This window comes from Coprococcus sp. BIOML-A2, assembly GCF_009875795.1.
Lineage (GTDB): Bacteria > Bacillota > Clostridia > Lachnospirales > Lachnospiraceae > Coprococcus > Coprococcus aceti.
This window is the reverse complement of sequence record NZ_WWSI01000002.1, coordinates 173,015-283,974: the sequence shown is the minus strand read 5'-3', so window position 1 is coordinate 283,974 and position 110,960 is coordinate 173,015. Positions and strand designations below refer to the sequence as shown.

General features: G+C 45.0%; 148 protein-coding genes (2 of these 148 running past the window's edge). 6 read left to right on the top strand and 142 right to left on the bottom strand.

Annotation, left to right across the window (positions count from 1 at the left end):
* The 70 genes from GT575_RS05595 to argC all read right to left on the bottom strand — a co-directional run.
* Positions 1-923 carry the 5' portion of a recombinase family protein gene (locus GT575_RS05595; RefSeq protein ID WP_155177371.1) on the bottom strand. The gene continues 586 nt to the left of window position 1, outside the view, so the window shows 923 of its 1,509 coding nt (coding positions 1-923); the start codon lies at positions 921-923; its stop codon lies beyond the left edge, outside the window.
* Between the two features lie 151 nt (positions 924-1,074).
* Complete coding sequence (locus tag GT575_RS15090; RefSeq protein WP_155177368.1) at positions 1,075-2,025, bottom strand: GH25 family lysozyme; 951 nt, start codon at positions 2,023-2,025, stop codon at positions 1,075-1,077.
* A 41-nt stretch (positions 2,026-2,066) separates the two neighbouring features.
* Positions 2,067-2,492 carry a phage holin family protein gene (locus GT575_RS05585; RefSeq protein WP_055272635.1) on the bottom strand — a complete coding sequence of 142 codons (426 nt, stop codon included), beginning with the start codon at positions 2,490-2,492 and terminating at the stop codon, positions 2,067-2,069.
* 78 nt (positions 2,493-2,570) lie between these two features.
* Complete coding sequence (locus GT575_RS05580; RefSeq protein WP_155177365.1) at positions 2,571-3,965, bottom strand: hypothetical protein; 1,395 nt, start codon at positions 3,963-3,965, stop codon at positions 2,571-2,573.
* Positions 3,931-5,049 carry a hypothetical protein gene (locus GT575_RS05575; RefSeq protein ID WP_155177363.1) on the bottom strand — a complete coding sequence of 373 codons (1,119 nt, stop codon included), beginning with the start codon at positions 5,047-5,049 and terminating at the stop codon, positions 3,931-3,933. Before GT575_RS05575 ends, GT575_RS05580 begins: the two co-directional genes overlap by 35 nt.
* The gene (locus GT575_RS05570; protein WP_155177361.1) at positions 5,046-7,229 is read right to left on the bottom strand and encodes a hypothetical protein; all 2,184 of its coding nucleotides are present in this window, start codon (positions 7,227-7,229) and stop codon (positions 5,046-5,048) included. The genes GT575_RS05575 and GT575_RS05570 overlap by 4 nt, the downstream gene beginning before the upstream one ends.
* 12 nt (positions 7,230-7,241) lie before the next feature.
* Positions 7,242-7,604 (bottom strand): hypothetical protein, encoded by a 363-nt coding sequence (locus tag GT575_RS05565; RefSeq protein WP_055272629.1) that lies wholly within the window; start codon positions 7,602-7,604, stop codon positions 7,242-7,244.
* Positions 7,605-7,606: 2 nt separating this feature from the next.
* On the bottom strand, positions 7,607-10,534 hold the full coding sequence (locus GT575_RS05560) for a phage tail tape measure protein (protein ID WP_055272626.1): 2,928 nt from the start codon (positions 10,532-10,534) through the stop codon (positions 7,607-7,609).
* Between the two features lie 160 nt (positions 10,535-10,694).
* Positions 10,695-11,147 carry a VOC family protein gene (locus GT575_RS05555; protein WP_055272624.1) on the bottom strand — a complete coding sequence of 151 codons (453 nt, stop codon included), beginning with the start codon at positions 11,145-11,147 and terminating at the stop codon, positions 10,695-10,697.
* Positions 11,148-11,409: 262 nt separating this feature from the next.
* A complete protein-coding gene (locus tag GT575_RS05550; RefSeq protein ID WP_055272622.1) occupies positions 11,410-11,787 on the bottom strand; it encodes a hypothetical protein in 378 nt (125 codons plus the stop codon).
* A 13-nt stretch (positions 11,788-11,800) separates the two neighbouring features.
* Positions 11,801-12,412 (bottom strand): major tail protein, encoded by a 612-nt coding sequence (locus GT575_RS05545; protein WP_008117781.1) that lies wholly within the window; start codon positions 12,410-12,412, stop codon positions 11,801-11,803.
* A gap of 3 nt (positions 12,413-12,415) precedes the next feature.
* Positions 12,416-12,733 carry a hypothetical protein gene (locus GT575_RS05540; protein WP_055272620.1) on the bottom strand — a complete coding sequence of 106 codons (318 nt, stop codon included), beginning with the start codon at positions 12,731-12,733 and terminating at the stop codon, positions 12,416-12,418.
* Positions 12,730-13,113 (bottom strand): HK97 gp10 family phage protein, encoded by a 384-nt coding sequence (locus tag GT575_RS05535; protein ID WP_055272618.1) that lies wholly within the window; start codon positions 13,111-13,113, stop codon positions 12,730-12,732. The genes GT575_RS05540 and GT575_RS05535 overlap by 4 nt, the downstream gene beginning before the upstream one ends.
* Before the next feature lie 4 nt (positions 13,114-13,117).
* On the bottom strand, positions 13,118-13,447 hold the full coding sequence (locus tag GT575_RS05530; RefSeq protein WP_155176135.1) for a phage head closure protein: 330 nt from the start codon (positions 13,445-13,447) through the stop codon (positions 13,118-13,120).
* Positions 13,447-13,722: a head-tail connector protein gene (locus tag GT575_RS05525; protein WP_055272613.1), complete on the bottom strand. Its 276-nt coding sequence runs from the start codon at positions 13,720-13,722 to the stop codon at positions 13,447-13,449. The genes GT575_RS05530 and GT575_RS05525 overlap by 1 nt, the downstream gene beginning before the upstream one ends.
* Positions 13,723-13,732: 10 nt before the next feature.
* Positions 13,733-14,941, bottom strand: a complete 1,209-nt coding sequence (locus tag GT575_RS05520; RefSeq protein WP_008117772.1) for a phage major capsid protein — start codon at positions 14,939-14,941, stop codon at positions 13,733-13,735.
* Positions 14,942-14,954: 13 nt separating this feature from the next.
* On the bottom strand, positions 14,955-15,764 hold the full coding sequence (locus tag GT575_RS05515; RefSeq protein WP_155176137.1) for a head maturation protease, ClpP-related: 810 nt from the start codon (positions 15,762-15,764) through the stop codon (positions 14,955-14,957).
* Positions 15,761-17,059: a phage portal protein gene (locus GT575_RS05510; protein WP_155176139.1), complete on the bottom strand. Its 1,299-nt coding sequence runs from the start codon at positions 17,057-17,059 to the stop codon at positions 15,761-15,763. Before GT575_RS05510 ends, GT575_RS05515 begins: the two co-directional genes overlap by 4 nt.
* A 59-nt stretch (positions 17,060-17,118) precedes the next feature.
* Positions 17,119-17,397, bottom strand: coding sequence for a hypothetical protein (locus GT575_RS05505; protein WP_008117767.1), 279 nt, complete (start codon positions 17,395-17,397; stop codon positions 17,119-17,121).
* Between the two features lie 86 nt (positions 17,398-17,483).
* A complete protein-coding gene (locus tag GT575_RS05500; protein ID WP_155176141.1) occupies positions 17,484-19,031 on the bottom strand; it encodes a terminase large subunit in 1,548 nt (515 codons plus the stop codon).
* Positions 19,031-19,510, bottom strand: coding sequence for a phage terminase small subunit P27 family (locus GT575_RS05495; RefSeq protein WP_117717907.1), 480 nt, complete (start codon positions 19,508-19,510; stop codon positions 19,031-19,033). Before GT575_RS05495 ends, GT575_RS05500 begins: the two co-directional genes overlap by 1 nt.
* A gap of 71 nt (positions 19,511-19,581) precedes the next feature.
* A complete protein-coding gene (locus GT575_RS05490) occupies positions 19,582-19,938 on the bottom strand; it encodes a DUF7698 family protein (protein ID WP_118733212.1) in 357 nt (118 codons plus the stop codon).
* A gap of 165 nt (positions 19,939-20,103) precedes the next feature.
* The gene (locus GT575_RS05485) at positions 20,104-20,370 is read right to left on the bottom strand and encodes a hypothetical protein (RefSeq protein WP_161171686.1); all 267 of its coding nucleotides are present in this window, start codon (positions 20,368-20,370) and stop codon (positions 20,104-20,106) included.
* A gap of 124 nt (positions 20,371-20,494) precedes the next feature.
* Entirely contained in the window at positions 20,495-20,692 is a 198-nt protein-coding gene (locus tag GT575_RS05480; protein WP_155176143.1) for a hypothetical protein, read from the bottom strand.
* Complete coding sequence (locus GT575_RS05475) at positions 20,682-21,152, bottom strand: gamma-glutamylcyclotransferase family protein (protein ID WP_155176144.1); 471 nt, start codon at positions 21,150-21,152, stop codon at positions 20,682-20,684. Before GT575_RS05475 ends, GT575_RS05480 begins: the two co-directional genes overlap by 11 nt.
* 93 nt (positions 21,153-21,245) lie before the next feature.
* The gene (locus tag GT575_RS05470; protein ID WP_155176146.1) at positions 21,246-22,193 is read right to left on the bottom strand and encodes an amidoligase family protein; all 948 of its coding nucleotides are present in this window, start codon (positions 22,191-22,193) and stop codon (positions 21,246-21,248) included.
* Between the two features lie 128 nt (positions 22,194-22,321).
* On the bottom strand, positions 22,322-22,543 hold the full coding sequence (locus GT575_RS05465) for a DUF4314 domain-containing protein (RefSeq protein WP_155176255.1): 222 nt from the start codon (positions 22,541-22,543) through the stop codon (positions 22,322-22,324).
* The gene (locus tag GT575_RS05460) at positions 22,531-23,313 is read right to left on the bottom strand and encodes a hypothetical protein (protein ID WP_243142442.1); all 783 of its coding nucleotides are present in this window, start codon (positions 23,311-23,313) and stop codon (positions 22,531-22,533) included. The genes GT575_RS05465 and GT575_RS05460 overlap by 13 nt, the downstream gene beginning before the upstream one ends.
* Positions 23,314-23,409: 96 nt before the next feature.
* The gene (locus GT575_RS05455) at positions 23,410-24,678 is read right to left on the bottom strand and encodes a DNA cytosine methyltransferase (RefSeq protein WP_155176150.1); all 1,269 of its coding nucleotides are present in this window, start codon (positions 24,676-24,678) and stop codon (positions 23,410-23,412) included.
* Positions 24,656-25,912 carry a site-specific DNA-methyltransferase gene (locus GT575_RS05450; protein WP_155176152.1) on the bottom strand — a complete coding sequence of 419 codons (1,257 nt, stop codon included), beginning with the start codon at positions 25,910-25,912 and terminating at the stop codon, positions 24,656-24,658. The genes GT575_RS05455 and GT575_RS05450 overlap by 23 nt, the downstream gene beginning before the upstream one ends.
* Positions 25,893-26,348 (bottom strand): hypothetical protein, encoded by a 456-nt coding sequence (locus GT575_RS05445; RefSeq protein ID WP_004843272.1) that lies wholly within the window; start codon positions 26,346-26,348, stop codon positions 25,893-25,895. Before GT575_RS05445 ends, GT575_RS05450 begins: the two co-directional genes overlap by 20 nt.
* Positions 26,349-26,611: 263 nt before the next feature.
* Positions 26,612-26,965: an HNH endonuclease gene (locus GT575_RS05440; protein ID WP_004843274.1), complete on the bottom strand. Its 354-nt coding sequence runs from the start codon at positions 26,963-26,965 to the stop codon at positions 26,612-26,614.
* 185 nt (positions 26,966-27,150) lie between these two features.
* On the bottom strand, positions 27,151-27,621 hold the full coding sequence (locus tag GT575_RS05435; protein ID WP_155176153.1) for a hypothetical protein: 471 nt from the start codon (positions 27,619-27,621) through the stop codon (positions 27,151-27,153).
* Between the two features lie 21 nt (positions 27,622-27,642).
* Entirely contained in the window at positions 27,643-27,957 is a 315-nt protein-coding gene (locus tag GT575_RS05430; RefSeq protein ID WP_155176155.1) for a hypothetical protein, read from the bottom strand.
* A gap of 78 nt (positions 27,958-28,035) precedes the next feature.
* On the bottom strand, positions 28,036-28,392 hold the full coding sequence (locus GT575_RS05425; RefSeq protein ID WP_155176157.1) for a type II toxin-antitoxin system PemK/MazF family toxin: 357 nt from the start codon (positions 28,390-28,392) through the stop codon (positions 28,036-28,038).
* A gap of 9 nt (positions 28,393-28,401) precedes the next feature.
* Positions 28,402-28,872 carry a hypothetical protein gene (locus GT575_RS05420; RefSeq protein WP_155176257.1) on the bottom strand — a complete coding sequence of 157 codons (471 nt, stop codon included), beginning with the start codon at positions 28,870-28,872 and terminating at the stop codon, positions 28,402-28,404.
* Positions 28,856-30,229 carry an SNF2-related protein gene (locus GT575_RS05415; protein WP_155176160.1) on the bottom strand — a complete coding sequence of 458 codons (1,374 nt, stop codon included), beginning with the start codon at positions 30,227-30,229 and terminating at the stop codon, positions 28,856-28,858. Before GT575_RS05415 ends, GT575_RS05420 begins: the two co-directional genes overlap by 17 nt.
* Positions 30,210-30,491 carry a VRR-NUC domain-containing protein gene (locus GT575_RS05410; protein WP_155176162.1) on the bottom strand — a complete coding sequence of 94 codons (282 nt, stop codon included), beginning with the start codon at positions 30,489-30,491 and terminating at the stop codon, positions 30,210-30,212. Before GT575_RS05410 ends, GT575_RS05415 begins: the two co-directional genes overlap by 20 nt.
* 217 nt (positions 30,492-30,708) lie before the next feature.
* On the bottom strand, positions 30,709-33,066 hold the full coding sequence (locus GT575_RS05405; protein ID WP_155176164.1) for a VapE domain-containing protein: 2,358 nt from the start codon (positions 33,064-33,066) through the stop codon (positions 30,709-30,711).
* Complete coding sequence (locus GT575_RS05400) at positions 33,050-33,196, bottom strand: hypothetical protein (RefSeq protein ID WP_155176165.1); 147 nt, start codon at positions 33,194-33,196, stop codon at positions 33,050-33,052. Before GT575_RS05400 ends, GT575_RS05405 begins: the two co-directional genes overlap by 17 nt.
* Positions 33,197-33,205: 9 nt before the next feature.
* On the bottom strand, positions 33,206-35,140 hold the full coding sequence (locus tag GT575_RS05395; protein WP_155176167.1) for a DNA polymerase: 1,935 nt from the start codon (positions 35,138-35,140) through the stop codon (positions 33,206-33,208).
* Positions 35,121-35,291, bottom strand: coding sequence for a hypothetical protein (locus tag GT575_RS14900; RefSeq protein WP_173021894.1), 171 nt, complete (start codon positions 35,289-35,291; stop codon positions 35,121-35,123). Before GT575_RS14900 ends, GT575_RS05395 begins: the two co-directional genes overlap by 20 nt.
* Positions 35,292-35,356: 65 nt before the next feature.
* Positions 35,357-35,899 (bottom strand): DUF2815 family protein, encoded by a 543-nt coding sequence (locus GT575_RS05390; RefSeq protein WP_155176169.1) that lies wholly within the window; start codon positions 35,897-35,899, stop codon positions 35,357-35,359.
* Positions 35,900-35,902: 3 nt separating this feature from the next.
* Complete coding sequence (locus GT575_RS05385) at positions 35,903-37,030, bottom strand: DUF2800 domain-containing protein (protein WP_155176171.1); 1,128 nt, start codon at positions 37,028-37,030, stop codon at positions 35,903-35,905.
* A complete protein-coding gene (locus tag GT575_RS05380; protein WP_243142444.1) occupies positions 37,030-37,371 on the bottom strand; it encodes a hypothetical protein in 342 nt (113 codons plus the stop codon). Before GT575_RS05380 ends, GT575_RS05385 begins: the two co-directional genes overlap by 1 nt.
* Positions 37,372-37,385: 14 nt before the next feature.
* A complete protein-coding gene (locus GT575_RS05375; RefSeq protein WP_155176175.1) occupies positions 37,386-37,580 on the bottom strand; it encodes a hypothetical protein in 195 nt (64 codons plus the stop codon).
* Positions 37,581-37,590: 10 nt separating this feature from the next.
* Positions 37,591-37,989 carry a DUF7768 domain-containing protein gene (locus GT575_RS05370; protein WP_004845631.1) on the bottom strand — a complete coding sequence of 133 codons (399 nt, stop codon included), beginning with the start codon at positions 37,987-37,989 and terminating at the stop codon, positions 37,591-37,593.
* A gap of 87 nt (positions 37,990-38,076) precedes the next feature.
* Positions 38,077-38,412 carry an HTH domain-containing protein gene (locus GT575_RS05365; RefSeq protein ID WP_161171685.1) on the bottom strand — a complete coding sequence of 112 codons (336 nt, stop codon included), beginning with the start codon at positions 38,410-38,412 and terminating at the stop codon, positions 38,077-38,079.
* Positions 38,413-38,979: 567 nt separating this feature from the next.
* Positions 38,980-39,156, bottom strand: a complete 177-nt coding sequence (locus tag GT575_RS05360) for a hypothetical protein (protein WP_155176180.1) — start codon at positions 39,154-39,156, stop codon at positions 38,980-38,982.
* 273 nt (positions 39,157-39,429) lie between these two features.
* Positions 39,430-40,125 (bottom strand): ImmA/IrrE family metallo-endopeptidase, encoded by a 696-nt coding sequence (locus GT575_RS05355; protein WP_243147846.1) that lies wholly within the window; start codon positions 40,123-40,125, stop codon positions 39,430-39,432.
* Positions 40,126-40,231: 106 nt separating this feature from the next.
* Complete coding sequence (locus GT575_RS05350) at positions 40,232-40,699, bottom strand: helix-turn-helix domain-containing protein (RefSeq protein ID WP_243142445.1); 468 nt, start codon at positions 40,697-40,699, stop codon at positions 40,232-40,234.
* A 105-nt stretch (positions 40,700-40,804) separates the two neighbouring features.
* Entirely contained in the window at positions 40,805-41,038 is a 234-nt protein-coding gene (locus GT575_RS05345; RefSeq protein WP_155176184.1) for a hypothetical protein, read from the bottom strand.
* A 134-nt stretch (positions 41,039-41,172) separates the two neighbouring features.
* Positions 41,173-41,682 (bottom strand): hypothetical protein, encoded by a 510-nt coding sequence (locus GT575_RS05340; protein WP_155176186.1) that lies wholly within the window; start codon positions 41,680-41,682, stop codon positions 41,173-41,175.
* A gap of 32 nt (positions 41,683-41,714) precedes the next feature.
* The gene (locus GT575_RS05335; RefSeq protein ID WP_155176188.1) at positions 41,715-42,299 is read right to left on the bottom strand and encodes a hypothetical protein; all 585 of its coding nucleotides are present in this window, start codon (positions 42,297-42,299) and stop codon (positions 41,715-41,717) included.
* Between the two features lie 28 nt (positions 42,300-42,327).
* Positions 42,328-43,215 carry a GIY-YIG nuclease family protein gene (locus tag GT575_RS05330; protein ID WP_155176190.1) on the bottom strand — a complete coding sequence of 296 codons (888 nt, stop codon included), beginning with the start codon at positions 43,213-43,215 and terminating at the stop codon, positions 42,328-42,330.
* 21 nt (positions 43,216-43,236) lie between these two features.
* Positions 43,237-46,362 (bottom strand): type I restriction endonuclease subunit R, encoded by a 3,126-nt coding sequence (locus GT575_RS05325; protein WP_161171684.1) that lies wholly within the window; start codon positions 46,360-46,362, stop codon positions 43,237-43,239.
* Between the two features lie 12 nt (positions 46,363-46,374).
* Entirely contained in the window at positions 46,375-46,971 is a 597-nt protein-coding gene (locus GT575_RS05320; protein WP_161171683.1) for a restriction endonuclease subunit S, read from the bottom strand.
* A 47-nt stretch (positions 46,972-47,018) separates the two neighbouring features.
* Complete coding sequence (locus tag GT575_RS05315) at positions 47,019-48,257, bottom strand: restriction endonuclease subunit S (protein ID WP_161171682.1); 1,239 nt, start codon at positions 48,255-48,257, stop codon at positions 47,019-47,021.
* Complete coding sequence (locus GT575_RS05310; protein ID WP_243142447.1) at positions 48,250-48,465, bottom strand: hypothetical protein; 216 nt, start codon at positions 48,463-48,465, stop codon at positions 48,250-48,252. The genes GT575_RS05315 and GT575_RS05310 overlap by 8 nt, the downstream gene beginning before the upstream one ends.
* Before the next feature lie 2 nt (positions 48,466-48,467).
* The gene (locus GT575_RS05305; protein WP_155176196.1) at positions 48,468-50,036 is read right to left on the bottom strand and encodes a type I restriction-modification system subunit M; all 1,569 of its coding nucleotides are present in this window, start codon (positions 50,034-50,036) and stop codon (positions 48,468-48,470) included.
* 33 nt (positions 50,037-50,069) lie between these two features.
* Complete coding sequence (locus GT575_RS05300) at positions 50,070-50,249, bottom strand: DNA-binding protein (RefSeq protein WP_155176197.1); 180 nt, start codon at positions 50,247-50,249, stop codon at positions 50,070-50,072.
* A gap of 75 nt (positions 50,250-50,324) precedes the next feature.
* Positions 50,325-50,513, bottom strand: a complete 189-nt coding sequence (locus GT575_RS05295) for a SymE family type I addiction module toxin (protein ID WP_155176200.1) — start codon at positions 50,511-50,513, stop codon at positions 50,325-50,327.
* 60 nt (positions 50,514-50,573) lie between these two features.
* Positions 50,574-51,509 (bottom strand): ComEC/Rec2 family competence protein, encoded by a 936-nt coding sequence (locus GT575_RS15405; protein ID WP_161171681.1) that lies wholly within the window; start codon positions 51,507-51,509, stop codon positions 50,574-50,576.
* A 108-nt stretch (positions 51,510-51,617) separates the two neighbouring features.
* The gene (locus GT575_RS05285) at positions 51,618-52,553 is read right to left on the bottom strand and encodes a GerMN domain-containing protein (RefSeq protein WP_243147845.1); all 936 of its coding nucleotides are present in this window, start codon (positions 52,551-52,553) and stop codon (positions 51,618-51,620) included.
* Between the two features lie 9 nt (positions 52,554-52,562).
* Positions 52,563-54,038, bottom strand: a complete 1,476-nt coding sequence (locus GT575_RS05280) for a sensor histidine kinase (protein WP_022217180.1) — start codon at positions 54,036-54,038, stop codon at positions 52,563-52,565.
* A gap of 1 nt (position 54,039) precedes the next feature.
* Positions 54,040-54,726 (bottom strand): response regulator transcription factor, encoded by a 687-nt coding sequence (locus GT575_RS05275; RefSeq protein ID WP_015533197.1) that lies wholly within the window; start codon positions 54,724-54,726, stop codon positions 54,040-54,042.
* Positions 54,727-54,755: 29 nt separating this feature from the next.
* The gene (locus GT575_RS05270; protein ID WP_015533198.1) at positions 54,756-55,373 is read right to left on the bottom strand and encodes a ComEA family DNA-binding protein; all 618 of its coding nucleotides are present in this window, start codon (positions 55,371-55,373) and stop codon (positions 54,756-54,758) included.
* A gap of 328 nt (positions 55,374-55,701) precedes the next feature.
* The gene (gene argB, locus GT575_RS05265) at positions 55,702-56,592 is read right to left on the bottom strand and encodes an acetylglutamate kinase (RefSeq protein ID WP_015533199.1); all 891 of its coding nucleotides are present in this window, start codon (positions 56,590-56,592) and stop codon (positions 55,702-55,704) included.
* Between the two features lie 228 nt (positions 56,593-56,820).
* A complete protein-coding gene (gene argJ / locus GT575_RS05260) occupies positions 56,821-58,047 on the bottom strand; it encodes a bifunctional ornithine acetyltransferase/N-acetylglutamate synthase (protein WP_055279843.1) in 1,227 nt (408 codons plus the stop codon).
* Positions 58,048-58,068: 21 nt separating this feature from the next.
* The gene (gene argC / locus GT575_RS05255) at positions 58,069-59,109 is read right to left on the bottom strand and encodes an N-acetyl-gamma-glutamyl-phosphate reductase (RefSeq protein ID WP_161171680.1); all 1,041 of its coding nucleotides are present in this window, start codon (positions 59,107-59,109) and stop codon (positions 58,069-58,071) included.
* A 441-nt stretch (positions 59,110-59,550) separates the two neighbouring features.
* Here argC and GT575_RS05250 point away from each other — a divergent pair, with 441 nt between their 5' ends.
* Positions 59,551-60,789 carry an argininosuccinate synthase gene (locus GT575_RS05250; protein ID WP_004848633.1) on the top strand — a complete coding sequence of 413 codons (1,239 nt, stop codon included), beginning with the start codon at positions 59,551-59,553 and terminating at the stop codon, positions 60,787-60,789.
* A gap of 132 nt (positions 60,790-60,921) precedes the next feature.
* On the opposite strand, the gene GT575_RS05245 is transcribed toward GT575_RS05250, so the two are convergent.
* The 6 genes from GT575_RS05245 to GT575_RS05220 all read right to left on the bottom strand — a co-directional run bounded on the left by GT575_RS05245 (position 60,922) and on the right by GT575_RS05220 (position 67,955).
* Entirely contained in the window at positions 60,922-61,455 is a 534-nt protein-coding gene (locus tag GT575_RS05245) for a hypothetical protein (RefSeq protein WP_004848629.1), read from the bottom strand.
* A gap of 344 nt (positions 61,456-61,799) precedes the next feature.
* Positions 61,800-62,702: an NAD-dependent epimerase/dehydratase family protein gene (locus tag GT575_RS05240; protein WP_022217175.1), complete on the bottom strand. Its 903-nt coding sequence runs from the start codon at positions 62,700-62,702 to the stop codon at positions 61,800-61,802.
* A 31-nt stretch (positions 62,703-62,733) separates the two neighbouring features.
* Positions 62,734-64,539, bottom strand: a complete 1,806-nt coding sequence (locus tag GT575_RS05235; protein ID WP_161171679.1) for an alpha-amylase family glycosyl hydrolase — start codon at positions 64,537-64,539, stop codon at positions 62,734-62,736.
* 72 nt (positions 64,540-64,611) lie between these two features.
* Positions 64,612-65,772, bottom strand: a complete 1,161-nt coding sequence (locus GT575_RS05230; protein ID WP_161171678.1) for an ABC transporter permease — start codon at positions 65,770-65,772, stop codon at positions 64,612-64,614.
* The gene (locus tag GT575_RS05225; protein ID WP_161171677.1) at positions 65,759-66,922 is read right to left on the bottom strand and encodes an ABC transporter permease; all 1,164 of its coding nucleotides are present in this window, start codon (positions 66,920-66,922) and stop codon (positions 65,759-65,761) included. The genes GT575_RS05230 and GT575_RS05225 overlap by 14 nt, the downstream gene beginning before the upstream one ends.
* A gap of 85 nt (positions 66,923-67,007) precedes the next feature.
* Complete coding sequence (locus GT575_RS05220) at positions 67,008-67,955, bottom strand: ABC transporter ATP-binding protein (protein ID WP_015533202.1); 948 nt, start codon at positions 67,953-67,955, stop codon at positions 67,008-67,010.
* A 302-nt stretch (positions 67,956-68,257) separates the two neighbouring features.
* Here GT575_RS05220 and GT575_RS05215 point away from each other — a divergent pair, with 302 nt between their 5' ends.
* Together GT575_RS05215 and GT575_RS05210 are read left to right on the top strand one after the other, a co-directional pair.
* The gene (locus tag GT575_RS05215; RefSeq protein ID WP_161171676.1) at positions 68,258-69,415 is read left to right on the top strand and encodes a sensor histidine kinase; all 1,158 of its coding nucleotides are present in this window, start codon (positions 68,258-68,260) and stop codon (positions 69,413-69,415) included.
* Positions 69,416-69,468: 53 nt separating this feature from the next.
* Entirely contained in the window at positions 69,469-70,122 is a 654-nt protein-coding gene (locus GT575_RS05210) for a response regulator transcription factor (protein WP_161171675.1), read from the top strand.
* 115 nt (positions 70,123-70,237) lie between these two features.
* Here GT575_RS05210 and GT575_RS05205 read toward each other — a convergent pair whose 3' ends face one another.
* Positions 70,238-70,852 (bottom strand): SH3 domain-containing protein, encoded by a 615-nt coding sequence (locus GT575_RS05205; protein WP_015533206.1) that lies wholly within the window; start codon positions 70,850-70,852, stop codon positions 70,238-70,240.
* Positions 70,853-71,132: 280 nt separating this feature from the next.
* Here GT575_RS05205 and GT575_RS05200 point away from each other — a divergent pair, with 280 nt between their 5' ends.
* A complete protein-coding gene (locus GT575_RS05200; RefSeq protein WP_161171674.1) occupies positions 71,133-71,858 on the top strand; it encodes a pseudouridine synthase in 726 nt (241 codons plus the stop codon).
* 51 nt (positions 71,859-71,909) lie between these two features.
* Here GT575_RS05200 and GT575_RS05195 read toward each other — a convergent pair whose 3' ends face one another.
* On the bottom strand, positions 71,910-73,022 hold the full coding sequence (locus GT575_RS05195) for an N-acetylmuramoyl-L-alanine amidase family protein (protein ID WP_015533208.1): 1,113 nt from the start codon (positions 73,020-73,022) through the stop codon (positions 71,910-71,912).
* 106 nt (positions 73,023-73,128) lie between these two features.
* Entirely contained in the window at positions 73,129-74,400 is a 1,272-nt protein-coding gene (locus GT575_RS05190; protein ID WP_161171673.1) for a M18 family aminopeptidase, read from the bottom strand.
* 274 nt (positions 74,401-74,674) lie between these two features.
* On the opposite strand from GT575_RS05190, the gene GT575_RS05185 reads away from it, so the two are divergent.
* Positions 74,675-75,769, top strand: coding sequence for a prephenate dehydrogenase (locus GT575_RS05185; protein WP_243147844.1), 1,095 nt, complete (start codon positions 74,675-74,677; stop codon positions 75,767-75,769).
* A 41-nt stretch (positions 75,770-75,810) separates the two neighbouring features.
* On the top strand, positions 75,811-77,088 hold the full coding sequence (aroA, locus tag GT575_RS05180) for a 3-phosphoshikimate 1-carboxyvinyltransferase (RefSeq protein WP_055143935.1): 1,278 nt from the start codon (positions 75,811-75,813) through the stop codon (positions 77,086-77,088).
* Between the two features lie 140 nt (positions 77,089-77,228).
* Here aroA and GT575_RS05175 read toward each other — a convergent pair whose 3' ends face one another.
* From GT575_RS05175 to GT575_RS04870, 63 genes are all read right to left on the bottom strand, one after another.
* The gene (locus GT575_RS05175) at positions 77,229-77,459 is read right to left on the bottom strand and encodes a hypothetical protein (RefSeq protein WP_243147843.1); all 231 of its coding nucleotides are present in this window, start codon (positions 77,457-77,459) and stop codon (positions 77,229-77,231) included.
* Positions 77,460-77,562: 103 nt separating this feature from the next.
* On the bottom strand, positions 77,563-78,459 hold the full coding sequence (locus GT575_RS05170; protein WP_055143931.1) for a hypothetical protein: 897 nt from the start codon (positions 78,457-78,459) through the stop codon (positions 77,563-77,565).
* A 66-nt stretch (positions 78,460-78,525) separates the two neighbouring features.
* On the bottom strand, positions 78,526-79,002 hold the full coding sequence (locus GT575_RS05165; protein WP_161171670.1) for an LURP-one-related/scramblase family protein: 477 nt from the start codon (positions 79,000-79,002) through the stop codon (positions 78,526-78,528).
* Positions 79,003-79,077: 75 nt separating this feature from the next.
* A complete protein-coding gene (locus GT575_RS05160; RefSeq protein WP_161171669.1) occupies positions 79,078-79,542 on the bottom strand; it encodes a DUF2752 domain-containing protein in 465 nt (154 codons plus the stop codon).
* On the bottom strand, positions 79,482-80,027 hold the full coding sequence (locus GT575_RS05155; protein WP_161171668.1) for an alpha/beta hydrolase: 546 nt from the start codon (positions 80,025-80,027) through the stop codon (positions 79,482-79,484). The genes GT575_RS05160 and GT575_RS05155 overlap by 61 nt, the downstream gene beginning before the upstream one ends.
* 208 nt (positions 80,028-80,235) lie before the next feature.
* On the bottom strand, positions 80,236-80,493 hold the full coding sequence (locus tag GT575_RS05150) for a hypothetical protein (protein ID WP_161171667.1): 258 nt from the start codon (positions 80,491-80,493) through the stop codon (positions 80,236-80,238).
* Positions 80,480-80,929, bottom strand: coding sequence for a YopX family protein (locus GT575_RS05145; RefSeq protein ID WP_161171666.1), 450 nt, complete (start codon positions 80,927-80,929; stop codon positions 80,480-80,482). Before GT575_RS05145 ends, GT575_RS05150 begins: the two co-directional genes overlap by 14 nt.
* Positions 80,926-81,144, bottom strand: a complete 219-nt coding sequence (locus GT575_RS05140) for a hypothetical protein (RefSeq protein ID WP_161171665.1) — start codon at positions 81,142-81,144, stop codon at positions 80,926-80,928. Before GT575_RS05140 ends, GT575_RS05145 begins: the two co-directional genes overlap by 4 nt.
* Positions 81,144-81,596, bottom strand: coding sequence for a hypothetical protein (locus GT575_RS05135; RefSeq protein WP_161171664.1), 453 nt, complete (start codon positions 81,594-81,596; stop codon positions 81,144-81,146). The genes GT575_RS05140 and GT575_RS05135 overlap by 1 nt, the downstream gene beginning before the upstream one ends.
* 11 nt (positions 81,597-81,607) lie before the next feature.
* Entirely contained in the window at positions 81,608-82,042 is a 435-nt protein-coding gene (locus tag GT575_RS05130; protein WP_161171663.1) for a hypothetical protein, read from the bottom strand.
* Between the two features lie 113 nt (positions 82,043-82,155).
* Positions 82,156-82,593, bottom strand: coding sequence for a single-stranded DNA-binding protein (locus tag GT575_RS05125; RefSeq protein ID WP_161171662.1), 438 nt, complete (start codon positions 82,591-82,593; stop codon positions 82,156-82,158).
* A gap of 17 nt (positions 82,594-82,610) precedes the next feature.
* The gene (locus GT575_RS05120) at positions 82,611-82,787 is read right to left on the bottom strand and encodes a hypothetical protein (protein ID WP_161171661.1); all 177 of its coding nucleotides are present in this window, start codon (positions 82,785-82,787) and stop codon (positions 82,611-82,613) included.
* A gap of 42 nt (positions 82,788-82,829) precedes the next feature.
* Entirely contained in the window at positions 82,830-83,903 is a 1,074-nt protein-coding gene (locus GT575_RS05115) for an SUMF1/EgtB/PvdO family nonheme iron enzyme (protein WP_161171660.1), read from the bottom strand.
* A gap of 11 nt (positions 83,904-83,914) precedes the next feature.
* On the bottom strand, positions 83,915-84,607 hold the full coding sequence (locus tag GT575_RS05110; protein WP_161171659.1) for a hypothetical protein: 693 nt from the start codon (positions 84,605-84,607) through the stop codon (positions 83,915-83,917).
* An 11-nt stretch (positions 84,608-84,618) separates the two neighbouring features.
* Positions 84,619-85,053 (bottom strand): hypothetical protein, encoded by a 435-nt coding sequence (locus tag GT575_RS05105; protein ID WP_161171658.1) that lies wholly within the window; start codon positions 85,051-85,053, stop codon positions 84,619-84,621.
* Complete coding sequence (locus GT575_RS05100; RefSeq protein ID WP_161171657.1) at positions 85,050-85,676, bottom strand: hypothetical protein; 627 nt, start codon at positions 85,674-85,676, stop codon at positions 85,050-85,052. The genes GT575_RS05105 and GT575_RS05100 overlap by 4 nt, the downstream gene beginning before the upstream one ends.
* 12 nt (positions 85,677-85,688) lie before the next feature.
* On the bottom strand, positions 85,689-85,958 hold the full coding sequence (locus GT575_RS05095; RefSeq protein ID WP_161171656.1) for a hypothetical protein: 270 nt from the start codon (positions 85,956-85,958) through the stop codon (positions 85,689-85,691).
* Position 85,959: 1 nt separating this feature from the next.
* Positions 85,960-86,394 carry a hypothetical protein gene (locus tag GT575_RS05090; RefSeq protein WP_161171655.1) on the bottom strand — a complete coding sequence of 145 codons (435 nt, stop codon included), beginning with the start codon at positions 86,392-86,394 and terminating at the stop codon, positions 85,960-85,962.
* A 127-nt stretch (positions 86,395-86,521) separates the two neighbouring features.
* Positions 86,522-86,902, bottom strand: a complete 381-nt coding sequence (locus tag GT575_RS05085; RefSeq protein WP_161171654.1) for a helix-turn-helix domain-containing protein — start codon at positions 86,900-86,902, stop codon at positions 86,522-86,524.
* 14 nt (positions 86,903-86,916) lie between these two features.
* A complete protein-coding gene (locus GT575_RS05080) occupies positions 86,917-87,363 on the bottom strand; it encodes a hypothetical protein (RefSeq protein WP_161171653.1) in 447 nt (148 codons plus the stop codon).
* The gene (locus GT575_RS05075) at positions 87,344-87,535 is read right to left on the bottom strand and encodes a hypothetical protein (RefSeq protein WP_161171652.1); all 192 of its coding nucleotides are present in this window, start codon (positions 87,533-87,535) and stop codon (positions 87,344-87,346) included. The genes GT575_RS05080 and GT575_RS05075 overlap by 20 nt, the downstream gene beginning before the upstream one ends.
* Position 87,536: 1 nt before the next feature.
* The gene (locus GT575_RS05070) at positions 87,537-87,716 is read right to left on the bottom strand and encodes a hypothetical protein (RefSeq protein WP_161171651.1); all 180 of its coding nucleotides are present in this window, start codon (positions 87,714-87,716) and stop codon (positions 87,537-87,539) included.
* A 9-nt stretch (positions 87,717-87,725) separates the two neighbouring features.
* Positions 87,726-87,968, bottom strand: coding sequence for a hypothetical protein (locus tag GT575_RS05065; protein ID WP_161171650.1), 243 nt, complete (start codon positions 87,966-87,968; stop codon positions 87,726-87,728).
* Between the two features lie 12 nt (positions 87,969-87,980).
* The gene (locus GT575_RS05060) at positions 87,981-88,268 is read right to left on the bottom strand and encodes a ClpX C4-type zinc finger protein (protein WP_161171649.1); all 288 of its coding nucleotides are present in this window, start codon (positions 88,266-88,268) and stop codon (positions 87,981-87,983) included.
* A complete protein-coding gene (locus GT575_RS05055) occupies positions 88,265-88,525 on the bottom strand; it encodes a hypothetical protein (RefSeq protein ID WP_161171648.1) in 261 nt (86 codons plus the stop codon). Before GT575_RS05055 ends, GT575_RS05060 begins: the two co-directional genes overlap by 4 nt.
* A gap of 96 nt (positions 88,526-88,621) precedes the next feature.
* Positions 88,622-89,032 carry a hypothetical protein gene (locus tag GT575_RS05050; protein ID WP_161171647.1) on the bottom strand — a complete coding sequence of 137 codons (411 nt, stop codon included), beginning with the start codon at positions 89,030-89,032 and terminating at the stop codon, positions 88,622-88,624.
* The gene (locus GT575_RS05045) at positions 89,032-89,403 is read right to left on the bottom strand and encodes a hypothetical protein (protein ID WP_161171646.1); all 372 of its coding nucleotides are present in this window, start codon (positions 89,401-89,403) and stop codon (positions 89,032-89,034) included. Before GT575_RS05045 ends, GT575_RS05050 begins: the two co-directional genes overlap by 1 nt.
* A complete protein-coding gene (locus GT575_RS05040; RefSeq protein WP_161171645.1) occupies positions 89,375-89,548 on the bottom strand; it encodes a hypothetical protein in 174 nt (57 codons plus the stop codon). The genes GT575_RS05045 and GT575_RS05040 overlap by 29 nt, the downstream gene beginning before the upstream one ends.
* 73 nt (positions 89,549-89,621) lie before the next feature.
* Positions 89,622-89,783 (bottom strand): hypothetical protein, encoded by a 162-nt coding sequence (locus GT575_RS05035; protein ID WP_161171644.1) that lies wholly within the window; start codon positions 89,781-89,783, stop codon positions 89,622-89,624.
* Positions 89,784-89,891: 108 nt separating this feature from the next.
* A complete protein-coding gene (locus GT575_RS05030; RefSeq protein WP_161171643.1) occupies positions 89,892-90,458 on the bottom strand; it encodes a hypothetical protein in 567 nt (188 codons plus the stop codon).
* On the bottom strand, positions 90,448-90,705 hold the full coding sequence (locus GT575_RS05025) for a hypothetical protein (RefSeq protein ID WP_161171642.1): 258 nt from the start codon (positions 90,703-90,705) through the stop codon (positions 90,448-90,450). Before GT575_RS05025 ends, GT575_RS05030 begins: the two co-directional genes overlap by 11 nt.
* Positions 90,706-90,717: 12 nt before the next feature.
* Positions 90,718-90,948 (bottom strand): hypothetical protein, encoded by a 231-nt coding sequence (locus GT575_RS05020; RefSeq protein WP_161171641.1) that lies wholly within the window; start codon positions 90,946-90,948, stop codon positions 90,718-90,720.
* Positions 90,949-90,960: 12 nt separating this feature from the next.
* Positions 90,961-91,368 carry a hypothetical protein gene (locus tag GT575_RS05015; protein WP_161171640.1) on the bottom strand — a complete coding sequence of 136 codons (408 nt, stop codon included), beginning with the start codon at positions 91,366-91,368 and terminating at the stop codon, positions 90,961-90,963.
* Between the two features lies 1 nt (position 91,369).
* A complete protein-coding gene (locus GT575_RS05010) occupies positions 91,370-92,077 on the bottom strand; it encodes a DUF2786 domain-containing protein (RefSeq protein ID WP_161171639.1) in 708 nt (235 codons plus the stop codon).
* 14 nt (positions 92,078-92,091) lie between these two features.
* Positions 92,092-92,307: a hypothetical protein gene (locus GT575_RS05005; RefSeq protein WP_161171638.1), complete on the bottom strand. Its 216-nt coding sequence runs from the start codon at positions 92,305-92,307 to the stop codon at positions 92,092-92,094.
* A 48-nt stretch (positions 92,308-92,355) separates the two neighbouring features.
* The gene (locus GT575_RS05000) at positions 92,356-92,526 is read right to left on the bottom strand and encodes a hypothetical protein (protein ID WP_161171637.1); all 171 of its coding nucleotides are present in this window, start codon (positions 92,524-92,526) and stop codon (positions 92,356-92,358) included.
* Complete coding sequence (locus tag GT575_RS15295) at positions 92,516-92,644, bottom strand: hypothetical protein (protein WP_264294165.1); 129 nt, start codon at positions 92,642-92,644, stop codon at positions 92,516-92,518. Before GT575_RS15295 ends, GT575_RS05000 begins: the two co-directional genes overlap by 11 nt.
* A gap of 4 nt (positions 92,645-92,648) precedes the next feature.
* A complete protein-coding gene (locus tag GT575_RS04995; protein WP_161171636.1) occupies positions 92,649-92,795 on the bottom strand; it encodes a hypothetical protein in 147 nt (48 codons plus the stop codon).
* Positions 92,788-92,997, bottom strand: coding sequence for a hypothetical protein (locus GT575_RS04990; protein WP_161171635.1), 210 nt, complete (start codon positions 92,995-92,997; stop codon positions 92,788-92,790). The genes GT575_RS04995 and GT575_RS04990 overlap by 8 nt, the downstream gene beginning before the upstream one ends.
* Complete coding sequence (locus tag GT575_RS04985) at positions 92,997-93,206, bottom strand: hypothetical protein (protein ID WP_161171634.1); 210 nt, start codon at positions 93,204-93,206, stop codon at positions 92,997-92,999. Before GT575_RS04985 ends, GT575_RS04990 begins: the two co-directional genes overlap by 1 nt.
* Before the next feature lie 113 nt (positions 93,207-93,319).
* Positions 93,320-93,961, bottom strand: a complete 642-nt coding sequence (locus tag GT575_RS04980; protein WP_161171633.1) for a hypothetical protein — start codon at positions 93,959-93,961, stop codon at positions 93,320-93,322.
* 443 nt (positions 93,962-94,404) lie between these two features.
* The gene (locus tag GT575_RS04975) at positions 94,405-94,578 is read right to left on the bottom strand and encodes a hypothetical protein (protein ID WP_161171632.1); all 174 of its coding nucleotides are present in this window, start codon (positions 94,576-94,578) and stop codon (positions 94,405-94,407) included.
* A gap of 12 nt (positions 94,579-94,590) precedes the next feature.
* On the bottom strand, positions 94,591-95,655 hold the full coding sequence (locus GT575_RS04970; protein WP_161171631.1) for a GH25 family lysozyme: 1,065 nt from the start codon (positions 95,653-95,655) through the stop codon (positions 94,591-94,593).
* 71 nt (positions 95,656-95,726) lie between these two features.
* Entirely contained in the window at positions 95,727-96,431 is a 705-nt protein-coding gene (locus GT575_RS04965; RefSeq protein ID WP_161171630.1) for a hypothetical protein, read from the bottom strand.
* A gap of 67 nt (positions 96,432-96,498) precedes the next feature.
* Entirely contained in the window at positions 96,499-96,720 is a 222-nt protein-coding gene (locus GT575_RS04960; RefSeq protein WP_161171629.1) for a hypothetical protein, read from the bottom strand.
* A 15-nt stretch (positions 96,721-96,735) separates the two neighbouring features.
* Complete coding sequence (locus GT575_RS04955) at positions 96,736-97,200, bottom strand: hypothetical protein (RefSeq protein WP_161171628.1); 465 nt, start codon at positions 97,198-97,200, stop codon at positions 96,736-96,738.
* A 30-nt stretch (positions 97,201-97,230) separates the two neighbouring features.
* Positions 97,231-97,362, bottom strand: coding sequence for a hypothetical protein (locus tag GT575_RS15290; RefSeq protein WP_274601504.1), 132 nt, complete (start codon positions 97,360-97,362; stop codon positions 97,231-97,233).
* Between the two features lie 16 nt (positions 97,363-97,378).
* Entirely contained in the window at positions 97,379-98,497 is a 1,119-nt protein-coding gene (locus GT575_RS04950; RefSeq protein ID WP_161171627.1) for an RNA-directed DNA polymerase, read from the bottom strand.
* A 385-nt stretch (positions 98,498-98,882) separates the two neighbouring features.
* Positions 98,883-99,281 (bottom strand): four helix bundle protein, encoded by a 399-nt coding sequence (locus GT575_RS04945; RefSeq protein ID WP_161171626.1) that lies wholly within the window; start codon positions 99,279-99,281, stop codon positions 98,883-98,885.
* A 136-nt stretch (positions 99,282-99,417) separates the two neighbouring features.
* Entirely contained in the window at positions 99,418-100,467 is a 1,050-nt protein-coding gene (locus GT575_RS04940; RefSeq protein WP_161171625.1) for an SUMF1/EgtB/PvdO family nonheme iron enzyme, read from the bottom strand.
* 14 nt (positions 100,468-100,481) lie between these two features.
* Complete coding sequence (locus GT575_RS04935; RefSeq protein ID WP_161171624.1) at positions 100,482-100,829, bottom strand: hypothetical protein; 348 nt, start codon at positions 100,827-100,829, stop codon at positions 100,482-100,484.
* A gap of 13 nt (positions 100,830-100,842) precedes the next feature.
* Entirely contained in the window at positions 100,843-101,004 is a 162-nt protein-coding gene (locus tag GT575_RS04930; RefSeq protein WP_161171623.1) for a hypothetical protein, read from the bottom strand.
* Entirely contained in the window at positions 101,001-101,471 is a 471-nt protein-coding gene (locus GT575_RS04925; protein WP_161171622.1) for a hypothetical protein, read from the bottom strand. The genes GT575_RS04930 and GT575_RS04925 overlap by 4 nt, the downstream gene beginning before the upstream one ends.
* Entirely contained in the window at positions 101,471-101,788 is a 318-nt protein-coding gene (locus GT575_RS04920; RefSeq protein ID WP_161171621.1) for a hypothetical protein, read from the bottom strand. Before GT575_RS04920 ends, GT575_RS04925 begins: the two co-directional genes overlap by 1 nt.
* 20 nt (positions 101,789-101,808) lie before the next feature.
* On the bottom strand, positions 101,809-102,963 hold the full coding sequence (locus tag GT575_RS04915) for a DUF2612 domain-containing protein (RefSeq protein WP_161171620.1): 1,155 nt from the start codon (positions 102,961-102,963) through the stop codon (positions 101,809-101,811).
* Positions 102,950-104,401, bottom strand: a complete 1,452-nt coding sequence (locus tag GT575_RS04910; RefSeq protein WP_161171619.1) for a hypothetical protein — start codon at positions 104,399-104,401, stop codon at positions 102,950-102,952. The genes GT575_RS04915 and GT575_RS04910 overlap by 14 nt, the downstream gene beginning before the upstream one ends.
* On the bottom strand, positions 104,379-104,744 hold the full coding sequence (locus GT575_RS04905) for a hypothetical protein (RefSeq protein ID WP_161171618.1): 366 nt from the start codon (positions 104,742-104,744) through the stop codon (positions 104,379-104,381). Before GT575_RS04905 ends, GT575_RS04910 begins: the two co-directional genes overlap by 23 nt.
* Positions 104,745-104,870: 126 nt before the next feature.
* Positions 104,871-105,485: a Gp138 family membrane-puncturing spike protein gene (locus GT575_RS04900; protein ID WP_161171617.1), complete on the bottom strand. Its 615-nt coding sequence runs from the start codon at positions 105,483-105,485 to the stop codon at positions 104,871-104,873.
* Between the two features lie 8 nt (positions 105,486-105,493).
* The gene (locus GT575_RS15085; RefSeq protein WP_243147842.1) at positions 105,494-106,630 is read right to left on the bottom strand and encodes a phage protein; all 1,137 of its coding nucleotides are present in this window, start codon (positions 106,628-106,630) and stop codon (positions 105,494-105,496) included.
* Between the two features lies 1 nt (position 106,631).
* On the bottom strand, positions 106,632-106,952 hold the full coding sequence (locus GT575_RS04885; RefSeq protein WP_161171616.1) for a phage baseplate plug family protein: 321 nt from the start codon (positions 106,950-106,952) through the stop codon (positions 106,632-106,634).
* Between the two features lie 12 nt (positions 106,953-106,964).
* Positions 106,965-107,594, bottom strand: coding sequence for a phage baseplate protein (locus GT575_RS04880; RefSeq protein ID WP_161171615.1), 630 nt, complete (start codon positions 107,592-107,594; stop codon positions 106,965-106,967).
* A gap of 5 nt (positions 107,595-107,599) precedes the next feature.
* The gene (locus GT575_RS04875; RefSeq protein ID WP_161171614.1) at positions 107,600-110,290 is read right to left on the bottom strand and encodes a phage tail protein; all 2,691 of its coding nucleotides are present in this window, start codon (positions 110,288-110,290) and stop codon (positions 107,600-107,602) included.
* Between the two features lie 200 nt (positions 110,291-110,490).
* On the bottom strand, positions 110,491-110,960 hold the 3' portion of the coding sequence (locus GT575_RS04870; protein ID WP_161171613.1) for a phage tail assembly chaperone. It continues 16 nt past the right edge of the window; the window shows 470 of its 486 coding nt (coding positions 17-486); its start codon lies off the right edge, out of view — the gene reads right to left on this strand; the stop codon is at positions 110,491-110,493.

The window sequence follows — 110,960 nt, the reverse complement described above, 5'->3', positions numbered from 1 at the left end:
TCCGTGAATTCTTCGATCACTGAGCCTTCCGCAAGATAATCCCGCTTTGCTTCCAGTGCGTCCTGTGCTCTCTGCCAGAGTTTTGGGGAAACAATGGCTTCATGGTCATCCTCGATGTACCAGGCATCTACTTCTCCCCTGTTTCTGACCAGTTTTCTTTCTTCATTTACAAAATACTTATGCATGATATAATCGCCTTTATAGATTTCATTTTCCAAAATACGAAGCACCGTGCTATCAAGCCATTTTGCACCACCCACCGTTTTTACATTATTTTCGTTCAGGTAGCGCTTAATAGCTGCAAGAGTATATCCCTGTGCTGCCATATCATAGATTTTTCTTACCCATACCGCTTCCTCTTCATCTGCAATATAGACTCCCCGCTCATCCTTCTTAAATCCGAAAGACCGCTCAAGGTACTGCACGGGAATCCCTGCCTCGTACTTTCTCTGGTACACCATCTTTGCACCAACGCTTCCGCTCTCGCTTTCTGCCTGTGCAAATGCAGCAAGGATCGTAAGCATAAGCTCGCCTTCCCCTGACAGGGTATTGATATTCTGGAGTTCAAAAAAAACACCAACATTCAGTTCTTTCAGCTTTCGTGTAGCTTCCAGAACGATTGAGGTGTTTCTTGCGAACCGTGATACGGATTTTGTTAATATAAGGTCTATTTTTCCCTTACGGGCATCTGCTAACATCTTCTGCAGACCGGGACGTTTTTCCTTGAATCCTGATATGGCAAAGTCACTGTAAACTCCGGCATACTCGTAATCAGGATTACTGGTAATGACTTCTTTATAATGCCTGATCTGGTTTTCCAATGAATTTTCCTGTTCATCCGCATCCGTTGAGACACGGCAGTAGGCGCATACCTTAAGTTTTTGCTTCTGTCTGCTGTTTCCTTCCCTTATCTGAATCTCCAAATTCTGCCACTCCTTTCTCTTTGGGTAGTCTATATATCACTCTGAAAGCCAATAATAGCAAGTACAATCTGCGATACCTTTCACCTTTCTTTCCTTGGCATAAATGGAAAAAAATACGGCTGACAGCCATTACTGACCATCAGCCATATCCTTATTTCAGGAGTTCATTAACCCTTTTCTGTACTGCGGAATAATCATATCCGGCAGAAGTGATCCTTTTCTTTCTGTCAGAACCATTTCCCCAGTCACCATGAATAACTTCCCTTGCGATCTCATCCACGGATTTCCTGGATGGGGAAAGTTTCTTATTCACGATACTCTGGACTGCAGAATAGTCATACCCCGCCTGTGAGAGCAGTTTCTGTCTTTCCGCACCATTCCCCCACTTTCCGGCAATCACCTCGGATGCGATCTCCTCATTGGACTTCTTCACCGGAGCGGGTGTACTGCTTCCCTTGGCATAACCGTTCAGCCCGGCTGCCTTGATCTTTGCAGGGAAATCCACATAGCAGTAATCCTGATCACAGGACTGCCCATTGATCTTGTTGCTCCGGATAAGGTTTGTCTCCCCTCCGAACTGCCAGATCTGTGTCTCTGCACCGCTTGCCGGGGCCGGCTTGCTCTTACCCCATCTTGCAACCCAGTGGCTGTAGCGGATAAGCTCCCCGTCATTCATCTCGCTGTTGAAGAATGACTCGGACGAATAGATGCCGACCCAGTATCCGGCAGCTTCTACTGCAGAACAGAATGCCTTTACGATCTGTGTCAGTGTATTTCTGTCATTCTTGGTGATCATGCTGCCTTCCACATCATAAAAGACAGGATACTCATATCTCTTTCCCTTAAGCAGTGAAAGGAAGTATTCTGCCTCCTTCTTGGCATCTGCCACGCTTCTGGCATTTCCATAGAAATATGCGCCCTTTGGAAGTCCGCATTCCTCACATTTCTTATAGTTTGATTCAAACTGGCTATCCTTATAAAGTCCGGCATCAGCACCTCCGGCTTTGATGACTGCGAACTCCACGCCTTCCTTGCTCTTAGCCCTTGCAAAGTCAAAACTGCCCTGCCAGTGGCTTACATCGATTCCAAATTTCTGACTCATAATATGATCCTCCAATTCTCTGTAATAAAAGAGGGAAGGAGCTACCCTTCCCCGTTGTCTTTGTCTTCTTCTGACCTGTCATGAAGCTGTTCCAGCACGGCTTTGATCTTTGCCGGAACCGGAAGTCCCAGATGGGATGCATTCTCCAAAAGGGAGATTCCTTCATTTGAGATGTAGAAGAAAATGGCTGCCGTCCTTAAAACGCTCCCCGTTCCGATGACATATACATCAAGAATGTTTGCAATGCCGACCATAAGGAAAATCAGCACCTTACGGCAGATTCCCTTAAAACCAACTGCGCTGGACAGCTTCTGGTCACTGATTGCACACATAACTCCCGTGATGTAGTCGATGACCACAAATGCGAGCAGTGCAAAGAGCAGGCCGTCACATCCTCCCAGAAAGTATCCAAGCCATCCTCCGACTGCCGTGAATACAAACTGTACTGCGTTCCAGAATTCCTTCATTGTCTTGTCCTCCTTTGATTTTTTGTATGAAAAAAGCAGCTACCCGCAATGGATAACTGCCTGATTCCAAAAAGTATTTTATTGTTCCTGTAAAATATAAGTGATCTTCATTGTCTTATCTGCCGTCTTTGTAATTGGGGCATCAAGGTTATTGATGGTTGCCAGATAATTACACATCATGTACCACCCGGACGTTGACCATGTGCCATAATCACAAAAATAGATGAGTGGTTCATTTCTTACAGGAGTCACGCTCATCGTATAACTGGAATTAAACAATGTCTGTGTCTCCGGTGGCATGATCTCATCCGTTGCCAGATTCGCAATCAGAAGCTGTTCATAACTGTATTCGTAATAAACCCGTCCGTTAATCACGAACTTCGGCACGCCATTGATGTTGGTCACATTGGTCCGCTTCAGCTTTACAACATTTGCCGGATTCGTGATCTGGATTTTATACACATCATACGGGGCATCATATCCCCTCAGCAGAAGATAGCCTTCGGTAACGAACATTCCCCAGTTCCCTTCCGTCCTGAGATATTTATCCGTGGTGTTTGCTATTTCATACTGCTTGATTTTCCAAGTGTCCACTTTTATTTCCGTTATAAGAAACTTGCCCTCTGGGGCAGTCCTGCTGTTGCTGCTCGTGCAGATATACAGACAATCATTTGACGGATCATAATTATATGACCAGTAGCCAATCTGCAGTTCCGAAGACAGTTCTGCCAGTTCGATTTCTTCGATAAGCGGTTTCGTGGTGTAAATATTATCAAGAATAGATACCGTCTTTAAAAATGCACGTCTTTTTGTGATGTGGATATGGTTCTTATCTGCCACCTTGAAATAATACACACAGTCCTTTGCCCTATCGATTAGGAATATCAGCTCTGTTTTTCCAATCGTCATACCGGAATATCTGCTGCTCGTGCTTGCCCCTGTCCTGTCAGGGTACACATACTGAAGATTGTCTTCTGCAATGGACTGCATCAGTAAATTATCCCTGATTGGACTGGTATTTTTACTGCCGTATGATGTAAGTCCACCATTTTTATGTGTAAGACAGATGCTGGCAATCGTGCCGTTCGCCTGACTGGTTGCAAAATCATATACATATTTCACATACCTGTCTTTCAGATTTACTTCCGATTCTGTCTGGTTGAATCCGCCACGGAAGGTATTCTTTGTGTTGTTCTGCATTCCATGTGAAGCACAGCCGACAAGGTTTGCATCTGCCGGGGGATAATATTCATCCGCATTCTCCGGTATCTCCCTGTCGAAGCACAGGATGCCTCCGAGCAGTTTTTCATAATACGGCACGAATTCATTCAAAAACCTGTTCGGTCTCTTGGAAAGTCCAAGCGGTTTCAGGATGTCCCTTAGTGCATTGGTGACCATATTGCTGTTCTGGTAGGTTTCCACCTCACCTGTGTTTACATCAGTAAGTTCTATTCTTGTTGTTCCCTTGAGCATCGTCATCATCTCCATTTCTATAATTCATGATAAAGGATGTAAGCGTTGCATCGCCCGCAAGCCAGAAACGGAAGGTTATCGTCTTTGCTTCCAGCAGTCCGGCATACAATTCATCCAGCTCCATTGTGAGAAAATCCGCCATCGGGGTTTCACCCGTAAAGGTCTCCCCGTCATAACTGTACTGTACCGTGATCTCTCCCTCATATTCTGCATTCAGTGCCTTGATTCCAAGAACCGTGCCGTCCGAAAGATCCGCCGTGCATTCAATATACTGTTTTGGCGGTGTTCCCGTAATCACGGCATTCAGCGGAAATGCCCTGCTGTCACTCCAGCTTAATACGGAAGGAAGCGTCAGCCCTTTTATCAGATCCCACTCCGGCATCTTTGCAAATCCATGTTTCTTAAACAAAAGTGCATTGACCTCTGTTTCTTCCAGTCCGACAAGTACATCTGCTGTTTCTGACAGCTCCTCATTTATGATCTGGTTCTCCACCGTATACAGTTTTCCGTCCCCGTCTTTTATCAGGAGTTTAAACGGGACCAACAGGTCAATCGGTGTGTATTTCACTTCAAAGGTCTTACTGTCCGCATAATACTGGAAAGTAATATCCGGGGAAGCTGTATCGGGCTTTGTGAAAGTATAGTTCTTGTCTGCACTAAAACCGAAACCTCCATCATAACACTGGACAGGAACAGAAATCATATGAAGGGAAATATCTCCCGTGTCCCAGAACAGAAGGTCATACTTTAACTGGTAGTCCGCCCCGGATGCATTGTAATGCGACCATCCTTCCCACCGTATTTTCAGAAAACGGTAATAACTGTATAAAGTCCCTTCTTCCCTGTAAAGCGATCTCATTCTGGTATCACGGTTATCCACTTTAAGGTGCGTAGCATCACTGCCGATTCCCCAGTAAGAATCACCGTGTGCATAAATGTACGGCACGGCTTTTCCGAGGAACGTGAAAAAATCCGCACCACTCACGGCAAGCGTACCGCCATCATAGCTGTTGCTGTCCTGTAACAGACAGGTCATATTGGTGACACCGGCCGAAAAAATATCATTTATATTGTCATAATTCATAGTGTAAATTCCACTCCTTTCACTCCGTCAAAGCCGGATATATCAACCGTTGTCCTTTCCAAGAAACCTTCATCCACTTCATCCGTCACGGCTTCCTGTGTCTGTTCAGTTACTGCTTTCAGTTCAAAGAACCCGTTTTCAACGGTAATGGTATCCGGGAACTTAACGGAAGTCTCTGCCGCGGTAATCACATACTGCGGACGGACTGCTGCGGTATAACCATTGACTTCCACCCCGTCCACCTTTGTGAAGTATGAAATATCGATCACGAGGTCTTCTGCATATCCGTGGTCGAGGGATTTCGGCCCTGACTTCTGTACATACCGTTTCCGCAGCATGAACCGTTCTTCCGTATTGACCGTGACATATCCGTTATAATTTGGATTTCCCCGCACGCTTGTAAGTACAAAGGTTCGGAGGATCTCCGTGATCCATGCACGGTCCGTAAATGCATCTGCTTCATAGTTCTGGTCTGTGATTGGAATATTCCCGATTGTCTGTGTCAGTCCCTGTGTCTTTTTGGAAGGGAATGTTACGGATGCCGTATCCTTAAACACATCAGCCACAAACGGTACATCCGTAATGCTGATATTTCCAATATTCTCATTGATATTGATGCGTCCGTTCCAGTCTCCCAGTCCTGCTGCGAGTCCCTGACCGCTGATGGTTGCCCTAATCTGCGCCTCACCAATCTTAGCACTCCCGGATGATATCTTCAGATACATGGAAAATGTATTGGAGCTGTTCTCTATGACTTTCGATATCGGAAAAAACAATGTCACGACATGCTTCCCATACAGACAGGTCTTGACCGGCATGAATGTATCTATGGTTTCATTATTTATCTTATAAACAATGGACAGCTCCGGCAGTTCCATTTCTGCTGCCACGCCTTCTTCCGGCTCTCCCCCGGTATCCGGCTTTACCACCTCCAGAAGCATTTCACACTGGAATGCTGCCGTGGTTTCTTCCGTTGCAGTAAAGTCAATATCCATCACATTCATAAGGGACTGCCCAATTTCAAACGGGGCAACATTGACAAAACTGTAAATTATGGTCTTTCCGCTTTCCACGGAATTGATAAGACCTGTAATATTCTTATCATTCTTGCTCTTGGCAGATGCAAGCCTCGGATTCTTCCCGACACATTTCAGTGTCATTTTCCCGTTGATCTTACATTCGATGCTCGTAATGCAGCTTATCTTTGTTTCATCTGCATGTCCGCCTGAAAACTTCAGGATGTCCCCGACTTCCAGTGCCGGATTCCCGATGGTGGAACTGTCAAACGGTACATAATTTATCTTCTGCAGTGCTGTGAGTATCTCACGCAGTATCTTCTCCCTTACGGATTTCAGTCCGAACTGCAGTAACGGATTGATGCCGAGGTTCATGGTAAGGGCATCGTCTTTTTCCATTGCAATGTATTCTGCCGTCTGGCTGATCTGGTTTGTGGATGATACTGCCGTGTATCTTGTAACAAAGTCAGAGTAACTGCTGTCAAACCTCTCCTTCTGCTCCACGTTCCATACGGATTCATTCCCGTACCGCTTAAGGACAAGTTTTCCGTATCGGTCTATCTGGCAGAAACAGCCAAGCACCTGTGCCACATAAAAGACCATGTCACGGAAGGTCTCTATATCATTATCCGAATATATACCGAGCGTGGTCTTACCGTTCGGAAAGGCACTGATCTCCGCAACCGTCTGTGCCATTTCCACCTTGCATGCATCACACGCGGCTTTTAAGAACTGGTATGGCGTTCCGCTTGAGGATTCCAGTTTCAGGGACTTCTCAAAACGGAGCATATGGTCATAGCCTTTCAGTTCCAGTGTCCGCACCTTCCTGTTGGCTTCGGAAACTTCATAGATTCCCATCGGTATGGACTCCGTTGTCCCGTCCAGAAGTGTCAGACGGTAATAAAGCCGTACCTCGGCATCTTCCAGAGTGTAACGGTCGATCTCCGAAAACAGGCTGATTCCCATTTCTGCTGCATACACTGTTCCGAGTTCTATCTCCGTGTTACTGCAGCACTGCCATTTTATGTAGCCGGAACCCTTCACGATATCCTTTGCCGTGAATTCATGTACCTTTCCGGCTTTTGTCGTGATCGAACCGTACCACTCATATTTTCTTGTATTCTGCCTTACGGCATTTTTGAATTTCTCTGATACTTCGATCACAGCATCTGCCTCCTACATTTCTTTCAGGGTAAAGGATACCGTCCACAGTCCCTTATAGGATGTGTCCTTTTTAAGTGCTGCCTTAAATCCCGTGATATACATTTCTGCATCTTTCAGTTCCAGTGTTTCCGTGTCAAAATATTTCACTGCGATCTTCGGCATCTTGGAATATGCCGTCAGCAGTTTAAGCCACTTCGGAGACACGGAAAAAGAGACGGAAATACCAGCCACTCCCGTCCTTACTATATCCCTCTGTGTGGTTCCCGCCTCTGTTTCACCACCGGAGTCCGCCTCGACATCTGACAGTCCGATATCGTAGGAATCCGGCAGAGGCAGAGGCTTCTCATTAAAAACAAGATATTGTATATATGCCATTTTTATCTGCCCCCGCTTCTTAAGTTCGCCCTCTGCTGTGCCGAAACAATAACCTCATCAAGTATCGTACCACCAAGGTACACAGGAATGACAATGTCACCGCTGTCCGGTTTGATATTCTCGATTGCAGAAGTAATTGCAGAAAGCATCCCGGAAATGCCTTCCGGCTGTGCTGCCGTTCCTGTTCCCGTCATGCTTTCCATGCTGCTGACCTTCGGACTGACTACCATATCGGAAGATACACCGCTTACCGCCTTTTGGATCATGCCCCGGCTCTTTTCGATACCCTTGGCAAGACCTCCCATAAAGTCAGGCATCCATGATTCATAATCCGTCAGCGGGCCTTCATCCGGCACGGAGAAGTGAAGGAATGACTTGATCTTGTCTGCCACACCCTTAACGGCATCCCCGACTGCACCGATACAGCTCTTGATTCCGTTTACGATTCCCATGACCAGATCCTTGCCCCAGGTAAATGCCTGTGAAGCAAGCCCCGTGATATGGTTTTTCACATTAGAAAAACCTGTCTTTACTGCATTCAGGACATTTCCCATCGCACCTTTCACCGCATTTACGATTCCATTGAATACGGATGTGACCGCACCCTTGATTGCACCAAGCACCGTTGAAACGGTCGACCTGATGGTATTCCATATGGTGGTGATCGTACTCTTAATCGTATTCATGATGGTGGTAATGGAGTTCTTGACCGCAGTAAAATCCCCTGTAATCAGTCCCTTGATCCCGCTTACCACGGCACTGATGATGGTCTTGATGGCATTCCATACCGTGGAAAAAATCGTCTTTATTGCATTCAGTACAGTAATAATGACTGTTTTTATCGTATTCCATACCGTTGTAATGACAGTCTGGATAATCGTCAGGACTGTCTGAATAATCGTTTTGTAGATATTGAAATACGTTGTCACCAGTGTTTTTATCACATTAAAAACTGTAGTAAATACACCCTTGATGGCTTCCCAGATGGTCGTGATGACCGTCTTTATCACATTGAAAACCGTCTGGATGATGGTCTTATACAGATTGAAATAAGTCGTTACCAGGGTCTTGATCACTTCAAACACGGTCGAGAAGATAGTCTTGATGGCTTCCCACACCTGTGAGAAGAATTCCTTGATTGCATTCCATACCGTAATTGCAACCTGTTTTACGTTCTCCCAGAGGTCGATCCAGAACTGGCGAAACCCGTCACAGTTATTCCAGAGATAAATAAAAGCAGCCACAAGAGCTGCAATGGCTGCGATAATAAGTACGATTGGATTTGCGAGCATCGTTGTATTCAGTGCTGCAAAAGCCCCCTTCACCGTATTGATGACTCCGGCAATCTTCGGTACAACCGTCATGATCGTACCGACTGCGGATATGACCTTTCCAATCACGATAAGCACGGGACCAAGTGCTGCCGCCAGAAGAGCTATCGTAACGACCGTCTTCTTCGTACCCTCACTCAGTCCATTCAACCAGTCCACAAATTTCTGCACCCATCCCACGATCTGTTTGATGGCCGGCATCAGAAGTTCCCCAAAAGATATCGCCAGACCTTCCAATGCGGATTTTAAGATAGTGATCTGTCCCTGTAAGTTATCAAGCTGTGTATCTGCCATCTGCTGTGCAGCACCACCGCTTTCCGTGATGGATTTCTGTAAGCTGTCCCATGTGCTTCCTGTATTGGCAAGCAGTGCATTTACAGAAGACAGATCCGTCTTGTTAAAAATCGTGCCGATGATGTTGGACTTCTCCGCTGATGTCATTCCGTCCATGCTCTTATTCAGATCACCAAGGATATCATTCATTGACCGCATGTTTCCTTCGGAATCATATACGGAAATGCCCAGTGCTTCCATCTGGGCGGCTGCTTTATCCGTAGGATTCTGCAGTGACAGGATAATGTTACGAAGATGCGTACCGCCTTCTGCCCCCTTGATACCATTATTGGCAAGAATACCAAGTGCGGTATTGAGTTCTGCCGTACCGCCCTTGATGGATTTAGCTGTCGCACCAATGGTAAGGATTCCCTCGCCCAGCTGTGCAACCGATGTATTCGTGGTAGATGCGGTCTTTGCCATCTGGTCTACCATCGTTTCTGCCTCGTCCACGCCCATGCCAAGTGCAGACATTGCATCCGTTACCATATCAGAAGCATCCGCAAGGGCAATATCCCCGGCAGCTGCCAGGTTAAGTACGGTCGGCAGTGTATTACACATCTGCTCCGTGTCATATCCGGCAAGAGCCAGGTAATTTAATGCCTCGGCACACTCGGATGCAGAGAAGGCTGTTTCTGCCCCCATCTTCTTTGCCAGCTTGGAAAGGGTATCCATTGTATTTACGGACTGTCCGTTTACCTTAGACATGGAATCTTTTGTGATTCCCATAGTAGCCTGTACCTGTGACATAGAAGATTCAAAGTTTGCTGCCGTTGTTACGGATGCCGTACCAAGTGCAGTCACCCCGGCTGTTACTGGGAGGAGTTTCTGTCCGGCAGATGAAATGTTGTCACCGACCGTCTTAAATTTTTCGCCTGTTGCTGCAATCTTCTGTACTGCCGTAGCGGACTGGTTCGCCTGTGTTTCCAGATTCTTTAAGTCCTGCTCAGTTTCCACGATTTCCCTCTGAAGGGCATCGTACTGCTCCTTTGAGATCTCGCCATTGGCAAGTGCCGTATTTGCCTGTTCTGCTGCGGTCTTTAAGGTGGCCAGCTTCTCTTTTGTCTCACTGACCGCTTCCGCAAGCAGTTTATGCTTCTGTGCCAGAAGCTCCGTATTACCCGGATCAAGTTTCAGCAGCTTGTTCACATCCTTAAGCTGTGACTGGGTGGACTTGATCTGTCCGTTCACACCCTTCAGGGCGTTCTGCAGTTTGGTTGTATCACCACCGATTTCAACGGTAATACCCTGAATACGGCTTGCCATGCCTTTCACCTCCTCCTAAATGGGTACAAAAAAAGGAGCATCTCTGCTCCGTAACAAAAGAAAAACACCTGCCATTTCTGACAGATGTCCTATGTAATATTATGAATTTATTTAAGCCGCAAACTGGAAGTTGTCACTTTCCTGTACTTATAATTTTTCATCAAAGTGGTTGCATCATCTCAAGAATGATTCCATCCGGATCTCTGAAGTAAAAAGCTCTGCTTTCCCCAAATCCATCTGCCCTAAAGTCGAAATACTGCGGTTCAGACAAGCACTCCACATGATTTTCGGTAAGGGTTTTGTAAACAGAATCAATGTCATCCGTGTAAAAGCATACTTCTGAGATAGATGTCGTAAACAAGTCTGATTGTTCTTTATGGATTTTGCTGTCTACAAACTGAATCAATTCAATCGGTGGTGCTTCAAGAGCCTTCGAACCATTCAAATATGCAACCCTTGCTTTACATTTTTCCTTGCGGAACATTTTATCTGTCTCTTCGCCTTCCATAAAGATTTCACCCTGAAATTTAAGCCCAAGAATATCTCTGTAGAAAACAATCGAGCGATCCAAATCAGAAACGGTTAATCCAACGTGATAAATTCTTCCAACCATATATATTCCTCCTACAATTTCTTTATTTCATCAATTTGTAACTGAGAATGTCCCAGTCGTTTTCTGCTGATAAGTATAACAGAAAACGACTGTGTTCTCAATCAGAAACGGTCGAAGTCCTCTTGTGTTGCAAGCTCGGCATACTTATAGTCATCGTTCCGGCTCTCACTGTACATATCGTTGATGAGTCCTATTGACAGCATTTCAAGGTCTGCCATCGACAGTCCTAACTGTACGCATCGCAGCAGAAACAGGGGGGTTGTCATTTCACGCTCTGTTGGACGAAGTTTTTTTTAGCTTCTACATCCGTTTTTATATTCAGCCCCCAAAGCTCGATAAGCTGTGGCAGAACCTGATAAATTGAAAATGTATTGAAATTATCAAGCCACTCCTCTGGTGTATCCGGGATGGACGGGTCTGCATGCTTTGCCATAATAAAAGCAATATTCTCAAACATCTCAAGGGAAAACATATCAAGATTCGATGATTCTTCTTTTCCGTCACCGATGCTCTTTTCAAGTAATGCCAGGTCTTTATAAATATCCCTCTGGAATTTTAATCTGTAGATTCTTGGAATGGCTGCACTCGCCTTGAATGCAACCATCTGTCCGTCAATTTCTATATCTTTTCTGATACCCATGTCTTAGTCCTCCTTATGATACACTCTTGGTTGATTTTGCTGACTGCTGCTCTGCAGTGGAAGCTGCCGGAAGATACACGCTCTTATACCAGTTATTGTAAACAGTCTCAGTTGTGGAATCTCCCGTTTTTGCCTTGACATATCCGTCTGCCATAGGTCTTGCCTTGATGGTCAGTGTTTCCGTCTGCACTTCCTTATCTTCCTCATTCGTCTTGGACTCAATGGTCGGACGTGATGCGGAACAGTTATAAAGCACATGGCGGATCTTACGGATATCACCATCAAACTCAAACAAGAGTGCAAAACTGCCTGTCTCGGAATTTGCATTCTCCACAAGCACCTTATTGGCATCCTGCTCCTCTTTTAAGATATCTGTGCGGAATGATTCAGGGATCATTGCAAGTTCAAGGTCACCATCGTATCCCTGGTTGTTATTGATCACGTAATATTCAATGCCGTCCGCATAAAATGACTCCGGCTCTCCGGTCGGATCCATGCTGATGGATACCGCACCGGGCATCGGCACGGGTGTCCCAAAGCTGACCGTACCTTCCTCTGCAACCGTAATCGGTGCGTAATGCACATTGCAGATATTAAATTTGACTTTATTCTTTTTGTTTGCCATCTTCTATACCTCCATCTGATAAAGCACCTCATACAGATTTTCAGATTCGATCCATACTTCGCTTTTTTCATAAAAAATATCATGCCCGTCAAGCACGGCTTCTGTCTGCTGTTCCAGTTCTATATTTTTTATATCCGTGTAGATTTCTATGTTCAGACGGTCTGTCTTAAAATAGACTTTCCCGTCTGCAGAGAAATTATTGCTTCCCGGATACAGGAATACTGCAAAGGGCGGATCAGGGGATTCCCCTTCCGCAAAGTGATGATAGGCATATGGAAGTCCGATTTCTTCCATCACTGCCATGACTTCTTCATGCGTCACGAACGCAACCCCCTCTCTATCTTCTGCACCAGCTCCCTGTTTCCCTTTTCTTCAGCCGGGGCAATATGCTCCCTTCCGGCTACCCTGCCCCCGCCGCGTTTTGCATGGCCGTGTTCCAGGAGATGGGCTATCTGGTATCTGTCCTTAGAATGGACCGTCATGGTAAGGGAGTTGCTGCTCTCCGCTGTCTTTTTGATAGCCCAGCTCTTCTTATACCTTCCAGTCCGCTTCGGGGCATTTGCCTGTATATCCTTCTTCACGGTCTTGGATACATCCTTTACCGCATCCTTGACGGTATCCGTGGCAAGGTCTGCATATTCCTTCAGGCCATCCATGATCGCATCTGCCAGACCGTCAACGGTCGTTCTTCTCTCTGCCATCTCCTCACCTCTTTGCCAGGGCAGCCCTGATCTTCAATGTCTTATTCTTATACTGCACGTTGTCAACAAATGTAATATTATAAATATTCCCACGGAACAGGATGCGGAAATGCTCCGTGTCAATAGCGGACACCTCACTGCAGTAACGGATGACAAAATCAAGTTCCGTTTCCGCATTGACCTGTTTTGCTTCCCAGTACTCCTTCCCGGAAAGATTATTCACGTAGGAATAACATTTATAGTAGTCGCTCCATACAAGGGTATGGTTTCCTGCCCCATCCTTCTTCGTGCTGCTTTTCTGTATCATGATCCGTTCACGCATAAGTTCTATCATCAGAATATCTCCCTCCTGATTCCAAAAAACAGATACTTCAGTGTTTCCGTCATTGTCTTATGATCTGCTTCTTCCCGATGCTCATACAGGTAAGCAATAACATACAGTTCTGCAGTACGGACAACAGATTCATACTCTTTGAGTTCTTCCGGATGTTGTCTTGTCACATCTAAGATCAGGCGGTCGGATGTTTCCATCAGACGGAGGATGAGTTCATCCTCGTCTGACGAATCGACCCTGAGATACCCTTTGGCTTCCTCAAGCGTTACGAACATCCTGCCACCCCTACTTTCCGGCAGCCTTGATATCAAGTGTCTTGACTGCCTCGGAAAGGATCAGCTTGCCGTCCACGCGCTCTGAAGCAAGGAATCCGACCTGTCCGGTTGTGGCATAAAGCTCATTCAGTCTCTTGAAACTTCTGCCCTGGCGGTCTGCGATCCAGTAATAACTGTAATCACCGAATGCCATGACACGGTTTCCGGCTGCAAGTTCCGGCACATAGATGGATGTGCGGTAAGGACGGTTTAAGATCTTATCCGGCTCTCCTTCCCTTACGGACGGCTGCCAGATATAATTTCCGTTTCCGTCCTTCAGCTTTCTGATTGCCTTTACAGTCGAATCATTCAAAAGCCATACCGCCTTGTTACGGTAAGGGGCACGGAGGGAATAGTAAAGATCCATGACATCATCAAACGTAATGGATGTTCCGGTGGATGTCACGCCCGTCTCAGCACCGCCTGTTGCATTGAAGATTCCGGTAGGCTTTCCCTTGCCGTCACCGATAAAGAATGCCTCCTCTTCCTTTGTACCGATCCTTCTTCCGAACTCCCTTGAGATGTACTGCTCAATATTGAACACACTGTCATTTAAGAGTTCATCGGACACCTTGATCATGGTTGCCAGCTTAAAGGCACTGATGGTTGTCTGTCCGAAGCTGTCATCAGATTCCGGAAACTGACCTCCCTCATCGATCCATGCCGCCTCACCCTTGGATGTAACGATTGGGATCTTACGGTCACCGCTCGATGTCTTGATGACGGTTGCAAGGTTACGGAAGAATACCTCCTCTTCCAGTGCTTCCACCAGTTTCTTCTCGTACTCATCCGGTACAAGATAACCGCCCTCGGAATCCGTGCCGATGGTAAGGGCATTCTGTACTTCATAGGACAGCACCTTGTTTCTCATGCCGTTCCAGAACGCTTTTCTGTACTCATCAGTTGCCCTTCCGGTCTTTGTGTCACCGCCCGTCTTTGCATCCGGCTTGTTGGTGATCGGTGTGCTTGTTGCCTTGGAAAGTTCTGCATCGATGGCAGCCTGTCTTTCCAGTCTCTCGATCTCCTTTCCAAGATTCACGACATCGTTTTCCATCTTGTCATAGGTAGCTGCATCCTCAGCGGACACAAAGCCTTCCTGTGTTCTCTTTGCATCGAGGAATGCCTTTGCTGCTTCCCATGCCTTTGCTCTTTTTTCTCTTAATTCTAAAATCTTGCTCATCTTGAAATCCTCCTTAATGTGTTAAAAGACTCAGTCTTTTTTCTAACTGGCTGACTGGTATCATGGCATCCACACGGGATACCCTGGAAAGGAACGATTCATTCATCGCCTTGGTGGAATACATCATGGAATCCTGCTGGAACGGGAACTTCTTTTTCTTGTCCTTATCCTCGTCTTCCTTTTCTTTTCCTTCCTCTCCATCACTGCCTTCCTCCGGTTCTTTTTCCGGCTTTTCAGGCTTTTTCTTCTCTTCATCCGTCTCACCGGAAGAAAAGAGTATCTTATCCGCAAATCCAAGCTCCACTGCCTTCTTCGCATTGAACCAGGTCTCATCGTCCATCATGTGGGAGAGCCTTGCACGGGTAAGCCCCGTCTTGAATTCATAGGCATTTAAGATTGATTCCTTGACCTCATTCAACATGGCGATTGCTTTCTGCATATCCCTTGTCTCGCCCATTGCCATGGTCGCAGGATTGTGGATCATCATCATTGCAACAGGGGATACACAGACCGTGTCTCCTGCCATTGCGATCACGGATGCTGCCGAAGCTGCAATACCGTCTATCTTGACTGTCACGCTTCCCTTATAGTCACGGAGCATGTTGTAGATCTGTGCTGCCGCGAACACATCACCGCCCGGAGAATTGATCCACACCGTGATATTTCCGTTTCCGGCATTCAGTTCATCCTTGAAAAGCTGCGGTGTCACTTCATCCCCGTACCATGTTTCATCCGAGATCATGCCATTTAAAAAGAGCGTCCTTTCCATGTCAGGCACGCTCTCATCTTCATTCCTTATCCAGTTCCAAAACTTCCGCTTCATCGTTTACCTCTCTTTCCGCTGTTTTCCTGTGCCGGAGTGTTCTGCTGCCCCGTATCCGTCTTGGCAAAAGCTCCCGCATCTGCAAGTTTGGTCATTGCACCGTTTATCAGATACAGGTTTCCCCCTTCCTCATCCGGGATCGGGTTCATGTTTTCCATCTCACGGATATCATTGGCAGAAAACCATCCGTTCTGCCTTCCGACTGCATAGCCGTTCATCCTCGACTGGTAATCCCCACGGAGCAGACCATCCACATTCAGCTTGATAAAATACTTTCCTTTCTCTCCCGGCAGAAGGAGCGATCTCTGTAAGGACTGCTCCCATCTGATCACCCACGGATCAAGTGTGTATTTTACGAACTCCAAGGACTGCTGCTCGATATTGGAAAAGCTCGACTTATCAAGGTCACCGACCATATGTGGCGGTATCCTGTACAGTCTTGCAATCTCATTGATCTGGAATTTCCTTGTTTCAAGGAACTGTGCTTCTTCCGGCGGGATGCCTATCTGCTGGTACTTCATGCCTTCCTCAAGCACTGCGATCTTGTGTGCGTTACTCACGCCCCTGTACACAGAGTTCCAGGACTCCCTCACCTTTGACGGGTCTTTCAGGACCCCCGGATGCTCCAGGACACCGCCCGGATTTGCCCCGTTTGCAAAGAAACTCGCCCCGTATTCCTCACAGGCAAGCGTCATGCCGACAGCGTTCTTTGCCATCGCAATCGGGGAATATCCGATCAGTCCGTCAAACCCAAGTCCGGGGATATGAAGCACATCCTCGGCTTTCAGTTTGATATTTCCATATTCCTTGAACGTAGGGTTCTCATCACTGTTTCTGGAATACACATAATAGATGTTTCCTTTGTCATCCCTCTGCACCTCCATCTTGTCCGGAAGGAGCGGATACAGTCCAAGCACCCTTCCAGCCCCGTCCCTTATGATCTGGGCATAAGCATTTCCCCATATTAAAAGATGGCTCATCAGTGTTTCCCTGAACACAAATGAAGTCATCTCTGGGTTCGGCTCATCATGGAGCAGATAATATAGCGGATGGTCATGCACCAGCTTCTTGCCTCCGTCATCCTGGTACTCATATACATGAAGAGGTAAGGATGCGACTGCCTCCGCAAGGATTCTGACACAGGCATATACTGCTGTGGTCTGCATTGCCGTTCTTTCATTGACAGGCTTTCCGCTCGTTGTCCTTCCAAACAGAAACGAATATCCTGCATCTGCTGCCTTATCCACAGGCTTATCCCTTGCCTGTCCGAATCCGAATAAACTCTTAATTCCCATGTGACACCTCCTAAAAAATGGGTACAAAAAAAGCACCTCCGAAGAAGTGCCGTTCCTGATCATCTCTGATAATTGTTCAGTCGTGGGAACTCTTTCCCATTCCTGTAGTAATAATATTTTCTCAGTGCATTCTGCATTGGATTTTTCTTTGGGTTCTCAAGCGGTTTCAGTTTCATCAGCGAATCATACATAAGGTCATCATCCGCTACCACTGTTTCCAGATCAAGTCCGAGGATCTCCTCTGCTTTCAGTGCAAGGGACTTCCTTGTCTGCGCCCCGTGCTCACCGCTAAGTTTGGGGTCTTTTTCCATACTGTTCATAAAAAATTCTTCCTGCATACAAAATGCCTCCCTGTGCTTTTCCTATATCTTAGCACAGAAACATGCAGCCGGATTATGATTTTACAGAATCATACACGGCTGCATCAGAATACAAGAATGCCCCTGTCATCATACACGCTTCCGTCACTGCCTTCATTCCTGATTGCACGGTCAAGTGCCATAACGGTTGCAACAGCCCCGTCAATCTTTTCCGTGGATTTTTCCTTATCCATTTTGATGTTTCCCGCCGGATCCTGACGGACAAACACATTATCCATCATCCAACGCAGCACCTTATGTCCGCCATGTGCGATTCGCTCCTCCAATGTCAGTTTCATCAATTCTTTTGTCGGTGGACTCATATCCTTATATCCCTGTCCGAACGGGACAACGGTAAATCCCATGCCTTCAAGGTTCTGCACCATCTGGACTGCTCCCCATCGGTCAAATGCGATCTCCTTGATATGGAACTTCGTGCCAAGTTCATCTATAAACTGCTCGATAAATCCATAATGAATGACATTTCCTTCCGTGGTCTTTAAGCACCCTTCGGCAGCCCAGACATCATAGGGGACATGATCCCTTCGGACACGCAGTCTCATGTTATCCTCCGGTATCCAGAAATACGGAAGGATCACATATTTCTCCGTATCATTCCTTGGCGGGAACACAAGCACGAATGCCGTGATATCCGTGGAACTGGAAAGGTCGAGTCCGCCATAGCATTCCCTTCCGAGAAGCTCCTCCTCTTTCACGGCAAAGGAACAGGCATCCCACTTATCCATCTGCATCCACCTGGTGCTCTGTTTCACCCACTGGTTCAGACGGAGCTGCCGGAATACGTTCTCCTCTGCTGCATTCTCTTTTGCACTGATATATGCATTCTGCACTTTTTCAATGTCAATCGTGTATCCGAGTGACGGATTTGCCTTATACCACACATCCTCACTCGACCAGTCATCCTCATCGGATGCCCCGTAGATCACAGGATAAAATGTCGGGTCTATCTTTCTTCCCTCTATGATGTCCAGAGCCTTCTGGTGCTGTTCAAAACACACGGAATTCCGGTCTGTCCCGGCTGTCGTGATCAGGAAGAACAACGGCTGTGTCCTGGCATCACCGGAACCCTTGGTCATGACATCGAACAGTTCCCTGTTCGGCTGTGCGTGCAGCTCATCAAAGATGACCGCATGGACGTTCAGTCCATGCTTTGTGTATGCCTCTGCCGACAGCACCTGGTAGAAGCTGTTGGTTGGTTTATATACGAGCCTTTTTACGGACATGACGGGCTTGATCCTTTTCTTCAGTGCCGGACACTGGTCCACCATATCCACCGCAACATCAAATACGATGGAAGCCTGCTGCCTGTCGGAAGCACAGCCGTAAACCTCTGCTCCCCATTCACCGTCACCGCATGTCATATACAGTGCAATGGCAGCCGCCAGCTCCGATTTTCCGTTTTTCTTTGGTATCTCACAGTAACAGGTATTGTACTGCCTGTATCCGTTTTCCTTTACCGTCCCATAAAGGGTACGGATGATCTCGTCCTGCCACGGGAGAAGTTCAAACGGAACTCCCCGCCACCTTCCTTTGGTGTGTTTCAGGCAGTTTATGAAATTGACCGCATGGTCTGCTTTTGCCTTGTCAAACATTATTTTGCACCACCTTTCACAAGCAGAAGCTCCATTTCATCGTTCTGCTTATCCTCACCGCTGTCAGTGGAGATACGGCTTCTTGCGGACGGGGTCAGTCCGAACTGCTCACAGAACTTATTCATGATCTTCAGATAGGTCTGTGCAATTGACACCTGCGGTACCTGCTGCCAGTATCCGCTCGGGGTCTTTACGATGGTCCCGTGCTGTGTAATGAACTCCTCTGCCTCTTTCCATCTCGCATATGCCTGACAGTATCCTGCGAATGCTGCCATATCGATCTCGGTAAGGATCCCCAGATGCTCCAGCTGTTTTGCCATCCGCTTCCATTCCTTCTTTGCCTCATCCTCAAGCCATGCCGGACAGCGCGGGGCCTTTTTCTCAGGCTTTGGTTCGCCCGTATTAAGGCTTCTCTTGCCCGGATTGCCCTCAAGCACCTTTACTGCCGTAGGCTTTGGTTTTCTTCCTCTCTGTGCCACTGTCCTCACCTCCCCGTAAATGGCATAATAAAAAGACCTCCGAAGAGGCCTTCCGATTTGTGTGTTTATTCTTAAAGTGTCATTCTGATTGCCGGAATTCTTGCTTTCTTTCCTGTTTTCCAATCCGAGTATGTTGCATTTACCTCGGTAAGCCCTGCCATCCTGATGCCTTCCTTTTCAAATGCTGCGAGGGTTTCGATCAGGCTTGAAAATGTACTGCTTATCGTAAATTCGCTGATGCCGTTTTCCTTTAAAGCCTTTACAATTTCCGGAATGTCGTAATCCCAGATGACTCCGTTGAAATCAATGTTATCGTTTCCTGTTTCCTGGCAGTCTCTGTATGCTGCAAACAATGTGCTGTTGATTCCGTAATCCTTAAGGCTTCCTCCCTCGTTCATGGCTTTTTCAAAAATCTCAATTTTCTTCATGGTCTTGTACCTCCGCTTTTTTCTTTGTTTTCCCTTTCGGTAGGTACATATTCGCTCTAAACGCTGATTATATCCAGTCAATTCAACACCATAATGTACACAAAGATAACTGCATTACACTGTGTAAATGTACACAGGCAGGGAACGTTTTCCCTGCCCTTTCTGCTATTTTACATTTGTGAGTGCCCACGCCATTGCATGTCCGGCATCCTCAAACCCTTCTTTTCTTCCGATCCTTGAAATCCTGCATTCGCATCTTCCAAGACCTGTCTCTTCCGGTGTTTCAACCAGTTCATAAACTTCTGCAATGCTGCCCTTAAAGCAGTGTTCCCAGACTGCAACCGTGTAGTCACCGTAGTCAAGGACTGCTGAATTCATGCATCCGTAAAGCTCCATTCCTAATTTTTCTGCTGTTGTGATCTTTGTTTCCATCGTATTTTCCTCCGTTTTCTCTGTTTTCCCTTTCGGTAGGTACATATTCGCTCTGAACCGTACATATATCCAGTCATTTAAGCATCATAATGTACACAAAAATCTGCGGAAGAAATTGTGGATTTTACCGCTGCGATCTGTGGATGGCTTCAAGGATCTGTTCCTGTTCCTCTGCCCCGACACCAATGCTCTCAAGCGCCTCACGTGTCCCACAGTCCGGGCAGATAAGCGTTCTGCCGTCTGCCCTTGAAAGAGATGGTGTCCTTCCGTAGGAAGCCCCGCAGCGGGGGCATATCCGTATGTGCAGTGTTTCATTCTTCATGTCCTGCCACCTCCACTGCTTTTATCTGTGCCTCGGAAAGATAATGTTCGTCAAACCCAAAGCTGATGTACCCCTGAAGGCATGTGCTGACATACGAAAGGGAAGGTACTCCGATCTTCCGTTCTTCATGCATGATGTACACAAAGCACTTCCTTCTGCGTATCTTCCCCGTGCGGATGCCCCTGATATCGAGTTCCATTTCTTTTTTGTAATAAAACACCGGATATCCTTCGTAGCGGTCAAGTGCCGCCTCATCCGACTCCGTGACTTCCCATACCGCCACGGGAACCTCGCTGCCTACCTTCGGCTCAATGGTAAGATAGGCTCCCGTACGGCTTCCTTTAAAGAGAAGCTCATAATCGTTTATGACTGCAGTTCCGATCACCCTTGCGTGAGGGCATCGTATCCGCATCTGTCTGATGTTCAGGTTGCTTCCATAAGCAATGTAATATCTTTTCATAATGTTTCCATCCTTTCTGAAGGGAACACCCTTCTACCACCTTAAGACCGCTCATAGCGGTCAGTGCTCCAAGGTGGCAGGAGGCTGTTCTCTTCAAGCAGCCCTTCCGCTTCTGAAAGCAGTATCTCCTGCAAGTCTCTTTGTAAGGATGTCCCTTGCGGTCTTGAATTCATCCCCAATGAATCCGAGCCTCAAAAGCCATGTCCTCATTGCGTATTTCGGATTTTCCGTCTGCTGCGGTTTCGGGCTTGCCGTCCTTACTTCCTTTGCCATCTGGCTTAGGGCAAGGCAGAGCTGGATGTAGCTCTTCAGCTGTCCCGCATGCAGTCCGTTCAGCTTTCCGTCAGCCGGGGCATCAAATTGGAAAAGCCTGAACTCGACCGTCCCTTTTGTAAAAGTAGCATGGTAGTTTAACATATGGTATCGGCTTTCATTATAATGGTTGTTTCTTCCGTATCCCGCTCCGTTTGCCGTGTACCAGATGTCTGCCAGGGCTGCCATCGTTTTCGGTTTCTTTTTGTTGAGTTCCTTGAGGAATCTTGGGTCTACCGTTTTGCAGTAGCGGCTCATCCGCCAGCTGTCGAGGTTTAAGGCATCCGCTAAAAGCTTCTCGTGTCCCGCCATGATATTTGCAAGGTTTCTTAAAGTCTGTGGCGTGTGTCCCTTTGCTCCGATGTGGATGTGGACTCCGCATCCCCTTGTTGCATCACTCTTGGCTCCCGCATGTCTGAGCTTTCTTATAAGTTCCTGAAGAAGTTCGATGTCTTCGTAGTGAAGGATCGGAGTGACCAGCTCGCATTTTTTATCATCCGGTCCCGCAATGCTGACGTCTTTCTGGAATTTCCATTCCCTTCCGCTTGCATCCCATGCGGACCATGTATAATATCCGTTTCTGGAAGCCGTGTTTTCAAATCTTCCTGTTCCGAAGAATGCTGCTGCAAGTTCTGCTGCCTTATCCCTTCGGATGTTGTTCATCTCAACCTCGACCCCGATGGTCTGTTTCTTCATTTCCTCGATCTGCTTTGTAATCCTTTCGTTCATGGCTTGTACCTCCGTTTGTTTTCTTCCCTTTCGGTAGGTACATATTCGCTCTAAAACACACATATATCCAGTTATATATGCGCCATAAACTGCACAAACATCAGCCGGAAAAACTGTGTATATTATGACTATATCTTACGCCATTCATCCACTCCGTAGATCATCGCAAGTGACCCGTGTCCGTCCCATACTGTGTGGAGCTGTCCTGCGTCATCCACATATTCTACGGTTCCCGTTGTTCCTGACGGAATCTTTCGGTAGGGGTCATCAAGGCGGATAAGCTCCACCCTGGTCCCCGCAGGATATTCTTTCCTCAGTCTCTCAAGTGTCTGTCTGCTTACTCCGAACATACCGTTGACCCCCTTTCCGCCCTGCGGTTGGCTTTCCACTTTTCCGCATCTTCCGGGGTTCGGAATGCCGTATGGCCTTTCAGCCCCTTAAGGAAGAAGGTCCTTGTTTCCTTTCCTTCGCTCCCGCCAAATCCGATGGATACCAGCCATGCCCTCATGTAATATTTTTCATTCTCTTCAATGGTCTGCTTCGGATTCACACGTTTCTGTTCCGATGCTTTCTTTACCATTGCCGATGCAAGTCTGCAGTATTCCATCATGTCATCGGTATGCGGAAATCCCGTGAACTCAATATTCCCGTCTGCAAAGGTAACACCGCTGCATCCGCCCTGTTCCGTAATGAACCCGGCTGCCGTCTCCGTATCTTCGAAGGTTCTTTCGGTCAGGGCATTTATAAGGCTGTCTGCTATGGAAATGCACTCCCTGCCGACTGCCCTGTTGATAAGGTACTGTTTGGAATGCATCATATTTATCAGGTTGATGATGCCCTGCGGTGTCATGCTGCCGATCGGTATTTTGATCTCCGCTTCCGGTTCTTCCGTCTGTGTTTCCTGTGTCTCTTCTGCCACGTCATTCTGGAAAAGCACCCTTCTCACCTCGTCTTCCATGCTGTCATCTTCAAGTATGACCTTTGCGTCCCTGTCCACCGTGATGCTTCCGATGCGGTATGCAAAGGATGGCGGTCCAAGGTATTCTGACCTCTGTCCGAAATGTCCGGATAAGGCTTTTACTAATTCTTTCCTGTTCTCAGCGTTTGTAATAATTTCCATTCTGCTGGTCTCCTTTCCTTTTGGTAGTACCATATATCACTCTGAATGCCCGTATAGTCAAGCAGATAATGGTACTTTCCAAAAGAAAATGTAATGTCAGCTCCTGGATTCCGGAAGCGACATCGCAACCGCATAAGCGACCGTTGCGGTGACTGCATTTCCGGCCTGTTTATAAAGCTGTGCATCGGAGTTGACGGCAGAAGCACGGTCAAAAAGCTCATCAGAAAATCCCTGTAAGCGGAAGCACTCCCTCGGAGTCAGCCGTCTGATGCGACCGCCCCTCATGAGCGTTCCCATCTGCCCGGAACAGTCCAGTGTCTGGGAGCATCCTTTTCCGACCCTTCCCCTTCTTGTCTCACTGTCCGGGTAGGCAAGGTTGATACCGTCCCCTTCCCGTGCCACTTCATATCCTGCCTTTGTAGCATTTTTCACTTTGACGGAATCCACCTTTTCACAGACATACACACCGTGCCTGTCCTGGGAGGTCAGGGTGAACATCGGCTCTCCGTCCTCTTTCATCCTTCTTCCGTTCTGCCGTTTCTCCATCCGTTCCGGTGTAAGTACCGGGTGGACTTCCAGCACGGCTGAGTTCATGGCTGTATGGTTGGTCATCCCGGCTGTGTACCTCGCTGTCAGGCATCTTGCCGTATCCGTAATTTTCGGATCATGGTTGCTCTGGTCGATGAAGTAAAGCCCCGTCTTGGCCCCGACACCGCCCGCATTTCCCACAAGGGTTGCGGAAATACCGTCCGTCCCATAAACACGGTAGCCTTGCATACCGCCTATAAGCTGGTTAAGAGCTGCTGCGTTTTCTCCTGTGAGAGGTAATATTTCTCGTCTACCTCTGCTTCTAAGATTTGCGATAATGAACACACGCTCACGGTTCTGTGGGACTCCGAAGTTTTTGGAGTTAAGCACCTGCCACCGACAGTCATACCCTGCTTCGTCCATTTCAGACAGAACTGAGGCAAAGTCGAATCCTGCATTAATCGATAACAGGTTCTTAACGTTCTCAACAAGTAGGTATGCGGGTTTAGCACTTTCCTCTTTGCCTTTGAGGAGGTCAATAATGTTGTAATATATTCCACTTCTTTTTCCGACCAGTCCCCGCTGTTTTCCGGCAACGGAGATGTCCTGACATGGGAATCCAAAGCACCAGATGTCTGCATAGGGGACATCTTCGGGTTTGAGTTTTGTGACATCATGAGCTTTCCACTCTCCTTCCGTATCATACATTGCCTCATATGAGGCTCTTGCAAATTTATCATATTCACAGTACCCGATGCATTTATGGCCGGCAGTTTCAAGACCGAGCCTGAAGCCGCCGATGCCGGAACATAAATCAAGGAAGGTCATCTGTTTCATTATACTGCCCTCCCTTGCATAATTGCTGATATGAAATTTTCATATCGTCACGGATGACAAATACATCCGCATCCGAACCGCACTGTTCAATATAGCGGTTTACAATCACATCCACGAATTTCTCATCCAGTTCGATTCCATAGCAGATACGGTGTGTCTGCTCACAGGCAATCAGCGTAGAGCCGGAACCAAGGAACGGATCAAGCACGATGCAGTTGCTCATGCAGGAGTTCTGGATCGGGTATGCCATAAGTGCCACAGGCTTCATGGTCGGATGGTCCTTGCTCGCCTTTGGTCGGTCATATTCCCAGATGGTGGTCTGCTTCCTGTCGGAATACCACTGGTGCTTCCCGCCCTTCTTCCATCCGAACAGACACGGTTCATGCTGCCACTGATACGGACTTCTTCCAAGAACCAGTGCGTTCTTCTTCCAGATGCAGCACCCGGAAAGGTAAAATCCGGCATCCTTGAATGCCTTTCTGAAATTCAACCCCTCCGTATCCGCATGGAATACATAAATGGAAGCATCCTGTTCCATTGACTGCTCCATATTTACAAATGCAGCAAACAGGAATTTATAGAAATCCTCATCCGGCATGTTGTCATTTTTGATCTTGCCGGCCGTCTCCTCTACATTTACATTGTATGGAGGATCAGTCAGGACAAGATTTGCTTTCCGTCCATCCATCAGCTTTTCGTAGGTTTCCGGCAGAATGGAATCACCGCAGATGACACGGTGCTTTCCAAGCAGCCATACATCTCCTGTCTTTGCCACGGTCGGCTTTGCAAGCTCCGCTTCCACATCGAAGTCATCTTCCGTGATCTTCTTATCATGCACGGAATTGAAAAGCTGTTCGATCTCCGGCGGTTCAAAGCCCGTGATGCCGACATCAAAATCCGAATCCTCAAGGTCTTTGATGAGGTCGGCCAGAAGTTCCTTGTTCCATTCGCCCGTAATTTTATTAAGGGCAACATTGAGTGCCTTTTCCTTGGTCTTGTCAATATCGACCACGATACACTCCACTTCCGTGTACCCGAGGTCTGCAAGGACCGTGGCTCTCTGGTGTCCTCCGATAATGGTCATGTCTGAGTTGATAATGATCGGCTCGACATAACCAAACTCTTTAATGGAGTTCTTGATTTTTTCATATTCCTTATCACCCGGTTTTAACTTCTTCCTCGGATTATAGGAAGCCGGGATAAGGTCTGCTATTTTATAACTCTGAAACTGCATCTTCCATATCCTCCTCTGCTAAAAACCTGTGCCGGAAATAACATTCACGGCCGCAGTATTTTCTGTTCTTGTTTCCATAGGAAATGAAAGGCTTCCCGCACTGCTCACATACAAGCGTGTAGGAAGCCTTCTCGCTTTTCTTTACTGCTTCCGGGTGTGCCTTCCACCATTCCCTTCTGCATTTTTCACAACAGAACCTTCTCGGTCTGCCAGTCTTCGGCTGCGTGATCGGATTACCGCAGAAGTGGCACACCTCTTTACCGTCCACCATGAGTTTCATATTTTTTGAAACCACCGTGGCGTATCCGGCAAGGTTATGTCTCTTGCAGTAATTCCTTACGATGTCACGGGACAGTCCGATTGCCATTCCGATGGCTTTATAGCCCATCCCCTTCATCCGCATCTCGTTGATCTGCTTTGCCTGTGCGTCCGTCATCCTTTCCACTCTCCTTCCGGCACACAAAAAAAGACCGGAAAAACAATGTTTTTACACTGTTTTCCAGCCTTAAATAATGCTTTTTTCCTGATTTTCCGGCAAAAGGAAATACCCCTTTTTGCCGTGTTTTAAGTACATTCTGCGAAAATTACCATACCCTTTTTATATCCCCCCTGTTTAATTCTGCGAAAATTCACGCAAAGGGGGCCATCGGTCTTCAGCGGTTCAGACTGTAGAGATTCAGATACCCCCACGGTCTGCCGTCAGAACCGATACTCAGGATTGTTATCTTCGTTCCATGTCTTTTTATCATGACAGGGCTTGCACAGGCTCTGCCAGTTCTTCTCGTCCCAGAACAGGACGGGATCACCACGGTGCGGTCTGATATGATCGACCACGGTTGCTGTCACTGCATGACCTTCCTTTAAGCACTGAACGCACAAAGGATGTGCCTTCAGGTATCTTGCCCTTGCCTTCTGCCACTGCCTGTTGTAACCACGCTTGCTGCTGCTCGCCCTGTCACCACGGTGCAGTGCTTCATGCTCCTCGCAGTACAGTCCGTCTGTCAGCTTCGGACATCCGGGGTGTCTGCACGGCTTCTTTGGTTTCATCGGCATCTGCCATTCCTCCCTTCTATGTACACGGGCGGTGTGAAAGGATTGGAAAGACACCGCCTTATGGCAACATAAAAAGGAGCGTTTCCGCTCCCTTTCTTTTTTGCCATCTTAATCATAGCAGATGTAAATTAAAAAGTCAGTACACCCTTAGTACACCTTTAGTGCACCCTTAGTACACCACCTTTTTATTTCTTTAACCGCAGCAGACTCTTACCAACAGAACTGATAGCTTTCCCGCCCATCTGCCTTACCTGTTTATTAGAAATTAGTCCTGCCGAAACTGCAAGCAGCAGCATACCGCCTGTAATATTTCTGTCAGTCTTTTCACGTTCTTCTTTCAGAAACTCATTATGCCCGTCTACTTCTTTTTCCTTAATACGGTCGAGTTCCTGGATACGGTCTTTCGCCCACTGAATTTTTCCTTCATCTTCTGAAGTTTTTATAATATCATAAAGTTCCTTACGTTCAGCTTCCTGACCTTTATCCACAGTTTCCTTAAAACTGACAGCCGAATCCGTAGTCTGTTTATGTACTGCTTTCAATGAATCATATCCATGATTCACGTTGTCCCGTAAAACATTCAGTTTATCCATGAATTTTTTATGGGCTTTATCGGATCTTGTCATATTTGTGCTGGCTGCTCTCTTCTCTGCCATTTATGTTCTCCTTCCCTATACCTACAGCCCCATATCGGAAAAAATACCATACCAGTATACCTGATTACGGGTAGCCGCTGTTGCTTCTCCGGATATATGTTCTCCCTTTTTCCTTCTCAGGTACAGTTCATATAGCTCTCCGCATTCTTCCTTCTTTAAAGGTCTGGGCATTTTTATGGAGCATTTGGGTTCATGCTCTTTCGATACAGTCACAAAAACAGTTCCATTCTCTGCAAAAGCATAAAACCATTTTCCTTTTCTGTTATTCATAGGTACAGTAACAATATCCCTCGGATTGCTGCTCAGGCTGTTAACAAGGTCATCATAATTTACCATTTTACCGCCTCCGTCTCTGTTTGGTTCATAACAGTATTTTACCATAACGCAAACAAAAAAGACAGCCGTCTGACTGCCTTAATTGTACTCCGCATATGCACCTATCTGTATCTGGAGTGCTACGGTGATCTGCTCCATAACCATTTCATCCAGCACTTCCCCGATTCTTTCTCCGAGTCTTGTTTTATCAAGGGTCTCCACCTGTTCCGCCAAAGCCATGCTCGGCTTGTTCAGACCGCTGCCTTTGGGTATCTGCACATGGGTCGGAAGATACTTCTTTTTCCATATCCTGGCTGACAGCGGAACGACCGTGACCACCGGGGAATGCTTATTTGCCTTATTATTGCTTACCACCAGTGCCGGACGGACACCGCCCTGCTTGCTTCCATCTTTTTCTCCAAAATCCACATAATAAATATCTCCACGCTTACACATAAAAACCTCCTATCCGAGGACAAATGCTTCCACCTGTCTGTCCCTCAGTTCATACTGTTTATCAAGTTCCTTCAATGCTGCTTTTCTGTATTTTGCTATCATCGTATGGCTCACATGGTATCTTTCCATCATGATGTCCCATGTCATGTCCTCATCCAGAAGATCCGCGATAATGCTTCTATGTCTTTCATCCAGTCCGTTCACTGCATGCTCGAAAAAATCCAGTTCTTCCTTCAGGAACATATATCTGTGGAAAAGGAAACCATACCACTCGTCATTCTCCCTTTCCATTGCAGCCTTATATTTGACTGCTATGTTTGCCGTTTTATCGGAAAGAGTGCTCGTCTGCACCCTTTCCCCTTCCTGATGGGAGTAAAGCATGGAATCGATCATGTCCTGTTCGCTCACTCCCTGAAACTGACGGAGCTGGAACTCAGTCACGGTCAGTTCCTTTTTCATATTCTTATATTCCTTCATCATTACTTCTGCCGTCATCCGTCATACCTCCAATCCTTGCCTTTACTGCTTCTATCATTGCATTCTGTGTAATGTCCTTTTTTTCGATTGCCCGGAGGATATCTTCATCGACCGTGCCTTCTGTCACCAGATGCTCTATGATGACCGTGTGTTTCTGCCCCTGTCTGTAAAGTCTGGCATTTAACTGCTGATACAGTTCAAGGGACCATGTAAGTGAAAACCATACGATGGTCGAACCGCCTTCCTGAAGATTCAGTCCGTGTCCTGCCGATGCCGGATGGATCAGCGCCACCGGGATCTTTCCTTCATTCCAGTCCTCGATATCCTTCTTTGTATTGATATCCCTTGCCTTAAACCGTTTTAATATCCGCTCCCTGTCATGCTTGAACCAGTATGCAACCAGAAGCGGTTTCCCATTTGCCGATTCGATCAGGTCTTCCAGTGCATCCAGTTTTCTGTCATGGATATTTCGGACATTGCCGGATTCATCATAGACCGCACCGTTTGCCATCTGCTGGAGCTTGTTGCTTAAGGCTGCTGCATTTACCGCATCGATGTCCTGTCCTTCCCCGTATTCAAGGATCATTTCATCTGCCATCCTGTCATAAAGTGCCTGTTCGGATTCCGACATGGATACGGTCACACGGTTGCTTACACATTCCGGCATATCAAGATAATCCACGGCTTTCATGGAAATGCTGATATCGGAGATCAGTTCATATATTTTTTCTTCTGCTCCTTCCCTCGGCTTATAGGAAAAGATGAGCTCACGATTCCGCTTATCCGGAAGGAAGAACCTGTCACGGTATCCTCCGATGTATCTTCCAAGCCTCTGCCCCATATCAAGGATCCCTATCTCTGCCCATAAGTCCATGAGGTTTCCCGGTGTTCCCGTAAGCCCGACCACACGTTTTGCCATCGGCCTTACTTTTTTCAGGTCTTTGAATCTCTGTGCCTTCGGGGACTTGAAGCTCGACAGCTCATCGATCACGACCATGTCAAAATCAAAAAATATGTTTTTTGTCATCCAGGAAACATTGTCCCTTCCGATGATCGTCACATCGGCTCCTGACTGAAGTGCTTCCTTTCTCTGCCCTGCAGTTCCCATTGCCACGGCAAATGTCATGCCATAAAGATGCTCCCACTTTTTTATCTCTGCCGGCCATGTGGTCTCTGCCACACGTTTCGGTGCGATCACCAGGATCCGTCTTACTTCAAAATAGTCAAACAGCAGAAGCCACAGTGCCGTAAGCGTAATGACCGTTTTGCCAAGTCCCATGTCAAGGATCAGGCAGCTCACGGGATGCCCGATTATAAAATCTGTTGCATACTGCTGATAATCATGTTCTTTGTATTTCATCAAGAATACCTCCGATCTGTTCGATATTATCAACTACATAAACGGGAAAGCCTAACCTCTCAAGCATCCTCTTTCTCTTCAGCTGAAGCGGTCTCGGCTTCTTCCCCGGTGCTTTCAGTTCCACAAATGCCATTTTCCCGTCCGGCATCAGGACGATGCGGTCAGGCACTCCATTCATACCGGGCGATACGAACTTTAACGCCATGCCTTTCCGCTTTTTAGCTTCTTCCCTCAAATGTCTCTCTACTGTACTTTCTAGCAAAACCAGATACCTCCTTTGCCGATTGCGGTTGCCATATGCCTTTAACTCCTATACGCGCATATATACATGAATTGCTCTTTTTATCTTTATTTTTAATTCTCAACTGGATTTAATGGGAAACTGGGAAACTAAGAACCGCAACCCCTTATTTCCCAAGGTGTCAGCACGGTTTCCGACTACCGTTGCCCATCTGCATCTGGGAAACCTCGGAAACCGCCTAACGGGTTTCCTCTGGTTTCTCATCCATCCGCACAAAAGTCTTCTGCACTCCGTAAAGGGGGACTTTGGTCTTGCCCGTGGTATTGGAATCATATTTCTTCCATCCCCCGATCTTGTTTAAGATGCCTTCGATTTCATAGGAATCTGCCTTCTTTAAGTTCTGGCGCTCCTTGCCGAAGCACTCCACCCAGATCTCCATGATGCACACACGCTCACGCATGACCGTTCCTTTGACACCTACCGTCTCGAACTCTCCTCCGCCAAGGAATGCCCTTCTCTGGTAAATATCCATTGATGCCCAGTTGTCCGGCAGCAGTCTGTCAAGATAGTCCTGCACGATGCCCTCACGGTCATCCGACTCCATTGCCTCCTGCTGCATCTTATATGCTTCCTCTGCCTCCTCACCTTTTAAGAACAGCTCCTCGCCTTCGTTATACAGATGGATTGCTTCTGCCCAGATCTGGTCGACACAGTCAAGCTCCCACGGATGATGTTTTCCTGTCCCCGGCACATGCACGGGCCAGAATCTTCTGTTACCCGTAACGTCACGTAAGAATCCGCCCTCGGAGTTAGTGCTTCCCACAATGATGCACTTTCTTGGATGGGACTCTACATTGACCCCGTATGCCTGACGGAACTTATCATCCTGACGGGTGACGAAAGACTTTACTACCTCGACTTCCGTCTTGCGGATACCGTTCATCTCACTGATCTCAAGTATCCAGTTTCCGAGCAGCTTCTCGGCAGCAGTCTTATCCCTCATGTCCGAAATGGATAAGGAATCCGAGAACCACTGCTTTCCAAGGATGGCAAAAAAGGTGGATTTTCCCATTCCCTGAGGACCGTTCAATACGAGGATGGAGTCGAACTTTACTCCCGGCTTATAGATACGTGCTACCGCAGCCACCAGTGTCTTGCGGATGACCGCCCTCGTATAAGTTGTATCTTCTGCACCAAAGTAGTCGATGAGCAGTGTGTCGATACGCTCCTGTCCGTCCCAGTGAAGCGTTGCAAAATAATCCTTGATCGGATGGTAGAGCCTGTCGGAAGACACTACTGCAAGCAGTGCATCCTTGAACTTTGTCGGTGACCAGATCCCGTACACCCTCTCGAAATACACCTTTGCATTGGCAAGGTCTGAGTCATTCCATCCTGGCTTTACCTGTTTCCACGGAAGCGGACCGATGACATCAATGGTATCCTTGAACTCGTTGTACACGATATGCTTGAAATTCTCATCGTTGCGGATGATCAGTGCGATGTTCTGCAGTGTATCCTTGATGTTTCCCCTGCGGTCAAGTGCCAGCTTGTTCTGCCAGTCCTCATCCGGCTCTGTGGAAAATTCCTGTACCGCCAGCTCCTGTCTTTCCCTGGCAAGCGTGTTCTTCACTTCTTCATCTGCAGAAGCAAAATCCTGCATGGCCTTGAAAGATGGGAGCTTTCCCGGCTCTGTCCCTTCGGCGGCTCTTGCATCCTTGTCACCAAATTTATGAAGTCTTACCACATCAAACGCATTCATCAGCTTTCCGCAGCATGGGTCTGTTGCATGGTGGCTGTATACGAACAGGTCATCGTAAACCACGACTCCGGCAGCCGAGTCCGCCGGAATATAATCGTATCTACCGGGGATTGCCCTTGAATGCCTGTACACATCCGGGATGAATTTGTCGATTGCCTGTGTCACCGTGTATGTGCGGTTGAAGGCCCCGATCAACCCGTCCTTTGAAAGTGGGTCAGCCTGTTTTTTGATATCCCTCTGTACAACGGATGCCTGACGGTTGCTGACCGGCCACGCTGATACATCATGCCAGTCCTTATAACGGGACAGTACTTCATCGGGATCAACTTCGTTCCCTTCGATTTCCTGAAACACATACTCACCGTCACTGGAAGTGCTCGGCCAATACATGAGTCTTGATGGTTCATAGGTGGAATCATCGAAAAGCTCGATGCCGATATCCGATGCAAGCATACGGCTGACTGCCCCGTACTCATCAGGTGTCACATCCCTTGTCAGGAATATGATGATACGCAGCCTTGGTTTCTCCGGTGTGTGCTTATGCGTGGAATACACCACCATCTTCATGTCAAAGAACATTTCCAGTTCATCAATAATGCCCTGTGTTCCGTAATCCATATCAAGCGTGATGGCGGATCTGGAAATCACGCAGTCCTTCTTCCTGCGTCCGCCCTTCAGTTTTCCAAGCACGAAACCTCCGACATCCTTGATATTGTCCTGCTGCCCTTTCGGCATCTTCCTGTACTGCTCCATTGTTTCCGCAGTATATTTTGTCTTGGAAAGACGGCTGACAAAATCTTCATATGTCATATCCATGCAGTTAAACTTTTTGTCCATTCTTGAGTTTCCGATCGATACGAACATTCTTCTTTACCTCCTTCTTTTTACGCTTTTCCTGTTTCATGACCCGTCCGATTGCAATACCTGCGGTCGGATCAGGATACCCTTCCCTGTTGCATCCTCCCATAAGCTCCTCCTAATCTTTCTTGTAAAACGGACTTTCAAATCCCGCAGCCTTAAGCGGAAGCCCCTCACACCAGTCAGGGCATACCGCCATGATCCCATTGACTTCTTCCACCGAGGATGTCCCCTCCGGCACTTCAAGCACCACTTCATCATGGATGTGGCACACGATATCAAATCCCTTCTTTTCCAGACGGAGCATTGCCTCTGCCAGTACATCCCTTGCGGTTGCCTGGACGATGTTCTCGCAGAATTTTGCGCCATAAGATTCGATCTTCGTCCACTTGCGGTTCGTGCCGATTCCTTCATAGCTGACACTTTCCGAGCCAAAGCGGTTCACGGTCATCCTTGGTCTTACATAGGACAGCACCCTTCCGGACGGCAGTGCGATCTTTAACATCCCGGACTGGTAATATACCGTCACCATTCCGACCTTTGTCATCTTCCTCTCTTTCACGGCAGCCTTTACTGCGCTGTCAATTTCATACCAGTAATTCACGATGTGTGGATTTGCTGTCCTCCATGACTGCACCAACCCTTTCAGTTCCTCTTCTTCCACAAAATTTAATGCTCCCATGCTGATGAGCGCACCTTCCGCACCTCCATACTGACAGGCAAGTGATGCCACCTTTCCCCTTGCACGGTACGGACTTCCCTTTGTGATCTCTTCGATTGGGATATGGAACATCTTGGATGCCGTCTGCTCATAGATCTTTCCGGCACCACGGAATTCCTCCATGACCCATCCCTCTCCGGCAAGGTAGCCCATGACCCTCGCCTCGATTGCGGAAAAATCGCTGACGATGAATCTGCATCCGGGTCTTGCCACGAATGCGGTACGGATCAGCTCCGAAAGCACATCCGGTGTGGAATCATACAAAAGCTCCACCAGGTCATATCTGCCTTCCTTTACAAGGGAGCGTGCCAGTTCCAGGTCTTCCATATGGTTCTGCGGAAGGTTATGGATCTGCACGAGTCTGCCGGCCCATCTGCCCGTGCGGTTAGCCCCGTAAAACTGCAATAATCCGTGCACCCTGCCGTCAGGACATACCGAACGCTCCATTGCTTCGTACTTCTTTACGGATGTCTTTGACATGGCAAGTCTCAGCTTCATCATTTCTGCCACATCACCCTGTGTGTTCTCCACAAGTTCTTCCACGGCAGCCTTGGCAAGGGAATCCACCTCAATGCCCTTTTCATTCAGCCAGTCCTTAAGCTGCGATACACTGTTTGGATTTTCCAGTCCTGATATCTCATATGCCTTCTTCGTTACCGTTTCCTTATACAGAAGGTCGCATGCCACAGCGTGTCCGATAAGTTCCTGATCCACCATGATACCCCTGTCATTGATTCTCTGGTCCATGCAGTAGAGTTCCTGCTCCCTGTCCGGTATCGGGAACTTCGAGAGTTTGTTCCTTATCTGCTTTTCCACATCCACGTCACGGATGCAGTATGTCTTGAACAGTTCCCACTTCTCCGGTGCATCAGACGGAAGATTCCTTGTCCTGCCCCCGTTTGCCTTGGTAGGCTTGCACGGCATACAGAAATAGCGGATGAGGTCTTTTCCCTCGGACATCTTTTTCTTATCAAGGTTCAGTGCTTCTCCCACGCCTTCCAGTGACAATGGAAGTGACAGCATGGATGCCTGGACAAGCGTACATCTCCATCCTTCCGGTTTTAAGGAAAGACCGAAGAATCGGTTGATACAGTTCCGCTCGAATGCTGCATTATAAGCGGTCTTTATTACGGAATCATCTGTAAGATATTCCATGATCTCATCCGGTATCTTCTCCCCGGATGCCAGGTCAATGATCTGCGTCGGTTCGTCATTCAGACTGTATGCAAACAAAAGGATCTCGAACTGCTCCGATGCTGCATACCTGTGTACCCCGCAGTCCGGCAGTGACACATCTGAATAAGTTTCAATATCAATTGCAAGTGTGTCCATGTTTCTGTTCCTCCGTTCTTTTCTTTATTCTGTTGATCCCCGTTCTTGCAGCTTCCACGTTGCCGGACTTTATCTGTCCCTTGATGGTGCGGAACGTATTATATGGAATATATTTTTTTATGCTTTTTAACTCTTTCATCAGTTCCTTCATGGCATCTCCTTTATGTATCCGGGCGGTGTATGCCACCGCCCTTCCTATGGTCTACTGCTTTGTTCCTATGCGAGGAAATCATCCTCCGCATCCACTGCCTCGAACTCATCCTTTGCATTGGCTCTGGAACCGAGAGGCTCTCCGTCCCTTAACTTCTGTACATTTCCGAGTCCGGCAGCAACGCCCTTATTTCCGTTGCTGTTGTAAGCATAAAATGTAATGGATACCCTTCCGTAGCAGCCGGAATATACCTCGCTCTGGTCAAGGATCGGCTGTACCTGTCTGTCCACGATCTGAGGTGCCTGTTTACTGTTGGCATTCAGGAACATTCCGTTCTGGTACGCCTCGTCTTCAGGTCTGTCAATGTCACCGTCTCTGAGCGGTGTCTTCAGGTTTGCCGGGATCTTACCGCCCCACTTGCCTTTTCCTTCATCCTTTGCCACCTCAATTGCCTTTTTGATCTTGGCGATGGTCTCCTTATCATTCTTGTCGATGATGCAGGAGACGGAGTACTTCGGTTCGCTTCCGTTGATGGAGTCCGGCTCCCACAGGTGTGCATAGCTGAGTCTGCAAGGTACGATTACTTTTGTTAAATTTGCTGTTGTCATAATTTAGTCCTCCTTAAAATCCGCTTCTGCGGTTGCTGTTTTAACTGCCTCTCTTTTATCTGAATCCGGCACCAGTGTGACCTTGCCGTCAGGCTTGTACACCAGTGAGCCAAGGATCTCATTAAATTTCTTTGTGCCCATCAGCCTTTCCATCTCGGTAATGCCGATCAGGCTCTTTTTATAGATGTCCGTGTATCCGGCTTTCCTTGCCGCCTCTGCCACATCCTCTTCATCCGTATATTTACGGTTGCTTCTTCCCAGGACCAGCTTATAGCCCGGCCATTCTTTATGGTTAACTACTGCTTCATTCTGAGCATAGGTGTAAACCTCCTCTGCCCATTTCTTCAGTGCATCGGCCTTGGAAAGGACTTCTGCAATTTCCTCATCCGACATGAGGGCCGGCTCGGCAAATTCCATCTGGGCAAGTTTTAAATATTCCTCTGCCCTTGCACGGCATGTAAATCTTGCCTTGCAGAATCGGCAGTGGTCTCCGGCTTTAAACTCCCCCTCTCCGGCAAGAGCCTTTGCTGCTCTCGGTTCAAGAACATCCTTTCCCCATGCAAGCAGCTCCTCTGCCGATATCTCCCAAGTGGAAAAATGTTCGATTCTCGGTTGGACGATGGTAAGCTCCACCGTGTCGATCTCATATAAGAAACCGAGCATGTCCAGAACTCCCAGTCCATAGATCATAAGTTGGACATTCTGTTCCGCATCGACCACCACGCCCTTGCCGAGCTTCAGATCGATAATGTGGATCTTATGGGAATCGACCACCACCATATCTGCAGTACCGAAACATCCTTCGATCCTGTGTGCCAGGCTGACCTTCAGTTCCACTCCGATGAATGGTTCATCACAATCCTTCCTTGCCTGTTCGATCTGGGTGATGTTATATTCCACGTAATCGTCCACGGCTTCAAGCAGTTCATCCGAATAATAATCAGATACAGGTCTTTTAGTCCTTTTCTTCAGATACTTATTGATGAGGTACTCTGCCATCGCATGTCCGGCACTCCCTTCTGCTGCGAAGGGAGATTCTTCATCCGGGAACTGCTCCTCCAACAATAACGATGGAGGGCATTCCAGACGTCTTTTGCCGGACGATGGAGAGAACCTTGCGTGTCCGCCCATTAAAGCACCTGCGCTTTCTCATACAGTTCCGGCAGTTTCTCATCAGGAACGTCTGACAGCTTCTGGAATCCGAACTGCTCGATCAGATTCTTTACCTCGGATGTCTTTCCTGATCTGGACTTGTCCGCCAGAAAAGCACGGACCGTCTTGCGGTCAACGGTTGTCTCCTTCGGTGCAGCTTCTTCCTTCGGTGTATCTGCCACAGGAGTTTCTTTCTTTTCAGCCTTCTTCACAGACTTCTCCTCTTTCTTTGGTGTATCCTTCTGTGCTGCAACCATCTTTCTGATTCCGGCAGCAATCTGCTCGTAGCCCTCGGCCACTAATAACAATGCCTCACTCATGGCGTTCTCTCCTTTCAAATGCGTGCCAGCTTCACATCACCTGTATACACATCAATTTTGTTTACGCTGGACTTATACTTTCCCCAGTCCATCAGAATATGGAACGGGTACTCCTTTACAACGGCTGCTTTTTTCTTCTCTTTTCCACGGGTGACCATAATTCGGTCACCCTGATTCAGTCCATAACGGACATTTACTCTTCCTGACATGGCGGATCTCCTATCTCATGAGCTTCTGCCCCTTGATCAGGGAACGGTACTCATCACTGGCACGGTCATCAATCGGAAGCGTTTTGACACAAATCTGTTCAAAATTTCTGTCATAAAGTCTTACAGGCTTCTTCATTTCCTTGGCATGTTCCAGTTCGAATCTCATGCCTTCCGTAATCTCAAAACCGAAAACATAGACCATATCGCATGTATCCATGAGTTCCAGTCCCATTTCAATTCCTGTCATTCTCTCGTTGGGATTCTTCTCATCAAGGAAGGTTGGAAAATAGATATGTGGTGCAACTGGGACATTCCCAGATTTGGCAACGATCTTTGCGTAATATGCTGCCTTCTTTTTGTTTTCCTCGATGTTGCCCTGATACGGGCTGCAGATAAAGATTTTCATCATAATAATTCATCCTTTCTCATTCGGCTCTCATGGCCGTGGGGTTCTCGTAAATATTGTTCGTGGACAACAGATCGTCATCTGCTTGTCCTAGACTGCTGGACTATACTTGTTAGAGCCGTATTCACGGAGCATCTGGTCAAGCACTTTTTTCTGGGCATCATCAGCTTTATCCATCAACTGTTCCAAAACTGAAGTCTGTTCCTTTGAAAAAATATTTTTATGTGGGTGATACCAGTCAGCAATACGGACACCGCCTCCGTTACCTCTAGTAGTTTCAAGAGGATACTCAGCCGTAAGTACAAGAATGTCATTTCGGATAGTTCTATCCGTAACACCAAGCTCCGCAGCTAAGACCTGCATATTCTCTTGTCTTCGTGCGACCATGATTCGCATGATCTCAGCTCTTCGCTCATTTGCACTCACAGCTTTTCACCTCCCTTCGTCCTTGTCTGATAGAAATATAAAATCCAAATAGGAAGGCTAATTTCCTATTCGATTTTTTTCATGAATTTTTTTCCTATTACCTTCTTCTCTTTATTCTCTTTTTTATTTTGAAAAAAAACGTGTTTTGAATTTTTCAAACGGAGAATATATAAGGTTAGGTATTTTTATCTCCAATGCTGAACTGAATTTCATCGATCAGAAGAACATCAATACTATCCAAATGCGTATCGTAGTCAGGCAGCTATATATTTGTTCTCCCTTTTGTTCCTGAAAATCTTTAATTCTTTGTTCACTGCAATGGAGAAAATTATCTGTGTAATTAACCTAATACGTCAGCTTTTCATTTTTTTGAAACAAAAAAAGCCAACAGTCTGTCACACAAACAGGCTGTTGGCTAAAAATGGCTGACTTTAAGAAAGCCACTAGAATCTCTGATTTTTACAGCATTCTACTAACATCCCTGTTTCGTAGGCTACTGTAATATCAGCACATCCTAGTGGCTGTCTTTACAAGCTAGTCCGATTATTAAGTTTACTGTTCTGCCCATCATAAAACACAGGCAATTTCTGCTTTTCCTATCTGAATCGGAATATCCTCTTTCGTAACTGCACATTTATGAAGCACCACAACATTCCCTGATACTTCCGTCTCTGTTTTGCATACAAAACATTTTTTGTTGTATGGGCACTCCTTGGTGCATCTATGTATCACTCCATCTGCCATGTGTTCTCACCTTCTTTCCATAATCTGACATCTTCCTTTTTATGATATGCCTCGTGTCGAAAAGCTATAACAAAAAGTATGCATATTTTTTCAATTTCTTCATATCTTATTCTGAAACCTATATTATTGTTATACTGGTTAATCCTGTAATATATTCCATCAATCAACATAATATTCATATTTTCTCTGCGTTCATTTGTTCGCTAACTTGCTAACACTTAGAGTAAAAAAAATATGCGGATCATTCTGTAATCCGCATACTTCAACCTTCTGCTAGTAATTACAAGCCAAATCAAAAGAAATCATGTTAAGGATATCTGTACTCAGTTGTGTCTCCTGTGGAATATATCCAAGCTGTTTCAGTCTGTATCCCGCTGCTTCAAACGAAACATTAAATACGGAAGCCACTTCTTCAGCCAATGCATAATGATAAAAAATCTGCTGCAATCCGGGCCGTTTAAAATTTTCAGCTACCATCCGTACCATTGAAACAGGCATCAGAACTGCAGATGATAACGCATTTGCCTGCCATTCCATCCAGTCCTTGTCTGTCCAGCTTTTCGCTGTCCGGCAGTCCATCTTCTTTGTGTCCACACGGCACTGAACCATTGGTGCCGGAGTTTCTCTCATCAGGTCAAACAGCGTTATCTGGTCAGGATCATAGGCAAAATATTCTTTATGTAAAAACTCATGTCCTGCCTCGTGTCCCATCGTAAAACGATATCTGTGTTCCTGATTTTCTTCCAAGAGCGTCTTATCGATTATCACGGTATGTGCTTTTGCACTGATATAGTCCGCACAATTATTCTGCGGATCATACACGGGTACTTTGTCCGTGTCATTGAACACCGTCATACCAAGATAAACACCGCAGTGCGACAGGTACTGAAAGTCCTGATCCATTCCCAGATAATCCTGTGCCAACAAATCGATATCTATTTCCTGTGGAGATTTTAATGCTTCCGGCATAAAATCCCCGACAATATTTTGTCCGATAACATCAATCTCTTTTCTGCTTAACACTGGTGCCCCAGATCTCTTTCTTTTAATTTCAGGTCTATACATATATAGGTTCTTACCCCTTTCGCTTTCTCAGTTCCTCGACAAACTGGTTCCATTCTTCTTCTCCTGCATCCAAGTCCCTTGCCGTCCTCAAAGCTGCACTGACATAGTCCCGTTCCATGATATATTCTGGAAGGTCTGGTGCTACGGCATTTCTCTTCTTTCCAGCAAGGTCAAGCATCTGTGCGTTTTCTTCTTTTGACAAATTCAGTATCTGCGCAAGTTGTGTAAGTTTTTCCATATCGAAGGGGTTGCGTCTGTCTTTTTCTACATCAGTTAAAAACGGTGCGGATACGCCTAACATATCAGCCATTTTCCTCAGTGTGATTTTCTTTTCAACTCTCTTCTTGCTTATAAATTCTCCAAAATTCGCATACATCATAATTTTCACCTTTTCTTTGTTTTCACTTTTCTTTTCGTTTTCGCTTTGTTTTTCGCTTTTTAACTTTTTCGCATTTTCACTTTTTATATCGGTGTTCATTTATTAGCACGCTTGCTTGTTCGCTAACTTGCTAACTAAAGTATATAAAATTTGAAGGGGATTGTCAATCATATTTTTTTGCAAAATTATCCCCTTCCATTCACTTTAGTGTATGTAGTCATATGGAGAACGATATCCCGTCCTTTTTTCTGTCTTTTTATGTATGGAAGAATCCGCATCTTCATAACTTGCAAAAAGCCTGTTGCTTCTCACTTGAATGCCGCCTCTTGTGCCAAACCGGATTATATAAAATTCTCCGTTCCGCTTAACTATAGTCACTTCACGGATGATCCGGTTGCTCTCGACAATATAAGCTGTCGAACCGATTTCAAATGTCATGTAACCATCGCCTCCTAATACTGTGGTCAGTCAAGGGAAAGTGAACCAACCTGATAGTGTTACTCTGCGATATGTATCCTAACGTAGCGATGTTATAATTATAAGAACATTTGTTCGATTTGTCAATAGGTCTATTATTTGAAATAATACGAAGCATTCTTTTTTGTTTTTACCGTATATTGTTTTCCCGTACTATCATTCACATAAAAGACCAACGGCTTACTCTTCTCTATATTATCCTCATTAGCTTCCAAAAATAATTGGAATTTATCTTTCTGCCACTGCAGATCTATGGATTCTTCCAAATCCAGTGTTTGTGGCAGCTTTGTATATGCCATTTTTTCTATTCCATTCGCATCCAGAGGCGGCATTACAATGGCACTCCCCTCTTTAAGACGCACTCCCCATGTACGGATGATAACCTTTCTGTTACCTGTGTTAGTAACACTTATCCCAATAAATTTGACCGATTCTCCCGTATTAGGATTATATAATTGAAAATTATCTGAAAAAGCAAGTTTTATAATTTTCTTTTGGCTATATTTTGTTTGCCATAATGCAACCACAACCGCTGCTGTTGTGGCAACAGCACCAAGTGTACCACCAATTGCACCGAATGCCGACCAAAACAGATTCCAGTCCATGTTCATCGCACCCCTTTTCCAACTGCCGATTATTACTTATCATCATTAAATACTGCATGTATAAATTTTTCTAGCATAGAATCAAAAGTTCCTCCTGCTACATCCCCTTTGATAATTTCTTTCCGCTTATCAGCATAAGTTATCTGAAGGTTATAACTGCAACCATCACACACCTGTCCTTCGATGATATTCTTTTCCCATAATGGAGCACCTATGATTTTCTGCAGACTGCATGCAAGTCTGTATACCTTCTTTTCAGATACCTTCTCTTCCGTCTTAAACTGATATTTCCGGTTCTGCCCTTGGTATGTATATTCTTTACACCTTCCATCAGGATATATTTCATATACCCACGACTGTTGGGAATCTATCGTGCACGGACCATTCTCCACAACCTTATATCGTATTTTTGTAATCTGAGTAGCTGGGAGCAGTTCCTTTGACCATCTGTATCCGCAGTCAAGACAGCCATAATCCTCGTGTGGCATTCCATCTATCATCTCACATCCACCTAGGATAAGTTCTCCCCGCTCTTCTGCTTCAAAAGCTTCATGGGACGGATAACCGTATAATATTGGTGCAGTCCTGTCTGATCTGCACTTTGGACAAATAACCATACTGCTATTACCTTCTGCCTACAAAATACTAATTTTCATTCATTATTTCACAGTTTTCAATTTCCTTTAAAGTTCGACCATTTTCATCTTTCCATCGAGTCAAACCATTATCACTTTTGCCAACAACAAACATCGCAGCACCCGATGGACTTGAAAAAAGCATATCGTCCTGCAATATACCATCTACGATATTACTGGTATGTCTTTTCTCTTTTATTGTGTCAGGAACAGTGCTATCATCTACTGGAGATATTTGGCTTCCTTTTAGTACAATAAATCCTTCAGATGTGATAGTTCCCTGTGCCTCAATTTTTCCTATATTTTTTATGGCACGCTCCAAATACAGTTTTAAATCTTCTTTTTTCTCCGTATCGCCAACTGCATCATCTTTTGGAATAGCATTAGTATATGCATCCAATACCTTATAGCCAAGTGCATTAATTAGTACTTTTACATTATCAACAAATTCTTCCATACTTGCAACTTGGGACTCTTTTAGCACAGTATTTTTATATGTATTTTTTGTAAGGACCTCATATCTATTACACTTTCTTGCAATTTCAACAAAGCGATTTTCAAGATACCTAATCAACGCTTTATTAAGGTCTCTTCCAATAAATATAACTGCTGTATTCCAGTAATATTTTTCTTTCTCTGCCTGTGCATCCCTTAAATGCTGAACTAATCGTTCCTTTACGTTTTCTGCTTCTCCTATATATACGGAATCTTTCCCGTTATCTCCTTTGCAGAACAAAAAATATACTCCAGCCTGCTTTATATCGTCTCTATTGCATGTAGATACCTCAATCCGTGGAATTTTGATAGCTTTACCATTCCAATTTGACAATTCTGCCGTTATTAAACTATCAGCAGTACCATTGACTAGAAATAGCTCTATTGATTTACCATATGACATATCTTAAGTCCTCCGTAATTTTTACTTAGTAAATGTCGATGAACCACCTATACCGAAATACTTTTCAAAGAAAGCTTTCAGTTTGTCAATAACACCCTGTTTCTTCTTGGCTCTGCCACCACCGCCAAAGCGTGAAATCGGTGGCATAAGTTTATCTATGTCCGTTCCGGCTGTTTTGATCTCTCCGTCACGGAACGCATTCTCCATGAACTTCCGTGTATCTTCCGGCTTCAGCTTTTCTTCCGTAATAATCGCATTAAGGTCATGGTCTCTCTGTTCCACTACATACTCATGCCATTCATTCATGACATCATCCACATCATTGATTCCTGCTATAAAAGTTTCAATGAGCTGTTTCTTGCTGCGCAGTTCCGGGCTGGCATCAATCGCCTTATTGATGGTAATCAGAACTTCCTTGTCTTCGCAATGGGTATCATGGTACTTCTTTACGAGCATGAGAATATAATCAATGTTAATTTCTATCTGCCGAATCAGTTCAATCTCAAATACTACATCATCCGTAATATCCGTGCTTTCCTGACGCTTGCGTTTCCACTCATCACGCAAGTCCTGATAGCGTCCAAGGTAATCCTGTAAATCACGTTCAGAAATCAGCTCGTTCCCCTTGAAATCATCAAAGGAAAGCAGCAGATTTCTCATACGGAGAATTGCACCAAACAAAGCAATAAAATCCTTTTGGTTTTGTTCTCCAACAATCTGTGGTTCTGACAGTGGAAACTTATTATTCAAATCTTCCATCATGTCCACATACCCCGGCATTGGCTTACCATCTACAGATTCATATCCGTAATAATAATCCTTAAAGCTCTGCAGCAGAACAATGCCTCCGGCATTCTTGTCTCCGAACAAAGAAATGGCGCTATCCACTCGCTTTTGCAGATTTCGGAAACATACAATATTTCCAAAGGTCTTGATGGAATTCAGAATACGGTTGGTACGGGAAAATGCCTGTATCAGCCCGTGCATTTTCAGATTTTTGTCTACCCACAACGTATTCATGGTTGTAGCATCAAAACCTGTCAGGAACATATTTACTACGATCAGAATATCCAGTTCCTTGTTCTTCATGCGAAGCGACACATCTTTATAGTAATTCTGGAATTTATCACTTGAGGTATCGTAATTCGTATGGAACATTTCATTATAATCCTTGATAGCTTCTTCCAGAAATTCTCTTGACGGCTGATCGAGGGCAGCGGTATCCTCTGAATTTTCTTCATCCAGAATACCATCCGATTCTTCCTCATTTGCACCATAACTGAAAATAGTTGCAACACGCAGTTTCTTGGTCGGATCTGCTGCCATCTGCTTTTTGAATTCCTGATAATACAGTTTTGCCATCGGAACGCTCGATACTGCAAAAATGGAATTAAAACCACTGATACGCTGTTTCTGCTTGATTTCCTCTACCTCGTCCCGTTTGGCAGAAGCCACCTCTGCAATATTAGTCAGCGTATTATATATGTAAGTTTTATCCCCGCGATAGGTCTTCTGGTCAAAATGTTCCAGTATGTACTGTGTTACAATTCGGATACGCTCAGGAGCCATCATAACCTTTTCACGGTTGATGTCCCATACCATCTCGTCTGTGATTTCTTCTTCCACATCCATCGTTTTAATATAATCCACCCGGAATGGAAGAACATTTTTATCGTTAATAGCATCCACAATCGTATAACTGTGGAGTTGATCTCCAAAGGTCTGACCTGTAGTAAAGAATTCTGGATTCTTGGCTCTGCCGGAATTGACAGAGAAAATCGGTGTTCCTGTAAATCCAAACAGATGATATTTCTTGAAATTCTTCACAATCGCAGTGTGCATATCTCCGAACTGACTGCGGTGGCACTCATCAAAAATAATAACAATATGTTTCGTATACACTTCATGCCCCGGATTCTTTTTTATAAAGGTAGCCAATTTCTGGATTGTAGTAATGATGATGTGTGCGTCCGGGTCTTCCAACTGCCGTTTTAATATGGTTGTCGAGGTATTGCTGTTGGCCGCACCTTTTTCAAAACGGTCATATTCTTTCATGGTCTGATAGTCCAGATCCTTACGGTCAACTACAAACAGCACCTTATCAATATAAGGTAGCTTCGATGCCAGCCTTGCCGTCTTGAACGAAGTCAGCGTCTTGCCGGAACCTGTGGTATGCCAGATGTAGCCACCACCCTCAACACTGCCGTACTTCTTATAATTATTTGCAATTTCTATACGATTGAGAATCCGCTCCGTAGCCGTAATCTGGTACGGACGCATGACCATCAGCATATCCTCTGATGTAAAAATACAGTATTTCGTAAGGATATTCAGAATCGTATGCTTTGCGAAAAAAGTCTTTGTAAAATCAATCAGATCAGGAATCACACGGTTATTGGCATCAGCCCAAAAGCAGGTAAACTCAAAACTGTTACTGGTCCTGGTCTTACTTGCTCCCCGTTTCTCATGTTCCTTTCCCGCATTCCGTCTGGTACTGTTGGAATAATACTTTGTGTTTGTACCATTTGAAATGACAAAAATCTGAATGTATTCATACAGTCCGCATCCTGCCCAGAAAGAATCCCTCTGGTAGCGGCTAATCTGATTGAAAGCCTCTCGGATGGCAACACCTCTGCGTTTCAGTTCAATATGTACAAGAGGCAGACCGTTTACCAATACTGTAACATCATAGCGGTTGTCATGCTTTGCACCATTCTCTGTGCCAATCACATATTGATTGATGACCTGCAGTCTGTTGTTATGGATGTTCTTTTTATCTATGAGTGTAATATTCTTGGAAGAACCGTCATCACGAGTCAGGACTTGTACATTGTCCTCCTGTATCTTCCGGGTCTTTTCCACGATATGTTCATTGGGATTGGCAACGGCATTTTTGAAAAAGTCATCCCACTCTGTGTCTGAAAACTGATAGTTATTCAGTTCTTCTAATTTCTTACGGAGATTGGCAATCAGGTCTTTCTCCGTGTGAATAGACAGATATTCATATCCCTGCTCACAGAGCAAACGGATAAACTCCTGTTCCAGTTCTGATTCACTCTGGTAACTGTCAGAACGCTTCTTGACTGGCTCATATTCTGTGACAACGGTATTCTCCGATGTCTCCGCTACAATATTAAAATACGGCACATCCTCGCCTCCTTACTTTGGTAATTCTTTAAAAGATAACAGCTTATCCCTGTAATATTCATACTGCTTCTGACGAGCTTCGATTTCTGCCGGAAGTCCCACGGACAGGTCGTTGCAAATGCTATGAAATTTATTCAACACATTTACAATCTCTTGCTGTTTTTCTATACTCGGAATAGCAAGCTGATACTCTGCAATCGTTTTTCCCGTTAAGGATGCTCTGGTTGTAAATGCACAGTGGCTTGTAACATACTTTCTGAAATCTTCGGTTGCAAAACAAAATACACAATATTCCGGCAATAAATAATTTGTTTTTGGAGTTGCCTTAATGGTAAATCCATTAAATACACAATCGCCAATATCATCAAGCATTACCGATGACCAACCAACATCTTCTGCTGTCTCTGACGTTCTGGTAAAAAACACATCTCCACGGTGAACTCCCAACTTTTCAATTTCTGCAGGAGTACATTCAACCAGTGCGGTAATATCCTCTCCCTTGAGAAATCTGTTATTATAAACATCCGTATATCGGATAAAAGGAATGCCTGAACCAAAGAAATCCTTTCCTTTGCTCAATCCATTACGGAAATCAAACAGACTTCCCATCGGCAGTGTAACATAGCCAAACACATATTGAATGAGCTTAATTGCGCTCAGCTCTGTCTGTCTGTCTGTCTGTCTGTCTGTCTGTCTGTCTGTCTGTCTGTCTGTCTGTCTGTCTGTCTGTCTGTCATGAGCGTGCTGCCTGTTTCAGCAAATGTCAAGAGCAAATCTCGATAATATTCATATTGCTTCTGGCGTGCTTCAATTTCGGCTGGCAAGCCAATATCCAAGTCAGTGCAGATAGAGTCAAAATGTTCAATTACCTGTACCAATCTTTTTTGCGTAACAAGCGGTGGAACAGCAATAAGCACTCTGCCGATATCATCCTTATTTATCTTTGTAGGTGTTGCATCCCACAAAATCCATTTACTTAATTCTCTTCGCCCCCAACCACTTTCCAAATAATACTTCAAATACTTGCTATCAAGAATATCTGCATTGGGACGCAACAATGCAAGCGAAACATAATAGGCTAAATCCTCATCGCGATCTACCACTGTACATTTTCCGATAATGCCCGCAGTAATTCTCGTCATAAAAACATCACCTGTGCGAGGTTTAATTTTATACTTCTCATAAGCCTCTGGCGAAATAAACTTTTGTGTTCCATACAAATCATCAATATTTTCTACACTCACAAATGGTATTCCACTGTTAGTATATTTTGGTGTTTGATGTGTTCCGTCATAAATTTCACAGATAGTATTCAGCTTGACTTTTTCAGTTCTACACTCTTTTTGTATTAAAGTGTCTCTGTAAAAATCATACTGTTTCTTCCGAGCTGTAAGCTCGGCTGTAAGCTCGGCTGTAAGTAACGTGAAAGAGTCCAAAACATGGACTATTTCACGTTGTACCTCCAGAGGAGGTACAGGGAGCATAAACTCCTCTATCATAGGTTTTCTAATAGATTTTACAGTTGCACTTACCGCCTTACGCATAATAAAGCTCTTGAAAAATGCACGAAAATAGTGAAATGCAAATTTTACATCAACTGAATCATCTATAAAATGTATTCGATAAACCCTTTGATGTATAGCATATTTTCCATTTATATAATGATATATTTCCCCTATACCACCTTCGCCTGGTATGATAATTGCTTCCTCATCATATTCCCAATCGTTTTTTCGTTTCACGGTTTGAGAACGTATAAAAAAAGGATATTCTCCATCTTCTTGTGCTTCATTTCCATTACTACTACCCGTTCCAACTTCTGCCAATTGTTTTATTGCCTTATATTCAATACCATTCGGACATAATCTTTGAATTAAATCGTCTATTTTACTCATGCGTCTGTCCCTCACTTAATTTATGATACTGCTTTTTCCATGCACGAGAAGGTTTTCTACAAATACAATCTTTTGATGTAAAAGCACAAATATCTGTAATTGAATTGTTTGCACAGATATCTGGATTATTTGCTCTACATCCATAAGTTTGCACTTCTGTGTCAAGCTCATTCAACGGTGCATTAAAAGGTATTTTCAAATCTTTCATATTCATGCACCCACCTCAATTTCTACAATGATTTTTGCGATTTCATCACGAAGGACTTGTTCACGAGCAACGATTTCTTCAATCTCAGCATTCAGCTTTACAATATCAATTTTTTCACGGGTATCCTCTGCCTCCACATAAGTAGACACAGAAAGATTGTAATCATTCTCCACAACTTCTTCATAAGATGCCAAATGAGAAAAATGCTTTACTTCTTCACGCTTAGCGAAAACATCGACAATACGATTTATATTATCTGGTGTCAGCTTATTGTTATTTGTAACCTTGATACATTCATTAGACGCATCAATAAAAAGCATCTTATTGTCAGTTTTACTTTTCTTCATTACCATAATACAAGTTGCAATGGAAGTACCGAAGAACAAGTTACTCGGCAATTGAATGATACAATCCACAAAGTTATTATCTACAAGATATTTACGAATTTTCTGTTCAGCACCACCACGATACATAATTCCCGGAAAACATACAATAGCAGCCGTTCCGTTAGATGCGAGCCATGACAGACTGTGCATAATAAACGCCATATCTGCCTTGCTTTTTGGTGCAAGTACTCCAGCAGGAGAAAACCTTGGATCGTTAATTAGTAATGGATTATCTGTTCCCGCCCATTTTATAGAATATGGCGGATTAGACACGATAAGCTCAAACGGTTCATCATCCCAATGCTGTGGACTAAGCAATGTATCTTCACAGGCTATATTAAATTTATCAAATCCCACATCATGCAGGAACATATTAATACGGCACAGGTTGTAGGTTGTGATATTGATCTCCTGTCCATAAAATCCGTTACGAATAGCATCCTTTCCAAGAATTTTCTCTGCTTTTAAAAGCAATGAACCTGAACCACAAGCCGGATCATATACTTTATTGATTTCCGTTTTTCCTACAGTTCCAAGGCGTGTGAGCAGTTCGGACACATCTGCCGGAGTAAAAAACTCTCCACCAGATTTTCCGGCATTCGATGCATACATAGTCATAAGGTACTCATACGCATCACCAAAGGCATCAATGGAATGGTCTTTCACATCTCCCAGATTCATTTCACCTACGCCATTCAACAGTTTTACAAGTTTTTCATTACGCTTTGCAACGGTAGAACCCAGTTTATTGCTGTTTACATCATAGTCATCAAACAGTCCGGCAAAGTCGTTCTCTGCCTCACTGCCTTTCGCCGATTCTTCAATATGACGGAACACACATTCCAGTGTTTCATTTAAGTTTTCGTCATTTGCAGCATTGGCACGGACATTACAGAAAAGTTCACTCGGAAGGATAAAAAATCCTTTTTCCTCTACCAGTCCCTCTCTTGCTTCTTCTGCATCCTCATCCGGCATTTTTGCAAAGTCAAAATCAATGTTACCCGCATCAATCTCACCACTGTTTATATAATTACACAGGTTTTCGGAGATATAACGATAGAACATCGTGCCAAGGACATAATTTTTGAAATCCCAACCATCGACAGCTCCACGCAGTTCATCTGCAATCGCCCATATTGCACGATGAAGTTCATCTCGTTCCTGTTCCTTTTTGGTATCAACCATTCTCTTTTCCTCCGTCATTCAAGTATCAGACAATTATTCCCTTTTATTTGTAATTCGTCTTGGATCAATTGGTTTCTCAGCTCCTTTTGGTATCATCCACATCCGACCGATAAGGACAGCACCTTTAACTCTGCCTTCCTTGCAAAGTACTGCAACTCTTCTCTGTGAAACATTCCATTTTTTTGCCATTTCTGCTGATGATAAATAATCCATTCGTTTTCCTCCATCAAATCCAACAAATGATATCATAATTATTATATTCGAGGTTGCGAATAGTTGCAAGCTAATTTATAGCCATACTTCATTTGCCTTTGTTATAATTAGGCGTCCATCCTCGCACTTCACCTCAATCTGCTCTCCTATGTCAAATCCCAACTCTGAAAGCCACTTTCCTTTCAGTACAATACTTGGTGTTCGCTTGTACTGATATCCACTTGCTTCATAAACCTTCATTTCTCTATATTTTTTATATGCCATATTCATCTTCTCCTTTTGCCATTTTTTAGACTTCTGCCATAAGATTAAACTTACGCTGAATTATTGCTTCTTTTGCCAATTTATACATTTTGTGAGATACCCCCTTGAACAAGGGAAACGACAACGGGGAATAATTTCCTCGTCTAAGCACAGTTTTAGAATGTAAATTATAGCGATAGGTAGTGGCACAAATGCCCAGTTTATGCGGGTTTCAGGCACTAGGGGGATATCCAACTTTAGAGTCTTAACACCGGATATCGCCAGAATATGAGCTATTCCATTCATCTGAAACAGCTTCTTCGTATCCCTGTCAATGCCGCTCTTATCCCCCAGTAGCATTGCCTTTATCACCGAGCCATCCGTCTCTCCAAACACACTGTCTGTGATCTCCCCGGACTTTATACGCAGCCTGAACAGACTGTCTCCTATACGGCTGTAGTCCTCTCCACACTCCAGAATGGAGATATCCTTTCCTACTATATATATTCCCTTGTGCGAATAATATTCCCGCGCATCGAATTCGCCCGGATTATCTGCAGAGTCCGGCCTTGACAGACTGCAGCTTAAGGTCAGCTTCATTCCGGTCTTCAGGCTTCCCACGTCTTCCATGTACAGCAATACCTTTGATCTTCCCCGGTATTCCACAGTTTCTTCTGAGTCGCCTCTGCCAAATGTTATCCATTCCGCATACACATATACCCGCCATTCATCGCCGGACTGCCTGATCTCGTACACCTTTCCTTCTATACCGCCCGGCTGCTGCCCATCGAGCTCTTCTGCGAGTCTCTCCTGCTTTGACATAGCACAGCCATTCATATAACCGGTCAACGAGATCATTCCAAATATCATCATACTCAGAACGCATCTGACGATCCTGTTCTTTCTGTCTTTATCACCATGAGCTTTGCCACTATAAAAAAACATGGCTGTACCGGCTTTGTCCATGTAAACCGACAATACCGGTGCAGCCAATATGATCAGACCAATTATAAGCACTGAACTGTCAGCCGCCTCTTTATACGCCTCTCCAAGCGCAAAGCATACTGCTATCCAGAATAATGGTCTCTTTATATTCGTATCCTCCTGTTTTGTTCAAACTTCTGTTTATCTCTCAAGCTTTGAATAATCAGCAGTAAATTTCCTGCTGAGATCGATGTTGTTCAATCTGTTATTTGTATTATCCACATTTATCTGTACACTCTTGACATCTTCAAGCTCCATGAGGGAATCCACAACAGAATACACAAGTATCTCATCGTCCACACCTGCTGTTCCATCCGCAAAGCTCTCATTAAATGTTATCGTACACACATCGTCAGCATCATCCACAGTGACACTCTTAACCACAGTTTTCTCATTGAGCGGTACAACTGTTCCATCGTAACTCATTCTCAGTCCTGCAACCATCTGTTCCTCCAGTGATTCAGGCGCTGATCTGTCCAGATCTATGGTCTTCTGAACCAGCTTCTGTCCTGTGCTGTCCGGCATATATATGTTGTACTCTTCATGTGGATTCATGAAGTTGTCCATATCTGAAAATGAATCATTTGTGAGCTCCTCACGCACGATACTGTTCTCATTTGCAATGTCAGTGTATTCATACACAACCTTCTTCACCGATTCGATCTGTGTCAGAGTTCTCACAAATGCCGCCTTGCTTAGCACCATCTCATATGTGTCAGTGGCCTCCCAGTCAACGTTGAACATAAGATTGATCGTCGCCTGACCGTCATATGTATATCTCTGGTACGTAACGCCCTGGGGAACCGGAACCTGTTTATCCGTCATTTCCCCACTGTCCATCAATGCGTTCATCACAGTGTCGATAAGATTCTCCGTCGTGACGAGCTGGTCTCGGGTGAAAACCTCCGGGAACAGATCAGTCCACGTTGAGTTTGCGTAGTACAGAGTCAGATTTTCATCTGAATTGTCTGCTGAATTTTTCTTTCTGCCATTCTTGCTGTCGCTTCCACACGCCACAAGAATCACCACTGCAGCCATGACCACGGCAGTGAGCATAATTCTTTTTTTCGTCGTCATATTAATCCCTTACTCGTGAGCCTGTAATGGAACCTTTACCGTAAATGTAGTTCCTTTTCCCGGTTCACTATACACATTTATAGTTCCTTTGTGCATGATAATTATATTCTTCGTGATGGCTAGTCCCAGACCGGTTCCACCAGTGTCTCGACTTCTCGCCTTGTCTACTCTGTAGAATCTCTCAAAAATATGATTTATGCAATCCTCCGGTATTCCTACACCGGAGTCTGCTACCTTGATATAGAAGTTCCTGTGGTCTGAATTGAGCGAAACCTTTATCCAACCGCCATCAACGTTATACTTTATTCCATTCTCTATCAGATTCGAGATCGCAAGAGTAAACTTCACCTTGTCTATCTCTGCCTTTATGTCTCCAAAGCTCTCAAATGAAAGCTGTATACTTCTCTTCTCCGCCAGAGGCTTAAGTCTCTTGAGTATGAGATCCATAAATTCATTCATATCCACAGGCTCTTTATTCAGGCTGTCAGGGCCTTTGTCAGTCTTAACGAGTGTAAGCAGATCACTTATGATCTCTGCCTCCCTGTCTATCTCCTGAACTATATCCTCCATGAATTCTCTGTACATCTCCGCCGGCACATCACTCTGGGTGAGCAGCGACTCTGACAGAACCTTCATGGATGTTATCGGTGTCTTTAACTCATGTGAGACATTTGACACGAATTCCTGACGGGACTCCTCAAGAAGCTGTGCCTTGTTGAATATATCGTTTATATCCTTTGTCAGCTCCTGTGTCTCCCTGAACATACCGTCCACGCTCATCGGTTCAAGGCTGCCGCCTTTCATTCCCTCTATCTCGTTTCTGACATGGTTCACATCCCTGACTGATAACTTAGCCGCAAAATAAGCAGCTATCAATCCAAGTATCAACGATATCGCAAACAGATAAGTTGCATTTCTCTTCATATATATTGACAGGTTCTCGAGAGCATCGGTCTCAAGAGATATCAGTGCCACCGCATCTGTATAGCCCTCACTGTTGATCACTGGAACTATGCGCCTGTACACATTTTCCTCTGTCTCTGATATATACTTCTGCTGCCCCTTCATTACGCTGAACACGTTCTCATCCACCAGATATCTTCCGGTGTCTTTTCCATAGGAGTCCACCACGACCTTGTAATCAGTATCCACTATAACTATACGGGCAGAGAGAGAATAAGCCATGGTCTTTATCTCGTCCACGGCTCTCCCTATATCATCCTCCGCCTTGTGTTCATTCACTATATGGGCAATGTATTCTGCACACTCCTGTGCGTGTCTGTCAAGATTTCTCTCACTCTTCGAATTCACAGTGCCCGCCAGTATCCACAGTGCTGCATAGGCGATCACTGCCACACTGACTGCCACTATAAGCGATATGATCGTTCTCTGCCCCACTCTGATACTGACTCTGGATCTCTCCTGGGCGGTATTCTTCTCTTCAATTTTTTCTGTTTCAACTGTTGCACGTTTCTTTTTTTTCATATCAGCCCTTGAAGAAATATCCTACTCCCCATTTTGTATGAATGTATACCGGCTCACCCGGATTAGCTTCTATCTTCTCACGAAGTCTTCTAACATGCACATCAACTGTTCTCGCATCTCCCGGGTAGGAATCTCCCCAGATCGTATTCAGGAGTTCATTTCTTGAATATACCTTGTTTGGATGCGCCATGAGCAGCTCAAGAAGGTCAAACTCTTTGGCTGTCAAATTAAGCTCCTTACCACCGACAAATACACGTCTGCTGTCAAGCTCAACCTTCATTCCGTTGATCTCCATTACATTTGACGGTTTTGCAGGTGCCTGCTTGCGGTTGCTTCTTCTAAGTATAGCCTTGATCCTGGCCTTCACCTCAAGAATATTAAATGGCTTTGTTATATAGTCATCTGCACCATACTCGAGTCCCATGATCTTATCCATGTCCTCACCCTTTGCAGTGAGCATGATAATAGGAACATTGGAAAACTCTCTGACCATCTGGCAAACCTCTATTCCTGTGTATACAGGTATCATTATATCCAGCAGAACTATATCGTAATCATTTGCCTTTATCTTCTCTATAGCTTCACCGCCATCGTAGGCTGTATCCACTTCCATATCGTCCTGTTCCAGGCTGAACTTCAGCCCCTTAACGATCAACTTCTCATCATCCACAACAAGAACTTTCTTCATCTTAACATCCTTTCTACCCCGAGACTCATTTACTCTGTCGATATATATGTCTCCAGTTTCTCATATATACTGTCTCCTATGCCGCTGACATTCTTAAGGTCATCTTTGCAGGCAAATGCTCCATTCTTCCGTCTGTACTCAACAATCTGCGAGGCCTTCGTCTCGCCTATTCCCGGTAACGTCATAAGTTCCGCAGCATCTGCACTGTTGATGTTGACCAGTCTCTGTTCCGACGCATCTGTCCCGGCTTCGCTCTCATCCGGAAGCTGTTCACCTCCGACAGGAAAGTACAGCTTCTGACCATCCTCAAGCACATCTGCAAGATTCACCGCAACGGTATCTGCGTCATCGGAGAATCCTCCCGCCGCCTCAAGGCCATCATTCGCCCTGGATCCGGCTTCGAGCTCATATACGCCCTCATTCTTCACTGCTCCGCATACAAAAACTGTTATGTATTCTGGAGTTTCTGAATGTATCGTTACACTGTCGTCTGCTCCGGCTTCTTCCGCGCCTTGCTGCGAAGCTTTCTCCGTAACATTCTCTTCTGAATTACCGGATATAGTTACCTGTTCTTCTCCACAGCCGGAACACAATAATGTCATTGTCAGCACGCATAAATATGCTAAATTTTTAATTATTTTCTTCATCGTGCGACACCTCCTGTGTCAGCACAGAATTACACAGGTTTATTGTATCTAAACACCTCTGAATTTACAACAATATATTTCTATTTTATTTCATTTTTGTTACTTTTTTCACAAAAGAGCCCTTTTATCCCTTATTCATTGATACTTTTTACAATACATAAAAATGTAACATTTTTATAAACTCCCCGATTCAGATCAGACATAAAAAAACAGCATACATGACCGGTAATCTTCCATCCTTACAGATGGCTGTCCACCATGGTCATATATACTGTTTTATAATTTACTATTTTATTATTTGAAGCTTTGTTATATTCTGCCATGCATCCTAGAATAAAGGCTCCTTGAGGATAGCAGTTCCGATACCCTTCTGGGTGAAGAATTCAAGAAGCAGGCAGTGCTGGAGACGGCCATCAAGTATATGCACTCTTGAAACTCCATTTTCCATGGCTGCGATACAGTTGTTAAGCTTTGGAAGCATACCACCGCCGACAACGCCCTTCTCTATGATGTCCTTTGCCTCGTGTATATCCATCTCTGAGATAAGTGTTGACTTGTCTGTTGGATCAATAAATACTCCCTCGATATCTGTGAGGAATACAAGCTTCTCAGCCTCAAGAGCTGTTGCTACTGCACAAGCAGCATCGTCCGCATTGATGTTGTAATCCTCGTAGTTCTCATCCACTCCTATAGGTGCGATAACCGGGATGAAATCATCCTCGATAAGTGATGTAAGGATGGATGTGTCAACATTTGTTATCTCTCCCACATAACCTATATCCTTGCCACCAGGGAACTTCTTCTTGACTGTGAACATTCCGCCGTCCTTGCCGCTGATTCCGACTGCCTTAAGTCCGATCTTCTGCATGAGACTTACAAGACTCTTGTTGACCTTGCCGAGAACCATCTCTGCGATCTCCATCGTCTCTGCATCTGTAACACGGAGACCGTTGATAAATTCTGCCTCCTTGCCGACCTTCTCTACCCATTTGCTGATCTCCTTGCCGCCACCGTGTACGATGACCGGCTTCATGCCGACAAGCTTCAGCATGGCAACGTCCTTGATAACGTTGTACTTGAGATTCTCGTCAAGCATAGCGCTTCCGCCGTACTTTACAACCACTGTCTTGCCCTGGAATTTCTTGATATATGGCATAGCCTCTATCAGTGTCTGTGCCTTCTCAATTACCTGATCTACTGTGTAATCACCTATAACCATTTTTCTGTCCTTCTTTCTTCTATATTTATATATCTTCGGTTTATCTACCTTAGGTTTATCTGTCTTTTGCCTTCAACTTTATCTTCCAGCCTGATCAATGTCAACGATTAACGCATCGTCTCAATTTAGTCTTATTTGATTTATTGACTACAATCTATTTTTAAATTTACGCAATATGTTTTATCTTATAACCTGCTTCCATTTTTATATGGCTTATCTCACTGGATTTTACTTTCTATAATCCGCATTTATCTTGATATAGTCATATGTGAGATCGCAGCCCCACGCTGTGGCCATCTCATCCCCCATATTCATATGCGCCTTGAGCTTTATCTGCTTCTCTGAGAGTATGTGGCTTGCTTCCTTCTCATCGTAATCAGTTGTCACTCCATGCTTTACGATCTCAAGATGTCCTGCCACACTGGCTATCTCTATATCCACCCTGTACGGATCAAACTTCACGCCGCTCTGTCCCATGGCGCACACTATTCTGCCCCAGTTGGCATCAGCTCCGTACATGGCACACTTTACAAGATTGGAGGCCACTATCGCCTTTGCCAGATGTCTTGCAGTATCCTTATCCGGCATGCCCGACACATCCACCTGAAACATCTTGGTAGCACCCTCGCCGTCCGAGGCTATCGCTCTGACAAATGCGCGGTTGATATATCTTATTGCCTCGACAAATGCAGGAAAGTCGTCATCGGTCTCCAGCAGTTCCTCGTTGCCCGCCATGCCATTTGCAAATATCATTACCGTGTCATTTGTAGACATGTCTCCATCCACAGACACCATATTGTATGTATCGACCACATCTGACTTCAGCACCTTGCCTAGCAGCTCTGAGCTGATATTCAGATCTGTCGTGATGAAGCTGAGTACGGTCCCAAGGTTTGGATTGATCATTCCGGATCCCTTGCACATGCCTCCTATGGTGACCTGCTGCCCCTTGATCTCTAAAGTTACGGCTATCTCCTTCTTATAGATATCAGTCGTCTTGATCGCCTCCGCGGCATCCACTCCGGCATCTATAGAATATGAAAGCTCCGGCACCAGCATATCTATACCGCTCTGTATGACATCCATCGGAAGTCTCATTCCTATGACTCCTGTAGAAGCCACCGCAACCGTACTTGGATCTATGCCAAGGCTCTTACCTACATGGGCCGCCATGGCCTCAGCATCGTGGATTCCCTGTTCGCCAGTACAGGTATTTGCCACACCGCTGTTTACAACCAGTGCCTGACACATTCCCACATTCTGGCAAAGCCGCCTGTCGTATATGACCGGTGCTGCCTGAACCATGTTCTGTGTAAATGCTCCCGCTACATGTGCAGGAACATCACTCACCAGAAGTGCCATGTCTTTTTTCAGTTTATTTCTTCTTATTCCAACATGTAGTCCCGCTGCACGAAATCCAGCAGGAGCTGTCACGCCTCCCGGAATTATCTTCATCCTACCACCTTATTTCCAAATTTATGGGAAAACAGGAGCCATGCGGAGACCCTCTGCCTCGTCAAATCCAAACATGATGTTCATGTTCTGAACCGCCTGACCTGCAGCACCCTTTACAAGATTGTCAAGTGCGCCCATGGCGATGACTCTGTTTGTTCTCTCATCTATCTTAAAGTTGACATCCACATAGTTGCTGCCCTCAACCCATCTTGTCTCAGGACATACATCCTTGTCGAGGACTCTGATAAATCTCTCATTTGCATAGTACTTATCGTATGCGGTTCTCACTGTATCGTAATCGACCTTCTCCTTGAGGTTGGCATATGCTGTCACAAGTATTCCTCTGTTCATAGGAACAAGGTGTGGAGTGAAGTTGATAACTATCGGACTGCCATTCGCATATCCAAGCTGCTCCTCTATCTCAGGGGTATGTCTGTGTGTCGTAACTCCATAAGCCTTTATGCTCTCATTGACCTCACAGTAAAGATTTGCGATCTTCGCGCCTCTTCCTGCACCTGATGTTCCGGACTTGGCGTCAACGATGATGGAGTTGGCATCAACCAGACCTTCCTTAACCAGTGGGTAGAGTGAAAGGATGGAACATGTTGTGTAGCATCCAGGGTTTGCAAGAAGTCTGCACTTCTTTATATCCTCCCTGTTTATCTCACAGAGACCATACACAGCCTCGTCAATAAACTGTGGGCTCTTGTGCTCTATCTTGTACCACTTCTCATAAGTAGCAACATCCTTTATTCTGAAATCTGCACTGAGGTCTATGATCTTGACCTTGGACAGTATCTCCTCATTTACCAGTGATCCGCACAGTCCCTGTGGTGTGGCGGTAAATATTACATCTACCTGTGATGCAAGCTCCTCCATGTTGTCATCCATACACTTTGCATCCACGATCTGGAACATGTTGCCGTATACCTGATAATACTTCTGATCTATAAAGCTTCTTGATCCATACCATACGATCTCCGCTTCCTTATGTCCAAGAAGAATTCTTACTATCTCCTGTCCTGCATATCCTGTTGATCCGATAATTCCTACCTTAATCATAACTGCCTCCATAATTTATATGTACTTTTTCTATATCTGTATAAAGACATACTCTGTTTGATTGTATACCTGACAATGTATATCGTCAACATACACTATTTAATATGTAGAAATACACTCATTACCCTGAGCTTTTGTATCTCTGTTCCTCGTTTCCTCTGCGGAAACTTTTATAATTATACATTTACAACGTATAATATGCAATGGTTTTTTTGAATATTTGCATATTTGTCCAAAATATACGATTTATCAGCATTTTTGCCACCATTTTGCTCTGTATTTATGCATATTTTTCATGAATAATATACGGTGAACGAATGAATATTTTGAAAAATCACTTGCATAATATACATTTGCGTTGTATAGTTCATGTAGGCGAAAAATGGAATATATTATAAAGTAATTTTTCAAAACACTATATTTATAGGAGGATTTATTAAAATGGCTAAAGAAAAAGTTGTACTGGCTTATTCAGGCGGTCTTGATACCACTGCCATCATCCCATGGTTAAAGGAGACATACGGATACGATGTTATCTGTGCATGTATAGATGTAGGTCAGGAGAGCGAGCTTGAGGGACTTGACGAGAGAGCAAAGTATTCAGGAGCTGAGAAGCTTTACATCATCGATGTTGTAGATGAGCTCTGCGATGAGTACATCATGCCAACAGTTCAGGCTGACGCTGTATATGAGAACAAGTACCTTCTCGGTACTTCATTTGCAAGACCTATCATTGCCAAGAAGCTCGTTGAGGTTGCACGTAAGGAAGGCGCTGTTGCCATCTGCCACGGAGCTACAGGTAAGGGTAACGACCAGCTTCGTTTTGAACTTTCTATCAAGGCTCTTGCACCGGACATCAAGGTTATCGCTACATGGAGACAGCCTGAGTGGACAATGCAGTCACGTGAGGATGAGATCGCTTTCTGTAAGGCACACGGCATCGATCTTCCATTTGATGCAAAGCATTCTTACAGCCGTGACCGTAACATCTGGCACATCAGCCATGAGGGCCTTGAGCTTGAGAATCCTGCAAATGAGCCAAACTACGATGACCTTCTGGTTCTCTCAGTTACACCTGAGAAGGCACCTGATGAGCCTGAGTACATTGACCTTGACTTCGAGAAGGGCTACCCTGTAGCACTCAACGGCAAGAAGATGAAGACTTCTGATATCATCCGTGAGCTGAACAAGCTCGGCGGAAAGCACGGTATCGGTATCATCGATATCGTTGAGAACCGTGTTGTCGGCATGAAGTCACGTGGTGTATACGAGACACCTGGTGGAACTATCCTCACAGAGGCTCATAAGCAGCTTGAGGAGCTCACACTTGACCGTGATACTATGGAGTACAAGAAGCTTGTTGGAACAAAGTTCGCAGCACTTGTATATGAAGGAAAGTGGTTCTGCACTCTCCGCGAGAGCCTTTCAGCATTTGTTGCCAAGACTGAGGAGCGTGTAACTGGTCATGTAAAGATGAAGCTCTACAAGGGTAACATCATCAAGGCTGGTACTACATCAGATTATACTCTGTACTCAGAGAGCCTTGCTTCATTCACAACTGGCGACCTCTACGATCACAAGGATGCTTCAGGTTTCATCAACCTGTTCGGTCTTTCAATGAAGGTTCGTGCTATGATGGATCAGAAGCGTGAGGAGAAGGACAACGCTAACAATAAGTAATTTATTATAGTGTAGACATGAAACATCCCCCATCATACTCGTTATGAATATGATGGAGGATGTTTTTTTCTTGACAAAACAAAAAGACTGAAATAGAATATATCAAAAGAAATGGGTTTTCACCGTACAGTTTTACGACTCAAGCGGGCTGCTCGTTTCTTTTTTTATTGTGGTAATATCATGCAGGTACTTATTACCATCCTCTGAATGTTTTATAAGAAGAATAGCTGTGAATATATTATATCTATCTAAATTGCCCGTTTTATCATCATACACAGGCAGTCCAAACCTTATATCATATCTATACCAACCATATTTAGCATCTTTATTATGCTTTTGCTCTTTATTCTCTTCCCAACGTGGATTTTTGGCTATTTTTATTAGCTCTGGAATTCCCTGTGATGCTGATGCCTTTGCCTTTTTTCTTGCACCTTTTAATGCAATTCTGCTTTTCGAACCTGCATATTCAGACGGAAATTCTTTTCCAATATAAACAACATCATTTGTTTCTGTAATTTCATAACAATCCGATATATAGCCTTTTAAGTATTTTTCTATCTGCTGCCAATCATCTTTTGATAAGCCTTTAAATTTTTTGTCATTAATAATTACTATTTGATTATTATTTTCGTCCGTTATTATACTAACATTCCTGTTTTTTATCATTCAGTAACTCCTTTATTATTTTATATTTGCCAAAAATCATTATGGAAATTAAACTATAGAAATTTCAGATCACTTATTTCTACTAAAAAAGAACTAAAATCTTATTTGAGAACAATGAGTAAAACTCCATCATTGTCAAGAACTCTCTCACTATGTATCTGCATTATATCAATGCTAGCGAAGATGTAAACCCACTTATAACGAATTTACACTTTCTTAATGAATTTATACACATCGTATATCTCGACGATATTTGAATGTATATCTATAAAAAAAGATCCGGAGCCGAAGCTCCAGATCTCCCTAAATACATATCATTTACAATATCGCTGCACCAACGTACATTATTTTAAATTACAGTCTATATATTCCATATATGACTTTTTTCCAACTTCTGATTCATTTTCCACATACCACTCTGCGCATTCTTTCAATCCATCTTCCAATGATATTGTCTCCGGGTATATTTTGTTCTGCTGCTGCACATCGAGATAATATTCATAGTTATAAAAACTGAAATAATTTCTCTGTTCTATATCCTCACTGACATTTACAAACGCAGGGATCTTATCAAAGCAGGCGTAACACATCGTCACCCAGTCTTTTATAGTGACCGGCTCCACATTTCCCACATTCATGATATGAGTCTCCGGCTTTTCCTCTATTACTCTCTCCATCAGGATACAGAGATCCTTCACATGGAAGAACTGCAGCTTCATTCCACCATCTCCGGGCAGATAAAATGGCCTGTCCGCCCTGGCGCAGTCAAATACAAAAGCCTCCCTGTATACATTGTTCATAGGTCCATAAATATATGGTGGTCTGAGTATGTAAGCATCACTCACTCTGTCAAGTAATGCATCCTCCGCAGCAATCTTATCCGTACCATATGACCCCCAGTATCTGTTGAGTGCCCGTTCTGAATCTTCACGGAATGGCTGATCTCCATACTCTGGATACACTGCACTTGAGCTGATCATGATATACTGACCAAATGAACCAAGGCTGTCACATAAGTCTGTGATATCTTCCGCATTATATGCGGTTATGTCCGCCACAACATCAAAATAGATGTCTTTGAGTTTGTCTCCCAGGTCATGCCTGTCCGTTTCTATAAGTTTCACACCTGGAACCTGCGGCCTTGAATTTCTGTTCACCACATACACCTCATAGCCTTTGTCCACAAAATACTGCGCCGCATACCGGCTTACAAATACTGTACCACCCGTTATTAGTATTTTCTTCATGGAGAGCCTCCTTTAAATTGGGATTTTTTATCTACTCACCAAGTTCCAGTACCACACTCTCATTTCCAGCTAATTTCACTGAACTAAGGTCTGACACACCTGTCTCACCAGAACTTGAATAAAGTACATTTGTAACTGTTATGTCTCCGCACTCAGCAAGTGATACCGTCTGATCGCCCTCTGCAAAATTGTGCACCACCAGCAGTTTCTGTCCATCCGCCTCACGGAAGTACGCTATCACACTGTCGCTTGTGAGCGCTGCCGCTCTATAGTTTCCTTTCATAAGGGCAGGATTGTCTTTTCTAAGCGCTATCAGTGTCTTGTAATATGAATACATTGAATCCGGATCTTTCATCTGTTGGTCAAGTCCCTTTGTCTCTGCATTCTGATCGTCCTTTTCCCATGACGTGTTGTATGTACTGTCATCTCCCCACAGGAATGGTGTCCTTATCATCTCATCCGGCTTGCTGCCGTACATTCCGAGTTCCTCGCCATAGTAAATATATGGATTGCCTGGAAGTGTCATATATACCGCTGCTATCTGTCTCGCCTTATCCAGGCTGTTCACCGACGATGCTATCCTGTCCTGATCGTGATTTGCTCCAAATACTCCATTCAGATAGTTGACATCCTCGCCGTCATATTTATTCTGTATATTCTCTATCGCCACGGAAAGAGAATCGCCAAATCCTGGCACCGCCATGCCTTTCTGTACGCAGTTCAGTATCTTCTGCTGAATCGCAAAATCAAACTTCGTGTCAAATGGCTGGACATAATTTTCCAGCACCTTGTCATCCTGCCATACCTCACCCACCAGATATACATCAGGATTTATGCTCTCGCAGTAACCGGCAAATTCGTTCCACCAGGTGATATTTGCCGCTTCAGAATCTTCCTGCTGCTTGAACTCGTGTGCCCCATAGATATGAACTGCGGCGTCCATACGAAAACCGTCAAGACCAAGCTCCAGAAAATGACCGGCGGCATCCTTCGCAGCCTGTCTAACATCCGGATTGTTATAGTTCAGATCCGGCATATCCGCGCCGAACACACCATAATAATAGAAGTCACCTTCCTGGTGCCACACCATATCTCCCCAGCTTGATTTGTCGAGAAGATGATTGCAGTCTTTCTTGTCGGTCTTGTACACCCACCTGTAATAATCTCTGTACTCGCTGTTCTCATCGGACTTTGCCGCCTGAAACCACGGATGATTGATACTAGTGTGATTGATGACCAGATCCATGATGACTTTCATGTCTCTGCTGTGTGCTTCGTCAAGCAATCTCTTAAGATCATCCTCTGTTCCGTAATCGGGATTCACCGCCATGTAATCCGTCACGGAATATCCGTGGTAGGTATCGGACGCAGTGATCGGCATGAGCCATATCCCATCGATCCCGAGCTCCTTCAGATAGTCAAGTTTCTCCGTGACGCCATTCAGATCGCCTATACCATCACCGTCTGAATCGGCAAATGACCTGACAAATATCTCGTAATACACACCGCGATTACCCTCTTCGTCGGTCTTCTTACGAGGCTCTGCCGTAAATTCTGCCACATCGTATGCATCACTGGAATATGTTCCCTCTGCATAAGGCTCGTCATTATCCTTTTTAGACTCCTGTCCATTTTCTTCTTCGGCTCCGGCATCTGTCTGATCGTTTGTCTGACCATCCGCCAAAGTCTCTGCTTCTGACGACGCAGCACCGTCCGCTCCGTCATCTGTTTTGCCGCACCCTGTACCGAGTCCAAGTGTAAGGGCCAGCATAACCACTGCAAGTCTCTTCTGCAGTCTGAGTAAGTTGTTCTGTTTCAGCACTTTCTTTTTAAGCACTTTCTCGTTCCTCCTATACTCCCTCCAAAGAACATTATAACAGACCATGCCTCATAACTTCCAGTGTATTTTCTAAGCCATAGCCCTGCCGGCGGTCTTGTACCTGTCAACGATCACTCCAACAAGTATGAACAGTACGGCGAATAGCATCTGCACCCCCATGCTTACAAATATGCCTGACACCGAACTGCCGGATGTGAAATTGTCGATGGCATCCGTTGCATTTGCGTACCAGTATGCCGGAAGGAAATGTGCTATCGCCATCACAGTGTCACTTAAGAACTCTCTCGGCACAAATATCCCGCAGAGGAATGCCATTCCAAGTGATATGACATTTGCACACATGGAAAGAATCTGTTCACTCTGTGTAAGCTTGCTAACTAGAAATGCCAGCGAGAGTGCTACACAGGCATACACCAGCATATTGAGTATGAACATTCCGCCCCTTGCTGAGACTATATCATATTTTATAAGTATTCTGGAAAGTACTATAAATACTACAGACAATACGCATCCAGTAAACATCATCCCCAGGACAAGTTCCCTGTTCAACCTGAAAAATTTGTATGATGAGCACTCTATTCTCGCTCTAAGCTTTTTCCTGTTATATACCTGCAAAACAGGCGCTACCCCAATTATCATAACGCATATCATGACCCACCCCAGATAGTTGTAAAAATTATATAACATGGAATGTCCTGAGGTCTTTCCTTCGGCCATATCGACTTCAGCCTTCTGCTCAAGTGCCGTCCTCGCTCTCTTATCGGCATCGTTCACATCATCTCCGGCCCTCTTGTACAGAGACACCATATTCATGTAGCTGTCAAGCCTTGTCTCAAACAGCATGGACGCCTGACTTCCGGGGATAGTCGTTATCTCAAGCAGACCATCCGCAGTATCATTTGCCCATGCATCGCCAAAGCCATCTGGTATCCTGATCACACAATCCACCGCCCTGTTGTAGAGAGCATCCTGAATACCTCGTTCGTCCATATCAACGCCATATACAAGCTGCTGCGTATCATTCAGGTAAGCCATCAATTTTCTGCTCATCTCACTGCCATCCTCATCGCTCACCGCATATTTGATCGTTTTATCCTTATAATAGTTCTGTGGATCTGTGTTTCCCACATTGATGAACACAACCATGACTCCACACAGGATTCCCACATACATGATCATCTGCCCAATATATTTTCTCAAAACCTTGAAAAAAGATTTAAACACTTGCATATCTGTTCCTCCTTACCATGAGAATCCCAACTGCTATGAGCACCACAGCCTCAATAGTCATTATGACGATATTCTCAGTGAAAACCTGGTGGTCACTGTAAACATTCAGCGCATAGAATGAATCCGATATCAGAGCCGCGGGATTGAGTTTATTTATAATCGGCACGTGCTGCTGTATCTCATACTTTACTCCGTTTATACACAGATCAGAAAGGATGGACATCACCATGGATATTCCGATCACAATACCTATCTTGGTCCCCTCAGCAAGCTTTGATATAGCCCCAACTATGACTCCTATTGCCAGACCGATAAAGCAGCCCACAAACAGAGTAAGCAGGATCTCCCATACTCTGTCGCCAAAATCCACTCCTATGCAGGACATGTATATAAAGCTTATGACCTCGACCACAAAATGTATAATCAGCAGTGCAGCAAACTCTGCCAAAACAAAGGTCATTTTTCTCTGTGGGGACACATTTTTTCTCTTTCCCGTAGCGCTCACATTTGCCTGAAGATTGCCCATCATCTCTATAGATGAAAGTGATGCAAACAGACAGCTCATGGCAAATATGGCATAGAAATAATTGTTATACACATTCTGGCTGCCCTCAGTGCTGGCCTTCTCTGTATAATATGATCTCTGTTCTGAGAGTTTTTCCACAAGGTCCGACATATCATCCACGCCGGAAGTCCCAGACATATACTGTTGAAGTCCGATGCCATCCTTATATATATCCATAAGTGCATGCTCGTACTGCTTGTACTCAGAAAGCACTGTCTCAAGTATGCTCGCATTGACAGAACTCTCCGCAACCGTGAGCTTCACATCATCCGTATATATGATGCCCTCGACCTCTTCATCAGCCAGTAACTTTTCCGCATCGCTTTCGCTCATCCTCGCAACCGACAGAAGGGCGTCATCGCCATCCGACAGCGCATCCAGCATATAATTAAGTCCATTTGCCGATTCATCCTCAGTGACCACCGCCACCTTGATATTCCTGAACATCTCATCCTGTTCATATATGTTGCCAAATGCCATGTACATGAATGTTGCAAGAAGCAGCGGGAATACCAGTGTCCAGAAGATCGACACCCTGCCTCGGGCCATGATCTTTATGGTGTATAAAAAGTCCCGTATAAACATAATTCTCTCCTTTAATCCTGATTCATCTCAATTTTCCATATACAATACGATTTCAACGATCTCATATCTCTGCCCTGAATTTCGTTTAGTCTCTGAGCTCCTTGCCTGTGATCTCCAGAAATACATCGTTGAGCGTCGGGAGTTCCGTAACAACCCTGCCAAATGATATATCGTGCTCCTTGAAGAATTCCATGAGTCTCACCAGATTGTGTCTTCCACCAGAATATCTCAGCGTCAACATACCATCGCTATATTCCTCCTCATACATATGCGGCTGTCTGCGAAGCTCCGATATCTGTTTGCCTGTAAGTCCAAGCACCTCAACCTTGATGGTCTCAGTGTTCTTGATCATCTTCTTAAGTTCTTCCTTTGTTCCTACAGCTACAGACTTTCCTTTGTCCATGATGACTATCCTGTCACAGAGCTGCTCGACCTCCTCCATATAATGGGATGTGTATACGATGGTGGCACCTTCCTCATTCAGACGCTTGATCCCCTCAAGTATTCTGTTACGGCTCTGCGGATCGACCGCCACTGTCGGTTCATCGAAGAATATAAGTTTTGGCTTATGCGCTATTCCGCAGGCAATATTCAGTCTTCGCAGCAGTCCACCCGAGAGCTTCTTTGGAAGGAATTTCCTGTAATCCGCAATATCCACGAAATCCATTGTCTCCTCAACACATTTGCGTCTCTTCTCTTTGTCCTTTATATAAAGGCCGCAGAAGTAATCAATATTCTCATATACAGTCAGTTCATCGAACACCGCCACATCCTGCATTACAACTCCTATCTCTCTCTTGATATCGTAGCTGTCGGGCTTCATCTCTTTGCCAAATACCTTTATATCGCCCTTGTCAAATGTGAGCAGGGACAGTATACAATTTATAGTTGTCGTTTTGCCGGAGCCGTTTGGTCCAAGGAGTCCAAGTATCTCCCCCGCCTTCACCGTCAAACTGAAATGATCCAGCGCCAGTAGATCTTTATATCGCTTTACCAGATTGGTAACCTCTATTGCATTTTCTGAATTACTCATATATATCCTCCTGTTTTGATATCCTGTTTTTTGACCCTCATTATCTTATAAGTGTCGTTCATAACATGATAGTCTGCACGCATCAGCATGCTACATTCTTTATTACATGCTCTCATTATATACACCCTTGATCTGTTTTCACAGTGAACAACGTCATCTTCACAATGTGACATTTGTCATATTTCTTTTTCCCTCATATTTATTTATAATAATTATTACACTAGGCTGCACACACTGCCTGGCACGGCTATTCAGACAGCACGATATATACTACAGCATTTTCTACATTATGGAGAATAATTATGAAACATCTCATCAACAAAGGACTCCTGCTGGTCTCAGCATTTGTCATGATATATGCGCATAATACTGCCACGGACACCCGGATCATCATCACACTGCTCCTGTCGCTCATTGCCGGTGCGGTCTATCCGGCACTTGCCGGGATCTCCGCAGTGAACAGAGCCACCACGAAGGGCGCCGAGAACCACAGCAGAATATATCCATACATATGCGAGGCACTGGTATGCGCGTATCTTGTATCCGCATTCTGGCTGCACCCAGTCTATATGTTCGTGTCCATAGTCAGCTACGACATGTACAGATACAGACAACGGCTGTCACCAGTCATACTTGTCCTGTTATCCATATACATGTGCGTCAACTATCCTCTGATGTCAGTTCTCCCGCAGATATGCCTCATCGCATTCTCATTTGCTATGAGCGTGTACTGCTGCCGGATAAATCTGCTGAGGGCGGAGCTTCTTGCCATGAGGGACAATACTGCAGAACACGACATGCTGGTTGCACAGAACACACGCCAGTTGCTGGAAAATCAGGACAACATGGTGCTCACCGCCACCCTGTCAGAGCGAAACAGGATTGCCCGGGAGATTCATGACAATGTCGGTCATATGCTCACCAGATCCATACTTCAGACCGGTGCCATCAAAGTTATCAACAAAGACGAGCGTCTTGAGAAGCCCCTGGCACAGCTGCAATCTACGCTGGATACCGCAATGGACAGCATGAGAAAAAGTGTCCACGATCTACACGATGAATCCATAGACCTGCACACTGCCCTAGATGATGTGATCAACAACGTCAGCGACATGGACATCTACATGGATTACGACATGTCAGATAAGCTTCCAAGAGAGATCAAATACTCATTCATCAACATAGTAAAGGAAGCCATTAACAATACGCTGAAGCACAGCAACGGCGACCATATGGATATCCGCGTGCGGGAACACCCGGCATTTTATCAACTGTATATAACAGACAATGGACAGAACATCCGCTCCGGTCCATCCCCGGCACAAGGAAGCGCTTCTGGCGGTATGGGCTTAAATGGTATCCAGGAAAGAGTAAACAAACTTGGAGGCACAATGAAGATATCAACCGACGACGGATTTTCCATATTGATCAATATCATGAAAAGAGATTTTACAGACTGAATTCCAAACAGATATGCAAAATATCCTGATTATAAATAGGAGGAAACCGACAAATGAATGTAGTTATAATAGATGACGACCAACTGGTGGCACTGTCACTTCAGACCATACTCGAAGCCTGCGACGACATACAGGTATCCGCCACAGGAGGCAGTGGAGCTGATGCGATCAGACTGTACGAAGAATATCAACCGGATGTTCTACTCATGGACATCCGCATGGAGAACATAAATGGCCTTGAGGCTTCTGAGACTATCATGGCCTCTCACCCGGATGCCCGCATTCTTCTCCTGACAACATTTTCAGATGACGAATATATAATCAAAGCACTGAGTATCGGGGCAAAGGGATATATACTGAAGCAGGATTTTGAGAGCATCGCACCGGCAGTAAAAGCAGTATACAATGGACAGACTGTATTCGGGGATGAGATAGTTGGAAAACTCCCTGATCTTATTGGTCATATGGACACTACCTCATCAGATGTCCAGCCATCGCCATTTGCCGGAATGGAATACGAACTCAGTTCCAAGGAAATGAATATTATCAGACTTGTTGCAGATGGTCTGAATAACAAAGAAATCGCATCAAGCCTGTATCTGAGCGAGGGTACAGTGAGAAACTATATCAGTTCCATCCTTGACAAGCTGCAGCTGAGAGACCGCACACAGCTGGCGTGCTTCTACTACAAAAAGCTAACCAATTGAGCAACAGTCAATACAACACTAAAAAAGCAAGCCGCACGCCATCCTTGAATGACATGCGACTTGCTTTTTCTGTCTTACTGGGTCGTACCTGGGTGAGGGGTACTCATATACACTACTACTGAAGTGAGGCATCCACACTTACATATTCTGTTGAAATATATCCGATCGAGCCATCGTATAACTGAACTCCTATCCAGCTCTCATCCTGTGATACAACGTCGAACATCTCTCCACTGTTCACTGTAGCTATGATATCTGATTCTGATGACTGCTCTGTATGGACATACACACCATCATATATCACTGATGCTGTTACGCCCGGAAGCACCTCTGAAGGGGTCTCTTCTGTTGTCGCTTCCTCTGTTGTCACTGCCTCGGTAGACGCTGAAGTCACAGACTGTATACTACCTGATGCATTGCTGGCAACTCTGGCCGTATCGTTGGCCGATACTGAACTTCCTGCAGGCACCACTGCGTCGATGGCAAGCTGCACACTGCTGTCTGCCATCATCACTGCCTGACTCTTGTTGATAGTCACACTATCATTCGCATATAATTCATCCGCAAGCGGGTCAGCCTTCTCTCCAAAACTTATGACAGCAAATACACAAAGAGCCATTACAACCACAAGTGCTGTCATCAAAATGTTATGTCTTAAATATTTATAACTGAGAACATTCCTTCTCATGTGATCTACAAATCTTCCAAACTTACTGCGTGATCTAGTCATTAATTTTTCCTCTTTTACCCTTAATCCAAGCTATTTTCTATGTAGTATTTCGTAATCTAATTTTTACAAAGTTACCGCATTTGTTACATTTCTGTTAAATATAATACACTACACATGTGCATGTGTCAACTGATTCTGACAAAAAAATACCAATTTCTAGTGGTTTTACACAACTGTTTGTAACGACATGTTGTGTTTTGTAACATTTAACTTTTCTGCTGAAAAAAGCGCATTTTCGTGGTATCATATGACATCATACAGTCAACAAAAGGAGTACATTATGAGACTTGATAAATTTCTAGTTGAAATGGGGATAGGCAGCCGCAGTCAGGTAAAGCAGTATGTGAAAAAAGGCACTGTCACCGTCAATGGTGCCCCGGTTAAATCCTCAGATGTAAAGATAGATGAGAACAACGATACTATAAAATATAATGGCAGGATTCTGAATTATTCTAGATACAGATATTTTCTCCTGAACAAACCTGCGGGGTGTGTAAGCGCCACCAAAGATAACGTGCATCAGACCGTTATCGATCTGCTAAAAGGAGAAAATACAAAAGACCTGTCACCCGTGGGACGGCTGGATATAGACACAGAAGGACTTCTACTTCTGACAAATGACGGAGCACTGACCCACCATCTCCTGTCTCCTGCACACCACATTCCCAAGACATATTACGCAGAGATTGACGGATATGTAACAGATGATACCATAAACATTTTCGCCACAGGTGTGGATATCGGAGATGAAAAACCTACACTGCCCGCAGATCTGCGCATATTATCTTCCGACAGCACCGCTGCCAGATCGGAGATCGAACTCATAATAACAGAGGGACGTTTTCACCAGGTCAAGCGAATGTTTGAGGCCGTTGGCATGAAAGTTACTTTTCTGCGAAGAATTGCAATGGGTGAGCTGAAGATAGACGAATCGCTTCCAACAGGTGCCTACAGAAGTCTCTCGGAAGAAGAGGTCAGTCTTCTCCGGTTCGATATGCCACAATAAAAATAGAGAACAGGAAATCCTGTTCTCTATTTTTATTTATGTTACTGACTTCTATTCTGTAATATATTTATCAAGGCCATCTGCTATTCCCTTGGCGATCTTGTTCTGATAATCGTCTGTTACAAGAAGTGCCTCCTCAGATGCTGTAGTCATATAGCCAACTTCCACTATGGTTACCGGAACTGTACTCCAGTTTATTCCGCTCATGGTATCCGTCTCCCATATTCCATCACTCTTAGCTCCTGTGGAAGCCAGAAGTCCTGATAAAACATCCGTGGCAAGACTCTTGCACTGATCATAGATAGCTGAATTATATGGATTAGATGATGTCTGACATACTGTCATCACACCTGTCGCATTACCGTCTGTCGATCCATTTGTATGGATCTTTATAACTGCATCTGCCTTAAGGTTGTTCGCATATTCTGCTCTCGTCGCATTACTTATATCAACATCATTCGATGTTCTGATCATCTTAACTGTATAGCCTCTGGATGTGAGCTCTGCCTCAAGCTTCTGTGCGATCTGAAGATTCAGCTCATATTCCTTTATTCCTGTTGATACACCTGTGTTGCCAACGGTTGCCTTTACTTTTGTCTCTGTAGCAGCAGGGCCTATCGGCTCGGTCTCTTCATTTGCATTCTGCTGATGTCCGGCATCTATAACTATCATCTTGCCCTCACCAACATTGGATGTAGTTCCCTGTTCTGTGGATGCATCCGATGAATTCTCTGTTGTCGCCTCAGTCGATGCATCAGACTTATCTCCTCCGCCTACGACCTCAAGGAGCTCTGAGAATATATAGTATTCCCCACCATCTATAGATACCTTGCTCCACTCATCGTTATAACCGATTCTGTCCAGCTCAACATCATTTGCAACTTCCTGATATATCTCTCCATCAGTTGATGGGCTCGTTCTGACATTCACATAGTCAAGAGTCTTTACTTTGTCATTACATATTGTAAAGCCATCCTTGTCCTTCTCCGGCTGTGCCTCAGTGGTTGCTTCCGTAGTCGCCACCGTCACTGCCTCTGTGGTCGCCTCTGTCTCCGTCGGATTGGCTGTGGTAGCATCGTCACCTTTGCTTCCGCATCCGGCAAATGCCAGCATGGAGGCAAGTCCAAAGCAGAGCACTGCATATTTTAAATGTTTCTTCTTCATGAGTATCCTCCGTAAGTGATTATTGAAGTTAAAAATACATCATCTTATTGTAACACAATCGTAATAACTGCACAAGTACATTGCTCAAATACCTGATTTCACCATACTACATTTCAAATACTGCACCGCAAATCTTCTCAAGTTGTGCATAATCCTCCGCACTTCCAAGCTCCACCGCTGAATGCATAGCCAGTATCGGTATTCCCATGTCTACAGCTCTGACTGGCAGATAAGATGAAGCTATAGGACCTAAAGTCTGTCCTCCTGCCATCCCCGACCTGTTCACCTGACGCTGTATCTTTATCTCCTGATTTCTTGAAAGAGCCATGATGACCGCAGATGCCTCACTGTCTGACACGTATCTCTGACTTGCACTTGATTTGAGTGCCACTCCGCGCCCCATGACAATCTGATTTGTCGGATCACTCTTCTCTGAATAATTCGGATGGGTTGCGTGCGCCACATCAAGTGACAGCATGAATGCATCTCTCATAAGGCGTCTTCCTGCTCCAGCCTCAATATCCAAGCCTTCCATGATACGCTTTATTATCTCCGACAGAAGCACCGAATCTGCTCCCTGCTTTGATCTGCTGCCTATCTCCTCATTGTCAAACAATGCTATAACATTTGTATTATTGCCATTTGTCTCTCTGCACATGGTGTCAACAAGCGCTGACACGGAAGTTACATTGTCAAGTCTCGGAGAAGCTATCATATCCTTATCTGCCCCAACTATCTCCATTCCATCCATGTTATACAGGTATAGATCATAATCAAGAATATCGTCCTTCAAAAGCCCAAGGTCATCTGCCACATACTGTAATATATCTTTGTCCTTCACAGTCTGACCATCCAGACCATATACAGGTATGAGCTCCTTCTGCACATTCATTTTCTCCCCGGGTGCATCCTTTCTCAGATGCGGTGCAAGGCTTGGCACTATGCACATGGCACGCTCTGAATCATACAGATACGCCTTCGGCCTGAACGGATCCGTGGTCTGCGCCATGACCTTGCCCGCGATTCCAAGCGGTCTGTCAAACCATGTCTCCTTGATAAGTCCGCCGTACGGCTCTACATTCAGTGTCTGGTAGCCGCTTCTGTTCATATCCGGCTGAGTCTTTATCTTGAGCATAGGAAAATCTGTATGTGCAAGGCCGATATTCAGCCTGCCATACTCAGGCATCTCCCCTGCGGCAAACGCCACCATCATAGATGAGTATGGCTTCACATAATATCTTCCTCCGGCCGTGAGCTCCCAGCGTTCTCCCATATCAAGCTCCATGTAACCGTGATCCTGCAGCATGGCTTCACATTCCTTCACTACATGAAACTGTGTGACACCGGCGTCAAGTAGTCTGCAAAGTGTATCTATCATAATAAATTATCCTCCTTATAATGGTCGGTCGACAAACGCACACATCAGTATACTTTCTTATGTGCATCGTCTGCGTTCTCCACAAAGATTTTAGTACAAATCTTCAGCTTATACAATTCCCTTACTTCTTATTTTAGCTTAATATCCACATCTGATATTCAAGTTTTTTTATCGCAATGTGAATCTTCTCTTGCCCTGTCATTCAAAAGGCTGTATAATCGCCAATAGATACTTTAACGCTTTTATGCGTCAAACCGTTAAAGGAGAACGTAAAATGAATGATTTTTCAATAGGATTTATCGGTCTGGGACTTATCGGAGGATCTATTGCCAAATCCATCCACCGCATTTTCCCTGATTACAGAATAGTCGGCTTTGACAATAATCTATCTACACTCAAGGAAGCTGTCTCCGATGGGACACTGACTGAATATACAGATGATATCCATACCATAGCAGAATGCAACTATATCTTTCTGTGCGCACCGGTCCACTATAATATAGAATACCTGCGCCAGCTCAAGCCATTTCTTACAGACAGCACCATACTGACTGATGTCGGAAGCGTAAAGCTCGACATATACGAAGCAGTCCAGGAGCTTGGGCTTGCCAGGTATTTTGTCGGCGGACACCCTATGGTCGGCTCTGAGAGATCTGGCTACGAGGCGGCCACCGACAGGCTCATAGAGAATGCCTATTACTTCATCACACCTGCAGACGGAGTTCTGCCGGGCAAGACTGAGGAGTTCTCCACATTTATCGGAGATCTTGGAGCGATACCGATCACATACTCACCTGTTGAGCACGACCGTATAACCTCTTACATAAGCCATGTGCCCCACGTCATAGCCGCCTCACTGGTCAACCTTGTCGCAGCGGCAGACAGCCCAGACAATATATTTAAGTCACTGGCAGCCGGTGGTTTCAAAGATATAACCAGGATCGCATCCTCCAATCCGGTGGTATGGGAGCACATTCTTCTGGCAAATCCTGACAATATCGTAAACGGTCTTCAGGAATATGTTGAGCTTATAGACAAAATGATTTATCATATTAAGCAGCGCGATGCGGCTGGGATAAATGCTTTTTTTGCATCCGCCAGAGATTACAGGGATTCCATTCCTAACAACAGCAGCGGTGTCATAAGAATGCACCATGAACTGTTTGTAGATATCCCTGACGAGGCTGGTGCGCTGGCAAAGGTGACAGCTTTTATCGCAGAGGCAAAGATAAGCCTCAAGAACATCGGAGTCTCCCACAACCGGGAGGATGAGGAAGGGGTTCTCAGACTCTCATTCTACGATGCTGATGCAAGACGGAATGCGCAGGATGTGCTGAAGGCCGCAGGCTATAGAATTTATAACCGATAGGTAAAACATATTACACTAGAATAAAGGAATACTGAGAATTTATGAAGATCAACAGAGTAAAATCACTTAACGGAGAGATAACAATACCGGGGGACAAATCCATCTCCCACCGCTCCATCATGTTCGGCTCAATCGCAGATGGAATAACCGAGGTACACGGATTTTTAAATGGAGCAGACTGTATATCATCCATGAACTGTTTCAGGCAGATGGGTATAGATATTGATTACGACGGCAGTGTCGTTACTGTACACGGCAAAGGACTGCATGGACTGTCAAAGCCTGAAGGCACACTCGATGTCGGCAACAGCGGAACAACCACCAGACTTATATCGGGTATACTTGCCGCTCAGCCATTTGCAAGCAGGCTTATAGGTGATGCTTCTATATGTAAGCGCCCTATGAAGAGAATCATGACGCCTCTCTCCATGATGGGTGCCGACATCACATCCGAACTCGGAAATGACTGTGCACCGCTCCTTATAAACGGAAAGGAACTCCATGGAATACACTACAACTCACCTGTCGCGTCAGCACAGGTAAAGTCATGTGTACTCCTTGCCGGACTCTATGCAGACGGCGAGACAAGTGTCACCGAGCCATATGTGTCAAGAAACCACACTGAACTCATGCTTGAGTCATTTGGCGGCAATATAAAAGCAGAGGGAACTACGGCTACCGTAAAGCCTGTGGATAATCTTGTTGGACAGAAGATACTTGTACCTGGAGATATATCATCAGCTGCTTACTTCCTTGTTGCAGGACTTATCACTCCGAACTCATGCATCACCATCAAAAATGTTGGCATCAACCCGACCAGAGATGGAATACTGGAAGTCATCAAAGCAATGGGCGGCGATATGGAATACTCCAATGTAGTGAGCGGATGCGGTGAGCCAACCGCTGACATAACAGTCAGGACATCAAGTCTCAAGGGCTGTGTCATTGAGGGTTCCATCATACCAAAGCTCATAGATGAGATCCCTGCCATAGCAGTTCTCGCATGCTTTGCAGACGGTGAGACCATCATCAGGGATGCCCAGGAGCTCAAGGTCAAGGAATCAAACAGAATAGATGTCATGGTAAACGCTCTCTCATCCATGGGCGCAGACATAACTGCAACCGATGACGGAATGATCATACGCGGCGGAAAGCCTCTTCACGGTGCAGTGATTGACAGTCACTTGGACCACAGAATCGCCATGAGCTTTGCCATCGCAGGACTTAACGCTGATGGCGATACAGAGATCACCGGAGCCGAGTGCGTGAACATCTCATATCCGGGATTTTATGATGATCTGGGTGGGCTGGAACGTTAAATTTTTCATCAATAGTAAAGGCGTCACTGCTGTTTATGATGCTTCGCATCCTACGATAACAGTGACGCCTTTATTTCACCCAGTGCTCTTGACTTTTACCAGAACCATTTGGACCAGCAAATACAAGAACCATCGGTTTTCTATTTTGCATATTTTATATCTCCATTTGCATATTCAATATATGCTTTTTTATTCTCTTTATCATATCCCGCTATTGGTTTTTTACATACTCTGGCTTTATTTATTGCAGCTTTAACCGCCTCAACAGCTCTGGCATCCATCTCCTGATCAGACAACGTTAACGTTTTACTTTCTTCTTCTCTTGATACTACATTTATTATCTTCCCACTTTTCGTGTTCACTGTTGTCATACAATCACCGCCTTTATACTTTTTATTATATATATAATTCATGATTTAAATAGTCTTATTTTATAATTCATTTTACCACAGTTCATGGACTATTCACAACAGCTTACTCCGTTGCCCTCTCAAACTCATCAGTTCCAGTATCTTCCCAGTTTGTCTTTCCACTGCTTATCACTTCTCCACTGGAAAATACATATGCATAGATATCTTCTATTTCGGCACTGCCATAATCATATGTTCCACCACCGCCTTTTTCAGTACGATACCTTACATACAGCCCACACTTCCCATTCTCTGACTTGCCATCATATACAATGTATTCCACGGAATTATCACTTTCAGACAATATACATCTTGATGATGACTCCGAGGCGCCGTAATATACTTCGAATTTTCCAGCTGTGGCATCTGAATATTTCTCAAAGATCGCCTGATACCCGACTGTAATTTCCTTATTTTCTGGCTGATCATTTACATCAGGATCAACAGAGGAATCAGTGGAGCTCTCTGCATTCCCCCTGCTGTCACCCGAAGCTTTTTCCGTTATCGCAGAGTCTTGTTCGCTGTCTTTTTCTATATCCGTATCTTCTCTTCTATATCTGGTCGTGAGACGTCTACTACTGGTCTGCCCATTAAAACGCATGGTCACAAGCTCGTCACGCTGTTCAGAGCCAGACACTACCACCTCCACACGATCAATATACCATGTCGTCTTTAGATCGCTTTCGTCAAATCTTGCACCATCATTTGCCACTTCAAATGACCTATATGCAACCGTCTTCTCTTTGCCCTTCAGCACCAGTCTTCCATGGGCAGCTCCAAATGGAAAATCCGGGTCGCCAACAGAATAGATCACAAGCTCATAATCACCATCTGGAGACGTTAACACACTTATCTGCTCAGCTTCGTAACGCGTCTTATATCTAACATAACCTAATGGCAGCAACACCACCATTACCAATATGCCTACTATAATCACAACATACTTTGATATCTTGTTCATGACTATTTCCTGCCTGTCTCCTCATACATTCCTATCTTCTTCATGTTTATATAAAATTCTAAAAAATTAATTATTATTCTGCGAACAATTGACCGCATCAATAGCTATCACCAGCATAAGTGCCATGATCTCATCACCCGGATCTGCGATATCAAGTGTGTATGTATCTCCCCAGCTGAGAAGCTGCTTTGCTATATTTGCCACCAGCCTGCTTCCAACTGTGACACTGTAATTCCACGAAAGGAAATCTCCATCACACTGCCATCCTCCATACTCAATACTGTACGAAGGCTTGAAGAATGTAAATTCCTTCTTGATGCTTCCACACGGTCTGCCACCAACACTGATGTCAAATGTAGGCAGGAACGTAAATAATCTCTGACTAATAAGTCCTATCTCATTTCCCACAAGATCATATACATGAACCTGATGCGTAAGCCGGAACGCCTCCGACTTCACAAAATACTTTTTGTTTCCCCATTCATCATATATATCGTAGGTATCTGTCCAGGCAAATACCCGTTGTTTTATCATAAGTCTCATAAAATCCACTCCTTATATCATATGTCGTCGTGCATAAGCGCGATGACACGCACACGCCTACTCAACTTGCGCTCATTATATGACATATCCCGGCACCACCAGCTTCACCACGTAAGACACGACAAATATCCCAAGCCACACATACACATACCACAACCGGAATCTCACAAGCGGTGTCCTGCCATTTGTGGCAAGCCTGATCGTATTGCCCACCAAATATATGATGCAGATGCACGCCAGATACACAGTCGCCGCATGGTAATACATAGCCGTCAGAATATGTCCGTGGAGTATGGCAAGTACAGCCCTTGTCGTACCGCATGCGGGACATATCACCCCTGTAAACCGGCGTATCTGACACCCCTCAAGCCACGAGGTATCCGGCAAGACACGAAGGAGCAGTATATATACTGCCGTGCCGATAAGCAGTGTTATGAGCACTGCTATCTCTGCAATATATAACTGCCCCTCCGTATGTCCTAGAAGTTCAAATAATCTATATATTTTTCCGCTATATCTTTCTGCGTTTTTATGTTCCATAAAATATCCTTTGTCTCTATTGAGTGATTGCCACCCTCATATCTGTAGAGTGGTATATGTCTTTCCTCGCAAAGTTTGGTTATCTCACCCGTGTTCACTAGCGGATCCGCCGTTCCGTGAAAAGCTATGCCATTTGAATTGGCATATTGCATGGTAATCTCAAGTGGTGTGAAATATATATTTCTTACTTTAAGTCCTTTCTCCGCCACATATCTTGCAGATATAGCTGTGCCTATACTCTTTGATAGAAATACTATATCCTCAGCATCCGAGAAATCCACATCCTTCAGACAATCTACCGCTTTATTCCAGCCATCATCAAATACCTTTTGTATCTCCTCTGGAAGATGTCCCGAAAGCTTGCCATATGTCACATCAATTATATCATACCCATGTGCCATCATATATTTTTTACTGTAGTAAAGTAATGGTTTATCGGTGTGATACCCGATTCCCGGGAATACCACGCATATCTTCTTTCCCATATATCTGTCTCCTCTCCGGATATAAGTCCCATCCAGAGTACATAAATTATCAGCACCCCTATTACATCATGCCTTTATTCTAATCGTCCTGATTCTTCTGCTATTTTATCAGCATAGCATCCCTCATGTTTCGAGTTCGCCTCACTTTTCCTGTTTTGTAATTTACATTCCATCAACTATCAATGATAACACAGCCATATCTCCGTAGTCAATCGGAAGTATGGCTCATTTTTCTCTGCAATTCATCGCAGATGGCAGACACCCTCTTTTCGCCAAATCCCTTGAGAGTGAGCAGGCACTCTCTTACTTGGTCTATCGTGAGGGAGTCTGCTTCTGCCGTCTCCTTGCCATCTTTATATCCGGACTTATAAACCGACTCCGCCCACATCGTCATCTGACAATGGTCCATTTTGCGGATTTTGTCATACTGTCTCCTGTTGAGGATAAATCCTTTAATCTTTCCCATTCTGTTCCTCCTTACGGTCATAAATATTTCCATCTATTCTGTACTTAGAGTGATTGTCGAGAAAATAATGCCTCCTACGATTGGTATCGTTGATGTAGAACTTTCCTTCGTCAAATTCAACGGTTCCATATCCGCTGAGACCATCGCATCTCATGTAGACTATATCGCCCTCGTAAATTCTCCTGCCATCCTTTGCGACAATTCCTGTGAATTGACATAATGTATCCGGATTTATTCTTGCTTGAAGATGCCTGTTCGGCAATCCCCAATCGGTCATTTGGTCGAAAATTATGTAATACTTTGTGTTGTCCGGATGTTTCTCATAATCTTCCTTAATGCAATATGTTGTATCGTTCAAGGCTATGTAAAATCCCTCGTACCACCTGTCCTTGTCATCTTCATCAATGCCTTTCGCTCTAAAAAGTATGTCTCTCATCTCTGTTCCCTCCCATATACCTCTTCTCTTGCAATCTCGTACAACATCGGATAATCGTGCGGGTTGAAATTGAAACCATACAGTTCATAGAAAGCATCGTTACTCATTTTGAACCACAGCACCGCCCACTGGAGGAGCGTCTTACCTCTCAGAGTCTGCATCGAATATCTTGCCCTTGCATTGGATTTCATTATATCGTGAAGAGTAACCGCCATCACTTATCCTCCAATCTCTTTAACTGCCTGTCCACCTTGAAATCAATTCTCCTCTCAACTTCATCTTCTGCTTGGAAGAGTAACTCCATCTGTCTGCACATAATTCTCACATCCGCCAGTTCGTCAATGATGTCTGTTCTTGCCTTAAACAAGTCCGTGTCTCCATTCGTAGGATTTGCATTTTCTCCTCTTGCGAGGGCAAATTTTCTTCTGTACTTGAGTAAAGCCTTTGTCAACTCTGACATTTCTTCAATGCACATATCAATCTGAGGCTGAGTACCATACTCGCAGATACATCTTCTGAACACAATATCTCTGCCATTGGCATCGCTTAATCTATCAATGTGTTCCGCTGCTTCCTCCAACACTTCAACGGTTCCTTCAACTTCTCTTCCGGTTGGAGGTTCCCTGTATGCTTTTGCATATTCTCTGAGTCTATCTGAAATTTTCATGTTCGCACCTCCTAATAATCTTTTGGCTTTTCAAGTGATACAGTTACAGGCATCTTCCAGTCGGACTTTGCGTCATCAATAATCATCTGAACAAAAGTCTGTGCTATGTCCTCTTTCCATTTTCGCTTTCCGATAGCCTTTTTAATTTCGGTTTTGAACTCCTCCTTGTTTTCTTCGACCATTTCAGCCATCGCTTCTCTCACTACGGTCTCTACCGTCTTTTCTGCGAGATAATCGAGATACGGTCTTGCTCTGTAATTGTCCTTTCTGCAAGGTTTTCCATCTCTGTCAACATAGGTATCTATCGTTCTGTCAATAGCCTTTCTGATGATTTCATCTCGATTTCCAAGGGCAGAAACAATAGCCGCCTTGACTATTCTGCTTACCTCTTCCTCAACATATTTTGCATCAATGCTAAGTGATGCTGTCATTTTCTCTTCGCTCATTCTTTTTCCTCCTTGTCTGATGATTGCCGCACCAATGGTCTTTCCGGAATGCTCCCGGGCAATACCATCGGTGTATGCAGTCGCTGCACATTTGCGGCTCATCCTTTGATTTTCTATACAAACGGTAACTCCTCATCAATTCCGTTCGGAACATTCATAAAACCATCGCCCGATGAGGAATTATTGGATGCAGGCTGCTGATAATTGCCTCCTGCGTTGTTCTGTGAGGATGCTTTGCTTTCTGCGAACTCCTGCTCCTCAACAATTACTGTCGTGGTGTAAACCTTTACGCCATCCTTATTCGTATAGGAACCAGTTTCAAGTCTGCCTGTAATCGCAATCTTGGTTCCCTTATGGAGATATTTCTCGGCAAACTCCGCTCCTTTTCCAAATACCGCACAGGAGATGAAATCAGCCTCCTGTCCGCCCTCCTGCTTAAATCTTCTGTCTACTGCCAGTGTGTACTTCGCAATGCAGGTATTATTTCCATTCTGTGAGTAATTGATTTCCGGGTCTCTCGTGAGTCTACCCATTAAGATAACTTTATTCATTCTATTTTCCTCCTGCTTTAATCGTCAAACGCCCAACTGATAATTCCCAATATCATCAAGAAAACTATGCCGATGCCTATGTAACCCAAGAACCGTTCTATTTCTTGCCAACATTCACGGACAATCCATACGGCTATCGCTGCTACGGCAATTATCGTTGCGAGCCTTATTACAATCTTAATCGCTTTTATCATATACGCTCCTTACATGGCGGCTTAACAGCCGCCTTACAAATATCAAACCTCAGAGTCCAACTTTCCATAGAAAGCGGAGCGGAAGCCGACGTAGCCGTCCGAGTGAGAACGAGCATTGCCGAGGCACAAGTAGAACACACCCGCACGGGCACCATCGTACCAGTTGCCCCCGGCAACCGGCAAACGCTCGCCCTCCGTATCTGCATACAGGTATGCCTTCGGTTCGCCGGGATACAGGGCAAGTTCTTTCATCTGCTCAGTGATACCAAATTCAAACTCAGCATCTCCCCACTCGCATCCATCGTAGTCCATGCCCGACTCCTCAGTTGTAAACTTGAGTCCGCCATCCTCTGCGTTGATGCGGATAGGCTTGCCATCTTTCATCAGTGCCACCCACTTGTCGCTGTCTTTACTCATGTCGATGTCTGCCGCAGCATTGTTTTCCGGTATAACTTCGACGATACCATCCATCAGTCTCATTCCTGCAAACCATTCCCAAATGTTTCCACATAAATCAGAAACTCCAAATGGTGTGTGGTCGTGGTTCCATGTCGCAGGTCCGGAGCCTGTCAGTGTCTTGTATCCTCTATCGTAAGTCTTTCCTTTTTCAGAGTTATCTCCATGCCAGTCTCCGCTATTCGTGTTTCCGTGTGGAAACACTTCGTTCTTGTGACAGATGTTGGCAATCAGTCCTCTCTCTGCCGCAGTCCACAGATGCCATCCCTCGCCCTTCGCTCTGCAAAGATTGACCGCCTCGTCATAAGTGACATTCACTTCCGGCTTTGTCATTGGGAGCGAGTATGCTCTACCATTGATTACTGTATTCGGATACTTGCTGATGTAGATTTCATCATACACTTTCCCATCCACCACAAACGCAGGATGAGGTCTGCATGAGCCTCCGAACAAGTCATTATCAGTTACTCTTGAGAAGCGGACCATAACTGACGGAATGCCCGCCTTGTCATAGATAACAACATTATCCGCTCTGAACGGTTCAAATTCCGGAACTCTGATAAACGCTCCGCAGCCAGTCTCTTCGATTGAGATTGCCTCTGCAAGGCATCTGCCCTGCTTGTCCTTTTTCTTACAGTTTCTTGTGCATCTTACTTCCATTGTGATACCTCCTATAATTCGTAGTCTTTTCTGTTCTTGCCCTTACCCCTATACTTGGTAAACGGCTCTATCCATACACTCTTGCCGGACTTGTAGTGTCTCATATAGCCTCTGACACTTACTTCGTGTTCCGGTTTGGTATAGGTTCTCTTTTGGTCGGGAAGCCTCAGAACTTTGCTGTCTACTTCCTCAATTACATATTGCTTCCGGATGAGCGGAAGTGGTTTCGTTACATCTTTTCGTAACGCCTTAGCCTGCCGCTTGGTTCTTCTGCCCTTATCCTCAATCTTTACCGTTTCCCGGTAATGGGTCATAAAACACATCAGAGCGTGGTACTTCAACGCTTCCTTGAGATGTGTATTATCCATTGCCATTACCTGCATCAAGAGCATTTTTCTTTCCGGCGGCAGGTGTGATGCAAAACGAAAGTTGGATGTCTGCGTAGTCACAGGGTCGTAATCGTATGTAACAACCGCAGGCAGATTAGGCTTTTCTGCCGGGTAGACCGCCAGTTCCACCAAATTTCCTTTGCTCTCGAATGTGAACTCAATCAATTCTTCCTGTAATTCGACAACACCTGCATCTAACGGTGCGTGGAACTCCTGCTGTTTCAGCCATTCTCTGTTTTTGGAGAACCAGTCAAGAACGATTTCCATTCTTGCATTTGACTTTACGATTATCCTGTCTGCCGACTGCTTATCCATCCTCTCGCCTCCTAAAATTCAAATCCCATATTCTCTTCGATGTCTGAAATCTCATCCTCGAGATACTTCCTGTAAATCTCTTCGTTATCTCTGAACCAAATCGAGGTGTCAAGACAGTTGCAGAACCACTCCACATCTTCCTCCGGGTCGCAGCATTCCAGTTCGTCAATCTGTTCCTGCAACTCTTCGTATTCGTCTGAACCCTCTTCGCACTCGTCTCTTTCACCCTCAAGTTCTGAAATCTTCTCCTCGAGAGCATCTTTGAGTTCGTCCTGCCCTTTACGAAAAATTGCATCTATGATGTTATTCAGAGTAACCTTTACGCCCTCCTCCTGTAATTCAACCGCAATATCTCCGAGGTCGTACCCAACATCATCCAGTATGGAGATGTCAAGACTTCCACAATCAAGTAGTACAAATAACAATCCATCTAATGCTGACATCACAACACCTCCTCAACAAATTCGTCTCCCTTGAACCAACACTCCTTAGTGCCAAGTTTCTTTTTCTCGCAACCGTTCATCCTCATTCGATACTCCTGTTCCGCTTTCGGGTCGTGCCACTGCAAACCTCTCTTTTTGTACAGTGGTATCCAATGCTCGTCATAGAATGAGTATCCACAGCCATCTATTCCGAAGAAATAACCCCATTCATCATGTTCGTAAATCCGGAAGCCACACTCAGACATCTTCTTAATGCCGTCCAACTCATCCATAAAATAATCATCCGCTGAGTCCGAGAAGCTCCACAGCCATCCCCACATCGGAAGAATGCTGTCACGCTCAACCTCAAAATCTTCTGCTCCAAGTTCTACGGTATTTCCATCTTGAAGATTGATGAGGTAAACATCTCCTGCGATATTCTCAACCTCTCCATTAGGGTCGTAATCTTCGCATCCGTCCGGAAGATTGCATACATATACCCTGTCGCATACTCGAGGCATCGTAACTTCGTGCCAATCATCCGGCTTTGTCCGCATTAGGGTTTCTATCATATCCTGCGGATAGGCATTCATTTCTCTGACCCACTCGTGAGCCGCATCGCTTATTGTCATCCCTGCTCTTGCCATGTTCATTCCTCCTTATCCTGCAATATGCTCAAGTGTTTCCACATCGAAATATGCGTATGCCCTTCTCGGTCCTGCCGGATGCTTTCTCTGCAATCTACTCAGAACATAACACTCGTGCGTTTCTCCGAGACAATCTTTAATGGTCTCTGTCTTGCTGAGGACTCTCATATCCGAGAGTCTCTCTCCAAAGAACTTCAATGTCTTGTCATCGAAAAAGTGACCGTACGGGTACTTCTCTTTATACATATCAACCAATTTCCAAGCCGGAATAGTGACTTTCATATTACTCAGCCTCCTTTCCTGTGATGATTGCGAATGCCTCCTTGAGGACTGCCAATTTTCTCTCCGCCTCGGTCGCTCTCTTGAGTAGTTCCTCAATTTCTCCCGCAGCCTTATTTCTCATCAATCCCATCTGAGCATTCATGCTATTAAGAGCCAGTTCATCGTCCGAAATCTGCTTCTTGAGTTCGTTAATCTTGGTGCAATACTGAGCATCCATTCTGTCGTAGTCATTCTTCTCTTTTACGAGTTCTGCCTCAAGTTCCTCAATTCTTCTCGCACGGAGTCTCATCAACCTCTGAATACCGCCCTGCTTTTTCCATGCCTTGCAGAACTCATCTTTGTCGATGTCGCATCCCATGTACTCTGCTTCGATTTCTCTGTATTCTGCCTCGGTCGGCTCAAACCCTGTTCTCTCGATAAACTCTGATTTCATCATATCTTTGTACCTCCTTGGGTGTTATGTTTTTTGTTGAGCGTACGATAGCATAGCCTACCTTGAAGTCAATAGTTTTACTGATATTTTTTAGGAATTTTCCGCCTACAAATTGGAATATTCCAACCTTTTAAGCATGAGAAATAAGCCAGTCGAAACAATCGGCTTTATTCCAAAATTCCTCGACCTCAGCATCTCCGTTGGAGACTCTGATGCCGATAATGCTACCGTCATCTTTCTGAATGTAAAACTTATCTCCGCTGACATTCCCTGCCTTAATATCATCAAGCATATCCTCGCACACCTTACGTATGCCGTCATTGTCAACCATTTCAACTCTGTATCCAATATGTTCCATTACTTCGAGGAAGCGTTCTGCCTTGAGGTCCTGCTGTCTGTTCAACTGCTGATTGATGACACGCACATCCTCCCCGAGTGACTTCGCCAATTCGGTCTGCGTCATCTTCTTTTCTTTCATAGACTCCTTAATGAGTTCGATTACCTTTGCCATCTTATCTCCTTTCATCAGTTACGCCCGAGAACTCTACACACCACACTTTCGAGAGTGTCGTTCATCGCTACATTACTATCTTCATCATGGCGGTACATTGCCACCATTCTCTGCATCTGTTCATCGCTGATTTCTATATTGCCTCCTGCCAGTTCTTGAGCAGTTGCATTCAAATCCTCCTCGAGGTACGCATCATCCTTTCTGCGGTAGATAATATCTTCTATCCAATGAGGAAGTTCAAGTCCTACAATGTTACCACTCTCATCAAACTGAATTTTCATAGCATCGCAGTAATCTTTCACTGCATCCTCCGGACATTCTGCATTATCCAAATCCGGACTGCCTAACTCCATAGCAAGGCATCTCACTTGATGTCTCGCCTCGTCTTTCGCCTTGAGCGTATCATCTCCGCAGGCTGCTCCGTCCGCTGCCTCGTAAATCTCATTCCATGTCATTGTCATTGCTCCTTTCTCCGCAGTTGCACATACACATCATCATGTTGTAAAACTTCGGTGCAACAGTTCTTACTTTTCTGATGTCGGCTATAATCTCTTTCTTATCGGTTGGAATATCGTCCTGCTCCAAATATCCCATTTCCAATAGCCAATCTATAAACTTCTGAGGTCCTTCCATCCTACACCTCCGTTCCGTCCGCCGTTGTAATGAACTTAATCTCTGACAGATACGCATATCCAAACTGCTTATCGTGATATTCTCCGAACATCTTCTCCGCCTTTTTTCTTGCTTCCTCCGGAGACTCTGCTTTTATCGTCACGTCGACATCAGCAAGGAAATTTACTGTATATTCTTCCATTCGTCCTCCTTATCTGCTGATAATCGTAACCAACTTGTTATACTCGTCCATCTTATCTTTGCGGACAAGTCCGATTTCTTCATTCTCTGCATATACAAGTTCATATTCATTTGCAACAAGGTCACAAACTTCAACCTCATTCATAACTGCGAGTTTCTCCGCTGTTGCCAATTTTTCTTTCAGTGCGAGTTTTCTGATACCGCTACTCATTCCTAAGTAGTTCAAATTCTCGCTCAATTCTCTTCCTGTCATCTGCTATCCTCCTTATAGATACGACCTCCCGTACCTCTTTCTAAATTCTTCTCTTGAGCCTATCTTTGCCTCGAACATCGCCTGTCCGAGCATTTTGGATAATCGCTCTGCCATCGGGTTATCATGTATCCGGTGCAGTTTATCGCCCATGTTGTGACAGTTATTACAAATCGGAACCTTGAGTCCGTCCTTATCACTGAGTTCTCTGCCCGCCGTACCGAATATGAGATGATGCTCCGCCTCTGCCTGTCTGCCGCAGAATATGCAGATATTATCATACTCAGTTACAATACTTTTCATCTCTTGCTTCCTCTCAAAACCTGTACTAATTCTGTATGTCTTTTCACTTCGCCAATCGAGCCTTCTATCCCAAACCAGTCCATTGTCTTTATTGCATTTTCCATAGTATCAAACATCATGGCTCCGTTTAGCTTAATGGTGTATCCGTTATCATTCTTTGGATTGTATCCTCTGCCGACATACTTGTATCTGTCGCCTCTTGGTACTATGATGACATACTTCGTAACTGTGTGTTCTGTCATAGGCATTTCAACCATCTTTGCACCTCCTCTCTCTGATATAGGCTTATGCAGCGTTTTTATCACATCTATGGTATATTTGTAGGGTTCTGTTCCTGTTGGCTTGCTCCTGCCTTAGCCATACACGATTTCTCCCATGACTGCATACTGGATAATCATATCTGCCACCGCAGCATCCACCATACAACAATCCAGTCCGTATTCTCCTGTACTGCATCCGACCGAGTTTACCCCTTCATGCATGATGTCATATGGTCTTTCTGCATCCTCGCAATACTTCTTGATTCCATCAAGCAGCTTATCTCTTGTAAGTTCATAGACTTCATCTTCCTCAGAGTCGTACAGTTTCAGTGTTCCTCCCCTGCTTATCTGCTCAGATGCGTATTCTCCAAGATAATCTCCGACAACCTCAGCCTTCCTGCACCAGTAATTGATACCACCCTCCAAAGCTGTCGCTACGATGTCATCAACATCTTCCTGTGTCACATTGATTTCCGGTTCTGTTTTTACCTTGAAATTCTCCATTAGCCGACCTTTACCTTTCTTCCGCAATTCGGACATTTCGTGTCATTGCACCCATCGCCATAATTGATGATTTTTCCGCATCCCTCACATTCGACCCATTCGCCATTTACGAACCAATCTTCCTTGAGCGACTCGGGATGTTGCCAGTCAACGCCCTCGAACAACTCATCCGCCAAATCCTGCTGACAGTTGCATAATTCAAGGAAGTCATTCCCGGTGTAAACCGAGTCCGACAGTTCCGGAGAGTAGCACGGTTGGTCCTTATGGAACTTGTACGCCTCCTCATCCTTGAAAATCATTCCCTGTCTGTAAAACTCTCGATGGATGATGTACTCCCCATCGTTATCTTCTATACTTCCGATTTTCAGCATTTCTGCTCCTTTCTCCAAGTAGGATGCCAAGGTTGATGCACGCCGTTCCAAAGGAAACTAAGGCTGTCACGCTGTTACCTGTGATGAGAAACGCCGCTATTGATACCGTGAATACGATGTGCAATGCAATTTTACCGATTTTCATTTACACCGACTCCTTCCTGTGATATTCTTATTAAACAGGAGGGAGGTATGACTCCCCCTCCCACGAACTGAAATTAGCCAAGGAAAATTGCGATTATCGCAGTAGCCGAAGCGGCTATCTCGAAGATTAAGGCTGTCAACTCTATAATCTCGAGAACCTTGCTTTTTTCAGTTCTTTTTTTGAGCTGTTCTACCTCCGCTTCAAGTTCTTCAACTCTCCGTTTCAGTTTTCTCAACTCCTTGTCCTTATTGATTGGCTATCGCCTCCTCGGATTTTTTAGTACCATTTGGTACAATCGTACGATAGCATTGCCTACCTACCTGTCAATAGGAAATCTGCATATTTACTGAGTTTTTTCGCTGTCCTGCTGATACCCTTTCAGAATATCCTCTCCCATTTTGATGAGCATGTCGGCTTCCTCACTCAGCCTCTTCATTGCAGCATCCTTTTCTGCTCGCTTCTGATAGAACTCCTCGTCTTTCAGTGCATCTTCCCAACCATTGATGAACGCTCTCACTTCACGGATATTGCTAAATTCTCTTTCTGTCTCGTAGCCGTTTCTTGCTGTGAAAACAGCATACTTGCTGTCGTGCCATACACAGTCGATAGCAACTCCGAAATATAATTCATCTCGCTTATCTTCATCAATAGGCTCGAACCTCACATCATCATACAGTGGTCCTTCACAAGGGCAGTTGTTCTTGAACCAAACCCTGTAATTGTCAAGAACATAATCGCTATCTACCCCCTTGAGGATGTTCCAAATCTTTGCAAGTCTCCCGGCAAGTGCATCGTCTGAGCAAAACCAATCATGCCACCCCGCTTCAATCTGAACATCTCTATCCTTGCTGAGGAAATCTCCTCTGCGGTATCTCTCGCAGAACTGTCTTAAAGTCATCTCATTCCCCATCTTTCTTCTCCTCCTTAAAGAGCGGTACTCTCTTGTTGTAGGTCATATCATACTCTCCGCTGCACTTGTGCAGTTCCCAACCGCCAAGTCCTGTTCCCTCGATAGAAACATAGTCATCGGCACACCAAGTTCTTACACCGCCCTCTACGCCATGCTTTCTTGCAATTTCCAGTAGCTTCTCAACTACTGGAACCGCCTCTTTGCAGAACTCTCTCATCTGCTCCTCTGAAAAATTCATCTCTGCCATAATCTTTACCTCCTAATAATCTTCATCGAGGCATTCATCCGCCTCGTCATAATACTGACCGTCATATCCTTTTGCCATCAACTTTTCATAACAGTCGAAGCAAACCAATCTAAATGCGATACCGTGGCAATCGTGAGTGAAAAGCATATCATCTCTCACTACTTCCTTGCCGCAGGTAGGGCATATTCTAACATCTGCTCCGCACATTTCTTCCGGGTCACTGACTTCAAAACTCATTCCCATTGTCATTCCTCCTTACCAAATTCTCTTGAGTCCACCGATGGACGGCTCGATGCCAATGGTTCCGAACTCACTGCAATCCGGCATTGTCGTATTTACCACATAAGCGAGCGTCTGATTATCTCCTAAATCCTCCATATCCATCTTCCACTCTTCGATATACTCGGAAACATACAAGAACGAATACATCAATCCAAAGTTCATCTGCGTCTTGATGACATGGTAGACAAGTCCGTTGTTCTCCTCCTCAAACTTCCTAACCATTTCCTGCTCCTCATCGTTGAGCCAATACAATAGACCCGGTCCTTCTGAGAGGTTGATTTTACCCTCTTCTTCAAACTCCTTAATCGGCTGCTCCATGATGCCGAGTTTCTTCATCCTCTTAATTGCTTCCTGCTTCTGCTGTTCTCTTAAATCTGCCATCTTAGATACCTCCTAACGCCATTTTCTGTTCTGCTTTTCCTGCAATCTTTGTTCCCGGGTCGAATTTCTTTCCATCTTCGTTGCCCTGCCAAAACGCTCTTGCACTCATCTGTTCCTGTGCAGCACTTTTGAACTTCTCGTGCTTCATGGCATCGGTTTCATCACTGACCTCTTTTGGAACTGTCATTACCAACCCCCATCCAGTCTCGTCATGTTCCCTCTGCTGTTCAAATGCTTCCTTGATACCCTGCGTGTAGCCGAAGCCATATCCATCGCAAAGTCTCTTTCTGTATTCTCGAGTGCAATCCTTAGACTTCTTTCTGAGGTCATCAATTCCGCTGCGGATACATTCGACTGCATATCTGAAAATCTCAACGCAAGCATCAACATCTCCTTCGAGACCTACGAAGCATATCGTAGCCACCTGCTTGTTGTACTCCTTTCTTCTGTATGACTGACAGCAAAAGTTCTGACCAATGATTGCCGATAGACTTATCATCCACGCTTCTCTTCTCTTGCTGCAATCGAACTCTGTCTTGATGTGGACGACTTTCTTCTTGCTGATGTCCTCGAGGTCTATTTCTGCTATCTTATGCTCTGCCATTAACTTCTTGGCTTTCAAGAGTGCCGACTTCGCCTCGTGTTCGTTGCTGCTCTCTGAGAGAGCGAGCAACTTCTTAATCTTCTCTCTGTAATCCTGTTCTGCCATATCATTTTGCCTCCTTATGCCATCTTCTCGATGATTGCAAGTAACATCTGATGCTCTTTCCAAGAAATCTTTTCTCTCTGAAATGCGATGTCGATACCGTCATTTCCGTAAAACACATTCTGCATTGCGTCCTCTCGATTTTCTGCTTCTATAATTCTCTGAATGAACTTCTTAAAAATATCTGCGTCCTCCTTATTTGGCTTGTTTTTATCGTATGCGTACGATAACATAGCCTCCTGCCAAGTCAATAGGTTTTACGCATTTTTACGGAAATATTTTCAGTCATCCTCATAGTCCTCGATGTCGATATTTGCCGCCTCGCAGATACTCTCGTAATCAGCACCATTCTCCCACATATTCTTGATGCAGAACCCATGCACCGTGCCATCCCACTGTGCGATGTGCTGCTCTATCGCTTCGTTCAGCCTTGCATTGCTTCTATCTGCCATCTTCCGTCATCTCCTTTTCAATTCTTTCTGCTGTTTTCTTTGTTCCGTCTCCCCAACAACAACCCTCTCTGCAAAAATACCAACCAAGAAGCACTCCATCATCAATATACTTAACCATCTTCTTACACCTCCGCCTTTTTTATAATGGATGTAGGACACCAAAACTCCTCGCCATCCAATCTCAGATACATTCTTCCTCTGCCTTTCTTGAGGACCTGTGCAAGAGGTCCGATGTCATCAATCTTAACAAGGTCTCCTGCCTTAATCATGTACCTCGCCTCCTTTTACCAATTCGTACTCGGCTACCTGCTTATCTGTGAGCGGCTCTGAATACTCAACATATCCCCAAACCTCTCTGCCTGCCTCCTCGCTATATGCTCTGCTGTCGAAATTCTCGATGCACTCCAAATTCTTTGTCGGAACTGTACCCGGCATCGCAGGTCTTAATGTCAACCAGTATCTGTACCGCATTATGCTACCTCCCTAATCTCAATCAATTTATCGATTCCTGTGTAGATGCAACCTCCTGTCGTAAATACCAATCCATCCCATCTTACAAACTTGACTGTCTCGACATTTACATCTCCGGTTGCTCCATCTTTCCACTCAACCTCAACCGTCTTTCCGGCTGCGAGCATTTCTTCGATTTTCTCCACATCTGCCATTCTGAATATCTTCATAGTATTTACCTCCTGTTCGGTGTTTTTACTGATTTATCTTGACTTTATCGTACTTGGAACATTCCAATTTGTCAATAGTTTTACGGAAATTATTTTGGAATATTCCTATTCAGCTACGCAAACACCTCCTGCATCCTCTTCCTCATTTCCGAGATGCCTGTCATTACATTTATCATGCCGGACCACTTCTCCATGTGGTCGAGATAGATGCCGCAGGCTTTCTTACTGAGACGATAGACTTCGATGTATTTATTCTGCCTGCTCCTCTCTGATGTCAGAGAAAATTCTCTCCTCTCATCATCTGTGCAGTACGGCAAAATCTGATTTTTAATTCTTCTTACTACTTTTCCGTTTGGTGCGGAGAACATTTCTCCTATCTGTCTTGAGGAAATGAAATCCAAGGCATCCACAGAGCCTGTATCTGCCTGTTCCTGCTTCTTTGGTTCTTCCGGTATAGAATTTGTTGTATTAGTCTGAGCCTGCTGTTCCTGCTCCTGTAAATGCTTTAGGCACATTCTGTACCCTGCCATAAATCCCGACTCCTCGTACTCAACTGCAACATCCATCATCTTGTCATACAATCTATTCTGCGGTTTCAGTTCCTTTGGGAAGAAATATGCAACCATCTTGTCGTACTGCTCAACCTCATTGCAGGCTGCTTCTGTATGTCTCTCCTTGCACTGACAGCCGTCTACATATTCTCTGAAATATTCAGCTAACTGCTCATCTGTCAGTTCTTTTGGAATAATACTCATGCCATGTACCTCCTTTGCTTTTTTGCGAGCGTACGATAACACAGCCTTGCACCATGTCAATAGGAATATCTTTATTTTTACGGAATAATTTGGAGAACTCCAAAATGATAATAGAAATGCGTCCATAGGACATCCATAGGACAATGAACATAATAGATATAATATATATAGGTAACGGTTACGGTTACGGTATGGTTTAGGACTTTCCACAGGACTGTCCGTGTGACTGTCCTGTGGACAACACGAGTTTCTTCTTATATAATGTATGCCGAATTGCTTTTGAAAAATCAGTAAAACCTTTGGTACAAATCATTCGTCTGATTGCTTTGTCCTTGGATGAAAATTCTTGCGTCCACAGATTGTCCATAGGACAAATTCCGGACAATAAAAAAAGAACCTCCCTACCGTATCTGATAGAGAGGTCCATTTCTTGCCAACCGGAACTATTTTGCATTGATGAAATCAACTGCATCTCCAAGTTCCCTGTACGCCTCCTCGAACTGCTTCTTTGGAGACCACGACTCATAGCCATCTTTATGTCTTACTTTGTATCCGGCTTTGCCATCCTTTTCCATCGGCTCTGCCTTTACGATTTTTACGCCAATGTAGTTCTTCATTCTTTCCTCCTGTTATCTGACTCTGATAGAGTCTCCTGCGATGATGAGGTTCGGGTTCTTGATGTCATTCAGAGCGATGAGGGCATCGACAGTGGTTCCAAAATTCTTTGCGATGCTCGTGAGCGTTTCTCCGCTCTCGATGGTATGGTATTTCTTACCGCCACCATTTACGATGTCCTGTACTTCCTGCCATCTATCTCCAAGAACGGTTTTTCTTACTTCATCATCTCCATACTTGCCAGTCCATACTTCATCTGCCAACTCCTGTGCGGACGCATTGTGGATATGATTGATGGCATCCTGTACCTCATCATATCTGTTTCCGAGTGCCGCTCTTCTTGCATCTCCGCCGCCGAACTCATCTTTCATAGTTCTGCAAAGCAACTCAAGCGTGGTTCCCTCCGGGGCGGACACTTCCGGTTCATCCTTGCTGTCATCATTGTTGGCAGTAAATCCGTTAAGTCCTGCCGCCTTGATTGCCGCAGGAAAGTCACGGTAGCAGAAATCTTGGTCTACTGTTCTACCGCAGATTGTCTTGTCTGCGATGAAATTCTGACCGCCGCCATACTGCCAAATATCGTGAGATGTTGCAGGTGTGTTGGATGAATACTTTGCTACCCAATGAGTAAATCTCTGTAAACGAGAGTCGTCTACATGAGACTGGAAATGCGAGTCTGATGTGTAAACTCCCGCAAAATATCCTGCCTTTTCGCATCTGTCGCAAAATGCAATAACGATGTCTGTGAGAGTATCCTTTGCATTCTTGAGCATATTACCCTCGACATCGTAGTAAATAGGATATTCAAACTGCTTTCCTGCAATTACTGACAGGAAATGGTCTGCCTCTGCCTGTGCGTCTGCAACAGACTTAGCATTGCCGTAATAATACGCACCGACAGGCATACCAATCGCCTTACACTGTGCGTAGTAATCTTCAAACTTGCTGTCTTTGTATTTACCCGCATCTGCTCCGGCTGCTTTGACGATGACGAACTGTACGCCCCTCTCATCCCTTGCCTGCTTGATGCTGAGGTCTCCCTGCCAATGTGAAATATCAATACCAAAAAGTTTATCCATAGTGAACTCCTCCTATTACAAAAATAAGGGCGGCTTTTTCAGCCACCCCGATGTGTTATGCCTATTCAAAATTAGGCTTTAATCAGCTTGCCTTTCTTGAGAAGATTTACCATCTCAAGGTTCTGCGCCGCAGTGTATGCGTAATTCTTGATACCATTTGCGGCTGCAATCTTCGCACGATGAGCCTTGGATGTATCTTTCTCTCCAACCGCTGCAAGTGCCGCAACAATGGAACCCGATGCTCCTTTGTACTTAGGGTAATAAGAAACCGCCTGTCTCGGATTGCCGGATACAACCACAACAGTATGACCTTTGGTCTTTGTGACAAGAATGTCTCCGTTGTATAACTTCGTACCGGATGTTACCGTAATAGGCTCCGTGAACTGCTTAGACGCTTTGAGAGCGGATACCTCGGCTGATGTGTTGAAATTGCCCGGGTCAAATCCTGCTTGGATGCAACACGCTCTTACAAGAGAACTGCAATCAGCCTCTGTCTTGGCAGAAATCTTTGCAAGGCTTCCGCTCTTTCTTAACTGTCCAATTACAGTTGTGCGGTGTCCTTGGCAGTATCCGATGTTGTCGTTCTCGCAGGCCTGTAACATTGCTTTTGCGATAGCATTTGCAACCGGAACGCTTTTCGCTCTCATGCAAATCCATCCTTTTGAATGAACATAGTACGGCTGAGTAGAAACTTCGTTTCCTGTTTGGTCTCCCGGCTTTCCTCCGGAGATTTTGCCGTTCTCATCAATTCTCGCACTTCCTACCATTAAACTCATATCAATTCCTCCTTAAACAAATAGGGTAACCTCTCGGCTGCCCTGTGCTTACGATATGTTTCTCAGATTACTCCTCATCCTCGGTATTGGAACCGCTATTGGCATAGTCGGTCAATCCCTCTCCGATGATGTATGCCACCACGGACGCACCTGCCATGATGAGTGCAGTTACCTGTGTTGCTGTGTTGTCTGTGCCGCCAGTAGCCAAAATCATCATAGAGACGAAAGATGCTACCGCTGTCCATAACTTTCTGCTTGTCAGTTTTCTGACCCAATCAATTTTCTTCATGTTCTTTTCCTCCTGTTATAAAAATGAATTTTCTTCCATGCACTTCTGATAGACCTTATCTATCTTGGCGATGGCGTTTACTGCTTTACTGTTCTTGTACTCAGGATGCTCCGAACAATATCTCTCATAGTCTGAGATGTCGTCCAGTATCTGATTGAAGAACTCCTCAGAATGTTCCACTCCTCTTCGCAACTCATCTGCAAATCGTAGTATTCGAGTGCGGCACTCATCCGCATCGTCTTTGTCCATCCTGTTCTTGAGGTCATCGTGCTTCTCTTTCAAATTTTTGACATCGTTCTCGACCGTCTCCAATTTGTCCATCACATCCTTATTCATGGTCTTTCCGAGAAATCTCACGGCATTACCTACGAGTTTCCCGATTGCAGACCAAGGATTGACTTTGATTGGTGTAATCTGTACCAATGTCATAAAGAGCAGTACGACACCGCCTCCTGCTTTCAGCCAATCGTTTAGGCTCACATTCCTCACCTCCTTCCATAGAAAAACCGCCTACTTGGGCGGCTTAACATTGAGATATTTGCATTTATTACACGGATACTGACCTGCCGGGATGAACCACGACTTACAGTCGCTGCACTCGCCATAGTGGCTACAACTTCCGGAGCATCGCTCATATCCCATAAAGCATCTCCTCTTCCTATGGGAGCATTTGAATAAATCTTTCTTCATTCTCTCTCCTTTCTCCATGCGTCAATATCATATCTGTATAAAGAGATGCCAACAGTTCCTCACTGTCTGTATGTTCCAACATACCTGTATAACTATTGAATGTCTGAGTAACCTGCTCGAGAGTCATCTCATAATCGTGATACTTATTTGCTACGCCTCTGAGACTTCTCTTCATTCCGAGAGTCGTTGATTTCCTCAGCACAACCTTGTTGTACCAAAGTCTGTATCCCACAAATTCAATGCCTTGATTGATAGGTCTGATGCAGGTTTTCTGATTAAGGCTTAACTCAAGTTCTTTCTCGAGGAAAGCATCTATCGTCCATCTCCATTCATGGAGTTGTGCCTTACTGTTACTCAAAATAATGATGTCATCCATGTACCGGACATAATACTTGATACCCAAGACTCTCTTACAGAACTGGTCGAGTTCGTTCAAGTAGATATTCGCAAACATCTGACTGAGCAGGTTTCCTATCGGCATACCTACATCAAACAGTCTCTCCTCCAACGGTACATCTCCCGGGGATTTGCCGGGTGGCAATCCGAACGGAGTGTGCTTGCAATCAATTATCCCAAACAGAACCTCAAGCAATCTCTCATCCTTGATTTTCTTGCGGAGAATATTCTTGAGCACCCGATGAGAAATCCGGTAAAAATATTTGCTGATGTCAAGTTTCAGATAGTACCAATCTCCATCTTTCTTGCTGACATACTCCAACCAACCTCTCAGACGAGTCATTGCTCCCAATGCTCCTCTGCCGGGTATGCAGCCATACGAGTCCTTGATATATCCCTTAATCAGCATAGGATTGACAACTCTATAAATCGCCCACTGAACCACACGATGTTCAAAGGCGATTGACATTATCATTCTTTTCTTAGGTTCGTAGACGAAGAATATAAAGTACCTATCTATCTCGTATTCTCCCCGAAGGACTCTTTCTCTCAACTCCTCAAGATTTGTCCAAGAGTCGTAGCCAAATCGCAGGACATCCCTGTTGTATCTACGACTCTCGGACGCATCAAGAAAAGCATCGTAAAGGTTATCCATCGAAAAGATAATGTCGTACACATTCTTAATCTTCATCCAAAAACCACCTTTACATTCTTGCATAGCGACTTTCGCCAAAGGCTACTTGTAGCTTTCAAGTTCCCATTACGGACCGTGAGCCTCCCGAATGGAGGAACCGACCGCTGTCCTATCGCACTCACTGCTCTCATACGGTCGGTTGTTTTTCTCCTTTTTGGAGTGGAAACAGGCTCCTTTACCCCTCGTGTACTGGCAGGATGTCCGTAGACCCCCTGCAAATCTGACAATATGAGGGTAGAGCGGAGCGGAAGCCGATGTTGCTGTTCGAGTTAGAACGAGCATTGTTGAGGTTCAAGTTGAACACACCCGCATTGGCACCATTGTTCCAGTTGCCTCCGGCAATCGGCAAACGCAATAGCCTGTTCCCAAAGTAATTGCTAAATTATTTCCTGCCGTTGTTTTGTGCAGTGGCATTGACCTTATTTATCCAACTTCCGGTCATCTTACCTATCTGCGAGAGGTAGTCGCTCATCACATTAAATCTCTTTTGGTCGAGGATGCGTTTCTTATATGCTCTTTCCACATAGAATTTGGCATATTGGACCTGCTTGTCGAGTTCATTTAATTCCTTGAGGACTGATTTTGCATAATAGCATTTATGGGTATCCATCTCCCTCTCAGCCATAGTGTTCATACACATTCGGATTTTGGTTGCAAGTCCTGCATACCCTTTCTCCGGTCTTGGAAACTTCTCAAGGAACGGCTCGGCGTAGTCCATCATATCTGCCACTTTTTGTCTTATGCTCTCGCCCTCTGCACCTTTTGTTACTGTATCGCTCATCTTACCTCCCTACAAAAAATGCGTCCGATGGACTGTCCGAATTATGTCACACGGACTGTCCTATGGACGCACATCATTTTATTGCTTTTTCTTCATACGCTCGCTAACGCTCGCAAAACAAAATGCAAAATTCAGATTACAGTTCTACATAAGCGGAGCGGAAGCCGAGGTAGCTGTACGAGTAAGAACGAGCATCGCTGAGGTTCAAGTAGAACACACCCGCAAAGGCACCACTGCGCCAGCCGCCCCCGGCACGCGGCAATCGCTCTCCGGCGTTGTTCATCCAATGATAGTCTCCGCCATAATCTTTGCCCGGTTCGTCCGGATAGAGAATGAGAGCCTTTGCCAACTCCGGTGCAGTAACACCACTCGCAAGGGTCATTGCTGTGTAACTTCCACCTCTACCTGCGTCCTGTGCAGATGTAATTCCGGTAGTCAACTGGATGTTGTTGGATACGAAGTCGTACTTGAGGGTCGCTGCCGTTCCCGGTGCTACGAGAGAGCCGTCATTCTTGATTGCTTTCCACAGAGTTGAGGAAGCGGACATATCGCACTCTGAACCAAGTGCTGCATTGTTGTAAGGGATAATCTGAATTTCTCCCTCATTCAGACGCATACCACCAAGCCATTCCAACACATTACCGTTCATATCCTGTATGCCGAACTGAGTATGGTCGTGACCCCAAGTAGCAGGACCGGAACCTGTGAATGTTCTTCCTGTCTTGTTGTTATCCTTTGCGGACTCCTGCCCTTTCTCGTAGGTGTACGCTGAATCTCCTCCGTAGTTGTTGTTGCCATGTGGCATAGTTCCCATCTTGCGTGTGAGTAATGCGACTGCCGCCCATTCAGCAAGTGTTCCAAGGTGGAAGCCTGCTCCCTTAGCCTCGCAAGCCTGTCTTGCCTGGTCGAAATTGACATAGGTCTTAGGGTCTCTGTGAGACAGTGAATACGCTCTGCCGTTGATGACGATATTCTGATACTTGGAATACAGAAATCTGCTCTTTTCCACACCATTCACAGAGAATGCAGGATGAGTATTCTCAGAGCCTCCGGAAATAATCTCGGAGTTCTTGAGTTTGTTGATAGGTACATAAACGGAAGGAAGTCCGAGGTCATCGAGCAATACTATATTCTTACCTCCAGAAATCTCCTTAACCGCTGCTGCAAACTGGTCGTAATTTGACATGGTAATTTACCTCCTTATTCGATTGAGTACAGTTTGAGAGTTACATTGTCCATAGAGAATGAAACAGGCTCCGGAACCATAATGGTTTTCTGACTGTTCTCATCCTCCGGGTCGTAGTCCGGATTGACCTGCTCCTTATCGACATACTGTCTTGCAGGAATTTCAATCTGTGCTGCATACTTCACACCAAGACCTGTCACAAGCATCCCAAACTTGTCGATGCAGATGTCTACACTGACATCAAAATCCCTCTCTAACTTGGCGAGATTAAGCATCAGTTCATCATCGAATGTAACTTTGGTCTTGCTTACTGTGTAGGGAATTTTCTCCCCGACATTGACTTCTACAACTTTCATTGCCATCTTTCTTTACCTCCTAATGTTTTCTTGCCTCTGCATACGCCTCGTTGGTTTTCTGAGCGATGTAGTCTGCCATCTCCCTCTGAGCGGCTGTCGCTCTTTCGGGATTGATACCGTATTCTCTGAGAGTAGAGTCACGCTGACTTCTCCTCTCGTCATTATGGATAATTACATTCACGCTGCATTACCTCCCTGTACATACAGTTTGAGGTCCACAGATGCGGCACTTCCGGTGTACTTAACCTTGAAGCCGTTGACCTGCTTGTCATAGACGATGATGTCGCCTACATTGTCCACAGGAGTAACAACTTCCGCTGTCACTGTGTAGTCAAAACTGTCTCTGTTGACAGACAGTGCAATCGTCTTTGCGGAATTATTAAAAAAAGCCTCTCCTGCCGTATTGGTAAGAGTGACTTTGATAATCTCGCCTCCGATATTACTAATCTGTTCTCCGTGATGCTTCACTACTTCGGTCAGAAATTCTGCCGTGAGGTTGGCTCCGTTTACGCCACCCTCAATGTTGTTGAGGTTCTGCTCATCCACAGGCGTACCTTCCTGTATCCCCTCAACTTCGTCCTTCCACATCGTAGGCTCATAGAAGCCTGCTCCGTTGGTGTCGAGGTACGGTTGATTTCTACCATTCATTAGGTTTCATCCTCCTTTTCATAGATTGGGAACTCAAACTTTGTCAGAACGCCTTGGTTGGCAGCACGGACAATCTCGGTTGCTTGATACCCTGCCTGTTTTCCTGTGACATCAATAATTCTCACAGCCTTAATGGTCTGCGAGCCGCTCGATGTTCTCGGGAAACTGACAATGATTTCAACCTTGTTGCCAGTCACTCTTTTGGTATTGATTGTCGCATCATACCAAGTGCCATTGACAAGGTACTGAAACTTTACCAAAGCATTGAGCCACTGCTTTCTTCGGTCATTCATAAAATCTGTACTCCAAAATGACATCGTTTTTACCTCCTTCTGATTTATTTTCCACAAGCCTTAGTTCCGCACCGTTTGATAGTTGCGGCAGATACGATGACTTTGCCGCTGACCTCAGAGTCGTTGGATACCGATGTCTGAACGACAGGTTCGGTTCCCTCTCCCGAGATAATGGTTCCGCTCTTCGGTGCGTTGGATACTCCTATCGTTGCATTGCTCTGAATATTTATATCCTCCGAAAGTCGAACCTTTGCAGGCATCATCATCTTTCCTCCGCCACTCGTAACAACTCCGGATAATGGCAGAACCGCAGTCGTGTTGGTAAAGGTCTTTCCTACCTCCGTACTTTCTCCGATGAATACACCGTTGACAGCCTTGGCAGGATAAACGCCGGACACCGACTGACCTGCTACCAAGACATCCACGATTTCGCAATCTGAATTGATGATGATTTCTACATCTTCCGTGAAGATTTCTCCTGTCGTGGAATTATACAATTTGCCACCTATCCGGATTGTGCCGGACAGGGTTGTGTCAAATACATTTGTGATTGCGTTCATGTCGAGATTTGTCTCGACATACATGATATTTCCAAGCGTACCGGGTCTCGGTTTCGTGCCGCACTTGAATGTTCCACAAATCAAAAGGTCGTAGGTTGCACATATCCATCGGACAAGTGTTTCTACGACCACCTTAATCTGATATTCAAATTCAATACGAACTCCCGCAGGTTTTACCATTGGAACTTCGCCCACCCTTACGACCTCTCCTCCCGGCTTGAGGAATGGCATTGTCAAAATGATTGTTGCGGGCATATCCGGGTCCTCGATGTAGTAAATCGGGGAGACATCCCATAGCAACGCAAGACCATCCATCAAATCGTAATAGGTGCATTCATTGGTATTTACCAAGTTCTTATATCGCAGGAACTGCCTGTATCTTTCGTCAGAAATAACAGGGTCCTCAACATTGATGCCTGCCAGTATTCCGGCTTCTTTTCTGCTGAGTGGAATAATGGTGCCTACCATATCCAAATTCTGTCCTGCGGCTGTATCGAGGTCTGTGAGGTTCTTCAAGTTATCAAAGACATCTTCAATCTCCTGCAACTGTTTGGAGAACGCTCGTATCAGAGCCTCGATATTTTTCTTCTCGAGAAACTGCTGAGGCAAATCATTCAGCCAACTATCAACTATCTTCACTGAACGACACCTCAATTCTCTTCTTATCAATCAGCACCTTTTGACGAGATGTGACGATGATGTTTTTCTGCTTGTAATCTGACGCTTCCGGAACATAGGTACTTGAGGTTCCGTATGCGGTATAGATTTCAACATAAGTCAGTCCTGCGACAGCATCGTAAATGCCATCGTTGAGCAACTGAGTGAGGAGATTGGTTCCTGCCACAAACTCTGCTCCGTCTGAAATCAAAGCCTGTATGGCAAGAGAAGCATAATTTGTCGGCAACTGCGACTTGTCTCCGTGCAGCACAACCTTGAGCCATGTGTACAGATAGTCCGGTCTGTTGAACCGAACAGGGATTGTGTCTCCGTACACTCCAGGAACACCGACTTCTATACTTCCGTATGTCTGAATGCCGCCCGCCTTTCTTCGGAGAATAGCCTGTGCGATTTCGCTGTTGTCTCCTCCCTCAACGATAATCTCGATACTGTGAGGTGGAAGTCCTCTGCTGTCTACATAGTCTGTGTCGTTTTCATATCCGGATGCGGATTCTACATTCTCGATGTTGTTCAGCAGTTCTCCCACAATGGACTCAATCATCGTATTGGACCTCAATGCAGATTTTGCAATGTACGACTGTCTCAGTTCGATGTCGCTCTCCTGCTTTCTTCCGTATGTAGGTTCGAGCAGGTTCGTAACAGCCGTAAATCCAGTGACATTGTTTACCATCTTCGTGACTATTCCGTATGGAAGTGTAATCTTTCCGTACTCCTCTGTGAGGAATGTCGCTATTACAGTGACGCTCGATGTCGTCAAGTTATCTGACAGGATGAGTACATTGCTTCTGCTGATGGTCTTGTCCTTAATCGTAAGCGTATTGTTCTCAGCAGTTATGGTATATTCATCATCCGTAATCGCTTTGGCAAGACCCGTGATAATATCCTCCTCCACTCCATCCGGACTTGAGAATGAATACTGACTGCCATTGATTGTAACGGAATAGACACCGACCTCAGCCGATGCCACCTTGATGCTTACTCTGTTGAACGCATCTCTCGTAATCTCGAACTCATCTGCGTTCTTCAATCTGACTTCCGGACTTGTGTTCGTTGCCACGATTGCCTCTTCTCTCACATAGGTTCCATCGTCTCCGGTGCAGTGCAGGCGGTATGATGTACGCTTGTTTGCTGCCCTGCGTATGCCACCATACTGAACAGCATTGTCGAGGCTGACTCCTGTTGCTGTGGCAGGATATTTGGCGTAGTAGTTGTCTTGAGCAGTCTCCCACAAATCAGAAATCTGATAGGAAAATGTCGTAATGAGGGTATCGAGAAAAGACGGCTTCGTCAGCCTTGTATCAAAGCCAAACGCCTCCGTCAAATCTGCGTGTATCTCCTCCATAATGGTATCGAGTCTCTTGATGTTGAAACCTTTATCAGTTACTCCGTATTCTGCCATCTATTTCCACCTCCTCTCTTATGGTTTCTGTATCTGTCAGAGCCGTGAACTCAATCTTCCCGACTCTCGTGTGTCTGTCGTAAGTAACTGAGACATCCTTGACCTCGGTTACTTCGTCAATTTCAAATATCTTTTCTCGGACAGCCATCTCGAAACTGTCCGTATCCGGATTTTTGATGAAAAGTTCATCCCTGTACGGCATACCCTCCTCTTCATCCCATCTCCACTCTCCGAGCCACCATCTAAGTCTTATCTTAATTTTCTGAGCAACTGACTCGACAAGGGAGATGTCTCCTGTTTCTGTGAGGTATAGGTCTCCGTCTGCGGATAGTAAAATATCCATAAAGCACCTCCTCTTGTATTGACTTTCTTATTTGCTTATTTCTGCCCTTGAGCCTTTTTAATGGAGAATTTGTTGTCTTACTCAAATAAAACGCTTCCTGTGGCTGTCAAGGCTTTGTGCGTATGGTTATTCGGGTTTTTGGGTCTTGCCTCCGGTGCTGTCGGTATGAGTGTGGTTCTTGAACGATACCGAACCAACCTTTATATCTCCTGCAACAGTGACATTTCCTTTGATATTCACTCCGGAGTCCGACACTTTAAATATCGTGGAGCCTGCATTGATTTCACATCCATTTCCGGATACCACAACCTCCGTATCTCCGCCTGTCACAATGACGGCATTTTGCTTTGTCGCTCTAACTGCGGCATCGCTGCCTCCATCGAGTAGACCGGGTATTACCATAGCACTCGTGAGGTCAAATCTGAGGGAGCCTTCCGAAGCAGCACCGCTTCTCCAAGCGTCCAGTTCTACCTCTGAAATGATGATGATGCAACTGTCGCCCTTCTTGACCGGAAATGCAATTCCAACGCCTGCACTTTGGCAGTACGGAAAACAAACAGGAGCCTCGGTTATCGTGGGATAACTTAGTGAGACTCCATCTGATGTTACATATTGTCCGACAGGCTTAACCGTTGCAGTCGCTCCATCGAAAGAAACAATCTCTCCCGGCAATGCGGTATGGATTTCGTTCACGACCGCTTTTGCAGTCTTTTCGATTTCTGCTGTGACTTCCTGTAACATAATGCCTCCTATGCTTTGGCGAGGTCTGCCATCTTTACCGCCGCAGTCACTGTCGAACCAATGCCGATTACAACACGGTCTCCTTTGACCTGTATAACATCGTAAACAGAATAATAGCAGGTAAACATTCCTCCGGAGTATTGATACCCTTTCGTTCTGCTACCCGACTTGACTGTTCTGATGACCTTGACCTTATCGCCTTTCTTGATTGTGCCTCCCGATGAACTTCCGCTTCCGGATGATTTTTTCTTGGAACTTCCGGACTCTGCTTTCTTGTCCATCTTCGGCTTCTCAGCGATTTTCAGCAACTGTGCTGTGCAGAGCCAATCTCCGCCCATGTTGTCGCCGTCAATCGTAACTTTATAAACTAAAAAATACCCACTTATGGTCTTACTTCTCAGTTCAACAATGTCATTGACACCGATAGCACCATTCAGCAGGTATTCAACCTCCCATCCTGTCTTTGACTCATCTCCCGAACCGATTGTAATTCTTTTCGGTATGTTGATGAGTCCAGTGTCAGCAGAGAGCAAATAGCCTTGAGTCGTTATGGAACGACCGGGCCATGTAACGTGCAGGACTTGGTTCTGTATGGACCACTTATGCCCGCAGCAATTCGCCACCTTTTGCAATGCTCCCTTGGCTTTCCCAACATAGGAAAAACCATTCGGCAGGGTGGCATACGATAAATCTCCTGCGAACTTAACAGATACTCCCATTGCATTCGCAATTTTCTGATACACCGTCTTGCAATTTACTTTGCCGTTAATCGACACGCTGATGTTCGTATCTCTTAACTCGACAAGACCATCCACAACCGTCAACTCCGTAAGCCTGTCGGCATTATCGAGTGTCGTGATTGCAGATGATACATTTCCAACAAAAATGAGCGACCTGTTCTTTCCGTAGCCTGCTTTCAATTCAACCACGCAATCTTTGGATTCCAATATGCTGAGGTTTTTCGGAGACAGGTTCCATATCTGAACTTTCGCATCATTCTGACTTTCTTCGCTCGACTTTTCAACTGAAAACGATACATGGAGACAATCTTCTGTCACGCTATTCACATTTCCGATTTCAAAGCCTTGCTTTCCCATTTTCCCACACCGCATGGTGTAGGTTCGCATCCAGTTTTCATTAGCCATTTCAATCATCCTCCAATTCCACATTCGGAATATAGACAAACTCAGCCGTCAAATCCTTAAATGCGTTTCTTCCTACGGTATCTATATCAGACAAACAACCGAATATTCCGTCCGGTATGTCACTGTCGGTGTAATAGTGGAATATCGGGAAGTTCGGAACTATTCTCGTCATGGCGATGATTGGTTCTTCTCCCTCGTCATACAGACCAAAACTCCAATAATCATACTTCTCGTTGTAAGTAAACCGCAGGTTGTATTCTTTACCGTCTATGGAGAGTGTCGAAACACTATCATTCATATCCGGCACTTGGATATATAGCATCTCAACACCTCCTTAAATCAAGCCGAGACCGCTCGCTGCGCCGTATAAAATGGATGCAGACTTCTTTGAGCCGCTACTCGACTTCTTACTTGAACTTCCACCGCTTCCCGATGAACTGCTCGAGGATGAGGAAGAGCTCGATGACGACTTGGATGACGACTTCGATGTGGAAGCCTTTCCTGCATTCGCCATCGACTCTCCTGCTTTCAAAACATAGGTCGGGATATTCACGGTCTTTCTCTTTGTCACTCTGACTTTCTTTGCGGAAATAGAAATCTCACGAGCGTATCCAATGTCTGCTGACTTCTTGATACTAATGCTCGTGAGACCCATGTTCGTATAAACTGCATCAGATGTGACAATTTTGGTTAGTTTCTTTTCAAACCATTTTTTCTCTATATCATTACATATACGCTTCACTCTGTCATTGGACGAACCGTGACGGTGCAACCATGTGACAGGTGTATTTGTAAGATACAATGTTGCGGAGAACTGTATCGGGTCATTGATAATCGTATCTGACACCGAAAATCCTTTCTCAACCGGATACTCCGGTATGGTGGAGGTCATACTTTTGGTCTCATCTATGAGAGCATCAAATTCTATCCCCCACACCGAAACAGGTTGCAATTTTCTCGCCATATAACCTACCCCCTTGCATAGGCAAGTCCTCTTGCCATTTGTGTTGTCGCATCTACGGCTGACTTATTCATTGCCTTAGATACATTTTTCTGAGTTTCTGTACTTCCTCCGGAATAACTGTTATTGATGTTGACATTCTGTGTCATGTTGGAGGTCGTATTATTCACTTGACTGCTTGCAGCCGTTGCCGCAGACGCTGTCGCTCCCTGCATCAATGTCTTAATGCCGCTCGCTACGCCTTTGACCTTATCAAGAACAGTATCCTCACTTGCTGAAATACCGTCCGCCAGTCCGCCCATGAAGTCGGGCATCCACGACTGGTAATCTGTCAGAGGTCCTTCATCCGGTACAGAGAAGTGTAGGAACGACTTAATCTTATCAGCCACTCCCTTAACTGCATCGGTAACTTTTCCGATTGCTCCCTTGATACCGTTGACAATTCCATCTATGATGTCGGAACCCCATTTCAGTGCTTGACTTGGCAGTCCTTTTATCCAGTCTATCGCCGCTGTCAGTCCGTTCACAATGGCATTTTTGATGTTACCGACAAATCCGGTAACTCCCGATACCATATTACTGAATGTACTTGATACAAACGATGCGATGCCGCTGAATATGCTGCTGAAGAACGATGATATAGCCGACAGCACCGATGATACGACACTGTATATGCCGTTTATCGCTCCAGAGATAACTCCTGTGATTGTGGACCAAATACCGCTTATAAACGATACTATGCCATTCCATATTCCTTGAAAGAAATTGCAAATGGCAGTCCAAATTGTATTCCACAATGATTGCAGGACTCCTAAACCTATCGTCAGTACGGTCGAAATCGTGTTCCACGCTTGTTGCAGAATTGCCGTAATCATATCCCAAATTCCGGAAAACACCTGCTTGATGGCTTCCCATGCTCCCGACCAGTTTCCTGTAAACACTGAACTTATAAAATTGGCTACTCCTTCGAGTACCGTTAGAAATCCATTGAGGAATTGTCCGAGGTTATCCCACAGTCCTTTGAACCATGCAAGTATCTCAGAACCCCAACTGTTCCAAAATGCCTGTATCCATTTGAATACAGTTTCGATAACCGTGGCTACCGCATTAAATATTGCATTCGCCACAGCGAATAACGCATCCCATATAGATGACAGTGTATCAAGGATAGCCTGCCAAATCGCCAGTATCTTATCTTTGGTACTTTCCTGCGAGCCTTTAATCTCATCTTCCGTACCTCCGAACAGTGTGGCGGCAAGTTGAGTGATGAAAGTCCAAACACCATTGAGCAGGGTACTGATTATTCCCCATACTCTCTCGAAATTTTTCCTTATCTGCTCTCCGTGTCTTTCAAAGAAACCTTTGACTGTTTCTATCCACATTCCTGCCGCAGTCTTGAGTAAATCCCACACATTTAGCAGGAACTCCTTAACCTTATTGAATGCGTTGAATATTGCCTGCCGGGCATTGTCTGCCCCGATACCTGCCTTGTCGAATATCGTACCAATCAGCGAGTCGTTACCCATAAGGAAATTGATAAAATCCTCAACTATCAGTGCCAGTATTACAATTATGGCAACGATGCCGAGTATCTTTAGATTGGCAAACGAAAACAGCTTTCCTATGCCCTGTATGAGCGACAGAAAAGCCTTGGCTCCGCCTACGATTTTGCTCCAATTCATCGCTATGATAAAAGCACCTGCGATTATTGCAAGCAACTTCAAGGCGTTTTCCATACCTCCGAACCGATTGATGATGTTCTTTATCGTGTCGGTGGCTTTGTTGATGCCGTTCTTCATCGAGGATGTGAACCTCTCCATAGCAGGTTGCAGCCTTTTCACGACTGCGTGTATCCTATCGGACGACCGCAGGATACGATTGTTGCCGTCAGCATCCAGTAGGATTGCTTTGGCAAATTTTGTTGCCGCTTTCACGCCTTTCGTTACCCATTGAACGAATACAGACATTACCGGAAGCAACTGACCGCCGATAAACTCCTTAAATTCTTCCTGTGCAGCCTTTAACTGCCTTGTAGATGACTCATACGAACCCATACTTCTGACACAATCTCCGACTGCATCGGGAGACTGCCGCAGGATTGCATTGTAGTTTACCTGCATTTTCTCCAACTGAGACAGGCTGTCGTATGTACCCGACATTCCGAGTGCTGCCATCGTTTCGGCTCGTGTTGTATCATTCAGAACTGCACCGAGAGTCTTTGCCGCTTCACTCTCTCCCATAACAGCCTTAGTCATGGCATTTACTGCCACATCTTCATCTTGGTTCGAGAATGATGCAATATCGAGAGCGAGGGATGTCATCTGCTCAGAGAGTTTGGAACCCTCCTCTCTTGTCATACCAAATCCTACCAACAAATTCTGTTGGTCTGCCAAGTAGGTCTTAATCGTGTTCTTGTTTCGACCGACCGAGTCTGCGAATTGCTCCGCCCATTTGTCAACTTCATCAGCCATGTCTCCAAATACGACATTGAACTTATTCTCCATCTCTTCGACATTTGATGCTGCTTCCACACAATCTTTGGCAAACGATGTCAGTTTTGCAACAGAAAAGACGACCGCAATCTTTCCTAAGAGTTTGGTCGCCATGTTCTTGATGCCTTTTATGCTGTTCTCCGCCTGCTGTTGGGATGCACGGTCCACATCGAAGCCGAAAGCGACAGATATATCTCTAATCGTCACTTATCAAGACCTCCTTTCCAGTTCGTCTGCTCTCCCTTTCTCAATATCTAACTGCATAGAATACAGTGCGTATAATTTCAGCATTTCATCGAGAGTGTAAACCTCTTGCAATTCGGTCATAGATACCATTCCCGCCTTGATGAGGATGTAACACCGGAGTTCCAACTCACCGAATTGTGAATAATCAAACTTGCCGAACTTTACAATATCTTCCTCGGAGTCTTGGTAGCCACCTGTTCGGCTTTCCCAGATAGGGTGGCTAACTTCTCGAAAAAACCGTTGAAGTTCAACTTTATTACATGAACGCAGAGAACGAACATATCCTGCACATTGCCGCAGAACACTTCATCAGCGAGGTCCTTATCGAGTACATCCTGCTGTCTCTCGCCCTCCTCGTCCTCATATTCAATAACAATATTGCCGCCGAGCAGGAGTTTCTTCATCAGAGCCTCCAATCTGTCTCCGTTGATTACGGTTGATGTTGACAGTGCCTCGGCAGCCTTATTTACATCTACATCCATCAAGTCTCCATCCCCGACAAGCGGTGCAATCGCACCAATAAGGGGAGACAGCACGGATGCTAACTCCCCTGTAAGATTTGCCGCCTTAAATGCCGGGAACGGCTTGATGTGAAAACTGTTCTCGCCAACAGTTACCTTTTTTGCTTCCA

Excerpts from the sequence above, each read along its gene's own strand:
- GT575_RS15090 (WP_155177368.1), bottom strand. The coding sequence starts at position 2,025 with ATGAGTCAGAAATTTGGAATCGATGTAAGCCACTGGCAGGGCAGTTTT.
- GT575_RS05585 (WP_055272635.1), bottom strand. The coding sequence starts at position 2,492 with ATGAAGGAATTCTGGAACGCAGTACAGTTTGTATTCACGGCAGTCGGA.
- GT575_RS05580 (WP_155177365.1), bottom strand. The coding sequence starts at position 3,965 with ATGCTCAAGGGAACAACAAGAATAGAACTTACTGATGTAAACACAGGT.
- GT575_RS05575 (WP_155177363.1), bottom strand. The coding sequence starts at position 5,049 with ATGAATTATGACAATATAAATGATATTTTTTCGGCCGGTGTCACCAAT.
- GT575_RS05565 (WP_055272629.1), bottom strand. The coding sequence starts at position 7,604 with ATGGCATATATACAATATCTTGTTTTTAATGAGAAGCCTCTGCCTCTG.
- GT575_RS05560 (WP_055272626.1), bottom strand. The coding sequence starts at position 10,534 with ATGGCAAGCCGTATTCAGGGTATTACCGTTGAAATCGGTGGTGATACA.
- GT575_RS05555 (WP_055272624.1), bottom strand. The coding sequence starts at position 11,147 with ATGGTTGGAAGAATTTATCACGTTGGATTAACCGTTTCTGATTTGGAT.
- GT575_RS05550 (WP_055272622.1), bottom strand. The coding sequence starts at position 11,787 with ATGGGTATCAGAAAAGATATAGAAATTGACGGACAGATGGTTGCATTC.
- GT575_RS05545 (WP_008117781.1), bottom strand. The coding sequence starts at position 12,412 with ATGGCAAACAAAAAGAATAAAGTCAAATTTAATATCTGCAATGTGCAT.
- GT575_RS05535 (WP_055272618.1), bottom strand. The coding sequence starts at position 13,113 with ATGGCAGAGAGAAGAACGACCGTTGACGGTCTGGCAGATGCGATCATG.
- GT575_RS05530 (WP_155176135.1), bottom strand. The coding sequence starts at position 13,447 with ATGATAGAACTTATGCGTGAACGGATCATGATACAGAAAAGCAGCACG.
- GT575_RS05525 (WP_055272613.1), bottom strand. The coding sequence starts at position 13,722 with ATGTTCGTAACGCTTGAGGAAGCCAAAGGGTATCTCAGGGTCGATTCG.
- GT575_RS05520 (WP_008117772.1), bottom strand. The coding sequence starts at position 14,941 with ATGAGCAAGATTTTAGAATTAAGAGAAAAAAGAGCAAAGGCATGGGAA.
- GT575_RS05515 (WP_155176137.1), bottom strand. The coding sequence starts at position 15,764 with ATGAAGCGGAAGTTTTGGAACTGGATAAGGAATGAAGATGAGAGCGTG.
- GT575_RS05510 (WP_155176139.1), bottom strand. The coding sequence starts at position 17,059 with ATGGGAATTAAGAGTTTATTCGGATTCGGACAGGCAAGGGATAAGCCT.
- GT575_RS05505 (WP_008117767.1), bottom strand. The coding sequence starts at position 17,397 with ATGCAGGAAGAATTTTTTATGAACAGTATGGAAAAAGACCCCAAACTT.
- GT575_RS05500 (WP_155176141.1), bottom strand. The coding sequence starts at position 19,031 with ATGTTTGACAAGGCAAAAGCAGACCATGCGGTCAATTTCATAAACTGC.
- GT575_RS05490 (WP_118733212.1), bottom strand. The coding sequence starts at position 19,938 with ATGAAGAAAATTGAGATTTTTGAAAAAGCCATGAACGAGGGAGGAAGC.
- GT575_RS05485 (WP_161171686.1), bottom strand. The coding sequence starts at position 20,370 with ATGGAAACAAAGATCACAACAGCAGAAAAATTAGGAATGGAGCTTTAC.
- GT575_RS05480 (WP_155176143.1), bottom strand. The coding sequence starts at position 20,692 with ATGAAGAATGAAACACTGCACATACGGATATGCCCCCGCTGCGGGGCT.
- GT575_RS05475 (WP_155176144.1), bottom strand. The coding sequence starts at position 21,152 with ATGAAAAGATATTACATTGCTTATGGAAGCAACCTGAACATCAGACAG.
- GT575_RS05470 (WP_155176146.1), bottom strand. The coding sequence starts at position 22,193 with ATGAACGAAAGGATTACAAAGCAGATCGAGGAAATGAAGAAACAGACC.
- GT575_RS05465 (WP_155176255.1), bottom strand. The coding sequence starts at position 22,543 with ATGTTCGGAGTAAGCAGACAGACACTTGAGAGACTGAGGAAAGAATAT.
- GT575_RS05460 (WP_243142442.1), bottom strand. The coding sequence starts at position 23,313 with ATGGAAATTATTACAAACGCTGAGAACAGGAAAGAATTAGTAAAAGCC.
- GT575_RS05455 (WP_155176150.1), bottom strand. The coding sequence starts at position 24,678 with ATGAAACAGATGACCTTCCTTGATTTATGTTCCGGCATCGGCGGCTTC.
- GT575_RS05450 (WP_155176152.1), bottom strand. The coding sequence starts at position 25,912 with ATGCAGTTTCAGAGTTATAAAATAGCAGACCTTATCCCGGCTTCCTAT.
- GT575_RS05445 (WP_004843272.1), bottom strand. The coding sequence starts at position 26,348 with ATGACGGACGCACAGGCAAAGCAGATCAACGAGATGCGGATGAAGGGG.
- GT575_RS05440 (WP_004843274.1), bottom strand. The coding sequence starts at position 26,965 with ATGCCGATGAAACCAAAGAAGCCGTGCAGACACCCCGGATGTCCGAAG.
- GT575_RS05435 (WP_155176153.1), bottom strand. The coding sequence starts at position 27,621 with ATGGCAGAGAAGAGAGCAGCCAGCACAAATATGACAAGATCCGATAAA.
- GT575_RS05430 (WP_155176155.1), bottom strand. The coding sequence starts at position 27,957 with ATGGTAAATTATGATGACCTTGTTAACAGCCTGAGCAGCAATCCGAGG.
- GT575_RS05425 (WP_155176157.1), bottom strand. The coding sequence starts at position 28,392 with ATGTGTAAGCGTGGAGATATTTATTATGTGGATTTTGGAGAAAAAGAT.
- GT575_RS05420 (WP_155176257.1), bottom strand. The coding sequence starts at position 28,872 with ATGATGAAGGAATATAAGAATATGAAAAAGGAACTGACCGTGACTGAG.
- GT575_RS05415 (WP_155176160.1), bottom strand. The coding sequence starts at position 30,229 with ATGAAATACAAAGAACATGATTATCAGCAGTATGCAACAGATTTTATA.
- GT575_RS05405 (WP_155176164.1), bottom strand. The coding sequence starts at position 33,066 with ATGGACAAAAAGTTTAACTGCATGGATATGACATATGAAGATTTTGTC.
- GT575_RS05400 (WP_155176165.1), bottom strand. The coding sequence starts at position 33,196 with ATGGGAGGATGCAACAGGGAAGGGTATCCTGATCCGACCGCAGGTATT.
- GT575_RS05395 (WP_155176167.1), bottom strand. The coding sequence starts at position 35,140 with ATGGACACACTTGCAATTGATATTGAAACTTATTCAGATGTGTCACTG.
- GT575_RS14900 (WP_173021894.1), bottom strand. The coding sequence starts at position 35,291 with ATGAAGGAACTGATGAAAGAGTTAAAAAGCATAAAAAAATATATTCCA.
- GT575_RS05390 (WP_155176169.1), bottom strand. The coding sequence starts at position 35,899 with ATGACAACAGCAAATTTAACAAAAGTAATCGTACCTTGCAGACTCAGC.
- GT575_RS05385 (WP_155176171.1), bottom strand. The coding sequence starts at position 37,030 with ATGGGCGGACACGCAAGGTTCTCTCCATCGTCCGGCAAAAGACGTCTG.
- GT575_RS05380 (WP_243142444.1), bottom strand. The coding sequence starts at position 37,371 with ATGAGTGAGGCATTGTTATTAGTGGCCGAGGGCTACGAGCAGATTGCT.
- GT575_RS05375 (WP_155176175.1), bottom strand. The coding sequence starts at position 37,580 with ATGTCAGGAAGAGTAAATGTCCGTTATGGACTGAATCAGGGTGACCGA.
- GT575_RS05370 (WP_004845631.1), bottom strand. The coding sequence starts at position 37,989 with ATGATGAAAATCTTTATCTGCAGCCCGTATCAGGGCAACATCGAGGAA.
- GT575_RS05360 (WP_155176180.1), bottom strand. The coding sequence starts at position 39,156 with ATGGCAGATGGAGTGATACATAGATGCACCAAGGAGTGCCCATACAAC.
- GT575_RS05355 (WP_243147846.1), bottom strand. The coding sequence starts at position 40,125 with ATGCCGGAAGCATTAAAATCTCCACAGGAAATAGATATCGATTTGTTG.
- GT575_RS05350 (WP_243142445.1), bottom strand. The coding sequence starts at position 40,699 with ATGAACACCGATATAAAAAGTGAAAATGCGAAAAAGTTAAAAAGCGAA.
- GT575_RS05345 (WP_155176184.1), bottom strand. The coding sequence starts at position 41,038 with ATGACATTTGAAATCGGTTCGACAGCTTATATTGTCGAGAGCAACCGG.
- GT575_RS05340 (WP_155176186.1), bottom strand. The coding sequence starts at position 41,682 with ATGGACTGGAATCTGTTTTGGTCGGCATTCGGTGCAATTGGTGGTACA.
- GT575_RS05335 (WP_155176188.1), bottom strand. The coding sequence starts at position 42,299 with ATGGTTATTTGTCCAAAGTGCAGATCAGACAGGACTGCACCAATATTA.
- GT575_RS05330 (WP_155176190.1), bottom strand. The coding sequence starts at position 43,215 with ATGTCATATGGTAAATCAATAGAGCTATTTCTAGTCAATGGTACTGCT.
- GT575_RS05320 (WP_161171683.1), bottom strand. The coding sequence starts at position 46,971 with ATGGGAAGTCTGTTTGATTTCCGTAATGGATTGAGCAAAGGAAAGGAT.
- GT575_RS05315 (WP_161171682.1), bottom strand. The coding sequence starts at position 48,257 with ATGAGTAAAATAGACGATTTAATTCAAAGATTATGTCCGAATGGTATT.
- GT575_RS05310 (WP_243142447.1), bottom strand. The coding sequence starts at position 48,465 with ATGAAAGATTTGAAAATACCTTTTAATGCACCGTTGAATGAGCTTGAC.
- GT575_RS05305 (WP_155176196.1), bottom strand. The coding sequence starts at position 50,036 with ATGGTTGATACCAAAAAGGAACAGGAACGAGATGAACTTCATCGTGCA.
- GT575_RS05300 (WP_155176197.1), bottom strand. The coding sequence starts at position 50,249 with ATGGATTATTTATCATCAGCAGAAATGGCAAAAAAATGGAATGTTTCA.
- GT575_RS05295 (WP_155176200.1), bottom strand. The coding sequence starts at position 50,513 with ATGGCATATAAAAAATATAGAGAAATGAAGGTTTATGAAGCAAGTGGA.
- GT575_RS05285 (WP_243147845.1), bottom strand. The coding sequence starts at position 52,553 with ATGACGACGAAAAAAAGAATTATGCTCACTGCCGTGGTCATGGCTGCA.
- GT575_RS05280 (WP_022217180.1), bottom strand. The coding sequence starts at position 54,038 with ATGAAAAAAAAGAAACGTGCAACAGTTGAAACAGAAAAAATTGAAGAG.
- GT575_RS05275 (WP_015533197.1), bottom strand. The coding sequence starts at position 54,726 with ATGAAGAAAGTTCTTGTTGTGGATGATGAGAAGTTGATCGTTAAGGGG.
- GT575_RS05270 (WP_015533198.1), bottom strand. The coding sequence starts at position 55,373 with ATGAAGAAAATAATTAAAAATTTAGCATATTTATGCGTGCTGACAATG.
- argB (WP_015533199.1), bottom strand. The coding sequence starts at position 56,592 with ATGGTTATAGGTGATTACACAGTAGATCAGGTAATTGAGAAGGCACAG.
- argJ (WP_055279843.1), bottom strand. The coding sequence starts at position 58,047 with ATGAAGATAATTCCGGGAGGCGTGACAGCTCCTGCTGGATTTCGTGCA.
- argC (WP_161171680.1), bottom strand. The coding sequence starts at position 59,109 with ATGATTAAGGTAGGAATTATCGGATCAACAGGATATGCAGGACAGGAG.
- GT575_RS05250 (WP_004848633.1), top strand. The coding sequence starts at position 59,551 with ATGGCTAAAGAAAAAGTTGTACTGGCTTATTCAGGCGGTCTTGATACC.
- GT575_RS05245 (WP_004848629.1), bottom strand. The coding sequence starts at position 61,455 with ATGATAAAAAACAGGAATGTTAGTATAATAACGGACGAAAATAATAAT.
- GT575_RS05240 (WP_022217175.1), bottom strand. The coding sequence starts at position 62,702 with ATGAAGAAAATACTAATAACGGGTGGTACAGTATTTGTAAGCCGGTAT.
- GT575_RS05230 (WP_161171678.1), bottom strand. The coding sequence starts at position 65,772 with ATGCAAGTGTTTAAATCTTTTTTCAAGGTTTTGAGAAAATATATTGGG.
- GT575_RS05225 (WP_161171677.1), bottom strand. The coding sequence starts at position 66,922 with ATGTTTATACGGGACTTTTTATACACCATAAAGATCATGGCCCGAGGC.
- GT575_RS05220 (WP_015533202.1), bottom strand. The coding sequence starts at position 67,955 with ATGAGTAATTCAGAAAATGCAATAGAGGTTACCAATCTGGTAAAGCGA.
- GT575_RS05215 (WP_161171676.1), top strand. The coding sequence starts at position 68,258 with ATGAAACATCTCATCAACAAAGGACTCCTGCTGGTCTCAGCATTTGTC.
- GT575_RS05210 (WP_161171675.1), top strand. The coding sequence starts at position 69,469 with ATGAATGTAGTTATAATAGATGACGACCAACTGGTGGCACTGTCACTT.
- GT575_RS05205 (WP_015533206.1), bottom strand. The coding sequence starts at position 70,852 with ATGACTAGATCACGCAGTAAGTTTGGAAGATTTGTAGATCACATGAGA.
- GT575_RS05200 (WP_161171674.1), top strand. The coding sequence starts at position 71,133 with ATGAGACTTGATAAATTTCTAGTTGAAATGGGGATAGGCAGCCGCAGT.
- GT575_RS05195 (WP_015533208.1), bottom strand. The coding sequence starts at position 73,022 with ATGAAGAAGAAACATTTAAAATATGCAGTGCTCTGCTTTGGACTTGCC.
- GT575_RS05190 (WP_161171673.1), bottom strand. The coding sequence starts at position 74,400 with ATGATAGATACACTTTGCAGACTACTTGACGCCGGTGTCACACAGTTT.
- GT575_RS05185 (WP_243147844.1), top strand. The coding sequence starts at position 74,675 with ATGAATGATTTTTCAATAGGATTTATCGGTCTGGGACTTATCGGAGGA.
- aroA (WP_055143935.1), top strand. The coding sequence starts at position 75,811 with ATGAAGATCAACAGAGTAAAATCACTTAACGGAGAGATAACAATACCG.
- GT575_RS05175 (WP_243147843.1), bottom strand. The coding sequence starts at position 77,459 with ATGACAACAGTGAACACGAAAAGTGGGAAGATAATAAATGTAGTATCA.
- GT575_RS05170 (WP_055143931.1), bottom strand. The coding sequence starts at position 78,459 with ATGAACAAGATATCAAAGTATGTTGTGATTATAGTAGGCATATTGGTA.
- GT575_RS05165 (WP_161171670.1), bottom strand. The coding sequence starts at position 79,002 with ATGAGACTTATGATAAAACAACGGGTATTTGCCTGGACAGATACCTAC.
- GT575_RS05160 (WP_161171669.1), bottom strand. The coding sequence starts at position 79,542 with ATGGAACATAAAAACGCAGAAAGATATAGCGGAAAAATATATAGATTA.
- GT575_RS05155 (WP_161171668.1), bottom strand. The coding sequence starts at position 80,027 with ATGGGAAAGAAGATATGCGTGGTATTCCCGGGAATCGGGTATCACACC.
- GT575_RS05150 (WP_161171667.1), bottom strand. The coding sequence starts at position 80,493 with ATGGGAAAGATTAAAGGATTTATCCTCAACAGGAGACAGTATGACAAA.
- GT575_RS05145 (WP_161171666.1), bottom strand. The coding sequence starts at position 80,929 with ATGAGAGACATACTTTTTAGAGCGAAAGGCATTGATGAAGATGACAAG.
- GT575_RS05140 (WP_161171665.1), bottom strand. The coding sequence starts at position 81,144 with ATGGCGGTTACTCTTCACGATATAATGAAATCCAATGCAAGGGCAAGA.
- GT575_RS05135 (WP_161171664.1), bottom strand. The coding sequence starts at position 81,596 with ATGAAAATTTCAGATAGACTCAGAGAATATGCAAAAGCATACAGGGAA.
- GT575_RS05130 (WP_161171663.1), bottom strand. The coding sequence starts at position 82,042 with ATGAGCGAAGAGAAAATGACAGCATCACTTAGCATTGATGCAAAATAT.
- GT575_RS05125 (WP_161171662.1), bottom strand. The coding sequence starts at position 82,593 with ATGAATAAAGTTATCTTAATGGGTAGACTCACGAGAGACCCGGAAATC.
- GT575_RS05120 (WP_161171661.1), bottom strand. The coding sequence starts at position 82,787 with ATGATAAAAGCGATTAAGATTGTAATAAGGCTCGCAACGATAATTGCC.
- GT575_RS05115 (WP_161171660.1), bottom strand. The coding sequence starts at position 83,903 with ATGGAAGTAAGATGCACAAGAAACTGTAAGAAAAAGGACAAGCAGGGC.
- GT575_RS05110 (WP_161171659.1), bottom strand. The coding sequence starts at position 84,607 with ATGGATAAGCAGTCGGCAGACAGGATAATCGTAAAGTCAAATGCAAGA.
- GT575_RS05100 (WP_161171657.1), bottom strand. The coding sequence starts at position 85,676 with ATGGCAAGAGCAGGGATGACAATAAGCGATGCGGCTCACGAGTGGGTC.
- GT575_RS05095 (WP_161171656.1), bottom strand. The coding sequence starts at position 85,958 with ATGAAAGTCACTATTCCGGCTTGGAAATTGGTTGATATGTATAAAGAG.
- GT575_RS05090 (WP_161171655.1), bottom strand. The coding sequence starts at position 86,394 with ATGATGAAATCAGAGTTTATCGAGAGAACAGGGTTTGAGCCGACCGAG.
- GT575_RS05085 (WP_161171654.1), bottom strand. The coding sequence starts at position 86,902 with ATGGCAAAGGTAATCGAACTCATTAAGGAGTCTATGAAAGAAAAGAAG.
- GT575_RS05080 (WP_161171653.1), bottom strand. The coding sequence starts at position 87,363 with ATGACAATGACATGGAATGAGATTTACGAGGCAGCGGACGGAGCAGCC.
- GT575_RS05075 (WP_161171652.1), bottom strand. The coding sequence starts at position 87,535 with ATGGAAGGACCTCAGAAGTTTATAGATTGGCTATTGGAAATGGGATAT.
- GT575_RS05070 (WP_161171651.1), bottom strand. The coding sequence starts at position 87,716 with ATGGAAGAATATACAGTAAATTTCCTTGCTGATGTCGACGTGACGATA.
- GT575_RS05065 (WP_161171650.1), bottom strand. The coding sequence starts at position 87,968 with ATGACAGGAAGAGAATTGAGCGAGAATTTGAACTACTTAGGAATGAGT.
- GT575_RS05060 (WP_161171649.1), bottom strand. The coding sequence starts at position 88,268 with ATGAAAAGTATTGTAACTGAGTATGATAATATCTGCATATTCTGCGGC.
- GT575_RS05055 (WP_161171648.1), bottom strand. The coding sequence starts at position 88,525 with ATGGTTGAAATGCCTATGACAGAACACACAGTTACGAAGTATGTCATC.
- GT575_RS05050 (WP_161171647.1), bottom strand. The coding sequence starts at position 89,032 with ATGGAGAATTTCAAGGTAAAAACAGAACCGGAAATCAATGTGACACAG.
- GT575_RS05045 (WP_161171646.1), bottom strand. The coding sequence starts at position 89,403 with ATGCTGAAAATCGGAAGTATAGAAGATAACGATGGGGAGTACATCATC.
- GT575_RS05040 (WP_161171645.1), bottom strand. The coding sequence starts at position 89,548 with ATGAAAATCGGTAAAATTGCATTGCACATCGTATTCACGGTATCAATA.
- GT575_RS05030 (WP_161171643.1), bottom strand. The coding sequence starts at position 90,458 with ATGGGGAATGAGATGACTTTAAGACAGTTCTGCGAGAGATACCGCAGA.
- GT575_RS05025 (WP_161171642.1), bottom strand. The coding sequence starts at position 90,705 with ATGGCAGAGATGAATTTTTCAGAGGAGCAGATGAGAGAGTTCTGCAAA.
- GT575_RS05020 (WP_161171641.1), bottom strand. The coding sequence starts at position 90,948 with ATGGGAATGAGTTTTGAAGTCAGTGACCCGGAAGAAATGTGCGGAGCA.
- GT575_RS05015 (WP_161171640.1), bottom strand. The coding sequence starts at position 91,368 with ATGGCAGATTTAAGAGAACAGCAGAAGCAGGAAGCAATTAAGAGGATG.
- GT575_RS05010 (WP_161171639.1), bottom strand. The coding sequence starts at position 92,077 with ATGGCAGAACAGGATTACAGAGAGAAGATTAAGAAGTTGCTCGCTCTC.
- GT575_RS05005 (WP_161171638.1), bottom strand. The coding sequence starts at position 92,307 with ATGTTATCGTACGCATACGATAAAAACAAGCCAAATAAGGAGGACGCA.
- GT575_RS05000 (WP_161171637.1), bottom strand. The coding sequence starts at position 92,526 with ATGGCAGATAGAAGCAATGCAAGGCTGAACGAAGCGATAGAGCAGCAC.
- GT575_RS15295 (WP_264294165.1), bottom strand. The coding sequence starts at position 92,644 with ATGGTTAAGTATATTGATGATGGAGTGCTTCTTGGTTGGTATTTTTGC.
- GT575_RS04995 (WP_161171636.1), bottom strand. The coding sequence starts at position 92,795 with ATGATTAAGGCAGGAGACCTTGTTAAGATTGATGACATCGGACCTCTT.
- GT575_RS04990 (WP_161171635.1), bottom strand. The coding sequence starts at position 92,997 with ATGCGGTACAGATACTGGTTGACATTAAGACCTGCGATGCCGGGTACA.
- GT575_RS04985 (WP_161171634.1), bottom strand. The coding sequence starts at position 93,206 with ATGAAGATATTCAGAATGGCAGATGTGGAGAAAATCGAAGAAATGCTC.
- GT575_RS04980 (WP_161171633.1), bottom strand. The coding sequence starts at position 93,961 with ATGAGTATTATTCCAAAAGAACTGACAGATGAGCAGTTAGCTGAATAT.
- GT575_RS04975 (WP_161171632.1), bottom strand. The coding sequence starts at position 94,578 with ATGAAGAACTACATTGGCGTAAAAATCGTAAAGGCAGAGCCGATGGAA.
- GT575_RS04970 (WP_161171631.1), bottom strand. The coding sequence starts at position 95,655 with ATGGATAAACTTTTTGGTATTGATATTTCACATTGGCAGGGAGACCTC.
- GT575_RS04965 (WP_161171630.1), bottom strand. The coding sequence starts at position 96,431 with ATGAGTTTAATGGTAGGAAGTGCGAGAATTGATGAGAACGGCAAAATC.
- GT575_RS04960 (WP_161171629.1), bottom strand. The coding sequence starts at position 96,720 with ATGAAGAAAATTGATTGGGTCAGAAAACTGACAAGCAGAAAGTTATGG.
- GT575_RS15290 (WP_274601504.1), bottom strand. The coding sequence starts at position 97,362 with ATGGGATATGAGCGATGCTCCGGAAGTTGTAGCCACTATGGCGAGTGC.
- GT575_RS04950 (WP_161171627.1), bottom strand. The coding sequence starts at position 98,497 with ATGAAGATTAAGAATGTGTACGACATTATCTTTTCGATGGATAACCTT.
- GT575_RS04945 (WP_161171626.1), bottom strand. The coding sequence starts at position 99,281 with ATGAGCGATACAGTAACAAAAGGTGCAGAGGGCGAGAGCATAAGACAA.
- GT575_RS04940 (WP_161171625.1), bottom strand. The coding sequence starts at position 100,467 with ATGTCAAATTACGACCAGTTTGCAGCAGCGGTTAAGGAGATTTCTGGA.
- GT575_RS04935 (WP_161171624.1), bottom strand. The coding sequence starts at position 100,829 with ATGGCAATGAAAGTTGTAGAAGTCAATGTCGGGGAGAAAATTCCCTAC.
- GT575_RS04925 (WP_161171622.1), bottom strand. The coding sequence starts at position 101,471 with ATGAATGGTAGAAATCAACCGTACCTCGACACCAACGGAGCAGGCTTC.
- GT575_RS04920 (WP_161171621.1), bottom strand. The coding sequence starts at position 101,788 with ATGTCATTTTGGAGTACAGATTTTATGAATGACCGAAGAAAGCAGTGG.
- GT575_RS04910 (WP_161171619.1), bottom strand. The coding sequence starts at position 104,401 with ATGGCAGAATACGGAGTAACTGATAAAGGTTTCAACATCAAGAGACTC.
- GT575_RS04905 (WP_161171618.1), bottom strand. The coding sequence starts at position 104,744 with ATGGATATTTTACTATCCGCAGACGGAGACCTATACCTCACAGAAACA.
- GT575_RS04900 (WP_161171617.1), bottom strand. The coding sequence starts at position 105,485 with ATGTTACAGGAAGTCACAGCAGAAATCGAAAAGACTGCAAAAGCGGTC.
- GT575_RS15085 (WP_243147842.1), bottom strand. The coding sequence starts at position 106,630 with ATGGCTAATGAAAACTGGATGCGAACCTACACCATGCGGTGTGGGAAA.
- GT575_RS04885 (WP_161171616.1), bottom strand. The coding sequence starts at position 106,952 with ATGCTATATATCCAAGTGCCGGATATGAATGATAGTGTTTCGACACTC.
- GT575_RS04880 (WP_161171615.1), bottom strand. The coding sequence starts at position 107,594 with ATGGCGAGAAAATTGCAACCTGTTTCGGTGTGGGGGATAGAATTTGAT.